Origin of the sequence: Uliginosibacterium silvisoli (genome assembly GCF_036017035.1) — a bacterium.
Taxonomy (GTDB): Bacteria; Pseudomonadota; Gammaproteobacteria; order Burkholderiales; family Rhodocyclaceae; genus Viridibacterium; species Viridibacterium silvisoli.
In genome coordinates this window covers 615,249-727,852 of record NZ_JAYXHS010000003.1, presented here as the reverse complement: position 1 = coordinate 727,852, position 112,604 = coordinate 615,249, and the positions used below count along the sequence as shown (strand labels likewise).

94 protein-coding genes (1 of these 94 only partly in view) are annotated in these 112,604 nt (G+C 62.2%); 36 read left to right on the top strand and 58 right to left on the bottom strand.

All coding sequences use genetic code 11. The annotated features are described in order from the left end of the window. The 7 genes from VVD49_RS17970 to VVD49_RS17940 all read right to left on the bottom strand — a co-directional run. A partial coding sequence (locus VVD49_RS17970; RefSeq protein ID WP_327600589.1) for an immunoglobulin-like domain-containing protein occupies nt 1–11,324 on the bottom strand: 11,324 nt, incomplete at its 3' end. 411 nt (nt 11,325–11,735) lie between these two features. Next, nucleotides 11,736–13,931 carry an OsmC domain/YcaO domain-containing protein gene (locus VVD49_RS17965; RefSeq protein ID WP_327600588.1) on the bottom strand — a complete coding sequence of 732 codons (2,196 nt, stop codon included), beginning with the start codon at nt 13,929–13,931 and terminating at the stop codon, nt 11,736–11,738. Between the two features lie 182 nt (nt 13,932–14,113). Beyond that, entirely contained in the window at nt 14,114–14,788 is a 675-nt protein-coding gene (locus VVD49_RS17960; protein ID WP_327600587.1) for a helix-turn-helix transcriptional regulator, read from the bottom strand. Then, nucleotides 14,785–16,161, bottom strand: coding sequence for an HlyD family type I secretion periplasmic adaptor subunit (locus tag VVD49_RS17955; protein ID WP_416384911.1), 1,377 nt, complete (start codon nt 16,159–16,161; stop codon nt 14,785–14,787). The genes VVD49_RS17960 and VVD49_RS17955 overlap by 4 nt, the downstream gene beginning before the upstream one ends. Beyond that, nucleotides 16,158–18,425, bottom strand: coding sequence for a type I secretion system permease/ATPase (locus VVD49_RS17950; RefSeq protein WP_327600586.1), 2,268 nt, complete (start codon nt 18,423–18,425; stop codon nt 16,158–16,160). The genes VVD49_RS17955 and VVD49_RS17950 overlap by 4 nt, the downstream gene beginning before the upstream one ends. Nucleotides 18,426–18,455: 30 nt before the next feature. Further along, entirely contained in the window at nt 18,456–18,800 is a 345-nt protein-coding gene (locus VVD49_RS17945; protein ID WP_327600585.1) for a hypothetical protein, read from the bottom strand. A gap of 228 nt (nt 18,801–19,028) precedes the next feature. Next, complete coding sequence (locus tag VVD49_RS17940) at nt 19,029–20,645, bottom strand: phospholipid carrier-dependent glycosyltransferase (RefSeq protein ID WP_327600584.1); 1,617 nt, start codon at nt 20,643–20,645, stop codon at nt 19,029–19,031. 379 nt (nt 20,646–21,024) lie between these two features. On the opposite strand from VVD49_RS17940, the gene VVD49_RS17935 reads away from it, so the two are divergent. From VVD49_RS17935 to VVD49_RS17915, 5 genes are all read left to right on the top strand, one after another. Further along, entirely contained in the window at nt 21,025–22,806 is a 1,782-nt protein-coding gene (locus tag VVD49_RS17935) for an ABC transporter ATP-binding protein (protein WP_327600583.1), read from the top strand. 284 nt (nt 22,807–23,090) lie between these two features. Then, nucleotides 23,091–24,560, top strand: coding sequence for a pectinesterase family protein (locus VVD49_RS17930; protein ID WP_327600582.1), 1,470 nt, complete (start codon nt 23,091–23,093; stop codon nt 24,558–24,560). Between the two features lie 651 nt (nt 24,561–25,211). Beyond that, nucleotides 25,212–26,321, top strand: coding sequence for a pectate lyase (locus VVD49_RS17925; RefSeq protein ID WP_327600581.1), 1,110 nt, complete (start codon nt 25,212–25,214; stop codon nt 26,319–26,321). A gap of 156 nt (nt 26,322–26,477) precedes the next feature. Continuing rightward, nucleotides 26,478–27,989: a pectinesterase family protein gene (locus VVD49_RS17920; RefSeq protein WP_327600580.1), complete on the top strand. Its 1,512-nt coding sequence runs from the start codon at nt 26,478–26,480 to the stop codon at nt 27,987–27,989. A gap of 114 nt (nt 27,990–28,103) precedes the next feature. Next, the gene (locus VVD49_RS17915) at nt 28,104–29,267 is read left to right on the top strand and encodes a pectate lyase (RefSeq protein WP_327600579.1); all 1,164 of its coding nucleotides are present in this window, start codon (nt 28,104–28,106) and stop codon (nt 29,265–29,267) included. A 271-nt stretch (nt 29,268–29,538) separates the two neighbouring features. Here the strand turns inward: VVD49_RS17915 and VVD49_RS17910 are convergent, their stop codons facing one another. Continuing rightward, the gene (locus tag VVD49_RS17910; protein WP_327600604.1) at nt 29,539–29,823 is read right to left on the bottom strand and encodes a hypothetical protein; all 285 of its coding nucleotides are present in this window, start codon (nt 29,821–29,823) and stop codon (nt 29,539–29,541) included. Here VVD49_RS17910 and VVD49_RS17905 point away from each other — a divergent pair. The 6 genes from VVD49_RS17905 to VVD49_RS17880 all read left to right on the top strand — a co-directional run bounded on the left by VVD49_RS17905 (nt 29,789) and on the right by VVD49_RS17880 (nt 36,168). Then, entirely contained in the window at nt 29,789–30,433 is a 645-nt protein-coding gene (locus VVD49_RS17905) for a pectate lyase (protein ID WP_327600602.1), read from the top strand. The two genes, VVD49_RS17910 and VVD49_RS17905, sit on opposite strands and share 35 nt — an antisense overlap. Before the next feature lie 310 nt (nt 30,434–30,743). After that, entirely contained in the window at nt 30,744–31,781 is a 1,038-nt protein-coding gene (locus VVD49_RS17900; protein WP_327600578.1) for a discoidin domain-containing protein, read from the top strand. A gap of 104 nt (nt 31,782–31,885) precedes the next feature. Continuing rightward, the gene (locus tag VVD49_RS17895) at nt 31,886–32,674 is read left to right on the top strand and encodes a discoidin domain-containing protein (protein ID WP_327600577.1); all 789 of its coding nucleotides are present in this window, start codon (nt 31,886–31,888) and stop codon (nt 32,672–32,674) included. A 160-nt stretch (nt 32,675–32,834) separates the two neighbouring features. After that, nucleotides 32,835–34,031: a pectate lyase family protein gene (locus VVD49_RS17890; RefSeq protein ID WP_327600576.1), complete on the top strand. Its 1,197-nt coding sequence runs from the start codon at nt 32,835–32,837 to the stop codon at nt 34,029–34,031. Between the two features lie 233 nt (nt 34,032–34,264). Further along, entirely contained in the window at nt 34,265–35,380 is a 1,116-nt protein-coding gene (locus tag VVD49_RS17885) for a pectinesterase family protein (RefSeq protein WP_327600575.1), read from the top strand. A gap of 107 nt (nt 35,381–35,487) precedes the next feature. Continuing rightward, nucleotides 35,488–36,168, top strand: coding sequence for an HAD family hydrolase (locus VVD49_RS17880; protein ID WP_327600574.1), 681 nt, complete (start codon nt 35,488–35,490; stop codon nt 36,166–36,168). A gap of 56 nt (nt 36,169–36,224) precedes the next feature. Here the strand turns inward: VVD49_RS17880 and ispH are convergent, their stop codons facing one another. From ispH to VVD49_RS17830, 10 genes are all read right to left on the bottom strand, one after another. Further along, nucleotides 36,225–37,166: a 4-hydroxy-3-methylbut-2-enyl diphosphate reductase gene (gene ispH, locus VVD49_RS17875; RefSeq protein ID WP_327600601.1), complete on the bottom strand. Its 942-nt coding sequence runs from the start codon at nt 37,164–37,166 to the stop codon at nt 36,225–36,227. Nucleotides 37,167–37,190: 24 nt separating this feature from the next. After that, a complete protein-coding gene (locus VVD49_RS17870) occupies nt 37,191–37,649 on the bottom strand; it encodes an FKBP-type peptidyl-prolyl cis-trans isomerase (RefSeq protein WP_327600573.1) in 459 nt (152 codons plus the stop codon). Further along, nucleotides 37,646–38,149 (bottom strand): signal peptidase II, encoded by a 504-nt coding sequence (gene lspA / locus VVD49_RS17865; protein ID WP_327600572.1) that lies wholly within the window; start codon nt 38,147–38,149, stop codon nt 37,646–37,648. The genes VVD49_RS17870 and lspA overlap by 4 nt, the downstream gene beginning before the upstream one ends. Next, nucleotides 38,146–40,938 carry an isoleucine--tRNA ligase gene (ileS, locus tag VVD49_RS17860; RefSeq protein ID WP_327600571.1) on the bottom strand — a complete coding sequence of 931 codons (2,793 nt, stop codon included), beginning with the start codon at nt 40,936–40,938 and terminating at the stop codon, nt 38,146–38,148. Before ileS ends, lspA begins: the two co-directional genes overlap by 4 nt. Nucleotides 40,939–40,992: 54 nt before the next feature. Continuing rightward, nucleotides 40,993–41,928: a bifunctional riboflavin kinase/FAD synthetase gene (locus VVD49_RS17855; RefSeq protein WP_327600570.1), complete on the bottom strand. Its 936-nt coding sequence runs from the start codon at nt 41,926–41,928 to the stop codon at nt 40,993–40,995. 111 nt (nt 41,929–42,039) lie between these two features. Beyond that, nucleotides 42,040–43,200, bottom strand: a complete 1,161-nt coding sequence (locus VVD49_RS17850; RefSeq protein WP_327600569.1) for an oligogalacturonate lyase family protein — start codon at nt 43,198–43,200, stop codon at nt 42,040–42,042. Between the two features lie 85 nt (nt 43,201–43,285). After that, on the bottom strand, nt 43,286–44,392 hold the full coding sequence (locus VVD49_RS17845; protein WP_327600568.1) for a rhomboid family intramembrane serine protease: 1,107 nt from the start codon (nt 44,390–44,392) through the stop codon (nt 43,286–43,288). A gap of 33 nt (nt 44,393–44,425) precedes the next feature. After that, the gene (locus VVD49_RS17840) at nt 44,426–44,821 is read right to left on the bottom strand and encodes a hypothetical protein (protein ID WP_327600567.1); all 396 of its coding nucleotides are present in this window, start codon (nt 44,819–44,821) and stop codon (nt 44,426–44,428) included. Nucleotides 44,822–44,943: 122 nt separating this feature from the next. Continuing rightward, nucleotides 44,944–45,408, bottom strand: coding sequence for a hypothetical protein (locus tag VVD49_RS17835; protein WP_327600566.1), 465 nt, complete (start codon nt 45,406–45,408; stop codon nt 44,944–44,946). A gap of 119 nt (nt 45,409–45,527) precedes the next feature. Further along, nucleotides 45,528–46,352, bottom strand: coding sequence for a PEP-CTERM sorting domain-containing protein (locus VVD49_RS17830; protein WP_327600565.1), 825 nt, complete (start codon nt 46,350–46,352; stop codon nt 45,528–45,530). Between the two features lie 230 nt (nt 46,353–46,582). On the opposite strand from VVD49_RS17830, the gene VVD49_RS17825 reads away from it, so the two are divergent. Next, complete coding sequence (locus VVD49_RS17825; protein ID WP_327600564.1) at nt 46,583–47,350, top strand: ParA family protein; 768 nt, start codon at nt 46,583–46,585, stop codon at nt 47,348–47,350. A gap of 10 nt (nt 47,351–47,360) precedes the next feature. On the opposite strand, the gene ybiB is transcribed toward VVD49_RS17825, so the two are convergent. After that, nucleotides 47,361–48,272, bottom strand: a complete 912-nt coding sequence (gene ybiB, locus VVD49_RS17820) for a DNA-binding protein YbiB (RefSeq protein WP_327600563.1) — start codon at nt 48,270–48,272, stop codon at nt 47,361–47,363. Nucleotides 48,273–48,439: 167 nt separating this feature from the next. Between ybiB and VVD49_RS17815 the strand changes: the two genes are divergently transcribed. The 4 genes from VVD49_RS17815 to VVD49_RS17800 are packed head-to-tail and all read left to right on the top strand — an operon-like array spanning nt 48,440 to nt 52,241. Beyond that, on the top strand, nt 48,440–48,949 hold the full coding sequence (locus tag VVD49_RS17815; RefSeq protein ID WP_327600562.1) for an LEA/WHy family protein: 510 nt from the start codon (nt 48,440–48,442) through the stop codon (nt 48,947–48,949). A 60-nt stretch (nt 48,950–49,009) separates the two neighbouring features. Then, nucleotides 49,010–49,261: a PP0621 family protein gene (locus VVD49_RS17810; protein ID WP_327600561.1), complete on the top strand. Its 252-nt coding sequence runs from the start codon at nt 49,010–49,012 to the stop codon at nt 49,259–49,261. Beyond that, nucleotides 49,258–50,859: a sensor histidine kinase gene (locus VVD49_RS17805; protein WP_327600560.1), complete on the top strand. Its 1,602-nt coding sequence runs from the start codon at nt 49,258–49,260 to the stop codon at nt 50,857–50,859. The genes VVD49_RS17810 and VVD49_RS17805 overlap by 4 nt, the downstream gene beginning before the upstream one ends. After that, on the top strand, nt 50,856–52,241 hold the full coding sequence (locus VVD49_RS17800) for a sigma-54-dependent transcriptional regulator (protein WP_327600559.1): 1,386 nt from the start codon (nt 50,856–50,858) through the stop codon (nt 52,239–52,241). The genes VVD49_RS17805 and VVD49_RS17800 overlap by 4 nt, the downstream gene beginning before the upstream one ends. Before the next feature lie 93 nt (nt 52,242–52,334). On the opposite strand, the gene lnt is transcribed toward VVD49_RS17800, so the two are convergent. Beyond that, the gene (gene lnt, locus VVD49_RS17795; protein WP_327600558.1) at nt 52,335–53,858 is read right to left on the bottom strand and encodes an apolipoprotein N-acyltransferase; all 1,524 of its coding nucleotides are present in this window, start codon (nt 53,856–53,858) and stop codon (nt 52,335–52,337) included. A gap of 173 nt (nt 53,859–54,031) precedes the next feature. Here lnt and VVD49_RS17790 point away from each other — a divergent pair, with 173 nt between their 5' ends. Then, a complete protein-coding gene (locus tag VVD49_RS17790; protein ID WP_327600557.1) occupies nt 54,032–54,310 on the top strand; it encodes a hypothetical protein in 279 nt (92 codons plus the stop codon). A gap of 1 nt (nt 54,311) precedes the next feature. After that, a complete protein-coding gene (locus VVD49_RS17785; protein WP_327600556.1) occupies nt 54,312–54,587 on the top strand; it encodes a hypothetical protein in 276 nt (91 codons plus the stop codon). Between the two features lie 12 nt (nt 54,588–54,599). Here the strand turns inward: VVD49_RS17785 and VVD49_RS17780 are convergent, their stop codons facing one another. Both VVD49_RS17780 and VVD49_RS17775 read right to left on the bottom strand, forming a co-directional pair. Continuing rightward, nucleotides 54,600–56,171, bottom strand: a complete 1,572-nt coding sequence (locus VVD49_RS17780) for an MDR family MFS transporter (RefSeq protein WP_327600555.1) — start codon at nt 56,169–56,171, stop codon at nt 54,600–54,602. Nucleotides 56,172–56,244: 73 nt separating this feature from the next. After that, nucleotides 56,245–56,718, bottom strand: coding sequence for a MarR family winged helix-turn-helix transcriptional regulator (locus VVD49_RS17775; protein ID WP_327600554.1), 474 nt, complete (start codon nt 56,716–56,718; stop codon nt 56,245–56,247). Nucleotides 56,719–57,135: 417 nt separating this feature from the next. Between VVD49_RS17775 and VVD49_RS17770 the strand changes: the two genes are divergently transcribed. After that, nucleotides 57,136–58,062, top strand: a complete 927-nt coding sequence (locus tag VVD49_RS17770) for an alpha/beta hydrolase family protein (RefSeq protein ID WP_327600553.1) — start codon at nt 57,136–57,138, stop codon at nt 58,060–58,062. Between the two features lie 99 nt (nt 58,063–58,161). Here VVD49_RS17770 and pyrF read toward each other — a convergent pair whose 3' ends face one another. From pyrF to VVD49_RS17715, 11 genes are all read right to left on the bottom strand, one after another. After that, a complete protein-coding gene (gene pyrF / locus VVD49_RS17765; RefSeq protein WP_327600552.1) occupies nt 58,162–58,977 on the bottom strand; it encodes an orotidine-5'-phosphate decarboxylase in 816 nt (271 codons plus the stop codon). A gap of 111 nt (nt 58,978–59,088) precedes the next feature. Continuing rightward, the gene (locus tag VVD49_RS17760) at nt 59,089–59,517 is read right to left on the bottom strand and encodes an ExbD/TolR family protein (protein WP_327600551.1); all 429 of its coding nucleotides are present in this window, start codon (nt 59,515–59,517) and stop codon (nt 59,089–59,091) included. After that, nucleotides 59,517–60,248, bottom strand: a complete 732-nt coding sequence (locus tag VVD49_RS17755; protein WP_327600550.1) for a MotA/TolQ/ExbB proton channel family protein — start codon at nt 60,246–60,248, stop codon at nt 59,517–59,519. The genes VVD49_RS17760 and VVD49_RS17755 overlap by 1 nt, the downstream gene beginning before the upstream one ends. Before the next feature lie 27 nt (nt 60,249–60,275). Then, complete coding sequence (locus tag VVD49_RS17750; protein WP_327600549.1) at nt 60,276–60,998, bottom strand: energy transducer TonB; 723 nt, start codon at nt 60,996–60,998, stop codon at nt 60,276–60,278. Nucleotides 60,999–61,017: 19 nt separating this feature from the next. After that, nucleotides 61,018–61,698 carry a Fe2+-dependent dioxygenase gene (locus tag VVD49_RS17745; RefSeq protein WP_327600548.1) on the bottom strand — a complete coding sequence of 227 codons (681 nt, stop codon included), beginning with the start codon at nt 61,696–61,698 and terminating at the stop codon, nt 61,018–61,020. 69 nt (nt 61,699–61,767) lie between these two features. After that, on the bottom strand, nt 61,768–63,966 hold the full coding sequence (locus VVD49_RS17740) for a TonB-dependent receptor (protein WP_327600547.1): 2,199 nt from the start codon (nt 63,964–63,966) through the stop codon (nt 61,768–61,770). A 354-nt stretch (nt 63,967–64,320) separates the two neighbouring features. After that, a complete protein-coding gene (locus VVD49_RS17735; protein WP_327600546.1) occupies nt 64,321–65,298 on the bottom strand; it encodes an isopenicillin N synthase family dioxygenase in 978 nt (325 codons plus the stop codon). 5 nt (nt 65,299–65,303) lie between these two features. Then, nucleotides 65,304–66,278: an ABC transporter substrate-binding protein gene (locus tag VVD49_RS17730; RefSeq protein ID WP_327600545.1), complete on the bottom strand. Its 975-nt coding sequence runs from the start codon at nt 66,276–66,278 to the stop codon at nt 65,304–65,306. A 62-nt stretch (nt 66,279–66,340) separates the two neighbouring features. Continuing rightward, complete coding sequence (locus tag VVD49_RS17725; protein ID WP_327600544.1) at nt 66,341–67,117, bottom strand: ABC transporter permease; 777 nt, start codon at nt 67,115–67,117, stop codon at nt 66,341–66,343. Then, complete coding sequence (locus VVD49_RS17720; protein WP_327600543.1) at nt 67,114–67,896, bottom strand: ABC transporter ATP-binding protein; 783 nt, start codon at nt 67,894–67,896, stop codon at nt 67,114–67,116. The genes VVD49_RS17725 and VVD49_RS17720 overlap by 4 nt, the downstream gene beginning before the upstream one ends. A 96-nt stretch (nt 67,897–67,992) precedes the next feature. Beyond that, nucleotides 67,993–69,039, bottom strand: coding sequence for an ABC transporter substrate-binding protein (locus VVD49_RS17715; protein ID WP_327600542.1), 1,047 nt, complete (start codon nt 69,037–69,039; stop codon nt 67,993–67,995). Nucleotides 69,040–69,390: 351 nt separating this feature from the next. Between VVD49_RS17715 and ypfJ the strand changes: the two genes are divergently transcribed. Beyond that, nucleotides 69,391–70,257, top strand: a complete 867-nt coding sequence (gene ypfJ, locus VVD49_RS17710) for a KPN_02809 family neutral zinc metallopeptidase (RefSeq protein WP_327600541.1) — start codon at nt 69,391–69,393, stop codon at nt 70,255–70,257. A 73-nt stretch (nt 70,258–70,330) separates the two neighbouring features. Here ypfJ and VVD49_RS17705 read toward each other — a convergent pair whose 3' ends face one another. From VVD49_RS17705 to VVD49_RS17690, 4 genes are all read right to left on the bottom strand, one after another. Continuing rightward, on the bottom strand, nt 70,331–71,059 hold the full coding sequence (locus VVD49_RS17705; protein ID WP_327600540.1) for an amino acid ABC transporter ATP-binding protein: 729 nt from the start codon (nt 71,057–71,059) through the stop codon (nt 70,331–70,333). A 51-nt stretch (nt 71,060–71,110) separates the two neighbouring features. After that, a complete protein-coding gene (locus VVD49_RS17700) occupies nt 71,111–71,776 on the bottom strand; it encodes an amino acid ABC transporter permease (RefSeq protein ID WP_327600539.1) in 666 nt (221 codons plus the stop codon). Nucleotides 71,777–71,784: 8 nt separating this feature from the next. Continuing rightward, nucleotides 71,785–72,519, bottom strand: coding sequence for an amino acid ABC transporter permease (locus VVD49_RS17695; RefSeq protein WP_327600538.1), 735 nt, complete (start codon nt 72,517–72,519; stop codon nt 71,785–71,787). A gap of 128 nt (nt 72,520–72,647) precedes the next feature. Continuing rightward, nucleotides 72,648–73,610 carry a transporter substrate-binding domain-containing protein gene (locus tag VVD49_RS17690; protein WP_327600537.1) on the bottom strand — a complete coding sequence of 321 codons (963 nt, stop codon included), beginning with the start codon at nt 73,608–73,610 and terminating at the stop codon, nt 72,648–72,650. Between the two features lie 334 nt (nt 73,611–73,944). Between VVD49_RS17690 and prsT the strand changes: the two genes are divergently transcribed. Next, on the top strand, nt 73,945–76,767 hold the full coding sequence (gene prsT, locus VVD49_RS17685) for an XrtA/PEP-CTERM system TPR-repeat protein PrsT (RefSeq protein WP_327600536.1): 2,823 nt from the start codon (nt 73,945–73,947) through the stop codon (nt 76,765–76,767). A 154-nt stretch (nt 76,768–76,921) separates the two neighbouring features. Then, a complete protein-coding gene (xdp1, locus tag VVD49_RS17680) occupies nt 76,922–77,803 on the top strand; it encodes an exosortase-dependent surface protein XDP1 (RefSeq protein ID WP_327600535.1) in 882 nt (293 codons plus the stop codon). Nucleotides 77,804–78,097: 294 nt separating this feature from the next. Here the strand turns inward: xdp1 and VVD49_RS17675 are convergent, their stop codons facing one another. The 11 genes from VVD49_RS17675 to VVD49_RS17625 form a co-directional block, all read right to left on the bottom strand. Beyond that, on the bottom strand, nt 78,098–79,903 hold the full coding sequence (locus VVD49_RS17675) for an ABCB family ABC transporter ATP-binding protein/permease (RefSeq protein ID WP_327600534.1): 1,806 nt from the start codon (nt 79,901–79,903) through the stop codon (nt 78,098–78,100). A 144-nt stretch (nt 79,904–80,047) separates the two neighbouring features. Then, nucleotides 80,048–81,265 (bottom strand): c-type cytochrome biogenesis protein CcmI, encoded by a 1,218-nt coding sequence (gene ccmI, locus VVD49_RS17670; RefSeq protein ID WP_327600533.1) that lies wholly within the window; start codon nt 81,263–81,265, stop codon nt 80,048–80,050. 11 nt (nt 81,266–81,276) lie between these two features. Further along, on the bottom strand, nt 81,277–81,771 hold the full coding sequence (locus tag VVD49_RS17665) for a cytochrome c-type biogenesis protein (protein ID WP_327600532.1): 495 nt from the start codon (nt 81,769–81,771) through the stop codon (nt 81,277–81,279). After that, on the bottom strand, nt 81,764–82,306 hold the full coding sequence (locus VVD49_RS17660) for a DsbE family thiol:disulfide interchange protein (protein ID WP_327600531.1): 543 nt from the start codon (nt 82,304–82,306) through the stop codon (nt 81,764–81,766). Before VVD49_RS17660 ends, VVD49_RS17665 begins: the two co-directional genes overlap by 8 nt. A 10-nt stretch (nt 82,307–82,316) precedes the next feature. Then, a complete protein-coding gene (locus VVD49_RS17655; protein WP_327600530.1) occupies nt 82,317–84,290 on the bottom strand; it encodes a heme lyase CcmF/NrfE family subunit in 1,974 nt (657 codons plus the stop codon). Between the two features lie 8 nt (nt 84,291–84,298). Further along, nucleotides 84,299–84,748: a cytochrome c maturation protein CcmE gene (ccmE, locus tag VVD49_RS17650; RefSeq protein WP_327600529.1), complete on the bottom strand. Its 450-nt coding sequence runs from the start codon at nt 84,746–84,748 to the stop codon at nt 84,299–84,301. A 37-nt stretch (nt 84,749–84,785) separates the two neighbouring features. Then, nucleotides 84,786–84,983 carry a heme exporter protein CcmD gene (ccmD, locus tag VVD49_RS17645; RefSeq protein ID WP_327600528.1) on the bottom strand — a complete coding sequence of 66 codons (198 nt, stop codon included), beginning with the start codon at nt 84,981–84,983 and terminating at the stop codon, nt 84,786–84,788. Further along, nucleotides 84,980–85,720: a heme ABC transporter permease CcmC gene (ccmC, locus tag VVD49_RS17640; RefSeq protein ID WP_327600527.1), complete on the bottom strand. Its 741-nt coding sequence runs from the start codon at nt 85,718–85,720 to the stop codon at nt 84,980–84,982. Before ccmC ends, ccmD begins: the two co-directional genes overlap by 4 nt. Nucleotides 85,721–85,894: 174 nt before the next feature. After that, nucleotides 85,895–86,563: a heme exporter protein CcmB gene (ccmB, locus tag VVD49_RS17635; protein ID WP_327600526.1), complete on the bottom strand. Its 669-nt coding sequence runs from the start codon at nt 86,561–86,563 to the stop codon at nt 85,895–85,897. Next, nucleotides 86,560–87,186 carry a cytochrome c biogenesis heme-transporting ATPase CcmA gene (gene ccmA / locus VVD49_RS17630; protein ID WP_327600525.1) on the bottom strand — a complete coding sequence of 209 codons (627 nt, stop codon included), beginning with the start codon at nt 87,184–87,186 and terminating at the stop codon, nt 86,560–86,562. Before ccmA ends, ccmB begins: the two co-directional genes overlap by 4 nt. A gap of 92 nt (nt 87,187–87,278) precedes the next feature. After that, the gene (locus VVD49_RS17625) at nt 87,279–88,592 is read right to left on the bottom strand and encodes an MFS transporter (RefSeq protein WP_327600524.1); all 1,314 of its coding nucleotides are present in this window, start codon (nt 88,590–88,592) and stop codon (nt 87,279–87,281) included. 256 nt (nt 88,593–88,848) lie between these two features. Between VVD49_RS17625 and VVD49_RS17620 the strand changes: the two genes are divergently transcribed. The 6 genes from VVD49_RS17620 (at nt 88,849) to VVD49_RS17595 (ending at nt 95,652) form a co-directional block, all read left to right on the top strand. Then, nucleotides 88,849–90,372 carry an amidohydrolase family protein gene (locus VVD49_RS17620; protein ID WP_327600523.1) on the top strand — a complete coding sequence of 508 codons (1,524 nt, stop codon included), beginning with the start codon at nt 88,849–88,851 and terminating at the stop codon, nt 90,370–90,372. A gap of 321 nt (nt 90,373–90,693) precedes the next feature. Continuing rightward, on the top strand, nt 90,694–91,698 hold the full coding sequence (locus tag VVD49_RS17615) for an aliphatic sulfonate ABC transporter substrate-binding protein (protein WP_327600522.1): 1,005 nt from the start codon (nt 90,694–90,696) through the stop codon (nt 91,696–91,698). Continuing rightward, a complete protein-coding gene (locus tag VVD49_RS17610; protein ID WP_327600521.1) occupies nt 91,695–92,600 on the top strand; it encodes an ABC transporter permease in 906 nt (301 codons plus the stop codon). Before VVD49_RS17615 ends, VVD49_RS17610 begins: the two co-directional genes overlap by 4 nt. A gap of 97 nt (nt 92,601–92,697) precedes the next feature. Beyond that, entirely contained in the window at nt 92,698–93,873 is a 1,176-nt protein-coding gene (locus VVD49_RS17605) for an acyl-CoA dehydrogenase family protein (protein ID WP_327600520.1), read from the top strand. A gap of 317 nt (nt 93,874–94,190) precedes the next feature. Further along, nucleotides 94,191–94,886, top strand: coding sequence for a hypothetical protein (locus VVD49_RS17600; protein ID WP_327600519.1), 696 nt, complete (start codon nt 94,191–94,193; stop codon nt 94,884–94,886). Nucleotides 94,887–94,938: 52 nt separating this feature from the next. Continuing rightward, nucleotides 94,939–95,652 carry an HAD family hydrolase gene (locus VVD49_RS17595; protein ID WP_327600518.1) on the top strand — a complete coding sequence of 238 codons (714 nt, stop codon included), beginning with the start codon at nt 94,939–94,941 and terminating at the stop codon, nt 95,650–95,652. On the opposite strand, the gene VVD49_RS17590 is transcribed toward VVD49_RS17595, so the two are convergent. Both VVD49_RS17590 and VVD49_RS17585 read right to left on the bottom strand, forming a co-directional pair. Then, entirely contained in the window at nt 95,649–96,641 is a 993-nt protein-coding gene (locus VVD49_RS17590) for a DUF72 domain-containing protein (protein WP_327600517.1), read from the bottom strand. The genes VVD49_RS17595 and VVD49_RS17590 overlap by 4 nt on opposite strands. Before the next feature lie 43 nt (nt 96,642–96,684). After that, complete coding sequence (locus VVD49_RS17585) at nt 96,685–97,251, bottom strand: histidine phosphatase family protein (protein ID WP_327600516.1); 567 nt, start codon at nt 97,249–97,251, stop codon at nt 96,685–96,687. A gap of 225 nt (nt 97,252–97,476) precedes the next feature. Between VVD49_RS17585 and VVD49_RS17580 the strand changes: the two genes are divergently transcribed. From VVD49_RS17580 to VVD49_RS17565, 4 genes are all read left to right on the top strand, one after another. Then, entirely contained in the window at nt 97,477–98,424 is a 948-nt protein-coding gene (locus tag VVD49_RS17580) for an aldo/keto reductase (protein ID WP_327600515.1), read from the top strand. Between the two features lie 125 nt (nt 98,425–98,549). Next, complete coding sequence (locus VVD49_RS17575; RefSeq protein ID WP_327600514.1) at nt 98,550–99,914, top strand: LLM class flavin-dependent oxidoreductase; 1,365 nt, start codon at nt 98,550–98,552, stop codon at nt 99,912–99,914. A gap of 84 nt (nt 99,915–99,998) precedes the next feature. Next, nucleotides 99,999–100,757: an SDR family NAD(P)-dependent oxidoreductase gene (locus VVD49_RS17570; protein ID WP_327600513.1), complete on the top strand. Its 759-nt coding sequence runs from the start codon at nt 99,999–100,001 to the stop codon at nt 100,755–100,757. A gap of 252 nt (nt 100,758–101,009) precedes the next feature. Next, nucleotides 101,010–102,002: an aldo/keto reductase gene (locus VVD49_RS17565; RefSeq protein WP_327600512.1), complete on the top strand. Its 993-nt coding sequence runs from the start codon at nt 101,010–101,012 to the stop codon at nt 102,000–102,002. Nucleotides 102,003–102,189: 187 nt separating this feature from the next. Here VVD49_RS17565 and VVD49_RS17560 read toward each other — a convergent pair whose 3' ends face one another. The 7 genes from VVD49_RS17560 to VVD49_RS17530 all read right to left on the bottom strand — a co-directional run bounded on the left by VVD49_RS17560 (nt 102,190) and on the right by VVD49_RS17530 (nt 107,583). Beyond that, nucleotides 102,190–102,915 carry a hypothetical protein gene (locus VVD49_RS17560; RefSeq protein WP_327600511.1) on the bottom strand — a complete coding sequence of 242 codons (726 nt, stop codon included), beginning with the start codon at nt 102,913–102,915 and terminating at the stop codon, nt 102,190–102,192. A 112-nt stretch (nt 102,916–103,027) separates the two neighbouring features. Then, the gene (locus VVD49_RS17555; RefSeq protein ID WP_327600510.1) at nt 103,028–103,540 is read right to left on the bottom strand and encodes a hypothetical protein; all 513 of its coding nucleotides are present in this window, start codon (nt 103,538–103,540) and stop codon (nt 103,028–103,030) included. 41 nt (nt 103,541–103,581) lie between these two features. After that, a complete protein-coding gene (locus tag VVD49_RS17550) occupies nt 103,582–103,872 on the bottom strand; it encodes a DUF1330 domain-containing protein (protein WP_327600509.1) in 291 nt (96 codons plus the stop codon). 38 nt (nt 103,873–103,910) lie between these two features. Then, nucleotides 103,911–105,032, bottom strand: coding sequence for an acyltransferase family protein (locus VVD49_RS17545; protein ID WP_327600508.1), 1,122 nt, complete (start codon nt 105,030–105,032; stop codon nt 103,911–103,913). A gap of 188 nt (nt 105,033–105,220) precedes the next feature. Beyond that, entirely contained in the window at nt 105,221–105,889 is a 669-nt protein-coding gene (locus tag VVD49_RS17540; RefSeq protein WP_327600600.1) for a YoaK family protein, read from the bottom strand. Nucleotides 105,890–106,008: 119 nt separating this feature from the next. Further along, nucleotides 106,009–106,725 (bottom strand): hypothetical protein, encoded by a 717-nt coding sequence (locus VVD49_RS17535; RefSeq protein ID WP_327600507.1) that lies wholly within the window; start codon nt 106,723–106,725, stop codon nt 106,009–106,011. A 381-nt stretch (nt 106,726–107,106) separates the two neighbouring features. After that, the gene (locus tag VVD49_RS17530; protein ID WP_327600506.1) at nt 107,107–107,583 is read right to left on the bottom strand and encodes a hypothetical protein; all 477 of its coding nucleotides are present in this window, start codon (nt 107,581–107,583) and stop codon (nt 107,107–107,109) included. A 365-nt stretch (nt 107,584–107,948) separates the two neighbouring features. Between VVD49_RS17530 and VVD49_RS17525 the strand changes: the two genes are divergently transcribed. Continuing rightward, nucleotides 107,949–108,863: a TauD/TfdA dioxygenase family protein gene (locus VVD49_RS17525; protein ID WP_327600505.1), complete on the top strand. Its 915-nt coding sequence runs from the start codon at nt 107,949–107,951 to the stop codon at nt 108,861–108,863. A 274-nt stretch (nt 108,864–109,137) separates the two neighbouring features. Here the strand turns inward: VVD49_RS17525 and VVD49_RS17520 are convergent, their stop codons facing one another. After that, nucleotides 109,138–109,650, bottom strand: a complete 513-nt coding sequence (locus VVD49_RS17520; protein ID WP_327600504.1) for a DUF1697 domain-containing protein — start codon at nt 109,648–109,650, stop codon at nt 109,138–109,140. 209 nt (nt 109,651–109,859) lie between these two features. Between VVD49_RS17520 and VVD49_RS17515 the strand changes: the two genes are divergently transcribed. The 3 genes in view from VVD49_RS17515 to VVD49_RS17505 are tightly spaced (at most 7 nt apart) and all read left to right on the top strand, a layout consistent with a single transcriptional unit that may run on beyond the window. Next, complete coding sequence (locus tag VVD49_RS17515; protein WP_327600503.1) at nt 109,860–110,882, top strand: ABC transporter substrate-binding protein; 1,023 nt, start codon at nt 109,860–109,862, stop codon at nt 110,880–110,882. A gap of 7 nt (nt 110,883–110,889) precedes the next feature. Beyond that, complete coding sequence (locus VVD49_RS17510; protein WP_327600502.1) at nt 110,890–111,780, top strand: ABC transporter ATP-binding protein; 891 nt, start codon at nt 110,890–110,892, stop codon at nt 111,778–111,780. Continuing rightward, nucleotides 111,773–112,604, top strand: the 5' portion of a protein-coding gene (locus tag VVD49_RS17505; RefSeq protein ID WP_327600501.1) for an ABC transporter permease. It continues 32 nt past the right edge of the window; the window shows 832 of its 864 coding nt (coding positions 1–832); it begins with the start codon at nt 111,773–111,775; its stop codon lies beyond the right edge, outside the window. Before VVD49_RS17510 ends, VVD49_RS17505 begins: the two co-directional genes overlap by 8 nt.

Below are 112,604 nucleotides of genomic sequence, written 5' to 3'. Positions count from 1 at the left end.
TGACCGAGGCTCACCGTGAAGTTGCCCGTGGCGGCGCCTTCGATGACAGACGATGGGCCGGTGATGCTCACCAGCACCGTGTCAGGCGTCGCCTCGTCCGAGATCGTCGTCGTCACGCTATTGCCGGACGGATTGGCGGCGATGGCTTCGAAACCGCCGCCGCTGATCGAGCCCAGCGAGACGATGATGGTCTCGCCGGAGTCGGCGCGCGCATCGTCGATGGTCGGGATCGTGAAAGTCGCGCTGGTCGCACCCGCTGGCACCGTGACGCTGACGACACCGGTGTAATCCGCACCATTCGTGGCGGTACCGGTGTAGGTCAGATTCACCGTGACAGGCGTAACCGCAGCCTGGCCGAGCGTGATCGTGTAGTTGGTCGTCGTATTGCCTTCCGTGACCGTGGCCGGGCCACCGATGCTCACCAGCACCGTATCCGGCGTCGCTTCGTCGCTGATCGTCGTGGTGACGCTGTTGCTCGAAGGATTCGCAGCGATGGCTTCGAAGCCGCCACCGGAAATCGAACCGAGCGAGACGATGATGGTTTCGCCAGAGTCGGCCAGCGCGTCATCGATCGTCGCCAGATTGAAGGTTGCATTCGTCGCGCCAGCCGGGATGGTGACACTCACCACACCGGTGTAATCCGTGCCGTTCGACGCAGTGCCCGTGTAAGTCAGATTCACGGTAACCGGCGTGACTGCAGCCTGGCCCAGCGAGACCGTGTAGTTGCCCGTTGCCACACCTTCGACAACCGTTGCCGGGCCGGTGATGCTGACCAGCACGGTGTCGGGAGTAGCTTCGTCGGAGATGGTCGTGGTGACGCTATTGCTCGAAGGATTCGCAGCGATGGCTTCGAAGCCGCCGCCGCTGATCGAGCCCAGCGACACGATGATGGTTTCACCGGAATCGGCCAGCGCATCGTCGATGGTCGCGAGACTGAAAGTCGCGCTGCTTGCACCTGCCGGGATCGTGACGCTTACGACGCCGGTGTAGTCCGCGCCGTTCGCAGCGGTACCCGTGTAGGTGAGGTTCACCGTGACGGGCGTGACTGCAGCCTGGCCGAGCGAGACGGTGAAGTTGCCCGTGGCTGCACCTTCGATGACAGACGATGGACCGGTGATGCTCACCAGCACCGTGTCAGGTGTGGCTTCATCGCTGATCGTGGTCGTGACGGAGTTCGACGCAGGGTTGGCTGCAATCGCCTCGAAACCACCGCCGCTGATCGAACCCAGCGAGACGATGATGGTCTCGCCGGAGTCGGCGAGCGCATCGTCGAGTGTGGCGAGATTGAAGGTGGTGCTCGTCGCGCCAGCCGGGATCGTCACGCTGACGACACCTGTGTAGTCCGTACCGTTGGTGGCGGTGCCGGTGTAGGCCAGGTTCACCGTCACGGGTGTGACCGCAGCCTGAGCGAGCGACACCGTGTAGTTGCCGGTTGTATTGCCTTCCGTGACCGTTGCTGGCCCTGCAATGCTGACCAGCACCGTGTCGGGTGTCGCTTCATCGCTGATCGTGGTCGTGACTCTGTTATTGGTCGGGTGCGCTGCGATGGCCTCGAAGCCACCACCGCTGATGCTGCCCAGGCTCACGATGATGGTCTCGCCGGAGTCGGCGAAGGCATCGTCGAGCGTGGCGAGATTGAAGGTCGCGTTGGTCGCACCTGCCGGGATGGTGACGCTTACCACGCCGGTGTAGTCCGTGCCGTTCGAAGCCGTTCCGGTGTAGGTCAGATTCACCGTTACCGCGGTTGCCGCGGCCTGGCCCAGCGATACCGTGTAGTTACCCGTCGTCGCTCCTTCGGTCACGGCAGCAGGACCGGCAATGCTCACCAGCACCGTGTCCGGCGTGGCTTCATCGCTGATGGTGGTGGTGACCGAGCTGGCGGATGGATTCGCTGCAATCGCTTCGAAGCCGCCACCGCTGATGCTGCCCAGGCTGACGATGATGGTCTCGCCTGAATCGGCGAGCGCGTCATCCAGCGTCGAGAGATTGAAGGTCGCGTTGGTCGCACCAGCCGGGATGGTGACGCTCACCACGCCGGTGTAGTCCGTGCCGTTCGTGGCTGTGCCCGTGTAAGTCAAATTCACGGTGACAGGCGTGACCGCGGCCTGACCCAGCGAGACGGTGAAGTTGCCGGTTGCATTGCCTTCCGTGACCGTTGCAGGACCGGCGATGCTCACCAGCACCGTATCCGGTGTGGCTTCATCACTGATCGTGGTCGTCACACTGTTGCCGGACGGATTGGCGGCGATGGCTTCGAAGCCGCCGCCCGTGATCGAGCCGAGCGACACGATGATGGTCTCGCCCGAATCGGCGAAAGCGTCGTCGAGTGTTGCGAGGTTGAAGGTGGCCGTCGTCGCACCAGCCGGGATCGTGACACTCACCACACCGGTGTAGTCCGAGCCATTGGTCGCGGTGCCCGTGTAGGTGAGGTTCACCGTGACAGGCGTGAAGGCGGCCTGGCCCAGGGTCAGGGTGTAGTTGCCCGTGGCTGCGCCTTCCACCACCGATGCAGGACCACTGATGCTCACCAGCACCGTATCGGGCACTGCTTCATCATTGATGGTCGTGGTGACGCTATTGCCGGACGGATTTGCAGCGATGGCCTCGAAGCCACCGCCCGAGATCGAGCCCAGTGTCACGATGATGGTTTCGCCCGAGTCGGCACGCGCATCGTCAATGGTCGGGATCGTGAAGGTTGCAGTGGTGGCGCCAGCGGGTACCGTGACACTCACCACGCCGGTGTAGTCCGCGCCGTTGGTCGCGGTACCGGTGTAGGTCAGATTCACAGTGACAGGTGTGACGGCCGCCTGGCCGAGCGTGACCGTGTAGTTGCTCGTCGTGTTGCCTTCGGTGACCGTTGCCGGGCCGCCGATGCTCACCAGCACGGTGTCGGGCGTGGCTTCGTCGGAGATGGTCGTGGTGACGGAGTTCGATGCCGGGTTGGCGGCAATCGCTTCGAAGCCGCCACCGGAAATCGAACCGAGCGAGACGATGATGGTCTCGCCCGAATCCGCGAAGGCATCATCGATCGTGGCGAGATTGAAGGTCGCCGATGTTGCACCGGCAGGCACTGTGACGCTCACCACGCCGGTGTAGTCCGTGCCATTCGCAGCGGTACCGGTGTAGGTCAGATTGACCGTCACCGCCGTCGCAGCCGCCTGGCCGAGCGACAGCGTGTAGTTGCCTGTCGTATTGCCTTCGACGACCGTTGCAGGGCCTGTGAGGCTCACCAGTACCGTGTCTGGCGTTGCTTCGTCATTGATCGTCGTCGTGACACTGTTATTGGTCGGGTGCGCAGCGATGGCCTCGAAGCCGCCGCCTGTGATCGAACCCAGGGACACCACGATGGTCTCGCCCGAATCGGCGAGTGCATCATCCAGCGTCGAGAGATTGAAGGTTGCACTGCTCGCACCGGCTGGAATCGTGACACTCACGACGCCGGAGTAGTCCGTGCCGTTGGTAGCCGTGCCCGTGTAGGTGAGATTCACCGTCACGGCGGTTGCTGCGGTCTGGCCCAGGCTGACCGTGAAGTTGCCGGTGGCCGTGCCTTCGATGACGGAGGCGGGGCCCGTGATGCTCACCAACACCGTGTCCGGCGTGGCTTCATCGGAGAGGGTTGTCGTCACGCTATTGCTGGACGGATTCGCCGCGATGGCCTCAAAGCCACCGCCCGTGATCGAACCCAGGGACACCACGATGGTTTCGCCCGAATCTGCGAGCGCATCGTCGATCGTTGCCAGGCTGAAGGTCGCGCTGCTCGCACCGGCCGGGATCGTCACGCTGACGACGCCGGTGTAGTCCGTGCCATTGGCTGCAGTACCCGTGTAAGTCAGATTGACCGTGATGGGCGTGATAGCCGCCTGGCCCAGGGACACCGTGTAGTTGCTCGTCGAGAGGCCTTCCACCACGGCGGCCGGACCGGCAATGCTCACCAGTACCGTGTCGGGCGTCGTTTCGTCGTTGATCGTCGCAACACCTGTCGCCGCACTGTTGGCGGTTGCGCCAGCGGTGACAGTGGCGGTCAGCGAGAAGGTTTCGCCGGAGTCGGCGATCGCGTCATCGATCACCGGCACGCGGACCAGTACCGGACCAACGCCGCCTGCTGCAATGCTGGCGCTCGTCGCAGCGCTCCAGCTTGCACCGCCGTTGGTCGACACCTCCAGTGAATTGGCATAGTCGGCGCCTGCCGTAGCGCTGCCTGCGGCCAGCCCCAGGGAGAAGGTCGTGGCGGTGGCACTGGCGTTCGACAAGCTGACCTGGAAGACGGCAAAACCTGCGTCTTCCGCCACGGTGACATCGGAGACCACCAGCGAAGGCGTGCCGTCATTGTCGATCAGGCTGGTCGTGACGCTGCCGGCGCCGCCCGCGATCTGCAGGCTTTCGAAGTTGCCGCCCGATGCGCCTGTCATCGTGATCGTGAAGCTCTCGGCGCCTTCGGCCAGCGAATCGTCGATGGTCGCAATGCTGAAATTGGCCGAGTTCGAACCCGCCGGAATGGTGACGGTGGTCACGCCGGTGAAGTCCGTACCGTTGGCGGCCGTGCCCGAGTAGCTCAGCGTGACAGTCACAGGCGTGCTCTGTGCTGCGGAGGACAGGGTCAGCGTGTAAGTGGCCGAAGCACCTTCCGCGACCGAACTTGCTCCCGTGATGGCGACGGTCGTGACGTCGCTGTCTTCGGTGATGGCTGTCGTGACGCTGCTCGTGGTGTTGAGCGCTTCGAAGGTGGCGCCCGACGTCCCCGTGATGCTCACGACCACCGAGCCACTGCCCTGTACGTACACATCGTCAGCGCGTGGCGTGTAGGCGGCAGAGGAGGCGCTGCTCGCGCCGACCGGGATGGTGATGGTCTGGCCGTTGGAGAGCGTCACCACGAGTGGCGAGCCCTGCACCTGATGGTCGACGCTAGCCGTGTAGGTCACGGCGCCGCCTTCAACGACAGATGCAGCCGACTGCGTCAGTGTCACCGTCGTCGCATCGCTGTCTTCGGTGATGGCCGTGGTGACCGTGCTGCTCGTGTCGAGCGCTTCGAAGTTGGCGCCAGAGGTGCCCGTGATCGCGACGACGACCGAGCCATTGCCCTGCACGTAAAAATCGTCTGCACGTGGCGTGTAGGCGGGGGCCGAGGCGCTGGTCGCACCAACGGGAATGGTGATGCTCTGGCCGTTGGAGAGAGTCACCACCAGCGGCGAACCCTGCACCTGGTGATCAACGGTAGCGGTATAGGTAACGGCGCCGCCTTCCGTGACGGAGGCGACTGACTGCGTCAGCGTGACCGTCGTGGCATCGCTGTCTTCAGTGATGGCCGTGGTGACCGTGCTGCTCGTGTTGAGCGCCTCGAAGCTGGCGCCAGAGGTACCGGTGATCGCGACGACGACAGAGCCATTGCCCTGCGTGTAGAAGTCGTCTGCACGAGGCGTGTAGGCGGGCGCCGAAGCGCTGGTCGCACCAACGGGAATGGTGATGCTCTGGCCGTTGGAGAGGGTCACCACCAGCGGCGAGCCCTGCACCTGATTGTTCACGGTCGCGGTGTAAGTGACGCTTGCGCCTTCAAGGACCGACGCGGTCGATTGCGTGAGCGTGACAGTGGTCGTGTCAATCGTGTCGGTGATGCTTGTCACCACTGCAGCGGGATTGAACGACAGCGACTCGAAGCCGCCGCCAGCGGTCGACGTGATGGCCGCCGACACGGAACCCGCGTCGACATACACGTCATCCGTAGGTGCTGCGACCGACACCGTGCCTGTCAGCGCGCCGGCAGCGATGGTGATCGTCGCGCCGTTGTCGAGCGTAACGGTGAGCGCCGTGGCTGCAGCATTGGACAAGGATGCCGTGTAGGTGATGTTGCCGCCCTCGGCGACCGAAGGCGAAGCAGACAATGACAGCGTCGTGACGTCACTGTCGTCGGTGATCGTCGTGTTGGCCGGCGTGCCGCTGGCGACGAGGTTCTCGAAGTTGCCACCCGAGATCGTGCTGATGGTGGCCGAAGCGGAACCGCCACCGGCATAGACGTTGTCGCCGGCAGGCACGCTGACCGTGCCGCTGCTGCTGCCGACGGGGATGGTGATGGTCTGGCCGTTGGAGAGTGTCGCAACTACGGCCGAGCCCGTGACGTTCGCGGGCAGGGACAGCGTGTAGGTGATGGAGCCGCCTTCGACGACGCTAGCTGTAGCCGTCAGCGTGGCGGTGACCGTATCGATGGTGTCGGTGACGTTTGTGGTGACCGGCGTCGCATCGCGCACCAGGTTCTCGAAACCACCACCCGTTGCCGTGCTGATGAAGGCAGAGACAGGCGCACCGTCCACATACACATCGTCGCCTTGAGCCGCGACGATGGCCGTCCCCGTGAGCTGACCGGCCGCAATCGTGATCACCGTGCCGGTGTTGAGCGTGACGGTGACTGCCGTGGCTGCTGCGCTGGTCAGCGTCGCGGTGTAGGTGATGCTTCCACCCTCCGAGACGCTTGGCGTGGCCGACAGCGAGACCGTGGTGGTGTCGCTGTCGTCGGTGATCGTCGTATTGGCTGGCGTGCTGCTGGCCACGAGGTTCTCGAAGTTGCCGCCCGAGAGCGTGCTGATGGTGGCCGAAGCGGAACCGCCACCGGCATAGACGTTGTCGCCGGCAGGCACGCTGACCGTGCCGCTGCTGCTGCCGACGGGGATGGTGATCGTCTGGCCGTTGGAGAGTGTCGCAACGACGGCCGAGCCCGTGACATTGGCAGGCAGGGACAGCGTGTAGGTGATCGAGCCGCCTTCGACGACGCTGGCCGTAGCCGTCAGCGTGGCGGTGACCGTGTCGATGGTGTCGGTGACGTTGGTGGTGACCGGCGTCGCATCGCGCACGAGGTTCTCGAAACCGCCACCCGTTGCCGTGCTGATGAAGGCCGAGACGGGCGCGCCATCCACATACACATCGTCGCCTTGAGCCGCGACGGTGGCCGTGCCCGTGAGCTGGCCTGCGGCAATCGTGATCACCGTGCCGGTGTTGAGCGTGACGGTGACTGCTGTGGCGGCTGCGCTGGTCAGCGTCGCGGTGTAGATGATGCTTCCACCTTCGGAGACCGAAGGAGTTGCTGCCAGCGACACCGTGGTGGTGTCGCTGTCGTCGCTGACCGTGGTGGTGGTCGTGCTCGAGGTGTTGAGTGCTTCGAAATTGCCACCGCTGTAGCTGGTGATGCTGACCGTGGTCGCAACACTGCCCTGGGCCAGTGCGTCATCAGGACGCACATTGACCGGGGCGCTGCTGGCCGAGCTCGCACCGACCGGGATGGTGATGGTTGCGCCGTTGGACAGCGTGAGCACCAGCGGGCTGCCAGTGACCGGATTGTTGACGTTGGCGGTGTAGGTAATGGTGCCGCCTTCCGTGACGCTGGCCGGGGCACTCAGGGTGACCGTCGTGGTGTCTATCGTGTCGGTGATCGTCGTGGTGGCAGGTGTCGGATCGATGGCGACACCGATGCCGCCGCCGCTGATGCTGCTGATCGTGGCGCTGACCGAGTCGGTCTCGACGTAAGCATCGTCGCGCGCAGCGAGCGGCACGTTGACGCTGCCCGTGAGCGCGCCGGCGGCGATGTTGATCGTTGCGCCATTGCTGAGCGTGACGGTCAGTGCGCTGACAGGTGCCTGGGTCAGCGTGGCGGTGTAAGTGATGTTGCCGCCTGCTTCCGTCAGGGTTGGCGTGGCCGACAGGCTGACGTTGGAGGTATCGCCATCGATGATGTTTGTCGTGACCGAGCCACCGGCACCGGCGGCTGCCAGGACCAGGTTCTCGAAGTTGCCACCCGTGGGCGAGGCGAGGGTGATGGTGAAGCTCTCGGCACCTTCGGCCAGGCCATCGGTGATCGCGGATATGTTGAACGACTGGCTGCTGGCGCCGGCAGGAATGGTGACGCTGGTGACGCCGTTGAAGTCGGAGCCATTGCTGGCGGTGCCCGAGTACACCAACTGGATCGTGACGCTGGTGCCGGCCGGGCTGCTCAGGCTGACCGTGTAGTTGGCCGTAGCAGATTCGGCAACGCTGGCCGGGCCGCTGATGCTTGCCGTCGTCACGTCGCTGTCGTCAGTGACTGTCGTAGTGACCGTACTCGTGGTGTTGAGCGTTTCGAAATTGCCACCGCTGTGTGCAGTGATGCTGACTGCAGGCAGGGTGACCGTGCCTTGCGCATAGGCGTCGTCGGCACGCACGTTCACGGCGGCGCTGGAGGCCGAGCTGCTGCCGACGGGAATGGTGATCGTCGCGCCGTTGGACAGTGTCAGCACCAGCGGGCTGCCGGTCACGGGGTGGTCGAGCGAAGCGCTGTAGACGATGCTGCCGCCTTCGACGACGCTTGCTGCCGCCGTCAGCGTGACGGTGGTGGTGTCGAGCGTGTCGGTGATGCTGGTGCTGGCTGGCGTGGTATCCCTGACGAGGTTTTCGAAGCCCCCGCCGGTCGCGGTGCTGATCACTGCCGAGACTGAACCGGCGTCGATGTATACGTCATCGCCAGGCGCTGCGACGATGGCGCTGCCCGTGGTCTGGCCTGCTGCAATCGTGATCACCGTGCCGGTATTGAGCGTGACGGTGACTGCCGTGGCTGCTGCGCTGGTCAGCGTCGCGGTGTAGGTGATGGAGCCGCCTTCGGCCACGCTCGGTGTCGCGCTGAGCGATACCGTCGTCGTGTCGCTATCGTCGGTGATCGTCGTGTTGGCCGGCGTGCTGCTGGCGACGAGGTTCTCGAAGTTGCCGCCCGAGAGCGTGCTGATGGTGGCCGAAGCGGAACCGCCACCGGCATAGACGTTGTCGCCGGCAGGCACGCTGACCGTGCCGCTGCTGCTGCCGACGGGGATGGTGATCGTCTGGCCGTTGGAGAGTGTCGCAACGACGGCCGAGCCCGTGACATTGGCGGGCAGGGACAGCGTGTAGGTGATGGAGCCGCCTTCGACGACGCTGGCCGTAGCCGTCAGCGTGGCGGTGACCGTGTCGATGGTGTCCGTCACATTGGTGGTGACCGGCGTGGCATCGCGCACCAGGTTCTCGAAACCGCCGCCCGTTGCCGTGCTGATGAAGGCCGAGACAGGCGCACCATCGACATAGACGTCATCGCCCTGTGCGGCGACCGTGGCCGTGCCCGTGAGCTGGCCTGCCGCAATCGTGATCACCGTACCGGTGTTGAGCGTGACGGTGACTGCCGTGGCTGCTGCGCTGGTCAGCGTCGCGGTGTAGATGATGCTTCCACCCTCCGAGACGCTTGGCGTGGCCGACAGCGAGACCGTGGTGGTGTCGCTGTCGTCGGTGACGGTGGTATTGGCTGGCGTGCTGCTGGCGACGAGGTTCTCGAAGTTGCCGCCCGACAGATTGCTGACCGTGACGGAAGCGCTGCCACCACCGGCGTAGACGTTGTCGGCCGCCGTGACACTGGTGGTACCGCTGCTGCTACCTACGGGGATCGTGATGGTCGCGCCGTTCGACAGCGTGGCGACGACGGGCGAGCCCGTGACGACCGCAGGCAGGCTCAGCGTGTAAGTGATGGCAGCGCCTTCGACGACGCTCGGCGTGGCACTCAGGCTGGCCGTGACGGTATCGAGCGTGTCGGTGATGCTGGTGCTTGCAGGCGTGCTGCTGACGGTGAGGTTTTCGAAGCCACCGCCTGTAGCGCTGCTGATGCTTGCACTGACGGAGCCGGCATCGACATACACGTCGTCAGTGGGCGCTGCAACGCTGACGCTGCCCGTGGTGCTGCCGGCGGCGATGCTGATCGTTGCGCCATTGTTGAGCGTGACCGTGACCGTGGAAGCCGCAGCGCTGGTCAGCGTAGCGGTATAGGTGATGGAGCCGCCCTCGGCAACCGATGGCGTGGCTGAGAGCGAGACCGTCGTCGCGTCACTGTCATCGGTGACGGACACCGTCGTGGTGCTGCTGGTATTGAGGGCCTCGAAGTTGGCACCCGAGTGCGACACGATGCTGACCGGGACGTTGCTCGTGCCTTGCGCGTAGGCGTCATCCGCGCGCAGCACCACGGGGGCGCTGCTGGCACTGCTGGCGCCGACGGGAATGGTGATCGTGGCGCCGTTGGACAAGGTCAGCACGAGCGGGCTGCCGCTCACCGGATTGTTGACGCTGGCGGTGAAGACCACGCCAGCGCCTTCAAGGGCGCTACCGGGTGCGCTGAGGGTGACGGTGGTCGTGTCTATCGTGTCGGTGATCTGCGTGACAGCAGGTGCAGTCGTCGGTGCGAGATTCTCGAAACCACCACCGCTTGCGCCGGTAATCGTTACCGATACCGTTGTGCCATTTGCATAGACATCATTGCCGGGGGCGGCGACCGAAATCGAGCCCGAGCTTGCGCCCGCTGCGATGGTGATGCTGGCGCCATTGGAGAGCGTGACGGTGACGGGCGTAGCGGCCGCGTTGCCGAGCGTGGCGGTGTAGACGATGCTGCCGCCCTCGCTGACGGAAGGTGTGGCAGACAGGTTCAGTGAGGTTGCATCGGCGTCGTCGCGTACGACGGTCGTTACCGGCGCGCCGGTTTCATAGGATGCAAAGCCGCCACCAGAGGCTGAGGTGATGGTTGCCGTGAGCGTGTCGTCGGCTTGCGCGTAAGCGTCGTCGGCGCGTACGGGCACGGGCGCGCTGGAGGCGCTGCTTGCTCCGACGGGAATCGTGACGGTGATGCTGGTATTGCCGACTGCCAGCGTGACGACCAGTGGCCGGTCGACGACCGGGCTGCTCGCCGTCACCGTGTAGACGATGCTGCCACCTTCGGTGACCGAGCTGCCGGCTGCCGTGCTGAGTGCGATGACGTTGGGCGCGGGCGGGGCAGGCGGAGTCGCAGGGGCTTCTTCCGAGCGTACTGCGTCGCCGTTACCGGGAAGGATGAAGGTGTCGGCGGGCTCCAGCGGGGCGCCGGTTGTAACGCCCGTCAGGCTGACCGCTTCGCTGATACGCAGCAATTCCACGAAGCTGTGGCCGTTGTCGGCACCGCCACCGCCCAGGCCGGCTGCTGCGGGATCCACGGCTGCGAAAGGGTCCTGGCCAGCGTTCAAGGCGGCGATGACGCGTTCGGCATCGCTGTCGAGCGGCAGGATGGCGGCTTCGGACTTGTCCGCAGGGGCCTGGCCGAGCACGTCCTGATCGGCCAGAACGGTGCGATCCGGGCCGATATCCAGCACCGGGCCATTGGCACGTGCCAGTTCTACATGGCCGTTATGGCTGGTGACGATCACGTCCCCCGGGTTGATGTGATCGCCCGGCTTGAGCACCACCATCTGGCCATCGGGCAGCTTGCGCCAGGCAGTGCCTTCGATGCGTTGGACGGTGGCTTGCAGTTGCGGGTTGTTCATCTCGGCCATGTTGGCTAGCTCCAGCGGGTGTCGGTGCGCGGTGCCGGAACTGCCGGGATGGCAGGAAACGGTCTCCGCGAACTTTTAACGGTCTATGTCACGGGAGACTAAAGACGCAGCCAGGGCGGCGCATCGTACGTGGGTACAGTTAGGGTTTAAATCCGGCGGGCAGGGCGGCAGATTCCGTGACGTGTGTCACGGTGCATCACGCGCTGTGCAGATCCCCGGGGGAGTGGGTACGCAAAGCCGTGGAAGCTCCGCTTCCACGGGGCAAGAGAGCCTTGGCTGCCGGGGCTGGCTCTTGGGCTGGTTGCACGGCGGACTCCTGCCCGCGTTACATGCCGCGAAACTGCGCTGCAGAGCCAGACAGCCGTCGGGTCTGTGCTCATGCAGCTCTGTGGCCCACGCAAATCCTCCTGTCTATCCGGCGGCCACCCGGGCGCGCGCAGCGTGCAGTTTCCTGTAGCTATCGATCAGACGCTGATGCCGGTCGAGCCCTTCCAGCTTCATGCTCGTCGGCGTCAGGCCGTGGAAGCGCACGCTGCCGTCCACCGAACCGATCACCGCATCCATGCGCGGGTTGCCGAACATGCGGCGGAAGCTGGCTTCGTAATCGGCCAGCTCCAGCTCGTCGTCGAGTACTACCTCCAGCACCACGTTCAGGGCCTGGTAGAACAAGCCGCGCTCGACTGTGTTCTCGTTGAACTGCAGGAAAGTTTCCACCTGTTCTTTCGCCTCTTCGAACTGCTTCAAGGCAAGGTGGATCAGCAGCTTCAGTTCGAGGATCGTCAGCTGTCCCCAGTCCGTGTTCTCGTCGAACTCGACGCCGATGAGGGTGATGATGTCGGTGTAGACATCCAGCTCGCTGTCTTCGAGGCGTTCGAGCAAGGCTTCCAGCGCGTCATCGCCCAAGCGATGCAGATTGAGGATGTCTTCGCGGAAAGCCAGTGCCTTGTTGGTGTTGTCCCAGATCAGGTCTTCGACCGGATAGACCTCGGAGTAACCCGGCACGAGGATGCGGCAGGCCGTAGCGCCCAGTTGGTCGTACACGGCCACGTACACCTCCTTGCCCATCTCTTCGAGGATGCCGAACAAAGTCGCGGCTTCATCGGCATTCGAGTCTTCGCCTTGGCCGGAGAAATCCCACTCGACGAACTCGTAGTCATGCTTCGCGCTGAAGAAACGCCAGGACACCACGCCGCTCGAATCGATGAAGTGCTCGACGAAGTTGTTTGGCTCGGTGACGGCGTTGCTCTCGAAGGTCGGCTGCGGCAGATCGTTGAGGCCTTCGAAACTGCGCCCCTGCAGCAGTTCCGTCAGGCTGCGCTCCAGCGCCACCTCGAAGCTCGGATGCGCGCCGAACGAGGCAAACACGCCACCCGTTCGCGGGTTCATCAGGGTGACGCACATCACCGGGAATTCTCCACCCAGCGACGCATCCTTCACCAGCACGGGAAAGCCTTGCTCTTCCAGGCCCTTGATGCCGGCGACGATGCCGGGGTACTTCGCCAGCACTTCTTGCGGCACGTCCGGGAGGGCGAACTCACCTTCGAGAATCTCGCGCTTCACTGCGCGCTCGAAAATCTCTGACAGGCACTGCACCTGCGCCTCGGCCAGCGTATTGCCGGCGCTCATGCCGTTGCTGAGGAACAGGTTGTCGATCAGGTTTGTCGGGAAATACACCACTTCGCCATCCGACTGACGCACATAGGGCAACGTACAGATGCCACGCGCAGTGTTGCCGGAGTTGGTGTCGTACAGGTGGGAGGCGCGCAGCTCGCCATCGGCGTTGTAGATAGCGAGGCTGTACTCATCCAGCATTCCGGCTGGCAGCGCATCCTTCTTGCCGGGCTTGAACCAGCGCTCGTCCGGGTAATGCACGAAGGGCGCATTGGCGAACTCTTCGCCCCAGTACTGGTCGTTGTAGAAGTGGTTGCAATTCGTGCGTTCGATGTACTCGCCCAGCGCCGAGGCCAGTGCACTCTCCTTGGTCGCGCCCTTGCCATTGGTGAAGCACATCGGCGAGTGCGCATCGCGGATATGCAATGACCATACGTTTGGCACGATGTTGCGCCACGAAGCGATCTCGATCTTGATGCCCAGATCTGCCAGCAGACCCGACATATTGGCGATGGTCTCCTCGAGTGGCAGATCCTTGCCCGCAATGCGCGTGCTCACACCTTCGGCACTCGGCAGCAGCAGGGCCTGCGCATCGGCGTCGAGGTTTTCCACTTCCTCGATGATGAAGTCGGGCGCGTTCTGCACCACACGCTTCACCGTGCAACGGTCGATGGAGCGCAGGATGCCCTGGCGATCCTTGGCCGAAATGTCCGGCGGCAGCTCGATCTGGATCTTGAAGGTCTGCTTGTAGCGGTTCTCCGGATCAACGATGTTGTTGTGCGACAGGCGCATGTGCTCCGTCGGAATGCCGCGCGTGTCGCAGTACGCCTTTACGAAGTACGCCGCGCACAAGGCCGACGAGGCGAGGAAGTAGTCGAACGGGCCCGGCGCCGAGCCATCGCCCTTGTAGCGGATGGGCTGGTCGGCAATGACCGTGAAGTCGTCGAACTTCGCTTCCTGGCGAAGCTTGTCGAGAAAGTTGACCTTGATTTCCACGTGCGGACTCCTCAATAGCGATCAAAACGAATTGGCCGCTATTGTCCGGGTTTTGAGCTGGAATCCCGATCTTTTCGGCAAGGACTGCCGGGTTTTCGCGCTGGCGGAGGCTGTCCGGCGCAATACTCCGCGCGGGGCGTGCATCCACGCAGGGGGCTGTGCGTCGCGGTCTTGCGAGGGCTTTATTTGACGCCGTGCACCTTGAGCGCCAGCTGCAGACGATCGGCGACATCGAGCTTGTCGAAGATCGAGGTGAGGTGGGCTTTGACCGTGCGCTCGGTGATGCCCAGCACCTCGGCAATGCCGATATTGGATGCGCCCTGTGCCGCCATGCGCGCCACCTCGGCTTCGCGCTCGGTGAGCTTGTCCTGCCAGTGGGGGGCGATGGAGGGCGGTTTGTGCTGCGCCAGGCCACGGTCGACGCCTTTGAGCAGCCGCGTCAGCAGACTGCGGCCGACCCAGAGCTCGCCGCTCGATACGACCTCGACCACCTGCTTCAAGATGGCCGCGTTGGCAAAGGCGTGGCAATAGCCGGAGGCGCCGGCATCCATTGCGGCAATGCCTTCGGCGTCCTGTGGTTCGCTGCTCATGACGATGATGGACAAATGCCCCGCCCACACGCGCCAGCGCGCATCGGCCCAGTCCGGGCGTTGCGGATGCGCGTTGTCTATCATCACCAGGCTGCCAACCGGCAGATTGTCGAGCTCGATGGGGCGCTGCAGTCGTTGCGCGCGCCATGGCCAGTCGCCGGCCGGCCGCCCTTGTTCGTCGCTGTGCTCCATCTCGCGAATGCGATGGAACACGGTGTCGTCGGCCGTGAGGATATGCAGGGCAGGGCTGTCCAGACGTCGCATCATCTTTCCGTCAAGGCGGTTTCGCGTGCGCGCAGTACGGGCTTGAGCAGGTAGGCGAGGATGGATTTCTTGCCTGTCAGGATGTCGACCTCGGCCACCATGCCCGGAATGATGGGTAGCTTCTGCTGACCCAGTTCAGTCGTGACCGTGCGCACCCGCACGATGTAGAAGGCATTGCCCTTCTCGTCAGTAATGGTGTCCGCGCCGATGTGCTCCAGCTTCGCTTCCAGCCCGCCATAGATGGAGAAGTCATAAGCTGTGAATTTCACCAGGGCCAGCTGGCCGGGGCGCAGGAAAGCAATGTCGCGTGGCAGTACGCGTGCCTCGAGGAGCAGTGCGTCATCGCTTGGCACGATCTCGACCACTTCCTTGCCCGGCTGCACCACGCCACCGACCGTGTTGACCAGCAGCTGCTTGACCGTGCCATTCACCTGGGAGCGGATCTCCGATTGCTTGACGCGGTCAGCGAGGCCGACGCTGCCTTCACTGACGCGTGAGAGCTTGGCCATGGTTTCGGAAAGTTCGGTACGTGCCTGATTGCGGAAATTCAGTTCGACTTCCTGGATCTTGCGCTGCGACTCACCCATTGCCGCTTCGATACGCGGAATCAAGGCGCTCGCCGAATCACGCTCGCCCTTGTAGCGCGCAACCTCGCGTTCGAGGCGCAGCAATTCCACTTCGGAGACGGCGCCGGTCTTGAACAGCGGCCGCGTCTTGTCGAGCTCGGTCTGTGTCAGTGCGAGGCCTTGCGAGGCGCTGTCGCGGCGCACCTTCATCTCGGCGAGTTCCTGCGCGCGCTGCGTCAGTTGCTGGCGCGCAATGCCGATATTGGCGTCCATCTCGGAGCGCTTCGACAGATAAAGACTGCGCTCCTCGTCGACCGCGGCCGCCGCGCCGGACTGCACATCGGCGGGGACTTCGAAGGGCTTGTTCTCGGCCAGCGCTCGTAGGCGTGCGGCCTTGACCTGCAGCGACAGGTAGTCAGCGCGGTTTTCGTTGAGGTTGGAGACCGAACGCGTCGGGTCGATCTTCAGCAGTAATTGCCCGACCTTGACCTGCTGACCTTCCTTGACAAGGATCTCGTCGACGATGCCGCCGTCGAGACTCTGCAGGATCTGGATCTGCCGCGACGGGATGACCTTGCCTTCGCCGCGGGTGACCTCGTCGAGCTGTGATAGCGAGGCCCAGATGATCAGCACCAGCAGGAACAGGCCGGCCGCCCACACCGCAATGCGTGCGCCGCGAGGCGTCTGTTCGCTGATGGCCCAGTCTGCGTCAGCCTGGAAATCGTCTTCCGGGTAGCTGGCCATGCGCTCGGTGCGTGACATGAATCGGTCATACGTCTCCGAGAACCAGCGGTAGAGCTTCTTGATCATGCGGCCCTCCCGATACGGCCGTGCTGCAGGGCTTCGACGACCTGCGCCTTCGGCCCGTCAGCGACGATGGTGCCGCTGTCGATCACGATCAGGCGGTCGACCAGGTCAAGCAGGGATGTCCGGTGCGTGATCAGCAGCACCGTCTTGCGTGCTGCGAAGTTGCGCAAGCGCTGCTTGAGCTGCTCCTCGCTCTGGTGGTCCATGCTGGCGCTGGGTTCGTCGAGCAACAGGATGGGCGGGTCGGTAATCATGGCGCGTGCAATCGCGACGGTCTGGCGCTGACCGCCAGACAGTGATTCACCGCGTTCGCCGATCACCATGTCGAAGCCTTGTGGATGCGCGTTGGCGAATTCCGACACGCCCGCCAGCTCGGCTGCGGCAAGAATGGCGGCGTCGTCGGCGAAAGGCGCGCCCATGGCGATGTTGTTCTTGAGCGAGCCATAGAACAGGGTGACATCCTGTGGCACGAAGCCGATGGCACGGCGCAGTTCAGCCGGATCGATCTGGCGCGCGTCGACACCGTCGATCAGCACCGCGCCTTCGGTAGGCTCGTAGAGGCCGAGGATGAGTTTTTCCAGCGTCGTTTTACCGGAGCCGATGCGACCGATGACGCCGACCTTCTCGCCTGCCTTGATGCGGAATGAGACCTTGCGCAGCACCTTCTGCTCGCGTCCGGGATAGGCGAAGGCCACATCCTTGAACTCGATCTCGCCCTCGAATTGCGGACGGTGCACGAAGGGCGCATCCGTCGGCCGCTCGATGGGCAGCTTCATCTGCGACTCGAGCGAAGTGAGGCCGGTGCGTGCGCCCTGGAACTGCATCATCAGGCCGGCGACCTGACCCAGTGGCGACAAGGCGCGGCCAGACAGCATGCTGGACGCGATGATGGCACCCATGGTGATCTTGCCATCCGTCAGAAGATATACGCCTGTCATGATGGTGGTGATGTTCACCAGCTGTGAGACGGTCTGGGAGAAATTCACCGTGCCGGAGGAGAGCAGGCGGGTACGGTTGCTGACCTGGGCAATGAACTGCGTGGCGCGCTCCCAGCGGCGCTGGAATTCGCCCTCGGCGCCGAGTGTCTTGATCGTCTCCAGTCCGACCAGGCTTTCGATCAGCGTCGCATTGCGTTGGGCGCTGGCGCGATAGGTCGTCTCGGTGAGTTCGTGCATCTTCGTTTGCGTGATCCACGCTACGCCGATCACGAGCACCATGCCGATGAGGGCCGGTATGGCCATCCATGGCGAGATCCATATCAGCACGAACAGGAAGATCAGCACGAAGGGCAGGTCGATCAAGGCCGTGACGGTGGCCGAAGCGACGAAATCGCGCACGCCTTCGAACGATTTCAGGTTGGCAGCGAAAGAGCCGACCGAGACGGGGCGCGAAGCCAGCTTGACGCCCAGCACGCGCTCCATGATGAGTGCCGACAGCGACACGTCGATGCGCTTGCTGGCGGTGTCGATGATGTAGGCGCGCACGGTGCGCAAGGTCAGGTCGAAGACCAGCATCAGCAGCGCACCGATCGACAGCACCCATAGCGTTTCGACGGCGTGATTCGGTACGACGCGGTCATACACGTTCATCGAGTAGAGCGGAATGATGGTGGCGAAGATGTTCACCATCAGCGCGGCCAGCAAGGCATCGCGATACAGACGCCAGTTCGAGAACAGCGCACCCCAGAACCAGTGACGTCCGCGTACGGTGCCGACTTCCGGCGTGCGTGCGTCGAAGCGGAAGCGTGGTTTGACGATGGCGGCGGTGCCGGTGTAGATCGCTTCGAGCTGCACCAGGGGGATGTCGACGATGCCATCCGGCGATTCAGGCTCGCGAATCAGGCAGATGCCATCAAGGCGCCTTTCGATCAGCAGGCAGGCGCGGCGATCCTTGAGCAGCAGCAGTGCTGGCAGGTGGTGTTCGCGTAACTGCATCAGCGGACGGCGTGCCAGGGTGGCCGAGAGGCCGGCACGGCTGGCTGCGCGCGACAGTTGTGAAGGCGGCAGCAGGTGGTCAACGCAGGGCAGGCCTGCGACCAGAGCTTCGGCTGTCCATGGATTGCCGTAGTGACGGGTCAGCAGCACCAGGCAGTCGATCAGCGGGTCGACATGGGTGGCGTGCGGGCTGACGCGCCACGCTGCTGCAGCTACCGGTGGTATGGCATCTGCATTGACCTCAGGGGCCGGACGGGGGCGTGGTTGTGACGCCGTCTGGCCTTGCGGGCCGCTCGGCTGCTCGCCCTGCATCTGGTTGTGCACCTCGCTCATAGGCTTCTCACCGGAGTTGTTCGTGCTTGATCAGATGACGTCACGATCACCCAGAAGGTTCAGCGCGCCTTTCAGTTTGCGTCGCATGTCCTTGCGAGCCAGCAACTTGCGCTGGGCGTCGACGGGCAGATCGGTGAGGCGCAGCACGCCTTTCTCGATCAGTACGTCAATAAGGTCTTCCATGACGCGAATGAAACTGGCATCAAGTCCGCTGAAGTTTTCCGCAGGATCCGTGCCGAGGAAGGCAATGACCTCGGGGTGAGTGCCCGGCAGTTGTTCGATGCTGTAGGCGGTCAGGTGCGCATACGATGCGGCTTCCTCCGCATCCAGCAGGGCGACGATACGGCCTTCGGCATTTCGGCGTACAAACGGCATGGCGACTCGCTTTGCTAGGCACCCCCGAATTTAACAGCTTGCGGTCTGGGCAGGGAAGTACACACACCGGGTAGCTTGATCAGTGTCGATGTGTGTGACCAATGCCACATTTTTTGCAGCGATGGAGGCTGCAGCCGGGGGCTACTCATGCTTTAACGGCCGCAAGATGGCTACGCTTTAATGCGTGCCACCCTGCGGCCGTCAGGGGTTTTGCCGGCTGGTCGTGGCCTACTGGCAGTCGACGATGTGCGAGAAGATGTTGCGTGCCTCGCACTGGGTCTTCGAGAGCGGAGTGTGATTGCTCAGTGGAGCGAAGAAGGCGAAGGAGAGGCTGATAGCAATTGCCATGCCGCTGGCAATCAGCAGGCGCGTGCGGGTGCGCAAGGCGTGCAAATCGGTCAGGTACTGGTACTGCAAGACCACCAATACGTAGGTGATCAGCAGGCCGAGGAAGTAGTGGTAGAGGTACATCACGCGCTGCGTACCGAGATAGAGATGCAGCACCATGAAGGTTGCATAGAGGGCGGTGAAGACCTCGATCAGGTGGTAGGTCTGGCGATTGCCGATGGCGTTCTTGAAGAAGCGGTGATTGACGATCAGCGCGACCGACAGGAATAGCGAGACCAGGCCGAGGTACCAGCTGACCTGGTTGCCGACGAGCTGGACATAGCGGGTCTTGCCGTCGGCCGAATCCCAGCGGTAGTTGATGGTCTTGTCCATGATCAACCAGTGCAGCGGGTGCGAGCCGTTTTCGCCGGGCTTGCAGATGTCCAGCTTGGGTACGCCGAGGTGGTCCTTGTCCATGAACTTGAAGTAATCGCGGGTGATGGACATGACGACGCCGGGTGTCAGCGTGCCGTGCTGGGTCAGGTACTCCTTGTAGGTCGGCGACATGTTCTCGATGTCCTGCTTGCCGGCCGAGCTTTCCGGGTCCGGCAGCTTGCGGCCGATGGCGCCGTGGATGGCGAAGATGGTCAGCACCACGACCAGTATTGCGACGATGGCCGAGCCGGCCTTGGCAATGAAGTCCTGGGCCAGCCTGGCGAACTCGAAGTTGAAGTGCGTCGCGACATCCTTGAAATACAGGATGGGGAAGATGATCAGCAGCAGGGCGGCGTTGATCTTGGCCATGATGGCCAGCCCGGCGAGCACGCCGAGCCAGGCGTAGGCCTTCCACGAAAGGGTGTCAGGACGTTTCCACAGGCGCACGAATTGCCAGATGGTCGCGAGGCAGAAGAACATCTGGATGCTGTCGAGGTGCACTGCACGGAAGTGCACTACGTAGGCGTTCTCGAACACGTAGAGCGTGCTGAATAACAGGGCGATGAAGCGGTTGCCGGTAAGCGTGTACAGCAGACCGAAGAACAGCAGGGCGCCGAACGCGGCAAACAGGCTGGGCATCAGTCGCATGCCGTTATAGGAGAAGCCGGCCGGCATCTTGTTGCCATCGATGTACTTGTCGATGACCAGCTGGTGCTTGTCGATGTCGGCATTCGCGCCAGAAAGCTTTTCGCCGGCGGCGATGAGCAACAGCGCGAGTGGTGGATGGGGTTCGAAGTGGCCAATGCCCTCGATGTAACGCTGGCCCGACGTCATGTGGTAATTCTCGTCCCAGAACGGGTAGGGCGGCTCGCCCTTGTTGACCACGTAGGCGCAGCTTGCCGCGATGGCGATCAGCAGCAGGCAGACAATCGTGCGCACCCAGGTCGGCACGCGCTCCATGAGTGGCAAGACCTTGCCGTCGAGAAAGCCCTGCGGTGCTGCGTTTGCCGGGTTCTGCCCGGTGCTCGTGTTGTTGCCTGAGGCGTTACCTGAGCCGCCTGCTGCCTTCTTCTGCTTCGCCATTGTGTTGTCTGTCCCATATGCGGAGTCGTTCGGAACACCCTCTGCCGGTTGCTTTGTAGAAAGGTCCGGCGGGCTTGCTGCGCTCCGCTGTTGTCTGAATGTCGGGCGCGAGTGTGCAAGGGGGCTGGCCCAGGTGTCAATGCAGCAGCGCCGCAATTAGTTGCAAACGACAACTTCTGGCGGGCCTGGTGGTCCGTGGGCAGTCCTTGAGTCTTCCCGGCACAGGTGCAAAGCCCGGAGCAAGGCTTCTTCAAGCTTTTGTTTCTTGTCTTGGATTGCGCTATCCGAGGCGTAAAATTGCGGTTCTCCCTCCTCGTCGTCACGCGTCGTTGCCGTTCCGGTTGCGGCGCGGCCCGCCCGATCCCGCCACGGAGCCCGCATGCAGTCGGTCAAAGACCCGAAAGACACTTCCCGCTTCAGTTTTCTCGATGTCCCGCGCGCACTCTGGTACTTCCTTGACCACGAGCGCTGGAAATACCTGAGTTTCACCATCGTGCTCATCGTGGTGCTGTCCTACACCATGGTGCCGCCTTACATCATTGGCCTCATCGCCAATTTCCTGATCGGCTATGTCAAGGCCGACGCCCTGGCGCGCCCATCTGCGGCGCCCTTGTTCTGGATGGTCGGTTTGCTGGCGGGCTCGCATGTGCTGATTTCGATGGTGCGCCTGCTGAGCAAGCGCGTGCTGGGCCGTATCAGCCTGAACGCGCGTTATCGCGCCAAGGTGTGGGGTTTCGAGCGCCTGCTCGACTCTTCGCTGGCCTGGCATCAACAGGAGAGCACCGGCAATAAAGCGCAGCGCATCCTGACGGGGGCAGAGTCGGTGCGCGAGTGGACCGGCGACATCATCAACAACCTCTTTCCGGCGGTCGTCGCTTTCATCGGCTCGCTGATTGCCTGCGTGATGCTGCACCCGGCTTTCGTGCTGTTCTTTGTTTATTACCTTGCGGTGTTGATGGGCACCGAGGCGTATTTCGACTACCGCATCGCGCGGCTCTCCGACCGCATCAACAAGTCGATGGAAAATGCCAGCGGCACCTTTGTGGAAAGCGCGTCGAACATCCTTGCCGTGAAGGCCATGGGCGCGGCCGACGGCATGACCAGCAATATCGCTCAGCGCGAGGAGCAGGCGCGCCTGCTGTCCTACGAGCGCCTGCGCCTGGGTAATACGAAGTGGATGTGCTTCCAGTGGCACAACGGCATCAGCTGGGGTGCGTACCTGCTTGTCATTGGCTACATGGTCATGAACGGCAATCTGCTCCCCGGCTTCTTCCTCACCTATGCCGTGTACTTCGACAAGCTGCGGGATTCATCGGTGGAGTTCACCGATCGCATCCAGCTCATGATCGAGCGCAAGTCCAACCTCGGCCGCATGATGCCGCTGTTCTGGACGGACAACAGCCTCGCCAAGGGCGACCAGAAGTTTCCGCAGGACTGGCGCAGCATCACGCTCGACAAGGCGATCTTCCGTTACGGCGACAAGCCTGCCGTCGGGCCGCTGTCGCTGGAGATAAAGCGTGGCGAGATCGTCGGCATCGCCGGTCACTCGGGATCGGGCAAGTCGACGCTGATCAAGCTCCTGCTCGGCCTGTATCACATCGAACAGGGCGAGATGCGCATTGGCGACGTGCCGATCCAGAGGATCGATCACGAAGACCTGACCGCGCACGTTGCCGTCGTATTGCAGGAAACCGAGATGTTCAACTTCTCGCTCAAGGAGAACATCACCATGATGCGCGACGTAGCGCCGCAACTCCTGCAACGCGCCTGCGAAGCTGCCTGTCTGGATGATCTTATCGCGCGTTTGCCGGAAGGGCTTGAGACGGTGGTGGGCGAGCGAGGGTATTCGCTGTCGGGGGGCGAGCGTCAGCGTGTCGGCATTGCGCGCGCCATCTGCCGTAATGCCCCCATCATGCTGCTCGATGAGGCCACCTCGGCACTCGACTCCGCGACTGAGCAGAAGGTCATGCAGGGCCTCATGACGGAATATGGCGACGGCCGCACCATGCTGATCGTCGCGCATCGCATCAGTACGCTGAAGGAGGCCGACAAGATCGTCGTCTTCGAGCGCGGCGAATTGGTGGAAGAGGGCGGCTTCCAGCAACTGGCGCACGACCCGGCCACGCGTTTTGGTGCGATGTACGCGATCCAGCAGGCTTGATCGCCGGGGCTCTCGGCCCTCAAGGAATATCGAGCTTGTTGAAGCGGCCCGCCTCGGGCCGCTTTGTTTTTGCGCGCGCGGTTGTGCCGCCCCGCACTTGTGGTGAATTTGGCGTTTATCTGAAAGCTTGTTGCGGCGCGCCGTGACTTCCGCGTGTTACCGGTTCACCCTGCGCAACTGGCAGGCAGCATAGCTAGCCCGATTCCCGGTAGTTGGCGTCACGTTCAGTGCGTGTGAACACAGTGGGAACGGAAACATAACGATATCCAGACCGGAGACAAACCATGCAAAACAAGCTTCTTCTGGGCGCTTTGGCGCTCGCCTTTTCAGGCAGTTCGTTCGCTGCAACCGACTACCCCTCGGGCTACACCAAGTGCGCGCAGAACACGGGCGCCACTTGCACGATGACCGGCACCAACAATGTGGCGCTCGGCAAGGCCGGCTCCTTCGTCTATGCCGTGAAGACCGGCAGCTTCGCCTGTATCGGCTCGGCTTTTCCCTCGAACAGCTACGCGACGTCGGCGTGGTGCTCGGTAGGACCGGCAGCCAGCACGCCAACACCCACCCCTACGCCAACACCCACCCCTACGCCAACACCCACCCCTACGCCAACACCCACCCCTACGCCTACTCCAACACCCACGCCGACCCCCACCCCAACACCCACTCCAACTCCGACCCCTACGCCCACACCAACCCCAACCCCCACTCCAAGCGGCACCCCAGCCCCTTCGACCGCAACGCGTCCGCAGTTGAGCACCTCGGTTGCGGCTAACTACACGGTGGCCAAGTTCCTGGGTAGCTGGACGCCCGCGGTGATCAGCACGCCTTCGTCACCGAGCTATACGGTCAGCACCAGCGGTACCTACAAGACGGTGCAGTCGGCCATCAATGCCGCGATCAATGCAGGCGGCTCGACGCGCAAGTACATCCTGGTCAGCCCGGGCACGTATAACGAGATGGTGTTCGTGCCATCGGGTGTGCCGATCACGCTGTACGGCACGGGCGCATCCACGGCCGTGAAGATCCAGATCGCAACCAGCGCGTTGCAGACCGGTAGCGCATACAAGTCGATGGTCGGGACCAACTACACGAGTGCAGGCCAGTCGTGGGTCAATAGCTGCGCCAGCAAGAGCGCCATCGGCACCACCTGCTCGGCATCCTTCGTGATCCAGAACACCGGCTTCGAGGCGAAGAACCTGACCATCACCAATAGCCGTGTCGAAAGTGGCTCCGGTACCGATCAGGCCGTCGCGGTCTACACCACGGCCGACCAGGTGCACTTCGACAACGTGAAGATGTACGGCAACCAGGACACGCTGTGGATCGACGGTGCAGGCAAGCGCTTCTACGCGCAGAACTGCTTTGTCGAAGGCGACGTGGACTTCATCTTCGGTGCAGGTACCGGTGTGCTCGACAACTGCCAGATCAACTACACGGCAGCCCGCGGCAAGAACGGCAGCACGATCGGCGCGCCGAGTACGCAAGCCAGCAATATGGGCATCCTGATCAACGGCGGTTCGATCACGGGCTCCAACGGCGCCAGCGGTGTAGCGTTCGCGCGCCAGTGGCCACAGAGCAGCCTGTCGAGCCCGGTCGGCAAGATGATCATCCGTGGTGCCAATATCACCCTGAGCGTTGATAAGTCGCGTCCTTGGCGCGATTGGGATAGCTCGCATCCGATGAACTACGGTTCGAGCTCTTCCCCGAACGTGGGTGAGTTCCAGAACAGTGGATCAGGCTCCGCCCTCTAAGCAAGAAAGAGAACGCATGGCGCGCCCGAGATCGGATGCGCCATGCGTGTGACACGAGCTGGAAGATTGCAGGCCGACGCGAAAGCGCCGGCCTTTTCTTTTGCTTGCCGCTTCATGGTCGCCCCCGTTCTATTGCGTTCAACTTGTCGTACCACTTCAAATACTTATTTATTTTTCAGATCACCTGCTGCGATGCGGCACGGGAATCTTAAGTTCGTGATTTTCTTAACAAAACTTAATGCAAATATCAAAATCAACAAATACAGCTAATTCAAAAATCTTTTTCGTATCAGTCGCTTGCAAGCGGCTAGTCAGGGTGTTTCCGGTAGACCACGGGCATGTGCGCCGCAGCGCAAGCTTGCCAATCAAAAAGCAGCTGCTAAGTTTGTTGGGCAGTTTGATCAAACCATGTTCCGCACAAGCGGAGCAGGTACAAAAAAAGCAGCAGGAGACACTTCATGTTTGGAAAACCTTCGTGGCTTTCGCCTGCCTTGGCGAAGCCCGTAGCGCCTCCGTGGTCGGCCTTTGACCGCGTCTCGCATCCCTTCATGGCGGGCCCCCGCTGACACAGTCGTATACCGGTCAATGCACATTGCATGACCGGCATGTAGCACCCGTGTTTGTTCAGTCGACATTCAAAGGAGACAGCTCATGAATATGCGTTACCTGATGCTTGGATTGCTCGCGGCCGTAGCACTGGGCGAGGCGCATGCCGCCAATCGCCCGGCTGGCTACGTCACCATCTGTACTGAAGGAAAGACCTGTTCGGTGTCAGCGTCGACCAACGTGGCCTTTGGCCGCGCCGACAAGTTTTTCTACAAGGTCCTGACAGGCAGCTTCGTGTGCAACGAGGCTACTTTCGGCGGCAAGACCGCAGGCGGTGTGAATGAATGTTCCGTGCCAAGCGGTACGTCGTCGAGCTCGTCGGCGCCTTCGTCATCGAGCTCCTCGAGCTCCAGTTCGAGCACCACTTCCAGCTCGTCGTCTTCCACTTCCTCGACTGGCGGGCTGGGCTACTACCCCGGTTGCCAGATGCCGACGGCCACGGAGACCGTGCAGTCGACGGCCACCATCATCGTGCCGGCCGGCACAGTGTTCGATGGCGGCAACAAGCGCTACAACCTGTCCGGCGGCAGCCAGGCTGAAGGTCAGCCAGCTGTCTTCGACGTACAGGAAGGTGCAACGCTGAAGAACGTCATCATCGGCACGCTGGCCGCTGACGGCATCCACTGCCTCGGCAACTGCACGCTGGATCACGTCTGGTGGGAAGACATCGGTGAAGATGCCGCGACGGCACTCGGCGCTGCCGGTACCGTCATGTCGATCAACTGCGGCGCTGCATACAAGGGTTCCGACAAGACCTTCCAGCACAATGGTCGTGGCGAACTGCGTATCAGCAATTTCTACGCAGCCAATGCGGGCAAGCTGTATCGCTCCTGCGGTGATTGCACTGGCAATGGCGGACCACGCAAGGTCACCATCAACAACGTGATCACGCGCGATGTACCGACCATCGTCGGCATCAATAGCAACTTCGGCGACGTGGCGACGATCCGCAACCTGACGCTCAATAACAGCAGCAATTCCAAGACCAAGATCTGCCAAGTCTACAAGGGTGTCGTGAAGGGCTCAGGCAGCACCTCGGCTCTCGGCGTGGAATTCAATACGCCGAACTGCAATGTCAGCCAGTCCGACGTGACGCTGATCGCACCGAGTGCCATCAATACCAGCGCCTGCGCCGGTTCGTGCCCACAGCCGTAATGCAGCAACAGTGAAGCGCATGAGCCAGCCGCAGTCGGGCTGGCTCATGCTCGTAGCATGCATGGAAAAAGAGTGGTCCCATGGCCGATGGTGCAGCGCGTCTGCGCACGAGCCTGATCTGCCAACGTAGCAGGCACGAACAGACAGGAGACTGAGATGATCAAGATGCGATGGATGATGGGTGCGCTGGTGTTGCTGCTGGCCCAGAGTGCCTGGGGCGCCAACCGCCCGAGTGGTTACGTGACGATCTGCAATGAAGGCAAGACCTGCTCGGTCAGCGCTGCGACCAGCGTGGCATACGGCCGTGCCGACAAGTTCACTTTCAAGACGCTCACCGGCAGCTTTGTCTGCGGTGAGGTCACGTTTGGCGCTGGCAGCAAGGTCGCGGGCGGCACCAACGAGTGCTCGGCTCCGTCTGGTGCAAGCTCATCGTCGGCAGGCAGCTCGGTATCGAGTTCGTCCTCAAGCAAATCGTCTTCTTCATCCTCGTCGTCCTCATCTTCTTCGACAACGACCTCCAGTTCGTCCTCGAGCAAGTCTTCGAGCTCTTCCTCGAGCGGCGGCGGTACGGCAGGTACGCGTCCGCAGCTCAGCGATGCCGTAGCTGCGAACTACGATGTGGCGCAGTTTCTTGCCAAGGCGGGGCCGCTGACCGCACTGGTGACGGATAACTGGAATCCGCGCACGACCGTCATCCAGACGCCAGCCAGCCCGGCATACATAGTTGCCAAGAGCGGCGGTACGCACACGACGGTGCAGTCTGCCGTGACGGCCATTGCCGCATCTGGCGTCACGACGCGGCAGTACATCAAGGTCATGCCGGGGACATACAACGAGCTGGTCATCGTGCCGCTCGGCACGACCATCACCCTGTACGGTGGTGGCACCGATCCGGCGCAGACGGTGATCGCCTTGCCGACAGCGGCCAAGCTGACCGGTGCGCAATACGCTGCGCTGGGGAACCCGGGCGGCGCGGTATTCACCAGCAGCACGCCGACTGCGATCAAGTCGGTGTACGACGCCTGCGCCAGCAAGTCCGGCAGCATTGGTACCACTTGCTCGTCGCTGTTCGTCGTGACCGCGAACAACTTCGAGATGACCAACGTAACGGTGCAGAACACCTACGATGAGTCTGGCGGCGAGAGCCAGGCCGTCGCTCTGATGGTGGTGGGTGACCGGAATCTGTTCAACAAGGTACGCCTGCTCGGCAATCAGGACACGCTGTACATCAAGACAACGGCGCTGGACGTGGTGGCACGCAGCTACTTCGGCAACAGCTACATCGAAGGGGATACGGACTTCATCTTCGGTCGCGGCACCGCGGTGTTTGATGCCTGCACGATCTACTTCACGCGCGTGCGCAAGAACAGCAGCACCATCGCCGCGCCGAGCACGGCGACCAGCAATCCGTATGGCTTCCTGTTCACGAGGAGCATCTTCAATGCGGATGCAGGCGGGGCGACGATTTCCTTCGCACGGCAGTGGCCGGAGTCTTCCTCGAACGGCGGCACGATAGGCAAGGTGATCGTGCGCGAGTCGACCGTCAGCGAGTTCATCAAGAACCCGCCCTGGGCAGACTGGAGCAGTAGCAATCCTGCCCAGTACGGCACGGCCAGCAATCCTTATCTGGCCGAGTACAAGAACGTCGGGCCAGGCGCTGCGCAATAGCCCCGGCCTGAAGTTGAATTGAGTTCTGCAGTACGGAGTCGTCGCGCCTGAGGTGAGTCCGGCGACTCCGCCATAAAACCAGCCTGCATGCAGCAGGCATACCAGGAGACTTGCATGACCTTGAAGCACCTGTTTTTCGGCCTGGCGGCCCTCGCCGTGGCGGGCAGTGCCAGCGCGGCCAATCGCCCTGCAGGCTACGTGACGATCTGTAATGAAGGAAAGAGCTGTTCAGTCGCAACGGCGACGAACGTGGCTTTTGGTCGTGCAGACAAATTTTTCTACAAGACACTGAGCGGCAGCTTCGTCTGTAACGAAGCGACCTTCGGTGGCAAGGTGGCTGGCGGCACCAATGAGTGCTCGGTGCCTGCGAAGAGCAGCAGTTCTTCGTCGAGCAGTATCCAGCAGAGCAGCAGTAGCAGTAACTGGAGTTATGACAATTGCAGCAACCCCGGGCCGCTGCCGTCGTGGTGCTCCAGCTCGTCTCGCACTTCATCGAGCAGCTCTTCCTCGGGTACGGCATCTTCGGCGAGCACCGGTTCTTCGAGCAGCGCCGCGACAACCTCGTCGTCGAGTAGCGCAGCTTCGAGCATCGCTTCCGGCGCGTGCGTGGCCGGCAGCGTGATCAGCAATACGACGGTCGACTGCGGTGGCATCACGGTGGGTACGTCGTGCGCGGGCGGGAGTGAATCGCAGCAGCCGATCTTCACGCTGAATAACGCGACGATCAAGAATGTGCGTCTGGCCTCGGGCAAGGCAGCTGATGGCATTCATTGTGCCAGCGGGAATTGTCGTCTCGAGAACGTGGTGTGGGAGGGTGTCTGCGAAGATGCGGCGACCAACAAGTCCGAAGGTGGCACGCTGACCATTTCCGGCGGCTCGGCGACGGAAGCACCGGACAAGACCTTCCAGCACAACTCGAAGAACAGCACGACCGTCATCGAGAACTTCCAGGTCTACGGCAAGATCGGCAAGCTGTGGCGCTCCTGCGGTGATTGCACGAACAACGGTGGTCCGCGCTTTGTCAGCATCAACAACGTGACCATCAATGGCACGGTGAGCAGCACGGTGGTGGGCGTCAATCGCAACTATGGCGACAAGGCCACGATCCGCAATCTGAAGGTGAAGGGTCTTACTCGCCCGACGGCCACGACCACCAAACCGCGTATCTGCGAAGAGTGGAAGGGTATCGAGAAGGGCAGTGGCTCGACCGAGAAGTATGGCGAGTTCTTCAACACGGCGTATTGCGACGTCAGCCCGTCTGACGTGACGAGTTTCTAAACGCTACAAGATGTCGTTCCGATGCCGCCCCGCTTCTTCACTGAATCCGGGCGGCATTTTCGTATCTCATTTTCGTATCTGTCTGACGTAGAAAACGGAGGTAGGTCGTGAAGAAGAATCTGTGGATTTCAGCCGCCTTGCTGGCGGCTCTGAGTGCAACAGCGGGAGCAGCAAATCGCCCAAGCGGATACACGACGCTATGTACTGAAGGAAAAACCTGTTCGGTCGCAAGCGCGACCAATGTGGCCTTCGGTCGTGCGGACAAGTTTTTCTACAAAGTGCTGACCGGCAGCTTTGTCTGCAATGAAGCGACTTTTGGCGGCAAGGTGGCGGGGGGTGTTAACGAGTGTTCCGTGCCCACTGCAACGGCCAGCAGTTCGTCGTCGAGTACAGGCCCATCCTCGTCGAGTAGTTCGAAATCTTCTTCCAGCAGCAGTTCGAAGTCATCCAGTAGCTCGAAGACTTCATCCAGTAGTTCGGTCAGCAGTGCGACGCCCAACTCATGCCAGGCAGGGAGCGTCATCACCAATGCGACTGTCGATTGCGGCGGTATCACGGTGGGTACTTCCTGTGCCGGCGGTAGCGAAAGCCAGCAACCGGTGTTCACGCTCAACAATGCAACGATCAAGAATGTCCACCTCAAGGCTGGTGGCGCCGCCGACGGCATTCATTGCGTGGCAGGCAACTGCCGGCTTGAGAACGTAGTGTGGGACGATGTTTGCGAAGACGCTGCAACCTTGAAGGATGCAGGGGTGACGATGACCGTGTCGGGCGGTTCGGCGAATGCTGCTGACGACAAGGTCTTCCAGCACAACTCGAAGAACTCGACGATCTACATCGAGAACTTCTCGACGACTGGCCGCATCGGCAAGCTCTATCGCTCTTGTGGTGACTGCACCAACAACGGTGGCCCACGCTTTGTGAACATCAACAACGTCACCATGAACGGCTCGACAGGCACCATCGTCGGCGTCAATCGCAATTACGGCGACAAGGCGACGATCCGCAACCTGAAAATCAAGGGCTGGAAGTATCCGGACAGCGGTGGCGAAATCTGCATGGAATACATCGGCGTCGAGAAGAGCAGTGGTAGCAGCAGCGAGCTTGGCCTGTTCTGGAATACGGCGAGCTGCGATGTGAGCCCGACAGATGTAAGCGGATTCTGACTCTGAGAAACCGTGCCGCCCCGGATGCTCGGGGCGGCTTCTTGTTTCATGGCCAGGTGCCATCTGCAGCCAGAGGACTGCCGGGTGATGCCGTGGCCATTTCTTTCGAGTGGCGCGACCGTGACCTTTCAGTCGCCGCCACGTCAATGCAATTCGCGCCGCAGGAATGCAGCAGATCGCATGCGCATTGTTCCCTCCGTCATCCCTTGGCACGCTTCCGACGCCCCGGGTTGCTCTCCGGGGGCGAGAACACGAGCGGCGAAGCATGGCATTGGCCGCCAGACCTGCAGACCAATCAAAGGAGAATGAAATGGGAAAGACCCCGAGCCGGTGGCTCTTGCATATCGCTGTGGTGCTCGGACTGCTGGCAGGCCACGCCGCCTGGGCGCAGTCCTCTTCGTCAAGCAGTTCGTCCAGCAGACCCGCGACCTTGCCGCCGCTGCAATCAGGGTTCATTGAATGTGCTCTCCAGGGGCAGACCTGTAATTTCACGGGCACCCGCACGGTGCTCACGGATAGCTGTTTCGAATACACCTGCTGGTCTTCGAAAGTCGTGACAACGGCTCCCGTCGTGTGCCGGGGCTACCTGATGGGCGCCTCTGCGCGCTGCGCGTATTCTGTCGGCGAACTCGGTGCGACAGCACCATTTCCGGGGCTGACGGCGAGCGCTTCGACCCAGTCGGGTACGGGCCGGACTGCCGCGAAGGCCATCGATGGCGATGCTGATACGCGTTGGGAGGCGAGCAACTCCACGGCCGGCAGCTGGCTGCGTGTGAGCGGCTCCGAGCCAATCTACCTTTCGAAGATCGAAGTGTTCGAAGTGGGTTCGAAAATCCGTGGCTATCGCGTCGAATACCTGCAGGGCAGCGTGTGGACACCTCTCACGGAAGGCAGTGTGGTCGGCCCGCATCTGGTGATCGACATGGCTGGCCGGACGCCAGTGCTGACGACCGCCGTACGCATCATCACGACCGGTGCTGCTGCGGGACAACCCTCGATCTCCGAACTGGTCGTCCTCGGGAACAGACCGCGGCCAGCCAGCTCATCCAGCTCGAGCAGTTCCAATGGCATGTGCGGCCCTAGCACCGGTTCCTGCTGCAACGGCGTGCCCTGCGACATGACCTGCCAGAACCCCGCAAACTGGAACAAGCCGCCTTGCAATACTTCCAGCTCCTCGAGCAGCGCCTCGCCGGCCGCTTCGACACTGAAGAGCAGTGGGCTGCGTACATCACCGGTTGCTGCCCTGGCGCGCACTGCCGGTCCTGTGAGCCGTGATGCAGCGAATCGTGTCGACATGACGTTGGCGAATTCGCTGTCGCGCGCAGCGATGACTGTCCGGCCTGTCTGAAGCATGGGAGCAGGCCTCGTGGCTATCACGGTCACGAGGGCTGCATGCCTGATGCGTATTGATCGCACCATCTGATCGCGTTGAACTCTACTGCGGAGAGCAGCATGAAAACACTCGTTACGGAATGGACGTTATGGTTCCAGCGAATTGCTCGCTATTGTTCGTGGGCGGTGCGTGGCATGCTGCTGGCGTCGGCGGCGCTGCTTGCCGGTGGCGCCATGGCTGCAGGTTCGTCAGCTTCATCCAGTGCGCCCGGCGGCATCTTCGATGTGTCTCCGCCCGGGTTCAAGCGTTGCGCTTTCGCCGGCGCAACGTGCAGTTTCTCGGGCACGCATTCGGTGATTGCGCAGTGGTGCAATTCGACCGATTACTGTCGCTATAGCGCAGCAATCACGGCCACGAATGGCGTGCTGTGTACGGCTGAAGCCCTGAAGATTGCAGCACCCGCCGACCTGCCGAATCTTGCATGCTTCGTGAGCATCACCGAAGGCGTGCTGACCCGATGGAACGGGCCGGCGAGCGCGTCGACGCAGTCCGGCAATGCGCGGGCGGCGGCATTCGCGATCGACGGCAAGCTGGATACGCGTTGGGAGGCGAGCAACTCCACTGCGGGAAGCTGGTTGCGCGTGAACGGTGCGGAGCCTACCTACCTGTCGAAAATCGAAGTGTTCGAGGCCGGCTCGAAGATTCGCGGCTACCGGATCGAATACCTGCAGGGAAGTGTCTGGGTACCGATTCTGGAGGGTAACGGGGTTGGGCCACGCCTGCTGATCGACATGGCCAACCGGGCGCCGGTACTGACGACGGCAGTGCGCGTCATCACGACCACCACCGCTGTCGGCCAGCCTTCGATAGCGGAGATCGTGGTGGAGGGGACTGTGCCGGCCAGATAGCGCGGTAGTTCCTGTGGTCTGCGGAAGCGCAGACGATCGATGAAAAGCCCGCCAGCGCGGGCTTTTTTTATGAATTTACGCATCGTTTACCTGGTTTTCAGCGTGTTCCCTGGCGTGATGTGACAGGATGCCGCACTGGCCATTCAGAACCTCGGGGAACATGATGAACAACAAGAAAAGATGGGGGCAACGCGGGCTTGAGCTGTTGGGGCTGCTCTCCGCAGGCTTCGCGGTGACACTCTCCTGCACCAACGCACAGACGCAGGTACAACCAGAACTGGAGTGGGCGCGCCAGACCGCACCCGCCGGTGGCTGGGCGGCCCAGAGCGGCGGTACGCAGGGCGGCGCCGAGGCATCGGCCAGCCGCATCTACACAGTGACCAACGCAGACGAGCTGCGCGACGCCGTCATGGGCTTCCGCTCGCGCATCGTGTTGATCAAGGGGACGATCGACATGACGGAGGGGCGGCCCTTTGCCAGCACTGCCGACCAGAAGCTGCGCGGCATGATCAATGTCGGGCCGAACACGACCATCGTCGGTCTTGGTGGTGATGCTCGTGTCATCAATGGCAACTTCATGATCGAACGCACTTCGCAGGTGATCTTGCGCAATCTGACCATAGAGAACCCCTGTGACGTGGCGCCCAGCTTTGATCCGGGCGATGGACCGGACGGAGCGTGGAATGCCGAGTTCGACGGCGTAACGATATTTGCATCGCATCACGTGTGGATCGATCACGTCACTTTCACTGATGGCAGAAAGACCAACGACCAGATGCCGGTGTCGCAGGGCCATGTCATGGAATGCCACGACGGTGCGCTGGATATCAAGAAGGCCGCCAACTACATCACCATCTCCAACAATGTCTTCACGCTGCACGACAAGAACAATCTGGTCGGTCATAGCGACAAGGAAGGCATGGATGGCAGTTATCTGAAGATCACCTTCAATGACAACCTGTTCCGCGATATCGGCCAGCGTGCGCCGCGCGTGCGCTACGGGCAGGTGCATGTCTACAACAATGCCTACATCGGCTCCAAGACCCACAAGGCATATCCCTACGTCTACAGCCTGGGGGTTGGCGTCGCGTCGCGCATGATCTCCGAGAACAATAACTTCGCCATCGATGGTGTGGATAGCTGTGTCGGAGTGATCAAGAACTTCGGTGGCAAGACCTTCGTTGACCGCGGCTCCGTGCTCAATGGCAAGGCGCTCAATGCCGATCAGTGTGGTTACGACAGCGACGTGGGTTGGAAACCTCCGTATGTATACACCCTGCGCCCCACGGCGGAGGTGGAGGCCCATGTGCTCGCTCATGCCGGCGTCGGCAAGCTGAGCACTGCGTCTGCTCCGTAAGGCATCAACGCAGGTCGGGGGAGTCCCGAGCGGACCCCCGACCTGTCCCGGCTCCGGCCGGGTCTTGACTGCATCTGGCGCAGTGGCAGATCAGTCGGCCGAGCCGCCCTTGCTGTGCTGCCGCAAGACTTCCGGCCTGCCTCCATGCTTGAATGTTACCGGTCTCATTGCGTGTCGCCTTGCTCGATGCGTGATTGGACGACCGCAATACACATACAACAAGGAGACGAATCATGAAATTCAGGAAATTGCTCCGCAGCCTCTGGATGGGCGCGCCAGTGCTGGCATGCTCGTTGGCTCTGGCTTCCACTTCGACTGCAACGCGACCCCAGCTCTCAAGCTCGGAGGCCGCCAGCTACACGGTGTCCACCTTCCTCAACGGCTGGGCGGCGGGAGCGGTGAGTACAACGACCGGCAACTACGTGGTTTGCTCGAGCTGTACTTACACGACCGTGCAGGCCGCGGTAAATGCGGCCATCAATGCGGGCGGCTCGACGCGCAAGTACATCCAGATCAAGGCCGGCACCTATACCGGTCTGGTGGTGATCCCCTCCGGCACGCCGCTGACCATCTACGGCGACAGCGAGACCGGCGTAGTGCTGCAGCTGGGTGCCAATTACGCGATGACCGGCGCGGCTTTCAAGACTGCGGTTGGCAACAGCAGCAACTTCGGCTCGTCAGCGCCATCGACCGTGCAAAGCTATTACAACGATTGCACGACGCGCAGCACCTTGCAGACCAACTGCACCGCGACGGTGGTCAGTTATGCCAGTAACCTGAATATCAAGAATCTGACCATCAAGAACAGCTACGGCGAGAACAACTCGGCGGCCAACGGCCAGCATCAAGCCGTCGCATATCTGAACAATGGCGGTGACCAGGTCACGCTGGATACGGTCAAACTCATCGGCAACCAGGACACGCTGTGGCTGGCTGGTACGGGCAAGCGCACCTACATCCGCAACAGCTACATCGAAGGCGATGTGGATTTCATCTTCGGTGACATGACCGGCATCTTCGACGGCTGCGAAATCCACTACACCAACGCGCGCACCAGCACCGGCGTGATTGCCGCGCCGAGCCATCCTTCAGCGAACAAGGGCTTCATCTTCAGCGGCGGCTCGTTCACGACGTCAGGCGGCACGAACACCGTGTCCTTCGCGCGTCAGTGGCCGCAACATGGCTCGACGACCGGGCAGGTGATCATCCGCGGCGCCAACATAGGCGCGCATATCAAGACGGCCGCGCCCTGGATGCAATGGAGCAGCTCGTACGCGATCACCTACGGCAGTTCGGGTAATCGTCGTCTGGCCGAGTACAGCAATACGGGGTCCGGCGCGGCGCCTTGATACGTCGTCAAGTTCGGGACGTCGCTCCGGCAATCGCTGCAGTGACGTTCCGTTCAGACTTATTGACGTACAATCCATTTGTCATCATTGATGAGTGGATTGCGATCTTGTTTCCTGCTGCGTTTCTTGTCGATCTGGATGGCACGCTCGCGGATAGCGAGCCTTTGAAGGGCCTTGCGCTTGCCCGGACTTGCGGCATGTACGGAGGCGAGGTCAGTGTCGAGGTGTATGCCGAGGTGATGGGGGAGGATTGGCCCACCGTCACCCGACACATCTTCCGGCAGGCGGGCATCACGCCGGATGTCGATGCGTTCAACGAAGATTTTCGCGCGACTTACCTGCAACTATTGAGTAGTGAGGTCGAGCTGACGGCTGGTGCGCAGCTGTTCCTCGATGCCGCGCGCGCCAGCGCCATTCGCCTTGCGCTGGTCAGTTCAGCCATGCCCTGGATGGTCTCCGCCGTACTGAGCAAGCTGGATCTGTTGGGTGTTTTTGATCTCGTCATCACGCAGGCGGATGTGTCGCGGCACAAGCCCGACCCCGAGGCCTACTTGCTGGCGCTCAAGCGCCTCGCGCTGCCCGCTTCAGACGTCGTGGTGATCGAGGATTCACAGGCGGGCCTGCGTGCCGCAGCGGGTGCCGGTTGCCGCAGCATCGCGATACGTCATGCATTCAATGCACGGCACGACCTGTCCCTGGCGACCCGGACCGTAACTGACTTTCATGCGCTGCTGTCAGGCGACGTGGTACGCCCCGGTTTTGCCGGCTTCATGCCGTTGCCCGGTTGATATCGCAAACAAAAAAGGCCCGCGAGTGCGGGCCTTTTTGTTTGGCGCGAGCCTGATCATTCGCGCACGGGTTGCAGGTCCTTCGGAATCGGGAAGACTACATTTTCCGTCACACCCTCCAGCGTACGAACGGTTTTCGCGCCCAACTCGCGGATACGTGCGACGACTTCATTGACCAGCACTTCCGGCGCCGATGCGCCAGCTGTGACGCCGATGCGTTTCTTGCCTTCCAGCCATGCCGGGTCGATGCCGGAGGCATTGTCGACCAGCCAGGCAGGTACGTTGCGCGCAGCGGCGACTTCGCGCAGACGATTCGAGTTCGAGCTGTTCTTCGAGCCAACGACGATGACTGCGTCGACCTGCGGGATCATGAATTTCACGGCGTCCTGGCGATTCTGCGTTGCGTAGCAGATGTCGTCCTTCTTCGGGCCGACGATGGCCGGGAAGCGCGCCTTGAGTGCATCGACGACGACTTGTGCGTCATCGACCGACAGCGTCGTCTGCGTCACATAGGCGAGCATCGCCGGGTCGGTTACGTTCAGTTCGGCCACGTCTTCAACGGTCTCGACGAGGTACATGCCGCCTTCGCTCTGGCCCATCGTGCCTTCCGCTTCGGGGTGGCCCTTGTGGCCGATCATGATGATCTCGCGGCCCTGTCCGCGCATCTTGCTGACTTCGACGTGCACCTTGGTCACCAGCGGGCAGGTCGCGTCGAACACGCGCAGGCCACGCGCTTCGGCATCGCGACGCACGCTTTGCGGCACGCCGTGGGCGGAGAAAATCAGCGTGCTGCCGGAAGGCACGTCTTCGAGCTCCTCGATGAAGATCGCGCCTTTGGCGCGCAGGTCTTCGACGACGAACTTGTTGTGCACGACTTCGTGGCGCACATAGATCGGTGCGCCGTGAATGGCGAGTGCGCGTTCGACGATGGAAATCGCACGCTCCACGCCGGCGCAGAAACCGCGCGGATTGGCGAGCAGGATTTCGGCTTCGTTGATTACGGTATCTGTCATGGTTCTCTTTCAGATCACGCCGATGATTTCGACTTCCACATCGACGGCCTTGCCTGCCATTGGATGGTTGAAGTCGATCAGGGCTTCCGTTTCCGTCAGCTCACGCACCAAGCCCGGATAAGTGCTGCCGTCGGGTGCAGGGAAAGAATAGACCGTGTCCTGCTCGAGATACAGGCTTGGCGGAATGTGCTTGCGCTGTACGCGTTCGACCAGTGCCTCGTTGTAGTCGCCAAAAGCTTCGCCGGGTGCGAAATGGAAGATCTTGCGCGTGCCGGGGGCGAGGCCGATCAGGCGCGACTCCAGCGAAGGCATCAGTTCGCCGGCGCCGAGTTGCATCGTCGCGGGCGTGGCGCCGAAAGTGGTGATCAGCGTCTGGCTGGTCGCGGGATGCGTGACGCGGAAATTCAGCGTGACGAGGCTGTGCGCATGGATTGCGCCTGCTGCGGTGCCTGTGGTCGGAGTACTCATGATGCGGAAACTTTCTTTGCTGCGCGGGCTTCGCGCAATTGCGACAGGATCATCAGACCCACGCCGAGACAGATGGCCGAGTCCGCGAGATTGAACGCGGGCCAGCCGTGTGCGCCGATGTGGAAATACAGGAAGTCGACCACGGCACCGATCTGGAAGCGGTCGATGACGTTGCCGATCGCGCCGCCAATCACCAGCGAGAAGGCCAGTGGTTGCAGCGTCTCGGCCTGGTGCTTGCGCACCAGTGCGACGAGCCATGAGCAGATCACGAAGGCCAGGACGATGAAGAACCAGCGTTGCCAGCCGTCATGGTTGGCCAGGAAACTGAAGGCCGCGCCCGGGTTGTAGAGCAGCACCAGATCGAAGAAGCTGGTGACCTGGATGCTCTGGCCATAGGTCAGATGCGCCAGCACGACCTGCTTGCTGACCTGGTCGAGTACGACGACCACGACAGCAAGGATCAGCCAGAAGATGAAACGCTTCGACGTTGCCATGCTCATGCGTATTTCCGTTGTTCGCCGCTACCGTGCAGGTTGGCATCACAGCGTCCGCAAAGTTCCGGGTGTGCGGCGTTGCTGCCGACGTCGGCGCGGTAGTGCCAGCAGCGCGCGCACTTGGCGTGGCTGGTCGGCGTCGCGACGATCTTCTCGTCCGCTTCGCTTACCACTTCGCTGACTTCGCTGCGCGAGGTGATGAACACGAAGCGCAGATCATCGCCAAGCGAAGACAGCGCGCGGTACTTCGCGCCGCTTGCCGACAGGCTCAGTTCGGCCTGCAACGACGAGCCGACCTTGCCCTCGGTACGCACGGCTTCGATGACCTTCATCGCTTCGGCACGCACGGCGCGGATCGTCGACCAGCGTTCCAGTGCGTCGGCATCGATGTTGGCGTCGGGCAATTTGTGGAAGGCGTGCAGCATGATGCTGTCGTCGGCATTGCCGTTCAGCACTGACCAGATTTCTTCCGCGGTGAACGACAGCACCGGCGCCATCAGCTTCACGACGGTCTGCGTGATGTGCCACAGCGCGGTCTGTGCGGAACGACGTGCAACAGACTTCGGAGCGCTCGTGTAGAGACGGTCCTTGAGGATGTCGAGGTAGAAGCCGCCGAGGTCTTCCGAGCAGAAGATCTGCAGCGCCTGGATCACGCGCTGGAAATCGTAGCTGGCGTAATCCGCTTCCGCCTGATCGGCGAGCTGGCGCGTGAGTGACAGCGCGTAGCGATCGATCTCGAACCATTGCTCGACCGGCAGTGCCTCCGCCGCGAAATCGAAGTCAGCCGTGTTGGCAAGCAGGAAGCGCAGCGTGTTGCGGATGCGGCGATAGGTCTCGACGACGCGGTCGAGGATTTCCTTGCTGATCGACACTTCGCCCGAGTAGTCGGTCGATGCGGCCCACAGGCGCAGGATTTCCGAACCGAGCTTGTCCGACACCTCCTGCGGCACGACCGTGTTGCCGAGCGACTTGCTCATCTTGCGGCCTTGGCCATCGACCACGAAGCCGTGCGTCAGCAGCGCCTTGTATGGCGCGCGGCCGTCGATGGTGCAACCCGTCAGCAGGGACGAGTGGAACCAGCCGCGATGCTGGTCCGAGCCTTCGAGATAAAGATCGGCCGGGTAGGCGTGCTGATCGGCGTGCGAGCCGCGCATGACATGCAGATGGGTGGTGCCGGAATCAAACCACACGTCCAGCGTGTCGTTGATCTTGCGGTACTGCGACGCTTCGTCGCCGAGCAGTTCGGCTGCATCGAGCTTGAACCAGGCTTCGATACCGCCTTGCTCGACGCGCTTCGCAACTTCCTCGACCAGTTCCAGCGTGCGTGGGTGCAGCTCACCGGTTTCGTTATGCAGGAAGAACGGGATCGGCACGCCCCAGTTGCGCTGGCGCGAGATGCACCAGTCGGGGCGATTGGCGAGCATGGCGTGCAGACGTGGCTTGCCCCAGGCCGGGAAGAACTGCGTTTCCTCGACGGCTTGCAGCGCGCGCTCGCGCAGGGAAGCACCATCTCCGGGGCGCAGGTCCATGCCGACGAACCATTGCGCCGTGGCGCGATAGATCAGCGGCGTCTTGTGACGCCAGCAATGCATGTAGCTGTGCGTGATGGTTTCGTGCTTGAGCAGCGCACCCACTTCGGCGAGCTTTGCCACGATGTTCGGATTGGCCTTCCAGATGAACTGGCCACCGAAGAATTCCAGGCCCGGCACATACACGCCATTGCCCTGGACGGGATTCAGGATCTCGTCGAAGCCACGACCATTGGCGCGCCAGATGTTGAAGTCGTCCACGCCATAGGCCGGTGCGCAATGCACGATGCCGGTACCTGCATCGACGCCGACGTACTCGGCGAGATACACGGGCGAGACGCGGTCGTAGAGCGGGTGCTTGAATTCGATGCTGGCCAGACGCGAGCCCTTGGCCGTGCCGATCACTTGGCCTTCGAGGCCATAGCGCTTCAGGCAGCTCTCGACGAGCTCAGCGGCCAGCACCAGCAGCTTGTCGCCGATATCGACCAGCGCGTAGTCCAGTTCAGGATGGATGTTCAGCGCCTGGTTGGCGGGGATCGTCCATGGGGTTGTCGTCCAGATCACCGCGTAGGCGGTCTTCGGCAGGCTATCCAGATGGAATGCGACGGCGAGTTGCTCCGGCTGGCCGCAGGCGAAGGCCACGTCGATGGCGTCGGACTTCTTGTCTTCGTATTCGACTTCCGCCTCTGCCAGCGCCGAGCCGCAATCGAAGCACCAGTTCACCGGCTTGAGGCCCTTGAACACCCAGCCGTTCTTGACCATGGTGCCGAGCGCGCGGATCTCGCCGGCCTCGTTGCCGAAGTCCATCGTGCGGTAAGGATTGTTCCAGTCGCCCAGCACGCCGAGGCGGATAAAGTCTTTCTTCTGGCCTTCAACTTGTTCGGCTGCGTAAGCACGTGAAAGTTCACGCACCTTGTCGCCCGGCAGGTTCTTGCCGTGCGTGACTTCGACCTTGTGTTCGATCGGCAGGCCGTGGCAATCCCAGCCCGGCACGTAGGGCGCGTCGAAACCGGCCAGCGTCTTCGAGCGGACGATGATGTCCTTGAGGATCTTGTTCAGCGCGTGGCCGATGTGGATGTTGCCGTTGGCATACGGCGGGCCGTCGTGAAGAATGAACTTCGGGCGACCGGCAGACGCAGCACGAATCTTTTCGTACAGCTTTTTCTGTTGCCATTGCGCAACCCAGCCCGGCTCGCGCTTGGGCAGATCACCGCGCATGGGAAACGCGGTGTCGGGCATGTTCAGTGTCTGTCGGTACTCGGCCATTGTTTTCTCGAAAAGCTCGATTGAGGTCAAAAATTCGTTGGTTCAGTGCAGTGCTCAGTAGTTGTCGCCGGTGGCGAAGTACTGCCGCACTTGCTCACAGTCCCTGGCAATCGCCGTTGTCAGTTCTGTGAGCGAATCGTATTTCGCTTCGTTGCGGATCTTGCGCCAGAAGCGCACCCGCAACTGCTGGTGATAGAGATCGCCATCGAAGTCCAGCACGAAGACTTCGAGGCGCAGCGCCAGCTTGTCGCCAATCGTCGGGCGTACGCCGAGGCTTGCTGCGCCGGGCACGTGATCGAGCGGGCCACCGGCAACCGTCACTGCAAAGATGCCCGACAAGGGCATGGTCTTCTGGCGCAGCTGGATGTTCGCCGTCGGAAAGCCGATCGTGCGGCCGATCTTGTCGCCATGCATGACGCGGCCGACCACTTCGAAGGGCGCTCCCAACAACATATTGGCATGCACCATGTCGCCTTCAAGCATGGCGGCGCGAACGGCGGAGCTGGAGACGCGCTCGCCGCCCAGGTCTACGGTGTCGAGGGCTTCGACGCGGAAGCCACGCAGATCACCGGCGGCGCGCAGGGTTTCGAAATTGCCCTGGCGGCCCTTGCCGAAGCAGAAGTCGTCGCCGATCAGCAGGTGCCGTGCGCGCAAGCCACGCACCAGCACGCGATCGATGAAGTCTTCGGCCGACAGCGACGAAAACGCGGCGTTGAAAGGCTGCACGTAAACCTGATTGACGCCTTGCGCTTCGAGCAGTTCAAGCTTGCGGCGCAAGCTGGTCAGGCGTGGCGGTGCGTCGTTCTGGGCGAAATATTCGCGCGGCAGCGGCTCGAAAGTCATGACCGCAGAGGGCAGCCCGAGCGTGGCGGCGCGGTGGCGCAAACGCGCCAGCAAGGCCTGATGGCCAAGGTGCACGCCATCGAAGTTGCCGATGGTCAGCACGCATGGACGCTCGTTGTATGTGGGGATGCCGCGGAAAACCTGCATAACTTGCTGAGAAAAAAGGTCAAATTATAACAGGGGCGGCCCTTCCGGTCTCCCGTCAAGTGCGTCGGCCGTGGCCTTGCAGCCTGCGACGACGCACTTTTTGACCTGCCTTCAGAACGCCGGGATGTCGGCCAGGTACACCGCCGGCATGCCCTCGAAGTCGCTGGTGAACAGGACGCGTTTGTCGTCTGGCGTGAACGAGGGGTGCGGATGGCTGGTCTGGTGGCTGCCCTTGTATTCGCGCCAGGAGCTGTTGTGCGCGCAGATGCGTTGCGTCGTGCGGCGCTTCAGGTCGAAGACGTGCAGGTAAGGGTCTGGCTCGAAGGCGTGGCCTTCCTGGTCGGAGACATCTTCGAGTTGCCCCGCGCCGTCGCCTACAAGCAGCGTGCCGTCGTAGTTGCTCATGATGTGCGAGCAGGGCGGCATGGGCATGAGCATTTCGTTTTTCAGCGTGACCGGGTCAGCTGCCCAGACGAAACGGTTCTGCTCACCCTTTACGTAGCTCACGTAGATCATGCGCGAGCCATCCGGCACCCAGAACTCGTGCATGCAGCTCTCGCCGGGTGCGTGGGTCTTGACCTTGCGCAGGTGCTCGCCGTTTTCGTCGATCAGCCACATGCGCGCATCGACGAGGTCGTGCGGGCCCTCGTGGCAGAAGCCCATGGTCTCGTCGTGGAAGGGGCGGTACATGGGGTGGCCCATGTACATCCGTTGCTCAAGGATCGTCTTCGCCTTACCGGTCGTGCCGTCGATGGAAATCAGACGGCTGCGTGGTGTTTTGTAGAACTGTTTGGTGAAGCGTTCCCAGCCTGTGCTGTCGGTGACGCGGTCAGCCTCCCAGATCTCCATCGCAGCGAATTTCGTGCACGCCGTGTTCGGTACCCAGGTGCCGGCACCTTTCCAGAGTTCGGGCACGCCATAGACCACCTCCTCATCCAGCGTCTGCAGGTCGACGCGGCGCAGCTGGTCACTATTGCGCACGTAGTAGAGGTGCTTGTCGTCTGGTGACAGGAAAGCGCCGTGCGTGTTGCAGCCAGAACCCTCGGTGAGCTGGCGGGCGAGGCCGGTGCCGAGATCGACCAGCCAGTGGTTCATGGTGCTGTCGAACTCGGAGCCGAACATCAGCTGCGAGCCATCGTTGAAAAAGCACTTCTGATAGAAGTAATTGCGGTGACTGATGATCTCGGGCGGCGTCAGGCGTGTGACGCGCATGCCTGTTGTCGGGTCGGAGAAGTCGTGGAAGTTCAGTTGACGCGTAGTGCCTTTGGCCATGATCGGGCTTTCTGATTCCGGGAGCGTCCTGGGGCCGCGCGCCGTGATCTGGTGTGGCGTGCGGTCATCGTCATGCTTTGCGGCATTATCGCGCAGACCGTTCGCGCGTGCCGAGCAAAGCCGCTTGTGCTTCGAGCTGGCGTTGGTGGGCCAGTTGCAACCATCCCGGCTGTCCGGTCATCAAGCCGCGCGCAAGCAGTTGTAATGAGCTGCCATGCAGGCCGGCGTAGTTGAGCAAGGCCTGGTGGCGTGGCCGGTCGGCGTCTCCTGTCGGGATCGAGGCCAGGCGGTTGATCTGCATCTGCCAGGCGGGCAGCAATACCTCGTCGAGCTCACGCCCCGCCGCGACCGACGCAATCTGCCGTTGCCGCACCTGCTCCAGCAGTGCTTGCACCTGCTGTTCGAGTTGTGCGTCGTGTTGAGCGAAGTTGCGTGCGACTTCGGCGAACTCCACATGTTGTTGCCAGGCCACTGCGACCTGCGGCGTGGTGCGCCACAGGGCTGTCGCGCATGCTGCCGTGGCCAGTAGTGCCAGCCAGGTTGAGCGGCGGCGCCATTGGCTGGCAGGAGACCGGTCGAACGGTGCTGCCATCCCGAGGCTTAACAGCATGCCTCCCAGCAGGCCGCCGATGTGAGCGGCGTTGTCTATGCCGGGCAGGGCGATGCCAGCGAACAGGGAATAGCCGATGAAGCCGAGGGTGCCGCTGCGTAGTTTCTTGAGGATCCCCATCGGCACATCGTGACGGCGACGGATCAGCCAGACCAGCAAGGCTCCGTAGAGGCCGAAGATTGCGCCTGAAGCACCGACGCTGAGCCCTTGGGTGCGCCACCAGATGCTGGCCAGCGAGCCCATCAGTCCGCAAGCGACGAACAGCAGCAAGGCGCCGCTGCGTCCATATATGCGTTCGATGAAATGGCCGATCTGCCACAGCGCCAGCATGTTGAGCGCGAGATGTAAGGGGTTGCCGTGCAGGAATACGGCGCTCAACAGACGCCAGGTTTCACCGCTTTGCACCTTGGGGCCGAAGCTCGCACCCATGCTCAGCAAGACATCGCTGCGCACCGTCCACCAGCTACGCGACTGCCAGAGTTCAATCAGGAAAACGACTGCGCAGGTCGCGATCAGTGCATAGGTCAGCCAGATGCGTTCGATGCGCGTGTGCAGGCGCTCGATGAATTCATCTTCGTCCAAGCGCGTCGGGTCCCGGCGTTACTGCAATCGTTTTCAACGATTGCGGGCGTTCTGACCCGCCCAGTCGACGTGCTTCTGCCGTTGCAGCGAAGCTGCCTGGATGGCTGTCTTCTGATCATCTGTCAGTGGCTTGCCAAGGCGCTGCTCCAGCCCGGCAATGAGGCGGGCGACCGGGTCGGTGATGCGCCCGTGCTCGGGCATGATCTTGGCCACGGTGCTGCTACGCGTGCCGACGATCTCGGCGACGTCCTTGACGTAGGCCTCGTCGGCCTTGCGCGTTTCAGCCTTGACGTAGGCAATCTGTGCGGGCGTGAGTTGCTGGGCCTGCGCTGCGCCGATACCCGCGGCGAGGCTACCGACCAACAGGAGTCTGCCGAGATGGGAGGCGAGGCGCTGCGACAGACGCGAGGAGCGGGTGTTGTGGGTCATGGTCGGTTACGGGAGTGTCGGGTGGTGATGCGGCCGCATGACATCGTGATCGGATGGCAAGGCCAAGCAGGCTTTGTACCACACGTTTCTGTCAGGCGCCTGCCTGCTGTCGGCCAGTCAGGTCAGTCAACGCGCCACTTGAACTGCAAGACGACGGCACCGTCGACGTAGGGCTTGATCGTAGGTATGACGAGGGCCTGCAGGCCGAGGCGCTGGAAACGCCATTCAACAAACGGAAGGACCAGCGGTACGACGGCTGACTGGTGGTAGCCACTCGACAGGCCGGCCATGGCGCCGACTCTCCAGCCTTCGGCGGGGTGCCATGGGGCATAGCTGAGCGTGCCGTAGAAGGCGGCACGACGCAGGCTGTTCTTGAAGACGCCGAGTTCCCATGACAGATCCATGTCCGGGTGGCTGTCCCAGGTGAAGTCACGGCCATAGCCGATGCCGGGATTGACCTCGTTGAGATCGAGATCCCGGTCAAAGTGACGTGAGAAACCGCCGAAGCTGAGGTACTCGGCTGCGGAGGCGGTCTGGCTCCAGCACAACAGGCTGGCAAGCAGGGTGCAGACGAGCTTGCGGGACAAGTGATCCAGGAAACGGCGGCAGGGTTGGGCCGGAGGCATCAGGCGTCCTCATGAGCGAGCGATTGAAATGAGCGCGCATTGTAGCGGCCCATGGCTCACCCGCGGCCCTGCCGTTCAGCTCAAACCTGGCGGCGCCTGCGATAGCACATCAGCACGCACATGCCGAGTGCGCTCAGGGCGAGGGACGATGGCTCGGGGACCGGGCTGACATCGCTCCATGCCGTGCCCAGGCGCAGGTTGTCGATCAGGACGGTGTCGCCGCTATCCAGATTGACGCTGCGCAGACCCAGAGTGCTGAGTGCACTGAGGCCGGAGTTGCCGCTGAAGCTGGCGTCCGGGCTGGAAAAATCGCCGGCGCTCGGGTTGAACCACAGGTCGAACTGGTTGTAGTTGGTCGAGGAGACTTTCGACAGCTTGCCCACTACGAGGAAGGTCTGGCCGGCCACCACATTGCTGTCCGGGGCTACTGCACCGCCGCTGCCAGTGGTGCGCGCGAAGATGTCATTGCTGCCGCTGATGTCGGCCTTGATGCCGATTTGCGGACGCGTCGTGTGGGCGCCGCTGGTGACGATGTCGAACCACAGGCTGACGAAATCATTGCTGCTCACGGCACCACTGCCGACCTGCATCAGCATGCTGACGTAGACGTCGCCGGAGTAGCTGTTGGCGAGCGTGCGCCAGGCGAGATTATCGCTGTTGGCCGAGACGGCCAGTGCGCGATTGCCGCTCAGATCGATGGCGGGATCGACGATGGAGGCGCCGCTGCTGGCAGTCCATGCGCCTGCCCAGCCGTAACCACCGTTCGCACCGCTCAGGGCGCCGAGGTTGTAGTTGAATTCGTCGGAAGCAATCAGCGTCGCCGAGGCGAATGGGCTGCTGAACAGGAAAAGGGCTGCAGCAATTGCTTGGGTGTAGCGGCTGCGCGATGTGGCTGGGTGACTCACGAGGGACTCCTTGCAGGCAGGCTTTGCCAGCTTTTTTGACGCCCCAAGCATGGCAGACACTGCAGCCGAAAGATCGTGAGTATTTAACGATTTTATTAGATTTGACGAATTTGTTTGTGCTGCGCGCAAGCGCTGAAATACCCGGCTGATGCGCTTTCAGGTCGCGTCGTTGACTATTTTTGGCACAATGCAGCAATTGCAGCGCATCCCCAATCCGGAGAGGAAATGCCATGAAGCGCGTCGTGTTCAACCAGAAGGGCGGCGTCGGCAAGTCGACGATCGCCTGCAATCTCGCGGCAATTTCGGCTTCGAGAGGGCTGCGCACCCTGTTGATCGACCTCGATCCGCAAGGCAATTCTTCCCACTACCTGCTTGGCGATGCGGCGGACGCGGTCGAGCAAACCAGCGCCGAGCTGTTCGAGCAGACCCTGACCCTGCGCTTCGAACATCTGCCCGTCACGGGCTATCTGCAAGACAGCCCGTTTCCGCATCTTGCGGTGATGGCGTCGTCGCCGCGGCTTGAAGAGCTGATGGGCAAGCTCGAGTCGCGCTACAAGATTTTCAAACTGCGCGAGGCGCTGGAAGAGCTGTCGGCGGATTTCGATTTCGTCTACATCGATACGCCGCCCGCGTTGAACTTCTATACCCGCTCGGCCTTGATTGCGGCTGACAGTTGCCTCATTCCCTTCGATTGCGACGACTTCTCGCGGCGTGCGCTGTACTCACTGCTGGAGAATGTCGAAGAGATCCGCAGCGATCACAACGATAACCTGCATGTCGAGGGCATCGTCGTGAACCAGTTCCAGCCACGCGCCAGCCTGCCGCAGCGCATTGTCCAGGAACTGAAGGACGAGGGCTTGCCGATCCTGGACAGCTATCTGTCGAGCTCGGTGCGTATCCGCGAATCACATCAGCAGAGCAAGCCGATGATCCATCTGGATCCGCGCCACAAGCTGACGCAGGAATACGTGGCCCTGCACGACTCGTTGAACGGCTAGCCGGAGCGTCTCAGCTATTCGCGAGTGTGGTCAGCGCCGCGACCTGATCGAGGATGGGTTGTGGAATGGCCATGCTGCCGTCGAGCATGGCACGCACGGTGGCGGCGTTGTTCTCTACCGAGCATTCGTCGCTGGCAATCGCCTCTGCTTCCAGCGAAACTTGTTCGAAAAGTTCGACGGCTACGCCGCGCTGGAAGCCCAGCAGGCGTGGGCGGCGGCGCGGGCTCGCATAGGCTTCGCCTTCGGTGCCACGCATCAGCAGGGCGGTCGCGCCTTCCTGTACGAGGAACGCTTCCATCAGTGACAGATATTCCGGATGCGTAACCGCGACGACGCGCACGGTGCGACCCGGCGCAGGGTCGAGCAGCTTGGCAAGGGTGTGGCCACTATTGCGCACGCCAAGACGCGGGCGCAGCGCAAGCAAACGATCCATTCCAGGGCACAGGGCTTCGAGTGGCAGGCAGGCGATACGCGTGTTCTGCAAGCGTTGCGCTGCCTCCGACATGGTGGCGCAGACAGGCACATCAAGTGCTGCCAGCAGCTCGAACGGGCTCACGCGTGAATCGAAATCATGGCGGCCCTGGATCAGGACAGGAATGCCCTGGCGTGCGAGCAGTTGCGCCACCACAGGCATCAGGTTGGCCTGCTTGCGTGCGCCGTTGTAGGTTGGCAGCACCACGCAGCGCGGGCCAGGGGGTACGACGATCTGGCGGCAGCGACTGTCCATCGCGGCCTTGAAGCCCGTCATCTCACCCAGATCTTCGCCTTTGACACGCAGCGAGAGCAGGATCGCACCCAGCTCCATGTCGGGCACGATGCCATCGAGAATCGCGGCGAACAGCAACTCCGCCTGCTGTGTCTCGATGGGGCGGGCGCCCTTGGCACCACGGCCGATTTCCTTGATGATCTGTGCGTACTTCATGGTGCTTTCGGGGTGTCGCCGTGAGGTGAGGTTGGAGAGGAATGGTCGTGCGCATCAGAGCATTCTGCGCATGCGGAGCAGGACGAAATTATGCGGGCTGTGCCGGGTTTGCACCAGCGCAGTGTGGTGTTGTTGTCGAGAGAATTCAAAATTCGAGGATGGATGTAGTGAAAGCAAGATCATGGGTGTCAGGATGGGGTGTTGCGCTGCTGGTGCTCGCGTTGTCAGCGTGCGCCAGCCTGCAGTGGCACAAACCGAAAGTCACGCTGGCTGATGTGAAGGTCAGCGGTGGCAATCTGCTGGAGAAGCGTTTGCTTCTCACGCTCCGTGTACACAATGAAAATGACAGGGACATCGTTCTGGATGGTCTGGTGTTCAGTGTCATCGCTGGAGATTTCGTGCTTGTCCAGGGCGCACGGAATCAGCCCGTCGTCGTGGCGCGCATGGCAGATACGCTGGTCGATGTCGAGGCGACGGCGCGTGCGCTGGACATGCTGGCACGCCTGCCCGGCTTGGTTCAGAAAGATGGAAGCCTGGAATATGTCGTCAAGGGCGAGGCCCTGATCCGTGACTACGGCAAGGTGCCGTTCGATCATCGTGATCGTCTGGATGTGCAGAAACTTCTCGGCGGTGCATCGCCCAGGCCGCCTGCCGCATCGCCCGCAGCACCACAATGAGCACATGAGCGCTTAGACTCATGGCTTTCGACGACTCTTCCGGCAAACCGACCTCTGCTCATGCGTAATCTGCTTCTTTTTCTCTTGATCCTGATCGGTGTGTATTACCTGCGTCGCCTGCTGACGGGCGATAGGAGCGAAGGCGCGGCGCCGGGCCAGGCGCCTCCTGACGTGGCGCCTCCGCGCGAAGCCGAGCTGGTGCTGCCCTGCGCGCAATGCGGCCTGCTTGTGCCCGCCAGCGAAGGCGTCGAAGCACAAGGCCTGTTCTTTTGCTCCCCCGAGCATCAGCGACTGGGCCCGACCCGGCAATGAGCGTGGCCTCAAGCGCACGCCTGCATGGTGATACCTCACGCAGCGTATCGATACGCTACTTCAATTTTTATCGATTCGTCATTGCCAGCCTGCTGGGCATTTTCGGCGCGGTATTCCAGATAGGCGAGTTCGCGCCGGCGGTATATGCGGCCGTGGTCTTCATTTACTGGCTGGCTGCTGTCGGCTTCATGCTGATCACGCCGCGCACGCGTCATCAACTCAATACCTTGTTGATGTGGCAGGTGGCGCTGGATGTGATTGTGCTGACTGCCGTCATGTTCATCAGCGGTACGCAGCGGGGTTCGGTTCCCTACTTGTTGATGACGACCCTGGCGGGGGCGGCGCTGGTCGGCGAGGGGCGCATGGTGCTGGGTTTTGCCGCCATGGCCACCATTTCGGTACTCGCCGAGCAGGCCGTGCGCATCGAGTTGCTGGGTGTGCGTGCTGACGACCTGACACGCACCGGCATCACCTGTCTGGGGTACTTTGCAGTGGCCTTGCTGGCCCGCCTGTTGGCGCGGCGAGCGCTGGAGAACGAGGCGCTGGCCTCGCAGCGTGGGGCGGCATTGCAACGGCAGGTTCGCGTCAACTCGCGCATCATCGAAGACATGCAGGATGGCGTGGTGGTGGTCGACGTAGTGGGGCTTGTACGACAGATCAATCCGCGCGCCGTCGAATTGCTGGGCGTGGAGCTGGTCGAGGGTGAGCGCATCGACATGCGTGTGCCTGAGCTTGCTGCTGGTTTGGAGGCATCGGTGGCGGGCGAGTCGCCGTTGCTGCGTATCGAGCGCACTGGCAAGGCCCTACGCCTGCGCCGCGTGGTGGCCAGCGAGGGCGGTGATCAGGTGCTATATCTCGAAGACCTCGCCCGCGTCGAAGCCCAGGCGCAGCAACTCAAGCTCGCCGCACTGGGAAGGCTGACAGCCAATATTGCTCATGAGATCCGTAACCCGCTTGCTTCCGTGACCCAGGCTGCCGAACTCCTGCAAGATGAAAAGCGGACGCAGATGCAGCAGCGTCTGTCACGCATCGTGCTCGACAACTCGGCACGCATCGAACGCATCGTGCGCGACGTGCTCGAAGTCGGCCGGCGTGACCGCGCCACGATCGAGACGCTGGATGCCACGGCCTTCGTGCGTAACTTCGTTGAAGAGTTCGCCATGCACACGCCGCTGGCGACGGAGTGTGTGCGTCTTGATATCGAGGGGCAGCCGAAGATTCTTTTCGACCGGGTGCATCTGGCGCAGATACTTGGCAACCTGCTGGGCAACGCGCTGCGTTATTGTCGCCAGCAGTCGGGTTCGGTGCATCTCGTCGTTGCATTGCAGGGGCCAGAGCATCTATTGGTGTCCATCAGTGATGACGGTCCCGGGATTGCGGCGGAAGAGCGTGAGCGCATCTTCGAGCCGTTCCACACGACGGATCCAAAGGGAACGGGGCTGGGCTTGTACGTAGCGCAGGAGTTGGCCGACGCAAATGGTGCGCGTCTGTTCCTCGCCGAGACAGCAACCGACAAAGCAGACAGAGCGACCGATGCTGCAGGCGTCACGGAATTGCGTGGTGCCGAATTTCATTTGATAGCGAGAGGGCTGGCATGAGTGTGCAATCCGGCGAACGCCGCACGGCGCCGCGAGAGGCCGATGTACTGATCGTCGATGACGAGGACGATATCCGCGAGTTGCTGGAGATATCGCTGATGCGCATGGGGCTCGGTGCCGACAGCGTCGGCAGCGTAAGCGCCGCGACGAAGTTGCTGTCGGAGCGCAAGTACCGGCTGGTGCTCACCGATATGCGCCTGCCCGATGGCGAGGGGCTGGAGGTCGTGCGCCATGTCGCCGCGCTGGCGGCCGATCTGCCCGTGGCCGTGATTACGGCGCATGGCAGCATGGACAACGCGGTCGCGGCGTTGAAGGCCGGCGCCTTCGACTATCTGTCCAAGCCGGTTTCGCTTGAGCAGTTGCGCGCATTGGTGAAGTCGGCGCTCGATGTGCGCTCGCGCCAGTCTGATGCGCCCGCCGACAAGACACCGCAATTCACGGGTAGCTCGCAGGCCATGGAGCAGGTACGTTCTCTCGTGGAGCGCCTGGCGCGCAGTCTCGCGCCGGTCTACGTTTCGGGCGAGTCGGGGAGCGGCAAGGAGCGCGCTGCACGCATGATCCATACCCTCGGGCCACGCGGCGGCCAGCCCTTCATCGCAGTGAACTGTGGAGCCATTCCCGAGAACCTGATGGAGTCGGAATTCTTCGGCTATCGCAAGGGTGCTTTCACGGGCGCCGAGACAGATCGCGATGGCTTCTTCCACGCAGCCAATGGCGGCACGCTATTCCTCGACGAGGTCGCCGATCTGCCTCTGGCCATGCAGGTCAAGTTGTTGCGCGTGATCCAGGAGCGGCGCGTGCGCCGCCTCGGCGACACGCAGGAGCAGGCGGTGGATGTGCGCATCATCTCGGCGACACATCAGAGTCTCAAGGAAGCGGTGGATGCCGGCCGTTTCCGTCAGGATCTGTTCTACCGCCTCAACGTCATCGAGATGCACATGCCCGCATTGCGTGAGCGTCGTGAAGACATTCCCGAACTGGCGCAAAGCATCCTGCAGCGTCTCGCCAATGACAGTGGAATGGGCTCGCCGCGCCTCACGCCAGCGGCCGTCAAGGCGCTGGAGCGTTACGCCTTTCCCGGCAATGTGCGTGAGCTGGAAAATATTCTGGAGCGTGCGCTGGCGCTGTCCTCCGGCGACGATATAGACGAAGCCGATCTGCGTCTGGAGCCCATCTCTCTGACGACAGGTGAGCTGTCCGCAAGCGGCGCCAGCGAAGGCGGCAACCTGCAGGACCACCTTGATCGCTTCGAGAAACTGGCGATCGTCGAAGCGCTTGGCAAGACTGGTGGCAATCGCACACGCGCCGCGCAATTGCTGGGTGTGACTTTCCGCTCGTTGCGCTACCGCATGGAGCGCCTGGGCATGAAAGAGCAACAATGAGGTAAGGCGGAACTTCCGCCGGATCAGGGCTGAGACGTACTTTGCATATTGTCGCTTTGCAGCGGCTGGCGGAACCTCCGAAGGCGTTCCGCCCTACGAACGCCGCCGCCACAGCGCGGAGCCCAGCACAAATCCCATCAAACCAATCACTGGCCAGTTGCCCCAGCGCGCAAATGGCGTCAGGCCGGTGTAGCCGCGCACTTCGGTCTTCAATGCCCCGCTCGTGAAAGCGGGCAGTACTTCCGGCACCGATCCATCCGGCATGACGACAGCCGTCATGCCGGTGTTGGTACTGCGCAGCATCGGTCGACCGGCTTCCATCGCGCGCATGCGCGCGATCTGCAGGTGCTGGGGTTGGGCATGTGAATCGCCGTACCAGGCGAGGTTGCTCATATTGAGCATCAGCGTGGCTTGCGGCAGGGCATAAATCAATTCCTCGCCGAAGACGTCTTCGTAGCAGATGTTGACTGCGACCAGCTGGTCGCCGACTTGCATCGGGGCCTGCCTGGCGCCGCCGCGCGCTTGATCGGCCATTGGAATGTTCACCAGATCGAGCAGCCAGCGCATCGAGGAGGGGACGAATTCACCGAAGGGCAGCAGGTGGTGTTTGCTGTACACCTGCCGTGGGTGAGCGCCCAGCGAAATGGCGCTGTTGCGATACTGGCCGTCGGCATCGCGCGTGAAGGTGCCGAGGATCACATTGCCGTCTAGGCGCCGTGCCGGTTCGCTGAGCGCAGCGAGATAACCCTCGGGGAGTTGCTCTTCGAGCAAGGGCAGCGTTGTCTCGGGCAGGGCGGTGAGTTGCGCAGGATGCTGGCGCACCAGGTCCAGGTTGAGTTGCAGCCAGTGCTGAAGGCTATCGCGGTTCCACTTCAACTCCTGCGGAATATTCGGCTGGATCAGCGAGATACTGATCGGCTTGCCTGTCGGCGAGGTCCACTGCACCCAGCGCAAGCTGTTGCCGACGATGACAACGGCCAGCGCGAGCAGGCCGGCGCGCAGACGTTGTGTCTTGTCGGTCAGGGCGAGGGCAATCAAGGCGGTAACCCCGGTCAGGATGAAGCCAACGCCGTAGACGCCGAAGAGTGGTGCGTAACCCGCCAGCGGACTGGGTGGCGATTGCGTGTAACCCACGGCCAGCCACGGCACACCGGTGAACACCCAGCCCCGCAGCCATTCGCCGAAGGTCCAACACGCGGCAACGAGCAACACATCGAACAGCGGTCTGCCGCTGCGCAGACGTGCGTACAGCCAACCGGCCAGCGTGCCCCACAGCGCAAGGTAGGCAAAGAAAATCGACAGCAGGAAGACGGTGAGCCAGGGGGCCATGCCGCCATAGGTATGTAAGGCCACGTACAACCATCCGCCACCCGTCCAGAACTGGCCGAAGCCCCAGCACAGGCCCAGCCATGCGGCGCGACGAGGCGAAGCGCCTTGCCATAGCAGGTACAGCACGCCGAAGCAGATCGCCATCAGCGGGAACACGTTGAAAGGTGCGTAGGAAAAGACGCTCAGCGCGCCGGCGAGCAAGGCAAGCCAGCTTTGCGTGCGTGGGCGCAGCGTGTGTAGTGACAGCATGTTCGGGAAAGAAGGGCGGCTGGATGAAGGGGCTTGCATGCGGCGGCGACAGGGTGGATCAAAAGAGGGGGCGGAAGGGAGGCCCGATTAGACCCGCAAAGTGTTGCGCTGACTAGATTGATGGATCATCGAAAACTTCAATTGCGAATGATTCTCATTTGTGTAGAATGGATTTTCCGATTGACCCGATGCCCCAATGACAGGAGAGCCTCATGCCCGTTTCAGGAAACGATTCCCCGCTTGTACCCGTGGCAAACCCCTTGATGTCACTCGCGGGTGCCACGCTGTTTGCCATGACGCGCTACGTGGAATGCCCGTGCGCCGAAAACGCGGCGCTGGTGGCGCGCCATCTCGAATGCGCGGCGGAGCAGAACGTGGGGGATGCGCATCTGGCCGACCTGTGCAGCGCGCTGGCCTTCCGCTGGCGCGGTCGCATCATGCAGCAGCTCACCGAGCAGCTCATCGCCCAGCAATTCGATCGGGCGCACTGACATGGGTACCTGGGAACTCGACATGTGGCTGACCGAGACGGCGCTCTCGGCCAGCGCTCCGGCGCTCGCCAGCAGTCTGGTGGCGATGACGCAGTTCGCCGAGCGGCCGTCGCCGGAGGCGGCGCAGCGCATCGTCTGCCAGCTCGATTGCGCCAGTGAAGACGAATCCTGCGACGCCGCCACCCGCGCCATCTGTGCGCTGCTCGCGCGGTGCTGGTTGTACGGCCCGGACGCCGCCGCCTGCGACTGGCGCGGCTCGTTTCGCGCCAGGCCTTGAGCAAGGCTCTGGCTACTTCGGCGCGTGCGACTTGTCTGGCGTATTCAGCGCGAAATGGGGCAGGCGCAGTGCCAGAACGATGGCGAAGCAGATGATGACCGCGCAAGCCAGCCAGGCATGGTGCACGCCGCTGATCAAGCCGTCGCGTGCGTGTTCGAGCAGGTTGGCGGCATCGAATTGCAGGGTCTTGCCGAGCTTGAACAGCGTAGCCTGGTCCTGCTCGCGGATCAGGATCTGTGGTGTATCGAGCAGATCCCGCACGGGCGCACTCGTGATTCCGGTTTGATCAATAATGCCATTCACATGGCGCGAGAAACTCGCGTTGACGATCACGCCCGCCACACTTGTCCCGATCATGCTGCCAAGCATGCGGGTCGTCTGGATCAGTGCCGATGCAATGCCGACGTCGCGGCGCTCCACCACGGCCTGGATCTGCAGCGTCAGGTTCGGCAGCTGGAAGCCCAGCGCCAAGCCGCAGACACCGAAGGCCAGCATGGCGAAAGCATGGCCTGTGTCGGCATGCAATTGCATCAGCAGTACGCAGCCGCCCAGTAGCAGGACCTGCCCCCAGGCCACCAGGCGCTCCGGCTTCTTCAAGCGCGAAATGAGGCGACCATTGATGATGCTGCCTATCGTGATCAACACCAGCAACGGCGTCATCACCAGCCCCGAGGTGTTGGGCGACAGGCCGAACCCGCCTTGCAGCAAGAGCGGCGAGTAATAGATCAGCACGAACATCACGAGGCCGGTCAGGGCTCCCAGACTGATCAACTGCAACACGGCACGGTTGGAAAACAGGCGTGGCGGAATGATGGGGGCTTTCGAATGATGCTGATGCCATATGAACAAGGCACCGGTGGCGACGGCGAGGATGGCCAGACCGATGAACAGCGGCCGGCCGAAGCCATGTGCCTGGCCTTGTTCGGTCGCCAGCAGCAGGGCGCTCACGCTCACCGCCAGCAGCACGGCACCCAGCCAGTCGATGGACTTGTCTTTGCCCTCGTGATGCACGATGTGCGGCAGGAAGCGCCACACGACAGGCAGCGCCAGCAAGGCGACCGGGACGTTCACGTAGAACACGCTGCGCCAGCCTGCGTGCTCGGTCAGCCAGCCGCCCAGCGACGGGCCGATGGCGGAAGAAATGCCGAAGGTCGCCGACAGCATGGCCTGCCAGCGCACGCGCTGCAGACGGTCCGGGAAAAGATCGCTGACCGAGGCAAAGGCGACGCCGACGAGCATGCCACCACCAATGCCCTGCATCCCGCGGGCGAGTACCAGCATGATCATGCTCTGCGAGAAAGCACACAGCACCGATGCGAGCGTGAACACGATGATGGCGCCGAGCACGAAAGGCTTGCGCCCGTACAGATCGCCAAGACGCCCCATGATGGGAATCATGATGGCATTGGTGAGCAGATAAGCCGATGCCGTCCAGGTGTAGAGCTCGTAGCCCTTCAATTCGGCAATGATGCGTGGCATGGCCGTGCCGACCACGGTGCTGTCGAGCGCGATCAGCATGATGACGAGGCAGATGCCTATCATTGCCGAGAGGGATGCGCCGAAACTGCGAGGGGCTGCGTTCATGGATGTGTCCTGTCTTGTCCCGCGTCACTTCGTGCGGGACGCGCTGAAATTTTCTGAAGAGTCTTGCTGTGCGCTAGGAGCCTGTCGCGTCATCGTGCTTGCGCAAGGCCTCGCACAATTGCTGTAGCGCGCCGACCACTGCTGGTCGTGATTCGGCAGACAGATGATCGAGAACGCTCATGGCGTGAGCGTTGAGGTAGTCATCCATCTCGCGTGCGGCGGATGTTCCCGTCGCCGTCAGTTCCAGTTGCATGTTGCGGCGATCGGCCGGGACCGGGCTGCGTATCACCCAGCCTTGCTCGACGAGCTTGTCCACCGAACGGCTGACCCAGCTCTTCTCCAGCCCCAACAAACGACCGAACTCGGCCTGGGTCATGGTGCCGCGACGCAGCAGCATGATCAGTAACCGCGCTTGCGGTGGCGAGCCTTGCTCGGCGAGTACGCGGCGTTGCGCCTGTATGAACAAGCGCATGGCCTCACGCAGCACCGCAGAGTCTTCGCGAGCCTGTTTGCGCTGCGTTTTCTGTTGCGTGCGCTCCTGGCTCACTTCTCCTGCTCCCCGGGCGCTGCGAGCAGTAGATCCCGCTGGCGCCCGTGCAAGAGTCCGGTTGCATGGACTGTGTTATAGCCCGCCGACAGGCCGATTACCGTCAATGTCGGCCGACTCCGGACAGGGTCGGGCATCTGCCTGTGCAGCGAAGGGGGCGCCGGCATTCGCCACAGCAGTAGCGGCATGGGGGCGATCAGGGCTGTGCTGTAGTGAATCACGAAAGAGGTGGCGAGGCTGTGAAGAGCTTCTCAGGTTAGATTAAAAGGTTGCTATTAGCAACCTTTTGGGTGGCTCTGAAAGGCAAATTGTGTGACGCCGGGTGTCAGCACCGTCCTGCCGCATACGTGTAATTCTTCATGCCAGCGCCATGACGGATGTGGTTCAATCGGCAGCCCCGATAGCCCCTCTGCCGCCATGCCTGATCTGCTTGTGGTTTCCGTGTTGCGGTCTGTCCGTGCCTGGGCTGTGATGAGCTTCGTGCTCGCGCTGGTGTGCGCGTCGTCTGCCTTGTGCGCGGCAGAGGACAGGTACGACGAGAGGAACCTGATCCCGTTTCGCCAGTACCAGATCGTCACCTATGTGTATCGCCCCGAGAAAGAAGCGGCGACATTCCCGATTGTCATTTTTTCGCACGGCCGGGCCACGACTGCCGAAGCACGAGGCAGGGTCGATCAACCGGCACGCAGCATCATCGACTTCTGGTTGAAGCGTGGCTTTGCCGTCGTTGCGGCTGTTCGGCCAGGCTACGGCGCTACCGGCGGCGGCGATCGGGAAGTATCGGGTTCGCGCTGGGTCGAAGGGCCCGACAGGACTTTGATCTGCGAAGGCCGTGGCGACTTCCAGGCCGTCGCCGAGAAGTCGGCCGAGGCGGTCAGCAAGGTCATCGAATGGACGCGTGCGCAACCCTGGGCTGATCGCAGCCGAATTCTCCTGCTCGGGCAATCCGTCGGCGGGCTGACGACGGTCGCCCTCACCAGCAAGCAGATCGAAGGTGTGGTCGGCGCGATCAATTTCTCCGGCGGGACGGGCGGCGAGCCGGTACGTTCGCCGGGCATGAGCTGCAAACCGGAGGCTATCGCCGCCCTGTACCGGGCCTATGGCGCCAAGGCGAGCGTGCCTTCGCTATGGCTCTACAGCCGCAATGACCAGTTCTGGGGCGAGGCCGCGCCACGCGACTGGTACGCGGCCTTCTCGGAGGGCGGGAGCGATACGCGCTTCTTCCAGGCGCCGGCGCTGCCGAACCGCGATGGCCATCAGCTATTGCTCCACGGGGCGAATTACTGGATGCCGGAGGTCGATGCATTCTTGCGCAAGCTTGGCGTGATGCGCACGGATCCGTAAGCGAGTCAGGATACGTGCGCCATCCTGGCGCCCCAAAAGCAAAAGCCATCTTCGCCGTAGCGAAAATGGCTTTTTTCTTGTGTCGGGCTGGGCCGCGACTCAGCGGTACTGATTGATCTCGTCGCGCGTGGCAATCGCGGCCTTGCGTGCCGCATCGGCAAAGTCTTCGCCCTTGCCCGCGTAGAGAATGGCGCGCGAGGAGTTGATCATGAGTCCCGTCCCTGCGGCGCTCTTGCCCGCAGCGACGGCCGCCTGCACATCGCCGCCCTGTGCGCCGATGCCCGGCACCAGCAAGGGCATGTCGCCAATCAGGCTGCGCACTTCGGCCAGTTCCGCCGGGACTGTCGCGCCGACAACCAGTGCAGCCTGGCCATGCGGATTCCATTTTTCGGCGACCAATGTGGCGACATGCTGGTAAAGCTTCTTGCCGCCATTGACCTGCAGGTTTTGCAGGTCCGCACCGCCCGGGTTGGAGGTGCGACACAGCACGATGAGGCCGCACTCCGGGTACGCGAAATAAGGCTCGACCGAGTCGAAGCCCATGTAGGGATTCACCGTCAGCGCATCGGCCTGGTAGCGCTCGAAAGCTTCACGTGCGTACTGGGCTGCCGTGGCTCCGATGTCGCCGCGCTTGGCATCGAGAATGACAGGCACATCCGGATGATTGAGGTGGATGTAGTCGATCAGCGCTTCGAGTTGTTCCTCTGCCGACTCGCCCGCGAAGTAGGCGATCTGGGGTTTGAAGGCACAGACCAGATCGGCGGTGGCGTCGACGATGCCCTTGCAGAACTCAAAGATGGCATCCGGTTTGCCCTGCAGATGCGCGGGGAATTTACCCAGATCGGGATCGAGGCCGACACACAGCAGCGAGTTGTTGCGTGCCCAGGCGGCCTGGAGGTCTTGGATGAAGCTCATGGGGAGATCCTGCGGAGAGAGTTGAGCAAGTTTACCGTATCGCGCAGCAGGCCCGAAAAACAAAGGCGCCGGGGTTGCCGGCGCCTCTGTGAGCTGGATCGCAAGCGCGACCTACTTGTCTGGCGTGCTGATGAAGCCCAGCTTGGTCAGGCCCGCGCGAGCGGAACTGGCCATGATGCGTGCAACCGTTTCGTACTGTGTCGCGCGGTCGAAGCGGAATTGCAGCTCCGGCGCCTGTGCCGGGTCGGTGACGGCCTTGCCGGCCGCCATCAGGCGCTCGTTGAGCGTCTCTTCGGCCACGGCCTCGCCATCCCAGAAGATCGTGCCGGCGCCATCCACGGCGATCTCGATCTTGTTGGGCGTCTGCTTGTTCTCGGCACTCGAGGCCTTGGGCAGATCGACTTTCACCGCATGCGTGAGCAGCGGTGCCGTCAAGATGAAGATCACCAGCAACACCAGCATCACGTCGATCAGCGGGACCATGTTGATCTCCGCCATCGGCGCGCTATTGCCCTGTTTGTTGAAACCACCGAAGGCCATTACGCAGCTCCAGAGATATTGCGCACGCGGGTGGCGCTCGGCGTCTGAGCTGCCTGCGTGCCCGTGGTCAGGTAAGAGAACAGATCGTGTGCGAAGGCGTCGAGGCGCGACATGGTGACGCGGTTGGCGCGCGTGAAGGCGTTGTAGCCGACGACGGCAGGCAGTGCCACGGCGAGGCCGAGGCCGGTCATGATCAGTGCTTCACCGACCGGGCCGGCAACCTTGTCCAGCGTGCCGGCGCCCGACATGCCGATCGACACCAGCGCGCCATACACGCCCCACACGGTACCCAGCAGCCCCACGAAAGGTGCGGTCGCGCCGACGGTGGCCAGCAGGGTCAGGCCGTTTTCCAGTTCCGAGGTTTCTTCGTCCAGCACCTTGCGCATGCTGCGCGTCAGCGAGTCGCCCAGCGTGCCGGCATCGCCGATCTTGCCGCCTGCGCGGTCATGGTGTTCGGTGGCGTAGATGGCGTGGCTGGTGAGGTGCGAGAAGGGCTCGTGCGCACCGTGGGTGGCGATCTCGTTCTTCACTTCGTCGATGCTGGTCGCATTCCAGAACAGATTGACGAAACGCTCGCTGGCACGGCGCTGACGCAAGTGGTTTACCGCCTTGGCGGCGATGAAGTACCAGGATGCGATCGACATGATCGCCAGCAGGATGAAGAGCGTCTTGCCGAGACCATCGGTTTGCGCGAGGAAGTGGGAAAAGCCCAGGGTTTGTTCGGTTGGCATTGCTGATTCCTTGTACGGATCGTTTTGTTAATTGAGAGAGAGTTCAAACACGACGGGCACACGCAGCCAGCCGGTATAGCCTTGCTTGCCCTGACGCAGCGGGCACACCCAGCTGCTGGCAATCGTTTCGCGCGCCGAGCGATCGAGTCGCGTATGGCCGCTGCTCTTTTCCACTTCCACACGCAGCGGGCGACCGCGTTCATCGACCTGCATGCGCAGCAACACCGAGCCTTCTTCGCCCAGCGTCTTCGACGCCGCGGGGTAGACCGGTTGCGGGCTCTGCGTGCAATCGACGCTTGGCTTCAGGTTCGGATCGATCGGCGGAGCAGACGCCTGCACCGCCTGGGGCTGTGGCGCAGGTGCGGGTGGCGTCGGTGGGGCAGGCGGAGTTTGCGGCGCCTCGACGGCCGCTGCAGTGGTGGCCGGCGCCTGGATCATCGGCGCTTCCACCGGCTTCACCTGCTGTGGCACCGGCACGGCCTTCTGCACCGGCTCCGGCTTCTTCTTCGGCGGCTCTTTCGGCTTCTCTTGCGGCTGTTTCTGCTCAGGCGCCTGCTGGGTGGGCACCCACTGAACGCTCAAGACCGGCGGTTCGATCTCGGCCGGTGCGCGCAGTTTCATGGCCACCAGGAAGCTGCCGGCCAGCACGTGCAGCCCCACGACGCCAATCAGCGTGCCGTAGCGTTGCGGCCAGGCGCTGTGTTCGTGGTGGACGACCGGTGGCCGGATGTCTTTGAGGGTGCTGCTCATTGTCATGTTCATGTAGGGGTCAGAGCTCGGACCACATCCTTAGCAGGTTGTGGTACGTGCCGGTCAGGGCAACGAGGGGCTCGGTGTCGCCTTGTTGCTGGCGCAGGGTGGCGATGGCGGCGTCCATGTTGAACAGCAGTTCGCGCTGGGCGTCGTTGCGCACCATGCTCTGGATCCAGAAGAAACAGGCCTGACGCTCGCCGCGCGTAACCGGCGTGACACGGTGAAGGCTGCTCGAGGGGTAGATCACCATGTCGCCAGCGGGCAGCTTGACGCTGTGCTCGCCGAAGGTGTCCTGCACGATCAGCTCGCCATCCTCGTAGTCGTCCGGCTCGTTGAGGAACAAGGTCGCAGAGATGTCGGTGCGTACATAGCGGCTGCCGTCCGGTACGAGACGCACAGCATTGTCCACGTGGGCACCGAATTTTTCGCCGACACCGTAACGGTTGAACAATTGCGGATAAACCGAACGGGGGAGCGTCGCCGAGAAGAACAAGGCATGGCGCGACAGGGCGGTGCCAACGATGGCGCGGCACTCGGCCATCTGTGGCGCGCTCTCTGGCAGCTGACGATTCTGCTTGGCTTTGGCCGCTTGCGTGCCTGCGGTGATACGGCCGTCCGCCCACGGGGCTGCGTCAAGCAGTGCGCGCAGGCGGGTGAGTTCTTCTGCGTTGAGGACGTTCTCTACGTGGATCAGCATTGCATGTTTCCGGAAGTGACCATGCCCGCCATTGTGGGGCGGGCATGGTGACTCGACCATTGTTGTAGATCAGAAGCGGATGGTGGTCGTCAGTTCGAAGTTACGACGCGGGCCTGCAACCGCCCAGCCGTTATAGATCTGCGGGTGGTAGATCTTGTCGAGCAGGTTGTTCGCGTTCAGCTGAATGGTGTAGCTCGGCTGTTCGTAGGCCAGCATTGCATCGTACTTCACGAAGCCCGGTGCGTAGTTGGTCGAACCGATCGCGTAGTTGCGCCTGGTTTGACCATCGCCACCAAAACCGACGCTCCAGTTGGGCACGAAGTCGTAGATCATCCACACGGAGCCGCTATTGGTCGGCGTGTTGGCTGCGGGCTGGCCGAGGTTTGCCTGGGCATTTGGCGCGTTGCCGACGGCATCAACCTTGGACCACATGTGCGCGAAGTTCGCGAAGATTTCCAGTTGCTTGGTGATGTGGCCCGTTGCTTCCAGTTCCCAGCCGCTGGTGTGGCGCTTGCCCGACAACAGATTGCCAGCACCCGCAACGGTTGCGGTGTCGGTGCTGCGCTCATGCAGCTTGGTGGACTTGAACAGTGCTGCACGCAGCGACAGATCGCCTTCGAACAGCTCCCACTTTGCGCCGATTTCCTGGTTGAGGCTCTCTTCTGGCGGCGTGTTGGCACCAACCTGGTCGTAGCTGTAAGCGTCGCCCGAGGTGTTGAACGAGGTGCTTTGCGAGATGTACAGGTTGAGGTTAGGCGTCGTTGCCCAGATCAGGCCGAGGCGGTAGCTCCAGTCGTTGTCTTCGCGCTGGTAGCGCGTGGGCGCAGCCATCGAGCCAGCCTTGTAGTCGCCGTAGAAACGGTCGAAGCGCCCCCCAATCAAGGCCTTCCAGTTCGGGATGAACTCGATGTTGTCCTGCAGGTAGAAGCCCTGGGTGTAGGCGTCGAAGTAGTTGTAGTTGGTACGCGTCATGTTGTAACGCGTCGGGATCACTGCTTCCGTGTTCGGATTGCCGACCGTGGTAGCTGGTTTGTTGGTTGGCGTGCCGACGTAGCCGAAGCGGTCCGACGATTCCTTGCCGATTTCGACACCGGCCAGAGCTTCGTGCTTCATGCCGAACAGGTCGAAGCGCGAGGTCAGGTCGGTTTGCCAGAACATGTCCTGGTCGTTGGCGCCGCGTGCCGGTGGGCTGGCACGGTTGACCGTGTTGGCGCCCGTTACGGGTGAGCCGACGACGGAGAGTTGTGTCGCCCACAGGTCACGCTTGAACTCGCCGTAACGGAAGGCGCTGCGCACCTGGGTCTTGTTGCTGAAGCGGTGGATGTATTCGACCGTTGCGAGGTCTGCCGAGTCGGTCTGGTAGTCGCTCTTCAGGCCGTAGAACTTGTCGGAAGCGTCGTCGTAAGGACGGCCACCGACCCACGGGAAGGCAAAGTTCGGCGTGTTGTCGTAGTTCAGGTGGTAGTAGCTGATGCCGAGCTCGTCGCTCGTACCAATCCCCCAGCGGAAGCTCGGTGCAATACCGAAGCGCTTGCTGTCGGCGCCCTGTGGCAGGCCGCTGTCATTGGTGTACATCGTGTTGAGGCGGAAGGCCGAGGTTTCGCCCGTGACCTTGTTCAGATCGAGAGTGCCACGGTAGTAGCCCCAGTCGCCCAGCGAGAGGCTGGCTTCGTTTTCGTCTGCCAGGTAAGGCGTCTTGCTGACCTGGTTGATCACGCCACCGGACGAGCCGTGGCCGAACAGCATCGAGGCCGAGCCGCGCAGCACTTCGACGCGTTCGAGGTTGAACACTTCGCGGTTGTACTGGGCGATGTCGCGCATGCCGTCGAGGAAGATGTCGCCGTAGGAGATGAAGCCGCGCAGGTTCAGGTTGTCGCCGATACGGCCGCCTTCACCGGAGTTGAACGAGATGCCGGAGACGTGTTGCAGGGCGGAGGTCAGGCTGTCGTTGCCACGGTCGCTGATCAGCTTGGCCGGGACGATGGTGATCGACTGCGGAATATCCTTGGGCGCTTCATCGGTCTTGCCGACGCGCGTGGTTTCCGTCTTGTACTGGGTTTCGGAAGAAGGCTTCGAGGTATCGCGCTGGGCCTTGACGACCACGGGCGCTACGGTTGGCTCGTCAGACTTGGCTGGTGCCGTTGCGGCAGGCACGGGAGCGACTGCGTCAGCTGCAAAGGCTGGCGTGATCGCCGATGCGCCTGTCAGCAGGGCCATCATCATGTGCGATGGCGCTTTCCCCCGGGGGTACTTCGAGTGCTTGATCATTTCTTCTCCGTCAGAACGAATTAAATGCCGACCCTCGTCGCGGTAAACCCGCAATTCTCGTCGGCACCCACAATTTGATTTTGCGAATTGTTCTCATTTGTAACAGTTTTGTCAACGCGAATTATTCGCATTTGTGTTGTGTCAGTTGCAAAGATGCTGAATTGGGCTATGGAGACGGGAAAGACGGCAGAGGAGAGGGCGAGGCTGGAGCAGGCGAAGAAAGGCCGACAGGTGTGGGGGCCGCAGGGCGGAACGCCTCCGGCGGTTCCGCCAGCCGCCGGGAGGCGGCTTTACGCAAGGTGCGCATGGGCCCTGACCCGGCGGAACCTCCTGCGGAGTTCCGCCTTACCCCAATCAGGCGACGGGCAGGCCGTAGGATTGGCGATACATCAGGTCGAGATGCTCACCTGCCGAGCGGGGTTCGAAGCGTGGCGAACCGTCTGGAGGCATGAAAGCGGACAGGCATTCCACGCGGGCGTGGTAGTCCAGGTCCATGAAGAAGGGCACGGAGTAGCGATGACGATGGGGTGAGCGGTTGCGCACGCGGTGCAGGTTGGAGTGGTACGCGCCATTGGTCCAGATCGGCATCATGTCACCGATGTTCACGACGAAAGCGCCAGGCATGGGATTGGCATATAACCATTCGCCGCTCGCTGCCTGCACTTCGAGGCCGCCCGTTTCGTCCTGCATAAGGATCGTGACTGCACCCCAGTCGGTATGCGCGCCGCAACCGATCTGGTTGTTCACGATCTCGTCGGGCTGCGGCGGGTAGTGGACCATGCGCAGCGTCGCCATCGGATCGACCAGCAGGGGCGCAAAGTGGTCCGGCGCCAGGCCGGCAACGGTCGCGAAGATATTCATGAGTACTTCGGCGATGCCGCGCGCATGCTGGAAGTAGCTTTCGCAGAAAGCGCGGAAGCCGGGCAGGACGTTTTCGTCGGGCCAGACGTTAGGACCGTAGTTGGGCAGGCCGGCCTGCACGTATGGATGATCCTCGCCTGTGCCATGACCGATCAGGAACGACTCCTTGAGGTCGGGCGGCGAATCGAAATCCAGCGACTGGAACGCGAAGGGCTCGTAGCCGCGCCGCGAATGACCGACGAGCATGTCGCGCTTGACGCTGTCCTGCAGCGCGAAGAGTCGCTCCGCCTGCGTCAGCACACCCTGCATGCGCTCGACGGGCATGCCGTGGCCGACAAGATAGAAGAAGCCGATCTCGCGGCAGATGCGGTCGAAGCGCGCGGCCACGCCGGCCTTGTCGCTACCGTCGCGCCATGGGCCGATATCGAGGATCGGCGTGAGCGCGCGTGTCGGGGCTACATAGGCAACCATGCTGATCAGGGCGTCGGCAGGCCGCTGACGAACTTCAGCGTGTAGGCCTGCTTGTAGTCGGTCGTGGCTTTGAGCAGGCCGAACTTGACCATCACGTCGGCGGTCTGTTTCCAGCGTGCATCCGTCATGACGCCCAGGCCGAGCTTCGCCGCATCGCCGCCGGTGACGATGCCGTATTCCTTCATCTTGGCGATGCCGAAAGCCAGCTGGGCATCAGTCATTTTCGGATCGTCCTTCTTGATCAGCGCGTTGCCCGGCGCCGGGTCTTTCAGGTAGCTCACCCAGCCTTCGGCCGAGGCCTTGACGAAGCGCGCCAGCACGTCGCTGCGCTTGTCGACGGTGGCGCGCATGGTGACCAGCGTGTCGGCATAGGGCGGGTAGCCGTAGTCCGCCATCAGGAAGATGCTCGGCTTCACGCCGCCCTGTTCCATCGCGTAGGGCTCGGAAGTGATGTAGCCCTGCTGGGCCGATTTCTTGTCAGCCAGGAAGGGTTGGACGCTGAAGGAGTAGGGACGCTTCTGCGCGTCGTCGAAGCCGTGCAGCGACCTCAGCCAGGGCCAGAAGGTCGTGTCCGCCGCCGATGACAGATAGATCGTACGGCCCTTCAGCTCTTCGAACTTCTTGACGTCTGGATAGGCGAGGATAGCCTGCGGGTCTTTCTGGAAGAAGGCCGCGATTGTCGTCACCGGCACACCTTGCTCGGAAATCAGCAGGGTCTGGAAGTCGTAGCCGAGGAATACATCGATCACGCCGCCGGCAAGCATCTGCACACCGTTGACCTGCGGGCCGCCCATCTTGATGGTGACGTCGAGGTCGTACTTCTTGTAGATGCCCGTGGCGAGCGCTTGATAGAAGCCGCCGTGCTCGGCTTCGGCAAACCAGTTGGTACCGAAGACGAGTTTGTCGGCTGCGTGCGCGCTTGGCGACAGCACCAGCAGCGCAAGCAGGCTCCGGAAGATGCAACGCAGGGATCTCGACATTTTCAACCTCTCGCGGATGACGGGTAGATGGCGGCCTCTGCGTGCCTTCAGGATTCAGTGCGCTACATGGCGCTGGCTTGCCCGCGGTGCGCCCAGCGCGTCAGACGACGCTCCAGCAGCGCGAACAGCTCGTAGGTGATCACGCCCATGGCGCCGATCACGATCAGGCCTGCGAAAACCAATGGCATGTTCATCGAAGAGCTGGCGCTCATCATCAGGTAACCGATGCCCAGGTTCGAGGCGACCGTTTCCGAGATCACCGAGCCGACGAAGGCCAGCGTGATGGCGACCTTCAGCGAAGCGAAGAAGTAGGGCAGCGAACGCGGGATGCCGACCTTGCGCAGGATGTCGATGCGCGAAGCACCGAGCGAGCGCAGTACGTCTTCCAGTTCGGGTTCCAGCGTCGACAGGCCTGCCGCGACGTTCACCACGACGGGGAAGAAAGAGATGAGGAAAGCTGTGACGATAGCGGGAATCGTGCCGATGCCGAACCACACGACCAGCACCGGCACGAAGGCGACTTTCGGAATGCTGTTGAAGCCGACCATCAATGGGTAGAGCGCCTTGTACACGATGGGCGAGGAGCCTACGATCATGCCCAGCAGGGCGCCGACGACGACAGCGATCGCGAAGCCTGCCAGCGTGGTCATCAGCGTATGCAGGGCATGCATCATGATGGGATCGGCCAGCTCCTTGCCGACCTTCCACACCAGGCTGGGCGAGGGGAACAGGAAGGGCTTGATATCAAAGCCGCGGCAGATGATCTCCCAGCAGATCACCACGAATATCGTCAGCAGCCAGGGCGACAGGCGCGAGACAGTGTTTGCTTTCAGCTTCATGCTGTCTCCCTCACGCGGCCGATGGCTTCGCGCAGCACATGCACATGCGCGGAGAAGGCATCGGTGTAGGTAACTTCGATATCGCGTGGGCGCGGCAGATCGATCTCGCGGCGCACGAGAATCTTGCCCGGCCGCTTGCTCATGACATACACCGTGTCGGCAAGGAATACGGCCTCACGCAGGTCGTGCGTGACGAGGATGACGGTGAAAGGCTGTTGCTGCCACAGGTCGCGCAACATGCACCAGAGTTCTTCGCGCGTGAAAGCGTCGAGCGCGCCGAAGGGCTCGTCGAGCATCAGCAGGCGTGGTTTGTGGATCAGCGCGCGACAGATCGAGGCGCGTTGCTGCATGCCGCCGGACAGCTCCCACGGAAACTTGTCTTCATATCCGGCGAGGCCGACGCGCTTGAGCTGCGCACGCGCCATCTCCTCGTACTCGCCGCGCTTCTCGCGCAGCGTGCTGCGATAGGGCTCGACGATCTCCATCGGCAGCATCACGTTTTCGAGGGTCGTGCGCCAGGGAAGCAGGTTGGCGGCCTGGAAGGCCATGCCGACGATGCCGAGCGGGCCGCCGACCTGGCGCCCATTGACATAGACATATCCCGAGGTCGGCGGCTTGAGGCCCGAGATGAGCTTCATCAAGGTCGATTTACCGCAACCGGACGGGCCGACGACGGAGATGAACTCACCTTCCTTGACGGTGAGATCGATGTCCTGGATGGCCAGAGGACCATCTTCGGAGTAGGCGAGGCTGACATTCTCAAAACGGACAAAGCTCATCGGTCGACACTCACGGGCAGTACGGGGATTCGGGCTCAAGCAACGTGGCGGCGCCGTCGCCGGACATGTCGTCCGGCAGCGGTGCCGCCAGCGGGATTACTTGATCATGCGATCAGCCTTGGCGGGCAGAAAGGCCGAGGTGAACAGATCCTTGGCGTTCGGCACAGACTTGAGGTTGTAGGCCGAGGCCGTTTCGGCCATCGAGCGCTGCAGGCGATCGTCTGTCACGCCACCGAGGCCGTTGGCCTTGGCCTCTGGTGTAGCCACCACGGAAGTCATCGCCATCTTCAGGCGGCGCGTTTCCAGCGGCAGGTCGGCCAGTGCATCGGCGGCCTTCACGTAGGCAGCGGCAGCATCCGGGTTGGCAATCGTTTCCTTGAGCGCCTTGTTGAAGGCACGCAGGAAGCCCTTCACCAGCTCCGGCTTTTCAGCCATGAACTTCGGCGAGGCGATGATGGCATTGCCATACAGCTCGACGCCGTAGTCGTTGTAGAGCATCACATTGAGTTCGTTCTCTTTCACGCCGCGCGCCTCGAGGCTCAGGATGCTGGTGAAGGAGAAGCCGGTGATGGCATCGACTTCGCCACGCGCCAGCATGGTCTCGCGCAGGGCCGGATCAACCGATTGCCACTTCACCGCAGCGGGATCGACCTTGTTGGACTTGGCGAACGCCGGGAAGGCCTTGCGACCGGCATCGAACACCGGCGCGGCAAGCGTCTTGCCGATCAGATCAGCCGGCTTGGTGATGTTGGACTTCTTCAGCGTCACGACGGCGGCTGGCGTGAAGTTGTACACCATATAGACACCCTGGATTTTCGACCCCGGGTTCTGTGCATCGTATTCAGCCAGTGCATTGAAATCGGCAAAGCCCATTTCGTAGGCGCCGCTGGCAACGCGGGTGACAGCACCCACCGAGCCCGAGCCGCTATCAACCGTGACGTCGAGGCCTTCAGCGGCGAAGTAACCCTTGGCCTTGGCCAGCAGGAAGGGGGCTGACGGGCCTTCGAAGCGCCAGTCCAGCGTGAATTTCATCTTGTACGGTTCGTCCGCAGCGTGGGCATTGGCACCAAGGCCGACAAGTACGCTGGCCAGCAAAGCCGTTGCCGAGCGGCGGAAGAGTTTTGTAAACGTGGATTGCAACATCAGGGTCTCCTGGGGATTCGTGACAGCAAGGCTCAAGAGCAACGCCTATGCCATGCCGAATCAGGAGCGTTAGGGCCACGAAATCAGTGTTCGGCACCAGATTGGCGCATGCTCGGCAATTTCAGGCTTGCTGGGCGCCAAAATGCGGATGTTTTGCGCCTTGGTTTGGTGCGCACACCCAAATCCTTATGGAAAACCTGAAAATGGTTATTTGCAGGCGCCCCGGTTTGTGGCGGCACGCTTCTGGCTAAGACTGGCGGTGGCACTGCCTTGAGGCGAAGGCGGTATCGCCTGGCGGTGCCCTCGTAATGGGCTTGGGGCACAATAAGCGTCTATCCAGGAGGCCGAATCATGCGTTTTGACGACGACAGTGAAAGCAGCAATGTGGATGATCGCCGTGGCGGTGGAGGCATGCCGCGCGGAGGCACGATCGGTATCGGCACCGCCGTCCTGGCGCTGGCCGCGTGGTACTTCGGCATAGACCCTTCGATTGTGATCAATGGCAGCCGCGCGTTGCAGCAGAACTCGCAGCAGGAGCAGGGCAGCGGCAGGCCGGTGGATGCCAGTCCCGAGGAGCAGAAGTCAGTGCACTTCGTGAAGGTCGTGCTGAAAGACCTCGAAAAAACCTGGCAGGAACAACTGCCCGCGCAGACCGGTCGCGCCTACGTCGATCCGCGCCTCGTGCTGTTCCGCGGCGCTACCCAGACGGCATGCGGAACCGGCCAGACAGCGATGGGGCCCTTCTATTGCCCGGCCGATCAGAAGGTCTACATCGATCTGGCCTTTTACGACGAACTGCAGCGCCGCTTTCACGCGCCGGGCGACTTCGCCCAGGCTTATGTGATCGCCCACGAAGTCGGCCACCACGTGCAGCAACTGCTTGGCATTTCCGGCAAGGTGCATCAAGCGCAGGAGCGGGCGAGTCAGGCACAGGCAAACGCCTTGTCGGTGCGCCTCGAGCTGCAGGCAGATTGCTTTGCTGGTGTATGGGCCTATTACGCCAACAAGGAGCGTCATGCACTCGAGCCTGGTGATGTCGACGAAGCGATGGCGGCGGCCAAGGCCATTGGCGACGACGCCTTGCAGTCTGCACAGGGGCGCGTCGTACCGGACAGCTTCACGCATGGCACTTCCGAACAGCGCAAGCGCTGGCTGCAGCGGGGCCTCGAGTCCGGCAGCATGGCCCAGTGCGATACCTTCAAGACGCGCGATCTCTGAGTGGTTCGTTTCCCCAAAAACAAAGGCCCCGGTGCGCAATCACCGGGGCCTTTGTTCTGTCAATGCTGGCAGATCAATGCTGCAGGATCTTCGACAGGAACTGCTGGGCGCGTTCCGAGCGTGGCTGGCCAAAGAACTCTTCCTTGCCAGCGTCTTCAACGATCTTGCCCTGGTCCATGAATACCACGCGGTTGGCCACCTTTCGCGCGAAGCCCATTTCGTGGGTGACGACCATCATGGTCATGCCTTCGTGCGCCAGTTCGACCATGACGTCGAGTACTTCATTGATCATCTCGGGATCGAGCGCGGACGTCGGCTCGTCGAACAGCATGCAGATCGGGTCCATCGACAAGGCACGCGCAATCGCCACGCGTTGTTGCTGGCCACCCGACATTTCGCCGGGGAATTTGTTGGCGTGTGCTTTCAGGCCAACGCGCTCCAGCAACTTCATGCCTTTGGCGCGGGCCTCTTCCTCGCCGCGCCCGAGCACCTTGATCTGACCGATGGTCAGGTTCTTGATGATGCTCATGTGGGGAAACAACTCGAAATGCTGGAACACCATGCCGACGCGCGAGCGCAGCTTTGGCAGATTGGTTTTCGGATCATTGATGGCGGTACCGTCTACGGTGATGATGCCTTGCTGGATGGGCTCCAGGCCGTTGACGCATTTGATCAGGGTGGACTTGCCCGAGCCTGAAGGGCCGCACACGACGACGACTTCGCCCTTGCCGATGGAAGTCGTGCAGTCGGTGAGTACCTGGAAGCTGCCGTACCACTTCGAGACCTTGCTGATTTCAATCATTGCGGATTCCCGTATGTCTGGATAGTTGGCAAACGAATTCGAACGCCGTGCTTAGCGAATGATCGCAATGCGCTTGTTGAGATATTTCACGAACATCGACAGCGAGAAGCAGATGGCGAAATACAGGACGGCAGAGAAGAGATACATCTCGACGGGCCGGTTGTAGTTCTTGCCCGTGATCTCGGCGGCTTTGAGCAGGTCTTTGGCGCCGATGGCGTACACCAGCGAGGTGTCCTGGAACAGGATGATGGTCTGCGTAAGCAGCACCGGCAGCATGTTACGGAAGGCCTGGGGCAGGATGACATGGCCCATGGTTTGCCAGTAGCTCATGCCGATGGCGTAACCTGCATTGATCTGCCCCTTCGACACGCTCTGGATGCCGGCGCGCATGATTTCGGCAAAGAACGCCGCTTCGAACAGCGTGAAGGTGATCATCGCCGACTTCTCCGCACCCATGGGTGCGCCGGTGAAGATCGGGATGAGGAAGAAGAACCAGAGGATCACCATCAGCAGCGGGATGGAGCGCAGCGTGTTGACGTACAGCGTCGACACGGTGGCGAGGAATACACCACCGGAGAGGCGCGCCAGCGCCAGCAGGGTGCCGAGAATGATGCCGCCCGTCATGGCCGTGAGCGTCAGTTTCAGGCTGTAGAGCAGCCCGCTCCAGATGAAGGGCAGGCTGAGCGGGATGACGCCGAAATCGAGTGTGCTGAACATGGCGCCCCCTATTTCGCGAGGATGAAGCCGGGCACGTGCGAGCGCTTCTCGATGAAGCTCATCACGCGATTGGCGGCGAGGGCGCAGATGACGTACAGCACGGTGGCGGCCAGCAGGCTTTCAATGACCTGACCGGACTCTTCGACCATCTGCCGCGACATGAATGTCAGGTCCATCACGCCGATGGCAAAGGCCACGGCCGAGTTCTTGAAGGCATTCATGAATTCGGAGGTGAGCGGCGGAATGATGAAACGGAAGGCCATCGGCAAGATGACATAGCGATAGGTCTGCGTCTCGGAGAAACCGATTGCCAGCCCTGCATTGCGTTGTCCGCGCGACAGGCTCTGGATGCCGGCGCGTACCTGTTCGGCAACCCGTGCCGACGTGAACAGGCCGAGCGCCATGACGGCTGTGAAGAACTCCTTGGCAGGCATGTCCTGCTTGACCCACAGCGAGAGATCGTGCGGCAGGAGCTCGGGAACGACGAAGAACCACAGGAAGAGCTGCACCAGAATGGGAATGTTTCGGAACGACTCGACCCAAATGGTGCCGATCAGGGCGAGCGGCTTGTTTTTCACCGTACGCAAGGTGCCCATGATGCTGCCGAGGATGAATGCGATGACCCATGCGCTCAGCGCCACGGCGACGGTCCAGCCGAGGCCGGTGATCATCCAGTCGAGATAGGTCTCGTCGCTTGACGACACCTGTTGGAGGAAGATTCCCCAGTTCCAATGGTAGTTCACGCATTCCTCCCGGAAACTGCTGCTACATGGAGCGGCCTGTACTCAGGCTCGTGACAACATAGAGCGCCATTTAAATGCAAAACGACGCAGCCCGCGCCCAGGGGCGCAGGCTGCGTCACGACATGCTATTAGCGTTTGTAGCTTTCAGCAGGATTGTCGTTGGGGGCTGCAATTACATTCTTCAGCGCGTCGCTCATCGGGAAGTTGAGATTCACGCCTTTCGGTGGAATCGGCGACAGGAACCACTTCGTGTAGAGCTTGTTCAGCTCGCCACTCTTGGCCAGATCCTTGACGGTGATGTCGACGATGGCCTTGAAGGTCGGGTCATCCTTGCGCAGCATGATGGCGATAGGCTCGACAGACAGCGGGGAGCCCACAATCGCGTAATCCTGCGGAGCTTTGCTGCTGGCGATGAGGCCCAGCAGAAGGTTGTCATCCATCACGAAAGCAACAGCGCGGTCCGTTTCCAGCATCAGGAACGAGTCGGCGTGGTCCTTGCCGTACACCTCCTTGAAGTCGATGCCCTTGCCTTTTTCGTTCGAGCGCATCAGGGCAACGCTGGTCGTGCCGGTCGTGGTGGCCACAGGCTTGCCGCCGAGCTGATTGATGTCGGTAATGCCCGAGGCCTTCTTCACCGCCATCTTCACGTTGGTGACATAGGTCGTCGGTGCGAAGGCGACCTGCTTCTGGCGGTCAGCATTATTGGTGGTCGAGCCACACTCGAGGTCGACCGTACCGTTGGTCGTGAGCGGGATGCGGTTTTGCGACGTCACGGCTTGTTCGGCCACTTTCAGGTCAGGCATCTTCAGGCGTTTCTTGACGGCGTCGACGATCTTGTAACAGACGTCGATGTGATAACCGACCGGTTTCTGGTTGGCATCCAGGTAGGACAGCGGGAATGAAGATTCGCGAATACCCAGCGTGATCGTGCCGGAATCTTTTACTTTCTTGAGTGTGCCGAATAGCTCTTCTGAAACGGCGGGAGCCGCTGCCGGCGCCTTGGCTGGCGCAGTCTTCTTCGCGTCCTGGGCGTAAGCCGCCTGACAGCAAAGGCCGGCAAGGGTCATGGCAAGAACACTGACTTTCAACATGTAGATTCTCCGGTGAATGCCCGGTTGAAGCCGGGACAGGGGACAGAACACGACTGCGTGTGGCGAATCCTGATGCAACAAATGCGCCACGGCTACGATAGAGGCCGGTTTGTGACCTTATTTGACATAGCCCTTTGAGCGTGAGGGCCGTCCTGGGCGACCTTGTGGGTATCTTGTCACGTAGTGGCCGATGGGCAAGCCCTATACTGGCGGGCGAAATATGGGCTATTCAAAGGGTCACCCGGCCGACAACTGGGTCGGGGCCCTCGAGCATGCTGGAATTCCCCGAAATCATTGTCGAGTCAGTATCGACCCGTATCGTTTGAGGTTACAGATGGTGGAGATATCGTCCTTGCTGAGCGTCAATATCAGACGTCTGGCCTGCGTGGTATTGCTGGCCAGCCTGGCTGGCGTTACCTGGGCGGCAGACACGGCGCAGGCCGGGAAGTACTACGAAGATGGTCTGGCGCGTTTCCGGAAAAACGATATGGATGGCGCCGTCATCCAGCTCAAGAACGCTTTGCAGCAGGACAATCGCTTACTCGCCGCGCATGTCCTGCTTGGCCGGGCGCTGTTCCGCAGTGGCAATATTTCTGCAGCCGAAGCTGCCTTCAATGACGCTCTGCGGCTGGGCGTAAATCGAAGCGAAGTGCTGGCCTTGTTGGCGCGCGTGTATCTGCTGCAAGGACAGCCGAAAATGGTGATCGAGCGGATCACGCCGGACGGGCTGCCGCCGGAGGCCAAAGTGGAGGTGCTGTCGCTGCGTGGCCTGGCCTTCGCGGACATGGGCGATTATCCGCAAGCCTCGCGATCCTTCGAGGACGCCCGGGCGATCGATCCGGCCTCGGTCGTGCCGCTGCTCGCCGAGATTCCGATCCTGCTGACACAGCGCAAGATGGATCGCGCGCGCTTTCTGGCCGACCGTGCTGTTGCCCTGGCGCCGACCAATGCAGATGCTTGGAACATGTCCGCCTCCGTGGCGCATGCGACGCTGGACTTGAAAACAGCGCTGGATCGCTATGGCAAGGCGCTGGCACTTGATCCCGGGCACGTCGATGCGCGCATTGCACGCGCTTCGCTCTTGCTGGGACAGCAACGGGATGCAGAAGCCGAGCGTGATCTCAATGAGCTGAAGAAGCTGGTGCCCAAAGAGGCGCGCTACCTTTATCTGAGCGCCGTCCTGGCTGGGCGACGTGGCAAGTCCGACGAAGTCCGTGCGGCGCTGGTGGAAATCGCACAAGTCGTAGATGGCCTGCCAGCCAGCTGGCTGGCAACGCGTGAGCAGTTCCTCATGCTCGGCGCAGTCGCGCATCACGGCCTGAGTTCGCGGGTCAAGGCCCAGGCCTATCTGGAAGCCGTGCTGACGTTGAATGTTCGCAACGTTGGCGCGCGCAGGTTGCTGGCGTCGGTGCTGCTCGACAAGGGCGACTACGGCGCGGTCGAGCGGACGCTGGATCCGGTCTTGCGCGACTCGCCAAACGACCCGCAAGCGCTCTATCTCATGGGGCAGCTGAGGTTGGCGCAGAAGCGCTATGTGCAGGCCAGTCAGTTGCTGGACCGAGCTGCGCAGCTCGGTGGCGACTCCGCTGAAATCCGTGCTGCTATCGGTTTCACGCAATTGGGGCTGGGCGATGGAGGGGCCGGCCTGAAGAGCCTGGAGTCGTCCTTTGCCAAGAAACCCGGAGATGCCAAGGTCGGGCTGGCACTCGCCATCCAGTACGTTCGCTCAGGACAAGGCGCGAAGGCCGTAGCCGTGGCGGAAGCGGTTGCCAAGGCTGATCCCGCAAACATCGCAGCGCTCAACGCGCTGGGAGCCGTACGCGGTGCTGTGGGTGACAAGGCCGGAGCACGCAAAGCCTACGAGCAGGTTCTGGCCAAGGATCCGTCCTTTGCTCCGGCGCTGCTCAATCTTGCCAAGCTGGATCAGGCCGATGGCCGGACAGATGACGCGCGGAAACGCCTCACGACCTGGCTGGCGCGCAATGGAGACGACGACAACGCCATGTATGAGCTGGCCATGATCGAGCTCAGCAGCGGACGTCGCGCCGAAGCGCAGCGGTGGCTGGAAAAAGCCTTCGGGCAGCGCTCGACCAATGAGCGTGCCGGCAGGACGCTGGTCGATGTGCAGCTTGCCCAGGGCGCCGTCCAGCCCGCCTTGAAGACCGCAATCGAACTGGCGGATGCCAATCGCACCAGTCTCGACGCGCAGGCCGCGCTGGTTCGCGCCCAGCTGGCGGCGGGGGAGCGCGGCAAGGCAGTCATTACGCTCAAGGAAATGACTCAGATGGCTGAATACGATGCCGTCGTGCAGATCCGCATTGGTCGTTTACAGTTGATGGCGGACAACCCGGATGGTGCGGCCTACAACGCGCAGAAGTCACTGACGGCCGTGCCCAATAACCTCGCAGGCCTGGCGTTGATGGCGGATGCCGAGCTCACGCGAAAAGACTTTCTCAAGGCCGAAGCGATCAGCAAGGACATCATCACGCGTTACCCCACCAGCGCCGAGGGCTATCGTATCGGTGGGGACGCTGCCGTCGGGCGAGGCAACCCTGCCGCCGCGACGCAAGCTTACCGTGGCGCGCTGGAGCGCGACCCCAGCTCCACCAACACGCAGCGGGTCGCGCACGCGCTGGCCCTGGCTGGAGATCTGCCACGTGCCCAGGAGGTGCTGGGCGGGTGGCTCAAGTCCAATCCGAACGATCTTGGCTGCCGCGCTGCGCTGGCCGAAATCAACATGCGCGCGGGCAACTGGAAAGGCGCCCGGGAACAATACGACAAGGTGCTGGCGGCGCAGCCGAATGCGGTGAATATCCTTAACAATCAAGCTACTGTGTTGCAGCGCCTCAATGACCCTGCGGCGTTGGGCATGGCCGAGCGAGCCTACAAGCTGGCCCCGCAAGATCCGCTCGTGATCGATACCTATGGCTGGGGGCAGGCTCAGGCGGGCAAGCTCGATGCGGCACTGAGGTTGTTGCGGGATGCCCGGCTGCGCTTGCCGGAGAACGGAGACATCCGCTACCACCTGGCGTGGACGCTTGCCAGGCTTGATCGCAAGCAGGAAGCGCGTGAAGAGTTGGCCTACGCGCTGAAGGCCAGCGGCAGTTTCGAGTCGATCAATGACGCCCGGACGCTCATGAAGGCATTGGGCGGTTGAGCCGTCGCGGGGGCGGTGTCGCGGAATTTGACGCTTTGCATGCCGAAGTGTTGCGACTTGTTTTTAACTGATTGAATATAAACCGTTATTTTTGAGTGGACTGATGTTTGCTTCTCAACGTCCAACTTGTACTAAATCATCTGGAGCGACTCTCATGAAACGACTTGCCTTGGCAGTACTGGCTGTCGCAAGCGCGTTAGGCGTGCAGACGGCATTTGCCGCCGCCACCTACACGTTCGGCTCCGCCAGCGTCGGCTCCTGCGGTTCAGTGCCGACCGCGTCGAATAGCTCCTGCTGGGGTAACACCCTCACGTATTCGGCGTCAGGCACGACGATTACGGCGACCGCAAAGGCCTATTCCAACACTGCGGGCACGGGTACCAACAGCAATGCTTCAGCTGCGTTGCAGACTGCTTACCTTGCGCAGTATTCGGGCGGCCTGGGTGTGTACAACCGCGACTACGCAACGTCGACGGACGGAAACAGCACTGCCGATATCGATACTTCAGAAACTGGCTCCCCGGAGCACGCAACTGACAACAATGAACGCTACGACGCGGTCTTGCTGACCTTCTCGAAGGATGTGAGCCTGGGCAGCGTGACATTGGGTTGGGCGCAGTACGATTCCGACATCACCATCTGGGCTTACATCGGCGCGACGCCCTCTGCACTGGAAGGCGCGACCTATGCCAGCCTGATGACGACGCCCAGCGGTCTCGTCAATAACAGCTGGGTTCTGGTCGGTAACTACGCCGACATCGGCCTTGCAGAAAAGACGGTCAATGCTTCCGGGCTGACCTCGTCTGCCTGGTTGATTGGTGCCTACAACCCGGGCGGAACTGCCGCGGCCTGCACAGGCACGAATTCGACCGCCAAGGATGGTCTGGATTGCGGCGACGACTACGTAAAGATATTGAGCGTGTCGGCTACGCCGACAACAACGACCACGACCACCCAAGTGCCTGAGCCTGGCTCATTCGCACTGGCAGGTCTGGCGCTGGCGGGTTTGGTTGTTTCCCGCCGCAACAAGAAATAAAAAGAAGAGAAGTCGATGCAGTACGGAAATGGCGCCTGAGGCGCCATTTTTATTTGTGCGCTCGTGTACGAATGTCGCCAGGATCCCGTTCGGGTGTCTGCCCGAACTGGCATTCAAGCTGACTGCGGGCCTTGCGCTGGCTGCGCAGGATTTCAGGCCCGGATTGGGCGATGGTTCTTGGCTTTGCGCAGGAAGCCGTTCTGGGCCAACACGGGCCCGGCTGCGCATGTGTGCAGCACGCTGGCCATTTGCATCCCTTGCGAGGGGACGCGCCGTAGCCGGTTTCATCAGCCTTCAGGCAAGCATGCTTTCTTCTTGCTGCTGCAAGGTCCACATCTGCGCGTAGGCGCCGTTCTTGGCGAGCAAGGTGCTGTGCGAACCGCGTTCGATGACTTGACCGCTTTCGAGCACGATGATTTCGTCCGCATTCATTACGGTGGATAGACGATGGGCAATGATCAGGGCCGTGCGTCCTTTTGCGGCGGCCTCGAGTTGTGCCTGGATGGCTTTCTCCGTCTTGGAGTCGAGCGCTGACGTGGCTTCGTCGAAGACGAGGATAGGCGGGTTCTTGAGCAAGGCGCGCGCAATGGCCACGCGCTGCTTCTCGCCGCCAGAGAGTTTCAGGCCGCGTTCGCCGACTTTTGTTTCGTAGCCATCCGGCAGGTCCAGGATGAAGTCGTGCAGCTGCGCAGCGCGCGCGGCGGCGATGACCTCGTCATGGCTGGCCTCGGGGCGACCGTACTGGATGTTGTAGAGGATGCTGTCGTTGAACAACACCGTATCCTGCGGCACGATGCCGATGGCCTTGCGCAGGCTGGCTTGCCTGATCTTGCGCAGATCCGTGCCGCCCAGCTGGATCGCTCCGTCGCTGACGTCATAGAAGCGGAACAGCAGGCGCGACAAGGTTGATTTGCCGGCGCCGGAATGACCGACGACGGCGACGGTATGTCCGGGCTGGATGTCGAAGTTGATGTGTTCGAGTACGGGCCGACGCGGATCATAGGCAAAGCTCACGTTGTCGAAACGCAGGCCTGCAGGCCCCGCCGGCAGCTCGACGGCGTCGGGAGCATCCTGCACTTCACGCTCGGTGCGCAGCAGGGTGAACATTCGTTCGATGTCCGTTAGTGCCTGACGGATCTCGCGATACAGCACGCCGAGAAAATTCAGTGGAATGTAGAGCTGGATCAGGAAGGCATTGACCAGCACGATGTCGCCGAGCGTCATCTTTCCGGCCGCAACGCCCGAAGCGGCATTCCACATCATGGCGGTGACGCCGCAAGCGATGATCAATGCCTGGCCGATATTGAGGCCTGAGAGGGAGTACTGATTGCGGATCTGCGCATTCATCCAGGCGCGCAGCTGATCGTCATAACGACGCGTTTCGTAAGCCTCGTTGTTGAAGTACTTCACCGTCTCATAGTTGATCAGGCTGTCGATGGCGCGCGAGTTGGCTGCCGAGTCCAGTTCATTGGCCTGGCGGCGCAGATGTGTGCGCCAGTTGGTGACCTTGACGGTGAACGTGATGTAGACGAGCAGGGTGGCGACGGTGATCAGTGCGAAGCTGATGTCATAGTTATTTACCAGCACGCCCAGCACGAGACTGATCTCGACGAGGATGGGCAGGATGCTGTAGATCGCGTAGCTGATCAACGAGCCGATGGAGCGCGTGCCGCGTTCGATATCGCGCGTCAGGCCGCCGGTCTGGCGCTCAAGGTGAAAGCGTAGGGACAGCGCATGGAGATGCTGGAAGACTTCAAGCGTGATGCTGCGCACAGCCTGTTGCGTGACGCGCGCGAACAGGATTTCGCGGAGTTCGGTAAAGGCCGAGGTGGCGAAGCGCAGCGCGCCGTATGCCAGCAGCAAGGCTGCCGGCACGACGATCAGGGCTTCCTTGTGGCTCAGATCGAGCGCGTCGACGACGTGCTTGAAGATGATGGGCACGCCGACATTGGCAACCTTGGCGAAGATGAGGCAGACCATTGCCAGCGCAACGCGGCCGCGCCATTGCCACACATAGGGCAGCAGGGATTTGATGGTTGCCCAGGCTTTCAGTTCGCCGGAGGATTGAGCAGGCAGGGGGAGCGAAGAGGCGCGTCGCATGCGGACATTCCAGGGCCAGGGGCGGCAGATGTTGTTGTCGTTGCAGGGCGTGCTGCAACGGTCGGTAGGGGATCAATGCAAGATGCGTCCGGCGCGCCGGAATTGCAAGAGGGAGGGGCAGCAACAACGCCGTCCCGTGCAGGCTTACTTCACCTGTTCGCTGATCTCGATCTGCAAGGGCTGGCTGTCGGACGCCTGTGTGGGCTTCGCAAAACCCTGCAAGTCGCCACTCTGGGCGATGGGCTTGCCGCTCTTCGATACACGCGCGCCGACGATGACTTGGTCCTGCGGGCCGACGCTGCCCATCATCATCTGGGCCTTGCCCAGATCGAAGTCGACAGGCAGCTCGCTGGCCTTGAAGCGCATGCCGGCGATGGGAGGGCCGCCTGCTGCGGGGCGCGCGAAGATGTACAGCGTATCGTCGGCGGTGATCTGTGATTTCAGTGCTGCGCTGATCGTGACGCGACCCTTGAGTTGCAGGGACGGTGCTGAGACCTCACTGGCCGGCGCTTGTGCAACCTGTTGCGCGGGCATGCCGGCGCGCTGACGTGCTTCGTTGATCATGCCGCGCACTGACTGGCCGAATTCGCTTTCTGCCGGCACGATGGCGGTGATCTTTTCCCACTCGGCGACGGCCTGCTTGTAGTTCTGGCGCTCGAAAGCCAGTGTGCCGGACAGTGCGAGCGCCTTGACGTTGCGCGGGTCCAGCGACAAGGACTTGGCGATCAGCTTTTCAGGCGTACCGGCCAGCTTGCGATCCTGCGCGCCTGCGGCGGCGTCGGCCCAGTCGGCAAACACCTGGGCATCTTCGGGCTGCTTCCTCGCGAGCTGTTCGAAGACAGCTGCCGCCTCGCTGAAACGACTGAGCACCATGTAGGAGCGGCCCAGCATCTCGAGACCCTTTATGTCGTCGGGGTTGGCCTTCACGCGCTCGGCCAGCTTTGCCACCATCGCATCGATCTGGTCAGGTGTAATGGACTGTTGCTGCTGTGCGACGGTGTTGGCCGGATCCAGGCCAGCCGGGTTTCCGATGATCAGATAAAGCGCGATGGCCGTGACGGGCAGGGCCGCGCCGATGGCAACGGCCCAGGCGAGGCGCGGCTTGCTCGTGACGACACGTTCCGGCGCGGTCGACTCCTCGAGCGCGCGTTGCTCGATTTCCGAAAGCGTTTGGGCGTAGTTGGCTGCGCTGATCCGGTCCGCTGCGTGCTCGGCTTCAAGGTCCGCGCGCTGCTCACGCAGGATCTTGAGCGCCGGGCTTTCGTCGGCCTCTGTCGTGACAGCTTGGCGCATCAGTGGCCACAGCAAGGTTGCGGTGACGGCCATCAGCAGGATGGCGGCGGCGATCAGGAACAGGGTCATGGTCTATGCAGTCAGGCGCGACTGTCGGTGGATGTATTGTCAGCGCGGTCGAGCAGGTTGCGGGCGCGGGCGCGCTCCTCTTCCGTCAGCACGGCAGGTTGGAGTTGCTTGCGGCGCGTGCGTACCGTCCAAGCGAAACCGCCCAATGCAATCAGCATCAGCGCGGCGGGGCCACCCCACAGCAACAAGGTCGTCGTCTGGAAGGGCGGGTCGTAGAGTACGAAGTCGCCGTAGCGCTCGACCATATAGGCGAGGACTTCCTTGTCACTCTTGCCGGCGACGAGCATTTCGCGCACCTGCCGACGCAAGTCGTTGGCGAGCTCGGCCTGCGACTCGGCGATCGACTGATTCTGGCAAACCAGGCAGCGCAGTCGCTCGGAGATGTAGGTGACATGCTCTTCCAGCTCGGTCTCGCTTGCAGGCTGGGTTGTGGCGTGCCCTGGCAGGGATGCCAGCATCATCGCCAGGATCGCCGTACGGAGCAGGGTCGGAATCAGTCTAGCCACGTTGCAGTTCCCGGATTTTCGGCAGCAAGGTCTTCTCGAGGGCTTCCGGCGTGATCGGGCCGATATGCTTGTAGCGGATGCGGCCATTGCCATCGATGAGGAAGGTCTCGGGCACGCCGTATACGCCGTAGTCGATGCCAACGCGGCCATCCGCGTCGACGATGGACATCGTGTAGGGGTCACCGCCGGCCGCCAGCCAGGCGAGGCCGTCGTCGCGCTTGTCCTTGTAATTGAGGCCGATCAGCGGCACGACTTTTCTGGCTGCAAAGTCGACCAGCACCGGGTGCTCTTCGCGGCAGGCGACGCACCACGAGGCCCACACGTTCAGCAGCCAGACCTTGCCCTTCATGTCGGCCAGCGACAGCGTCTTCTCCGGCGCGTGCAGTTGGGTGAGGGTGAAGGCCGGTGCGGGCTTGTCGATCAGGGGAGAGGGGATCTCACGGATGTCATGCGTCTGGGCACGCCACAGCGAGACGCCGAAAAAACCGACGAGGACGAGGAACAGGGCGAGCGGGATAAGGGCCTTGGCTTTCATCGTGGGCTCCTCAGGCGGCCGCTTGCGCGGTAACAGTCCTGCTTGCGTCACGTGTGGCCAGCTTGCGATAGCGCTTGTCGCAGGCTGCAAGCACGCCGCCAAGCGCCATCAGCAGGCAGCCTCCCCAGATCCAGCTGATGAAAGGCTTGTAGTACAGGCGCACGATCCAGGTGTCGTCGCTCGTGGCTTCACCCATCGATGCGTAGATGTCGCGGAAGATGCCGTTGTCGAGCGAGGCTTCCGTCATGGGCGTCTGCGTCGCCGTGTAGATGCGCTTCTCCGGGTGCAGCGTGTTGATATGCACGCCGTTGCGTGACAACTCGAGCACGCCGCGCGCGGCAACGTAGTTCGGGCCCTGTATTTCGTTGACGGCCTTGAGCGTGAAGTCGTAGCCCGCGAGTTGCGTACTGCTGCCGATCTTCATCGGTACGTCGGCATTCGTTTCGACACTCTTCACCAGCGTCACGCCGATGATGAAGACGCCGATGCCGACATGCGCCAGCCACATTCCCCACCATGCGGATGGAATGCCGGAAAGATTCGATGCCAGGCTGGCGCTCTTGCGTTCGCCGAGACGCTCCTGCAACAGCTTGAGGCCGCCGAGCATGACCCAGGCCGCGAGGCAGAGGCCCAGCACCGTGCGCCAGCCGAATGTGCGGGCCAGGGTCGCGCCAGCCAGACCTATGGCGAAGCTGGCCAGCAACACGGGGGCCAGCTTGCGCAGCAAGGGGTTGAGTGCGTGGCCCTTCCAGCGCACGAAGGGGCCGACAACCATCAGCAGCACGACAGGCGTCATCACCGGCAGGAAGACTGCTTCGAAGTACGGCGGGCCGACGGACAGTTTGCCGAGGTTGAGCGCGTCGAGCAGCAAGGGGTAGAGCGTGCCGAGCATGACGGTGGCTGCCGCGACGGCGAGCAGCACGTTGTTGGTCAGCAGCAGGGTGTCACGTGACACGGCTTCGAACTGGCCGCCGCCCACGAGCTTCTGCGCACGCCAGGCATACAGCGCCAGCGAACCGCCGATGACGAGGGCGAGCAGGGCGAGGATGAACACGCCGCGCTTCGGGTCGCTGGCAAAGGCGTGCACCGAGGTCAGTACGCCGGAGCGCACGAGGAAAGTGCCGAGCAGCGAGAAAGAGAAAGCAGCAATCGCCAGCAGCACGGTCCAGCTCTTGAAAGCACCGCGCTTCTCGGTGACCGACAACGAGTGGATCAGCGCCGTGCCGACCAGCCAGGGCATGAAGCTGGCATTCTCGACCGGGTCCCAGAACCACCAGCCGCCCCAGCCGAGTTCGTAGTAGGCCCAGCCCGAACCAAGGGTGATGCCGCAGGTAAGGAATACCCAGGCAGCCAGCGTCCACGGCCGCGACCAGCGCGCCCAGGCGGCATCGAGGCGGCCCGACAGCAGTGCGGAAATGGCGAAAGCGAAGGCCACGGAGAAACCGACGTAGCCCATGTAGAGCAGGGGCGGGTGGATGATCATCCCCGGGTCCTGCAGCAAGGGATTCAGGTCGTTACCCTCGAGCGCGGCAGGCAGCAGGCGGGTAAAGGGATTCGAGGTGAACAGCATGAAGGCGAGAAAGCCGGTGCTGACCAGGCCGAGCACGCCCAGCACGCGGGCGACAAAGGCTTCTGGCAGATTGCGCGCCAGCGATACGGCAAAAATCCACAGCGTCAGCATCAAAGCCCACAGCAATAGCGAGCCTTCATGGCTGCCCCACACGGCGGTGATGCGATAGATCAGCGGCAGCCTGGTATTCGAATGCGAGGCAACGTACATCACCGAAAAGTCGTTGTTGATGAACGACACGGTGAGGCACAGGAAGCCGATGCCGACCAGCGCGAACAGCAGGCGCGCTGCCGGACGTGCGATGTTGATCAGCGCCGCATCGCCGCGATGTGCGCCAAGCAGAGGCAGCGTGCCGAGCAGGATGGCAATCAGCAGGGCGAGGATGAGGGCGAGGTGGCCGAGTTCGGGGATCATGTCGGAGGTCAGGGCTTCGTGCTGTGTGCTGCGGTGGCCTTTGCCCGGTCTATCGCTTCCTGGGCTTCGGATGGCATGTAGTTCTCATCGTGCTTGGCCAGCACTTCACTGGCGATGAACTTGCCCGACTCGTCGAGCTTGCCCTGCGCGACAGCGCCTTTGCCGTCCTTGAACAGGTCCGGCAAGGCGCCTTTGTAGGTGATGGGAATGCTCTTGACGGTGTCAGTGAGTACGAAGCTGACGGTCAGCCCATCCGCTGCCCGCTGGATCGAACCCTTCTCCACCATGCCACCCACACGGAAGTTGCGCCCCTTGGGCACCAGGCCCTCGGCGACTTCGGTTGGCGTCTTGAAAAAGACCAGGTTGTCGTTGAAGGCGCCGAGCACCAGCGTGACGGCGATGGCAAGCAGCGCCACGGCAGCACCGATCCAGAGGAAACGTTTGTGGCGAGCTTTCACTGCGGGGTCCTGTTGCGTGCCGGGGTGGGCTTGATCGTCATTGTTGTTGTGGCTGCGTGTCGCGTGGCTCTTCAAGCTGCTGCAGGCGGCGCAGCCGCTGCAAGGTGTCTCTCCGACGCCGCGACAGCAGCCAGAGTTCCGCCACGATGAGCAGGAAAGTGACGCCGTAGGAGCCCCAGACGAAGGCGCCGCGCCCGCCCATGTCGATGAAGGCGGAGAAAGAGTCCCAGATCATGCCTTGCTCCCTTGCCGGGCGATCTCGGCAGCGGCCCATTCCGTGCGGCGCTCGCGTTCGAGAGTGATGCTGCGCACACGCACCAGCGTGACGGCGATGCTGTAGGCCCAGGCCGCCAGTGCCACCACCAGCATGCCGACGAGCATGGTGACGGCCATGCTGGATTTGGTCATGTTGATCGACGAGCCCTGGTGCAAGGTATTCCACCACTTCACCGAGAAATAGATGATGGGGATATTGATTGCGCCGACCAGGGCGATGATGGCACCGGCCTTGTCGGCACGGCGGGCATCCTCGATGGCGTTGGTCAGTGCGATGTGGCCGAAGTAGAGGAATAGCAGCAGCAGCTGCGAAGTCATGCGTGCATCCCAGGCCCAGTAGGTGCCCCAGGTCGGGCGACCCCACAGCGCGCCGGTCCAGAGCGCGAGAAAACAGAACATCGCACCGGTCGGCGCCAGCGCCTTCGACATGTAGAACGACAGGCGCGTGCCGAGGCCGAGGCCCATGGCCGACCAGAAGGCCATTGCCAGATAGATGACCATGCTCATCCAGGCTGCGGGGACGTGGATGAAGATGATGCGATAGACCTCGCCCTGCACCGCGTCCGTGGGTGCGACGAAGAAGCCGATATAGAGACCGGCCACGGCCAGGATGGCAGCAAGCACGCCGAATACTGGCGCAAGCTTGCCCGCCAGTGGGTAGAAGGTCTGCGGGGCAGAGTATTTGAACAGGTTCATGGGGTCTGGATAATGCCTGCCGGCATGTATTCGACGATGGTGCGCCGCTCTATACAAGCTACCGGCCCCGAAACGCCGGCACCGGATGATACGCACAAGCGTCCTGCCATGCTATTGATTGACTTCAACAAAGTGCGATTCGGTCGGGCGCCTGCGGGCGTGCCGCGCGGCGCTTCAATCCATCGTGATGCGCAGGGCTGCGGCGCTGGCAAATGGCGCGAGGGCCAGCGCCGCGAACAGGCCGCCGCCCATCAGGAACAGGTGGGCGCGCAAGCCTATGCCGCTGGCCCAGGCATCGACGCTGCCCGCGCCGAAAATCAGTACTGGCACCATCAAGGGCAGCACCAGCAGGGCCAGCAACGAGCCCGCGCCGCGCAGGCCCAGCGTCAGTGCCGCGCCGATCGCGCCGATCAGCGACAGGATGGGCGTGCCGATCAGCAGCGCCAGCGCCAGCACTTCGATCGCGCCTGGCGGCAGGCCATACATCAGCGCCAGCAGCGGCGAGACGACTACGAGCGGCAGGCCGGTGCTGAGCCAGTGGGCGGCGATCTTGGCGCTGACCCACAACACGGGCGGCTCTTGCGACAGCAACAACTGCTCCAGCACGCCGCTCTCGAAATCCTGGCTGAACATGCGCGGCAGGGCCAGCAGGGTCGCCAGCAGGGCCGCCACCCACACGACGCCTGGGCCTATGGCGCGTAGCTGGTCCGGGTCCGCGCCGACGCCGAAGGGGAACAGGCTGGCGACGATGACGAAGAATGACAGGGCGACCAGCAGGTCCGCGCGCGAGCGCCAGGCCAGCAGCAGGTCGCGACGCAAGACGGCAATGAACGCATTGTTCATGCTGCGTACCCGCTGATGTCCAGCGTGCGCAAGGGCACGCTGAAGCCGGCATCCTGATGCGAGGTGAATGCGACGGCGCCACCCGCGCGGGAGTGCTGCGAAATCACCTCGGCAAGCTCGGCGACGGCCGCTACGTCGAGTGCCGTGAAAGGCTCATCGAGAATCCACAAGGGGCGGTGCGCGGCGAGAAACAGGCGGGCGAGGCTGACGCGCCGCCGCTGGCCCTGCGACAACACCTTGGCGGGCAGGTCGAGCTGGCGCGCAAGGCCGATGCGGGTCAGGGCTGCCCTGCAGTCTGTCTCGCTGCTCGTATCGCCGGCTGCCGCGCAGGCAAAGCGCAGGTTCTCCAGCGGGCTCAGCAGGTCGTTGAGGGCTGGGGCGTGGCCAAGGTAGAGCAGGGCCGCGTGGAAGGCCTCGCGCTCGCGCTGGATGGCTTCGCCCTGCCAGCGAATCTCGCCGACTTCAGGCGTGGCCAGCCCACACAACAAGCGCAACAAGCTGGTCTTGCCGACGCCATTGGCGCCGAGCACACGCAGCACTTCGCCCTTGCCGAGCGCAAGGTCGAAGCGGCGGAACAGCAAGCGGTCCCCGCGCAGACAGGCGAGGTCTTTGACTTCGAGCATGAAGAAGGGCGGTCGCGGCGCCTGCCACGTCGGCAGGCAAGGCGCGATTGAAACACAAAACCGCGCCGAGCCTCTTCATGCCGTCATGGCGCTCAGGCCGTCACGGCGTGGCGGTCACGCAGTGCAAAGCGTGTGGCCAGCACGGCAAAGCCCCCAGCGAAGACGAGGAAGACCGACTGCAGCCCCAGCAGCTCGCCCAGCGCGCCGCCCAGCAAACTGCCGGTGAAGCTGCCGGCCGGGCCGGCGAGCGCGTTGAGCCCGGCGATCTTGCCGCGACCGAGGCGCGCGCCGATGCGTGCGAAGCGCGTCAGGTTGATGATCTGCAGGGTGCCGAGGGCGAGGCCAAGCAGGGCGCCGCCACCGAGCAGCGCCCATGAAGCGTGACCGAACCCCAGCAGGGCAGAGGCCAGTGCAGCCAGCGACAGGCTCAGCACATAGCCGCGCTGTGCTCCGATGCGTGCCATCGCCGAGCCGAGGCTGAACAGCGCGGCGATGAAGGTCAGGCCCTCAATGCCGATCAAGCGCGTCGCGGCAGCTGCATCCAGATGCAGGCCGTTGATGGCAATGATGACGATGAAGAAGCTGTAGAAAGCATTGCAGCCCTGACCGAAGAATTCGATGAGGCAGGCCGTGCGCAGCTCGCGCTCGCTGCCCAGCAAGCCGAGCTGCGCGATCACCGCACGTGGCGTGAGGCGCGCGCCACCCTTGGCTTGCACGGCATAAGGCCCGAACACGATTGGGCAGACCAGGATGGTCAGCGCGAAGAGAGCCGCGATGCTCCAGTAGGTGCCGGCGAAACCCAGTGCGGTGACCGCGCCAGCGGCGATCACTGGCCCGAGCAGGAACATGCCTGTCATATGCGTGCCGCGATACCAGCCGGCGCGCGCTTCACCGACCGTCTCCAGCTGTTGCATGAAGACCGTGTTGAGCGACACGAAACGGAAGGGCATAAAGAAGCTGATGGCCGCGGTGCAGGCCAGCAGGAACCATGGCGAAGCCACCAGCGGCAGCACGACATAGATCAGGCCGGCCACTACGGTGCCGAGTGTGAACAGCTTGCGCGGCCCCCATTGGTCCACCAGGAAGCCGATCGGCAGGCTCATGAACAGCACGCCCACCATCTGCGCACTGGCGATGAAGCCCAGAAGTGCGGCGGGCGTCTGCAAGTGCAGCGCATACAGCGAAGTGGCGACCTTGGCCATGCCGACGCTGGTTCCCATCAATGTCGACAACAACGCAAACAGCAGCAGGAATTTATGGCGTTCGAAAAATGGCGGGCGGGCGAGGGCTGTGCGCGAGGTCATCGTGGTGGCGTGGCGGAGGGCAGTCGAGGGGAAGCCCGTTGCAGGTTTCGCGCCAGCGCGATGTCGCGTGCCGTATTCGGCGCAGTGCGCCCGTGGCAGCACGCCGCTCATCCGTTTGCATAAATAAAAGTATGCAAAACAGGTTTTGTGATTTGCGCATTGTTCAACAGTCTGGTCTGCGGGCTGTTGCAATCGCCGCAGGCGCCGCCGTAACTCCGTTGGCTTGAACAAGGTCTCGTCCTTGCGCGGTAAGCCTGCGCATGCCATTGGCGGCGAATGGCACAGGCTTTGCAATGGTCAGCCGCGCACCTGTCTGCCAGGACTTGTTGCATTTCGATCACTAGCCACGGAGCCCGCCATGAACGATCGCCTCTCCCGCCTGCAACTCTCGCCCTCTGCCGCGGTGAAACAGCAACTTGATTACCCTGTCATCGACACCGATGTGCATGTCAATGACTACACGCCTGATCTCGAAGACTACGTTACCAATTACGGTGGCGTGCATCTGGTGGACGCGTTGCGCAAGGCTTCGGAAGATCGCATTGCGCGTGGTGGTGTCGGTAATGGCAAGAGCTGGTACGAGCAGACGCCGGAAGAGCGCCACTACTACCGTACCATCCGCTCGCCGTGGTGGGCGCGTGTCACCAAGAACACGCTCGACGTCGCGACCTATCACCTGCCCGAGCTGTTCGCCGAGCGCCAGGCCGAGCAGGGCTCCGATTACTCTGTGCTGTTCCCGAACAACGTGCTGGCACCGCTCGGTGTGCGCGACAAGGATTCGCGTACCGCACTCTCGCGCGCCATTAATCACTACCACGCCGATCTGTGGCGCAAGCACAGCGCACATCTCACGCCGGTGGCAGGCATCCCGCTGCACACGCCTGAGGAGGGCCTTGCCGAGCTGGATTTCGCCATCAATACATTGGGCCTCAAGGCGATCAACATCGCAGGTTCGGTGAGCCGCCCGATCAAGGCGCTGGCCGACAAATTCCCGCTCGACCAGCATCCTGAACTGAAGAAGTACATCTCGTACCAGGACTTCCTCGGCCTCGACAGCGAGTACGACTACGACCCGTTCTGGGCGAAGGTGGTCGAGCTCGGCGTGCCCATCCTCACGCACTACGGCAGCCAGGGCTGGACCGGCCGCAGCTCGACCTCGAACTACATGAACAACCACATCGGTCACTTCGCCGATGGCACCGAAGCCTTCGCCAAGGCGCTGTTCTTCGGCGGCGTGACCAAGCGCTTCCCCAAGCTGCGCGCCGGCTTCCTTGAAGGCGGTGCCGACTGGGGCGCACGCGTGTTCATCCATCTCGTCGACCGCTTCGAGAAGCGCAGCCGCAAGGGCCTGGAGAACTACGACCCGCTGGCGACCGACCGCGCGCAACTCGCGGCGCTGTTCCGCGAATACGGCGCCGAGCTCATCAAGGATCGTTCGCTCAACGGCGAAGACCTGATCCGCGATACGCTGGGCAAGGGTTACGTCAATGGTTCGCGTCGCCCCAAGGAGAGCGAGCTGGAAGACTTTGCCGCGGCTGGTATCGAGAGCGCAGAAGACATCAAGTCGCGCTGGGTCGACAACTTCTTCTTCGGCTCCGAGTCCGACGATCGCACGATTGCGGCTGCCTTCAACGACAAGGCCAATCCGCTGAAGACCAAGATCAACGCGATCTACTCGTCGGACGTCGGCCACTGGGACGTGCCTGACCTCACGCATGCACTGGCCGAGGCACACAACCTGGTCGATGAAGGCATCATCAGCGAAGCGGACTTCAAGGCCTACGTCTTCGAGAATCCGTACAAGCTCTACACGGAAGCCAACGCAGACTTCTTCAAGGGTACGGCAGTCGAGGCGAAGCTGAAGGCGACGGCGAAGGTCTGACGCTGCAGCAAACCATGACAACGCGTTGCAGTTTCCTCCCCCTTGGGGGAGGGTGGCCGCAGGCCGGGAGAGGGGAAATGGTACGTGCTTCAACAAGACTGTTTGGAGCGCAACCTGGAGTGCAACCATTTCGCCTCTCCCGACTCTGACGAGCCACCCTCTCCGTCCGAAGAGGGGACTGCTGAGCGTCGCGGGCACCTCCCGCTGTGCTCGCCGATTGCAACAACATCTATTTCGATATCAGATTTTCGTGGTTAGCCGTCCTGACCTGCATCAATAAAATCTCCTCTCTTCAAGACATATCTACAAGAGAGAACAACGATGTCATACGCCACACGGTACGCAACTAAGCTTGCTGGGCTGATCGCCGGCCTCGTGCTGTCTGCTTCGGCCTTCGCGCAGGGCGCGCCGCTCAAGGAGCTGAAGGTCGACTACGCCTACTACTCGCCATCCAGTCTCGTCATCAAACGCAAGGGCTGGCTCGAAGAAGAGTTCAAGGGCACGGACGTCAAATGGGTGCTCAGCGCCGGCAGTAACCGCGCGCTGGAATACCTGAACAGCGGTGCCATCGATGTCGGTTCCACCGCTGGGCTGGCGGCTGTGCTGTCGCGCGCCAATGGCAACCCCATCAAGGCCGTCTACATTTTCTCGCGTCCTGAATGGACCGCGCTGGTTGTGCCGAAGGATTCGCCGATCAAGTCGCTGAAGGATCTCAAGGGCAAGAAGGTCGCCGCCACCAAGGGCACTGATCCTTACCTGTTCCTGCTGCGCTCGCTGCACACGGTGGGCCTGAAGAAGTCGGACATCGAGCACGTCAATCTGCAGCACGCCGATGGCCGCGTCGCACTGGCGCAGAAGAACGTTGACGCGTGGGCGGGTCTTGACCCCTTCATGGCCGCATCGGAAATCGAGGATGGCGCGAAGCTCATCTATCGCAACGTGGCGTTCAACACCTACGGCTTCCTCAATGCCAGCGAGAGCTTCTACAGCAAGAATCCGAACGAGCTGAAGCGCGTCATCAAGGTCTATGAGAAGGCACGTGCCTGGATCCAGCAGAACCCTGTCGAGGCGGCGAAGATCCTCTCCGAAGAAGCCAAGCTGCCGCTCGGCGTGGCATTGCTGCAACTCAAGGAACGCACGGACTTCAGCAACCCGCAACCAGGCAAGGAGCACATCGACGCATTGCGCGCTGCTGCACCGATCCTGCTTGAAGAAGAACTGGTCAAGCCAGGTACCGACCTGAACAAGGTCATCGGTGATCTGGTGGATGCCAACTTCGCCAAGTCGGTTATCGCTACCAAGGCTGATCCACGCAAGTTGCCATGAGTCAGGCTGAACTCAGCCGAGGCTTGAACGCCGGTTTGAACCGGCGCGGCCGGGCCGTGCTTGAGCTCACTACGGAACCCGCTACTGCCATGCTCGCCAATGAGGTGGAGCACGTCTCGAAATCGAGGCGGCGCAACGATCTGTTGCGCTGGCAAGCGGCGGGACTACTCCTGCCGCTGGGCGTCTTCGGCATTCTCGAAGTGGTTGTGCAGAACGGCTGGATCGCGCGCAACCTGCTGCCAGCGCCCAGCGATGTGTTCGAATCGCTGTGGCAACTCGCAGGCGGTGATCTGTGGAAGCACATCGGTGCCAGTGGCCTGCGCGTGCTGGCCGGCTTCGTCCTCGGTGCCGTGCTGGCCATCGTGCTCGGCGCAGCGGTTGGTTTCAGTCGTCGTCTCGAAGCATTGCTTGAACCAAGCTTCCAGGGCTTGCGTGCGATTCCCTCTCTGGCCTGGGTGCCGCTGCTGTTGTTGTGGCTCGGTATCGACGAGTCGCCGAAGATCGCACTGATCGCCATCGGTGCATTTTTTCCCGTGTATGTGAATGTCGTATCCGGTGTGCACAACGTGGACCGCAGATGGGTCGAGCTGGGCAAGGTGTACGGCTTCTCGCGCATCGGTCTCGTGCGGCGCGTGATCCTGCCTGCATCCCTGCCGCAACTCTTCACGGGCCTGCGCTCAGGGTTGAGTCTGGCGTGGATGTTCATGGTGGCCGCCGAGCTCATCGCGGCGAGCAAGGGCCTGGGTTACTTGCTCACCGATGGTCGCGAGACGAGCCGCCCCGACCTCGTGCTGGTCGCCATCCTCGTGCTGGCGATTCTCGGCAAGCTCACCGACGAAGCCTTGCGCTACCTCGAGATCGCCTGCGTCGGTACGCGCGACACGCTCGGCAATACCCGCTAGCCATAGCCCGAAAGGGCGCTGCCATGCTGCGCCCATCGGTATAGATTGACGCCTCCGCGGCACGTCGCGTGCCGCCGCTTCATTTCAAGGATTCATCATGCCCCAGAGCGTTCATTCCGATTACGCAGATCGCGTCGAGAAGCTGGCCCGGGAATTCGCCAGCACTGCTATCGAGCGCGATCGTCAGGGTGGCACCGCGAAACACGAGCGCGACCTGCTGCGCGCATCCGGCCTGCTGACGATCAGCGTGCCGCGCGAACATGGCGGTGATGGCGCAACGTGGAATACCGTGCTGCACATCGTGCGCCGCATTGCCGAGGTGGATAGCTCGCTGGCCCACCTCTTCGCCTTCCAGCATCTGCAGCTCGCCACCGTGCGCCTGTTCGCCAATCCGCAGCAGCAAGCCGCGTTGCTCGGTGGTACGGCGCGTGAAAACTGGTTCTGGGGCAACGCCATGAACGCAGTGAATAACCAGGTCGTCGCGCAGGCAGCCGACGACGGTTTCCGCATCGATGGCGTCAAGGGTTTCTGTTCCGGCTCGCGCGATTCGGACCGCATCATGCTTTCGGCATTGCGTGAAGATGGAAAGGGTCTCATCGTCGCCGGCATCGAGAGCAATCGCGAAGGCATCGACATCCGCGATGACTGGGACAATATGGGTCAGCGCCAGACCGACAGCGGCACGGTTGCGTTCAGCAATCTCTTCGTCACCAGCGACGAAGTGCTCGGTCCGCCGGGGCCGCTCTCAACGCCTTTCTCGACGCTGCGCCCGACGCTGGCGCAGCTGATCCTCGTCAATCTCTACCTCGGCATCGCACGCGGGGCGCTCGAAGCCGCGCTCGACCATACGCGCACGGTCGCGCGACCCTGGCCGTGGAGCGGCGTGCAGGCCGCGGGGGATGATCCCTACCTGCTGCAGCGCTATGCGGAATTCTGGGTCGACCTGAAGGCTGCGACACGCCTTGCCGATGATGCCGCGACGCATTTCGACAAGCTGTGGCAGAAGGCCGAAGACATCACGGCTGATGAGCGCGGGGCAGTCGCCATCGACGTAGCCGAAGCCAAGATCCTGGCGACGCGTGTGGGTCTCGATATCACCAACGGCATCTTCGAACAGATGGGGGCACGCGCCACCAACGCAAAGCTCGGCTTCGACCGCTACTGGCGCAATTTGCGCACGCACACCCTGCATGACCCGGTCGACTACAAGAAACGCGACCTCGGGCGCTGGCTGGTGACGGGTGAGGTGCCAGCGCCGAGTTTCTATAGCTGAGCGCCCGCGCGGCGTGTTCGCCAGCGCACCAGACTATTGCCAGCAAGGTGCCTGAAGGGGATAGCGTCGGGTGGACCGCGGCTTGCGACGCAGCTCAGGACCCCGCCCGGAAAGCCTGAGCTCGCGCATGACTCGAGTAGTCGCATCGGGAGGGAACACCACCACCCGATGGAGACAGCATGCAGAGTCGTGACGCAAGGCCCCGGAGTCGGGAGCTGCCTGGATTCCCCGGCGCGAATCGCCACGGCGACGGGCCGACCTCGAGCGACGTGGCGGGCTGGCCCTGCCAGCATGCGCGAAAGCGCTGAGGACCAGCCATGGATGTGCTTGTCATCGATATCGGCGGCAGTTCGGTCAAGTTGTTCCTCTCATCGACGCGCGATGTGAAGCGCTTCGCATCCGGCCCCGAGCTGACTCCGCAGGCCTTCATGGCCGGCGTTCGCGAGCACATCGCCGGTTGGCGCTTCGATGTCGTCTCGGTCGGGTTTCCCGGGCGCATCGGCCCGCATGGGCCCACGGAGGAGCCCGGCAACCTCGGCAACGGCTGGGTCGGCCACGACTTCCAGACCGCCTTCGGCCGCCCGACCCTCATCGTCAACGACGCCATCCTGCAGGCGCTGGGCGGATATGCCGGCGGGCGGATGCTCTTTCTCGGACTCGGCACCGGCCTGGGCTCCGCGCTCGTCGCCAACTCCATCGTCGTTCCGCTCGAACTCGGTGGCCTGCCCTACAGGGGCGCGATGCTGTGGGGGCGACTGGGGCGGGCAGGGCGCGAGCGCTACGGTCATGCAGCCTGGATGAAGGTGCTCGATGAGGCCACCGTGCGATTGCGCAACGCGGTGTGTGCCGACTATGTCCTGCTCGGCGGAGGCAATGCCGACCTGGTCGATCCTTTGCCCGAAGGAGCGCTGCGTGGCGGCAATGAAGATGCCTTCACCGGCGGGATGCGCTTGTGGGAAGACGGCGTGAAGCATCACGACGGTTCGGCAACGCGCATGTGGTCCGTGCTCTGAGCACGCCTGCATCGACGTGTTCATCGAGAAGCACAGAAGGGAGGTTCGACGCATGCAATACCAGATACTCGCAACCGACTACGACGGTACGCTGGCCAAGGACGGCGCGGTAGACGATGCCACGCTCGACGCACTGCAGCGACTGCGCGCGTCCGGCCGGCGACTCATCATGGTGACCGGGCGTGAATTACCCGATCTCGCACGGGTCTTCCATCATCACGCGTTGTTTGACTACATCGTCGCCGAGAATGGTGCCGTTACATTCTGTCCTGCGACAGACGAGGTGCGTGCGCTGGCAGCGGCACCGCCCCAGGCGTTTCTCGACCGGCTGGCGGAGCAAAACGTCGGCGTATCAGTGGGGCACTCGGTCGTCGCCACCTTCGAGCCGCACGAACACGTCGTGCTTTCAGCCATTCGCGACCTGGGCATGGAGTGGCACGTCATCTTCAACAAGGGGGCCGTGATGGCACTGCCTGCCAATGTGACCAAGGCCACCGGCCTTGCCGCCGCCCTGCACGAACTGGAGGTTTCCCCGGAACATGTCGTCGGCGTGGGCGATGCCGAGAACGACCATGCATTCGTGCGTCGGTGCGGTTTTTCGGTGGCCGTCGCGAACGCGTTGCCCGCACTCAAGGCCAATGTTGACCTGATCACGCAGGGCGAGCGCGGCGCGGGCGTGACGGAACTCATCGACCACATCCTCGCCAACGACCTGCGCGATCTTGCACCCAACCCGCAGGTGCACGATCCACTGATCGAAGCCTAACCCGTCTTCGCGGTACTGGCGGTGTTCGCAGCCTTTGCCGCCCTTGCGCCACGCGACGGCCGTGGCTCGAAATCGTTCGTCTGCGGGATGCCCAGTTTCCCGAGCATGCTGAGCGCATTGCGCGGCGCATTGACCTTCTCGGTGTTGTCGAAGTAGCAGAACACGTCGCGATGCACGCGTGCGGGCGCTGCGGTGCCGCTGATGACGGGCATGTCGTCGGGCTGCCTGCCTTCGTACCAGGCGTGGATGCGTGCGGCCCAGGTGTCGATCACCTTGCCGATGTAGTTGCTGTGATACAGATCTGCCGCACCGTGCAGGCGCAGGTAGAGAAAGTCGGTGCACACATCGCCGAACTCCGGCCACTTTCCGCCCGTGTCCGCGACCACGAGCGCTGCCTTGTACTTGCGCAGCAGGGCGATGAAGGAAGGATCGACGAAGCTCTCGTGGCGCACCTCGATGGCGTGGCGCAAGCGGTGTTTCTCCGCTACCTCTGCGTGGTCGCCCGGTAGATGCTTCGCGATGAAGGCATGGGCGTCGGTGGTGTCATGCGGTAGCAGCGCGAGGAAGGCTTCGAAGCGCGCCGCGTCGAACTGCAGCCACGGCGGAAACTGCCACAGGATGGGCCCGAGTTTCTCCTTCAGCTCGAACAGGCCCGAGGCGAGAAAGCGCGCGATCGGCGCTTCCACACCCTTCAGCCCGCTGCGATGGGTGATGCGCTGTGAGGCCTTCACGCTGAAGACGAAATCCGCCGGCGTGTCGGCATACCAGCTGGCAAAGTTGGCTGGCGTCCTGAGACCGTAGAAGGTGCTGTTGATCTCGATGGTGGGCAGGGCGTGCGAGGCGTAGGCCAGTTCGTCTTTCTGCGTCAGTGCTTCGGGGTAGAAGTTGCCGCGCCACGGTTCGTACTTCCAGCCCGAGATGCCGATCCGTACATGCTTCTGCATGCGGGCGTCCGGTGCCGTTTTCTTCCTGTGCGTCGTCATCGTCATGTCCTCCGTGCGCTCCCGTTGTCTGCCGGTTCGCGGGCTGGCTTCAACGCTCGATCAGGTAGCGCTCGAACTCGGCATTGCCCAGCATGGTCTGGGCGTGGATCTGTTCTTCCGGTAGGTCATTCAGCAGCCAGTGCAGCATGCGCGCGATGAAGCCGTGCGCGACCAGCAGCACCGTCTCGCCCGCGTGCGTCTCGCACAGCTGCGCGAGGCCTGCTTCGACCCGCGTGCGCACCTGGCGCATCGATTCGCCGCCGGGCGGTGCATCGTCCCACTGCTGCACGATCTTGCGTTGCCAGATCTCGGCGTACTGCGCCTCGATGTCCTCGCGGTTGAGTCCTTCGAACACACCGTAGTCGCGCTCGCAGAAGGTCTCCATCAAGCTCACCGCCAGCCCGCGTGCACGTGCGACGCATTCGGCCGTCTGGCGTGCGCGCAACATGGGCGAGGCGACGATGCGCGTGATGTCCGGGGGCAGGCGCTGTGCCAGCGCCTCGGCTTGTGCCAGGCCTTCGGCGTCCAGCGGCGCGTCGGTACTGCCCTGGAAGCGGCGTTGCTGGTTGAGCGCCGTCTGGCCGTGGCGCGCGACGTAGAGTGTGATGACAGGCATGCGGAATCTTCGTGCGTGGATGGACCTCACTGTAGCAGCGCCGGCAGGCAAAAGAGGCATTGCGCAGAATCAGGCAAGTCTTGCTGAAAATGCTGCGTTTGCAGCAGCAGGGCTTGGTATTCGATCGGCGCAAATGCCACGACTGCTGTGCGAGAGGGCGCGGGAGCGCGTTGGCCCGGAATGTGCAAAGTAGTCCACTCCATGTTCCGGAGTGAAGGAAATCACATGAGTTATCGCACGCTCGGCAAGTCAGGTCTGAAGGTCTCCGTCGTGGGGCTTGGCGCCAATAATTTCGGCGGGCGCATCGACCTCGAGGCTTCGCGCAAGGTGATCGACGCAGCCATCGAACATGGCATCAACTTCTTCGATACCGCCGATGTGTATGGCAACAAGGGTGGCTCGGAAAGCATCATCGGCGAGGTGCTTGGCGCACGTCGCAAGCAGGTGATCATCGCCACCAAATTCGGCAATGTCATCGACGAAGAGAAGGGCCTGAAGGGGGCTTCGAGGCAATACATCGTCAGTGCGGTCGAGGCCAGCCTGAAGCGCTTGAAGACGGACTGGATAGATCTGTACCAGCTGCATCGACCGGACGCCGCAACGCCCATCGACGAGACGCTGCGCGCGCTCGACGATCTCATCCGCAGTGGCAAGGTGCGCTACATCGGCGCCTCGAACCTGCCCGCCTGGCAGGTGGTGGAAGCGCAGTACATTGCGCGCGAACTCGGCACGCATCGCTTCATCTCCAGCCAGGACGAGTACAGCCTGCTCAAGCGTGATGCCGAACGCGAGCTGCTGCCGGCGCTGAATGCTTATGGCATTGGCTTGCTGCCGTTCTTCCCGCTGGCCAATGGCCTGCTGACCGGCAAGTACAAGCGCGGCGAGGCGGCACCTGCAGGGACACGTCTTGCCGGCGACGGCGCGCGCGCCGACCGCATTCTCAACGAACACAACCTGGGCATCGTTGAACGCCTCGAAGCCTTCGCCCGCGAGCGCAACCATTCGTTGCTGGAGCTCGCTTTCAGCTGGTTGCTCGCCAACCCCGCAGTCAGCAGCGTCATTGCGGGCGCAACCCGACCCGAGCAGATCGAGCAGAACGTCAAGGCTGCAGGCTGGTTGTTGAGCGCGGCAGAGCTGGAAGAGATTGATCGCATTGCCGGCAAGGCACTTTAAGAACCGATCGTCATTCCCGCCGACGCGGGAATCCACGTTGCGGCTACAGATGAGTTTCGTGGTCAGAAGTGGATTCCCGCCTTCGCGGGAATGACATAGTTGGTGAGAACGAATCGGAGAGTCACATGAGTCAGAACCAGAAACGCCAGATCAAGCTCGGCGCCTTCATACCGGCCACCGGCCACCACGTCGCGGCATGGCGTCATCCCGAAGGGCAGGCCGATGGCGGCCACAGCTTCGAGCATTACAAGCGCATTGCGCTCGCAGCCGAGGCGGCGAAGTTCGACATGCTGTTCCTCGCCGACAGCGCGGCGGTGTGGGGCGGAGGCAAGGACGAGGAGACGCTGTCGCTCTCCGCACGCGGCGCGCATTTCGAACCGATCACGCTGCTCTCCGCATTGTCTGCGGTGACGACCAATATCGGCCTCACCGCGACCGTGACGACGACCTACAACGAGCCGTATCACCTTGCGCGCAAGTTCGCCTCGCTCGACCATCTCTCGGGCGGTCGGGCGGGCTGGAATCTCGTGACTTCTGCGAATCAGGCGGAGGCACAGAACTTCGGTCTCGATGAGCATGTCGCCCACGCCAACCGCTACGAGCGCGCCGAGGAGTTCATCGACGTCGTGACCGGGCTGTGGGATAGCTGGGAGGATGATGCCTTCCTGCACGATCAGGAGGCGGGCCGCTTCTTCGATCCCGACAAGCTCCACACGCTGCATCACAAGGGCAAGCATTTCAAGGTGCGTGGTCCGCTCAACGTTGCGCGCCCCGTGCAGGGTCATCCGGTCAAGGTGCAGGCGGGTTCGAGCGATCCCGGCAAGGAGCTTGCCGCGCGCACGGCCGAGGTGATCTTCACCGCGCACCAGACGACGGCCGACGCGCAGGCCTTCTATGCGGATGTCAAAGGCCGTCTCGTGAAGTACGGCCGTCACCCCGACGAGCTGAAGATCATGCCCGGCATCTTTCCCGTTGTAGGCCGCACGCAGGACGAAGCGGAGGACAAGTTCGCGAAGATCCAGGACCTGATCCAGCCGGCGGTCGGCTTGTCGCTGCTGTCGTCGATGATTGGTGGCTTCGATCTCACACAGTACGACCCCGACGGCCCGTTGCCGGAGCTGCCGCCTTCGAACGGCGGCAAGAGCCGTCAGGTGCTGTTGTTCGAACTTGCCCGCCGCGAGAACCTGACCATCCGCCAGCTCTACCTGCGTATCGCCGGCGCGCGCGGTCACAAGCAGATCGTCGGCACACCGACGAGCATTGCCGATCTGCTCGAAGAGTGGTTCACGCAGGGCGCGGCTGACGGTTTCAACATCATGCCGCCAGTCTTGCCGGTGAGCCTCACCGACTTCATCGAGCTGGTGATTCCCGAGCTGCGTCGTCGCGGCCTGTTCCGCACCGAATACGAAGGCCGCACGCTGCGCGAGAACCTGGGCCTGCAACGTCCGATCAACCGGAATCTGTTGCAGCCACAAGAAGCCGCTGCATAGTGCGATGAGCAGCCCGGGTGTGCGCAGGGACGCCGGAGCAGATCGTCACCATCAGGAAATCATTCACATCTACAGGAGCATGAAATGAGTCTGCAACTCGAGGGGAAGCGCGCCATCGTCACGGGTGGAAGCCGCGGTATCGGCAAGGTCATCGCACGCGAGCTCGCGCGCGAAGGGGTGGATGTGGTCATCGCCGCGCGGGGGCGCGAAGCACTTGAGGCCACAGCCAGCGAGTTGTCGAAGGAGACCGGCCGCAAGATCGTGGCCGTCACGTTCGACGCAACGAGCAAGGACTCCGCCGACGCGCTGATCGCGCATGCCATCGAAGCCCTTGGCGGCGTTGACATCCTCGTCAACGCCGCCGCCTTGCCGGGCGGCCTGTCGGCGGCGACTTCGCTTGGCGAGATTGATGATCAGCTCGCGCTCGAAGACATCAACATCAAGGTGCTCGGTTACGTGCGCACCTCCCGCGCCATCGCGCCGCATCTCGTCAAGCAGGGCTGGGGTCGCATCATCAATATCGGTGGTCTGGCACTGTTCAAGACCGGCCGGCCGGTTGCATCGCTGCGTAATGTCGGCGTTGCGGCTGTTACCAAGAACCTTGCCGACGAACTCGGGCCGAAAGGTGTGAACGTCGTCGCAGTGCATCCGGGCGCGACGCGCACCGAACGTACTGATGCAGCGGCGGCTGCCAAGGCTGCAGAAGGCAATACGATAGGCCGCATCGTCGAGTCGGAAGAGATCGCCTATCTCGTGGCTTTCCTGGCTTCGCCGAAGAGTGCTGCGATCAATGGGGCAGCCATTGCGGCGGGTGGGGGCACGCCGGGTACGATCAACTACTGACAAGCGTCCGCACCCAACCCGTTCGCCCTGAGCGTAGCGCAGCGAAGTCGAAGGGTTGCGGCCCGGGCACATGCTTCGATCCTTCGACAAAGCTCGGGACAGGCTTCATTGCGCTTTGCTCCACTACGCTCAGCACGAACGGTCTATTGTTACCAGACCAACTCGCTAAACCCGTCATTCCCGAACGCGGGAATCCAGCGTCGTTGAACTATTTCTCGCAATCACAACAGCGGCTTGAACAGGAAACCCACCATGCAATACCAACGCTTCGGCAACACCGGTCTCGAAGTCTCCCGCCTCACGCTGGGCACCATGACATTCGGCTTCCAGACGGATGAAGAAGTCTCGCGCCTGATCCTCGACAAGGCAGCGCACGCCGGCATCAACTTCCTCGACACGGCAGACGTCTATCCGCTCGGTGGTGGCCTGGCGAATGTCGGCCGCACGGAGGAAATCGTCGGTCGCTGGCTCAAGGGCCGGCGTTCAGACTTCATCGTGGCCACCAAGGGTAACGGCAAGGTCGGCCCCCGCCTGTGGGACCAGGGTAACTCGCGCAAGCACCTGCTGGATGCCATCGACAAATCCCTCGCACGTCTCGGAACGGACTACGTCGACCTTTACCAGTTGCATGCAGATGACCCCGATACCCCGCTGGAAGAGACGGCCTCGGCGCTCGACACCATCGTCCGTTCTGGCCGCGCACGCTACGTCGGCGTCTCCAATTTCCTCGCCTATCGCTTGTCGCGCCTGCTCGGCCGCGCCGACGCACTGAAGCTTGCACGGCCCATCTCCGTGCAGCCGCGCTACAGCCTGCTATTCCGCGAGATCGAGCGCGAGCTGCTGCCACTGGCACAGGAAGAGGGCCTTGGCGTCATCCCCTACAACCCGCTCGCAGGCGGCCTGCTTACCGGCAAACACAAACCCGGCTCGGCGCCCACACCCGGCTCGCGCTTCACGCTCGGTGCGGCCGCCGAGCGTTATCAGGACCGCTACTGGCACGACCGCGAATTCGCCACCGTCGAACAACTCAAGCAGATCACCGACAAGGCCGGCGTCTCGCTCATCACGACCTCGGTTGCATGGGTGTTGGCGAATCCTGCGATCAGCACCGTGCTGCTCGGTGCGAGCACGCCGGAGCAACTCGATGCAACTTTGGTTGCGACAGAGTTCAAGCTGGATGCCGAGCTGAAGAAGCAGCTGGACGATGTGACGAATGAATATCGTCGTGGTGATGCGGCGCGCTAAGAATCGCCAGACTCACAGTTCGTCATCCCGGTCAGCGTTACAGACAGCGGAGCTGCAAGAAGCTCTCCTCGCCTGCTTGCAGGAGAGGGGTGGGGGAGAGGGTTAGCCCGGACCCAGCTCCACGCGTATATCTGGATCCCGGCTTTCGCCGGGATGACGGCCCTGGCAGCGACACCGCCGGGTCAGCTCAATTGCCGATTCGGGAGAGTCTCAAAAATGGGCGCGACAAGAACTTGTTTGAATCGCGGTCGGACTCCCGGAAAAACGATAACTTTGCTCCGCTGATCTTGTAGCCCCATGTTTCCGAGCCGGCTCTGATCCAGTCATAAGGCGCTCCGATGTGGTCTGTGCCGATTGCGTACTTGAACTCCCTGTCTGGAAATACGGCAACCCCTTCCGGCTTGAACACATATCGATTGCCCTTCTGATCCTGATAGGTCCCGGCGACTGTTTGCCGATTCAGGAAGTTCTGGAAATCAGGCATGCGGTCAAAGCGGCCCGCGACATCCTTGTCGCCTGAGAGGGTAAAGGATTCGCTCGAAGTTATCTGAATGCGTGTGGGACCGAGATAGTCCTTGTCTTCCTCATAGATGATGAATTGACCATCCCTGGACAGGTGCCGGAAGACATCGCCTTCATGAAAATTCCATTCGAAAGCAAAGCCTGTATTCCCGTCTCTCTTCTCGACTCTGATAGTCATCACGCCTCCCCGTCCTTGCTTGAAACTGGCATAGGGCGAATGGGTACGCCGTAATGCTTCGAGATAGGTGCTGCGTACAAACTCGCCTTCGATCAGCTGCTGATTTGAGGCTAGCGATGCGCTTGAACCAGCTTGAGCCTGGGCGTATGCGGGTGAGGTCCCGAGCAGCACGATGCTGGCGATCAGGGGGAGAGAGAATTGGCGAATGCTCATCGCTAGTCATTTCATTTCTATAAGTAGGTGCAAGCGGCGGAGCTGGGTGCAACTGGGAGTCATATTGCACAGCGCTCCAATGAGCGCAAAACATGCGGTGTAATGTCCTGCGCTATTGCGTCTTGTCGGCCACGTTTTCTGCAGGGGGTTTTCCTGTCTTCTCCGTCTTCAATACCACCCCGCGCACTACCGAGATAACCAGATATTTTTCATAGCGGGATTCGTAGCCCCGATGCACGTAGCGGATCCGCTTTCCCTGCGGAATGATCAGTTTTCCCGAAAACCACGTGGCATGTACCGGCGCGCCCAACGCTTCGGGGAAGAATATGATCAGCGGAACGACCCCCGGCTCGTCATTGCAGGGGTCTGCAACGATAGAGGTCAGCAGCAAGTTTGTTTTCCTGATTTCCCAACGCGCCTGATAGCCGCGCCAAGAGCCAGTGCAGCTTTCGTGAATGTAAGAAAGCAGCTTGGGAATCTCCTTCCCGTTGGCGAAAAGATACTCAGACAGAGGCTCGCTAAACAGGGCATTCTCTTTGCCATCCAGCGTGATTCTGTCCGGGATCTGCGCCGTGCCATACGCATGACTTGAGATCAGAAGAAGCAACAATAGCCATACACGCATCGCACGGCGTAGCCAGCAGAGCTGGGCGGGCGCGAGAATCGTCAGATCCCCTCGATGATCCGGATCTCCCGGTCTGCACCGTCGCCCAGAGCAGCCAGTGCTTCCTGGTAGGCTGGGCTGTCATGCGTGGCAATAGCCTGCGCAACGCTGTCGAACTCGATCAATACCAGGCGCTGCTTCAAGCCGAGCTCGTAGACCGCTGCGGGCTCTCCGCGTGCCAGGAAGCGTCCTCCGCCAGCTGTGATCGCCGGGCCTGCCAGCTTTGCGTAGGCGGCGAGTTTGTCGGGGTCTTTCACCGCGCGATACGCGCTGATCCAATAGGTCTTTGGCATGTGATGTCCTTTCCGGTTGGGTGTGAGCCCTCAAGACTTCACGAAGGGCGGGAAGAAAGCAAGCCGCGCCATGCATCGGCCAGTGCAAAAGCCAGCAGGCAAGCCAGAGGCGCGGCCAGCAGGAAGCGCAGGAGCGGCGTGTCGACGACGTGGCGTACGAGTGCGCTGCAGGCCACCACCACGGGCGGGTGGATGACGAAGGCGGTGAACGCGTCGTCGGCGAGGCGTCGCCAGCGCGGCGCGGGCTTGGCCATGGTGCTGCGGAAAGCGGCAAGGCTGGCGAGGATGACGCCAGCGGCGATCACGGGCTCCCAGAGTGCATAAGCCAGGGCGGGCAGGTTCGCGCCGCCACGCCAGGCATCTCCGTCGAAGGCGCCGCCCAGCGCGGCGTAGATCCATAGCGTGGGGAAGACCAGCACGGCCGTGATGGCCCAGGGCCGGGCATGGCGCCATTCCACCGACTCCAGTGCGCGTGTGCCCGCCAGGGCGCAGCCGCCATAGAACAGCAGCAGGTACGAGGCGAAGTAGCCGAGTTGCAGCGAGAACACATTGCGACCCACGGGCACCCACACGCGCAGCGCAAATGCGAGCGCACCGCAGCCGAGCACGGCGAGTGCAATGGCGTAGTGCGGGTTGATCGAAGGGCGCTGCACGGCGCCCGGCAGGCGGCTCACGGCAATCCAGCCGGCGGTGAAGAGCAGGAGCGCGATGCAGAACCACAACGGGCCGGCGTCGAAGACGGTCGGTGGCCAGCGCGCGGCCAGCGCAGCAAGGAAGGGGGCTTCACCGCGTGTTGCGGCTGCCAGCGCGCGCGTGAGCGGGCTGAGCAGCAGGGCGAAAAGCAGCAGTGGCATGCCGAGCCGCCACAGGCGTTCACGGACGAAACGACTCAGGCCCTTGTGCGCCAGCGAGGGCGGCGTGAAGTAACCGGCGAGCAGAAAGAAGAAGCCCATGAAGAAGCTCTGGTTGCTTGCGGTGAATACCGATAGCAAGAGACGCAGCCACTCCGGCGAGCCCGCCTCCTTGTAGTACCAGTCGCCGCTGCCGCCGTAGGTGATCGAGGTGTGGTGCGCGATCACCAGCGTCGTGAGCGCGACGCGCAGTGGATCAAGGAAGGCGAGGCGCTGCGTCGGGGCGATGGGTTGAGGCGCGATCGGCATGGTGACGGGCGTTCAGTGCATGTGCGCTGCGTCGAGGCGCTGAGAGGCTGTGCGCGCTTCCCCTGCACGGCGTGCAAACACGGCGCAGATCATTTTCCTCATGGGCGTCAGCTCCTTGTCGGCGGTGCGACTTCAAAGGCGTGCATGGATAAGCGGGTATCCGCCCCGGCTGAAACGGAGCCTGCCGGTCAGCCCATGGCTCTTACGCGGCGCCAGTACAGCAGATGCGTAATCGCCATCAGTGCTGCGATGCCTGCCGGGGCGAGCATCGCATTGAACCTGTAGCTGCCGAACCAGAAGGCGCCCAGCACGCCGCCAAGAATGAAGCCCGTAATCAGCGTGAGATAGAGCACGACGCGCCGGCGATCGATCGCCTGCCCACGTAGCCGCAAACCGAAGGTGATGCCCAGGTCGGTGAACAAGCCGGTGACGTGAGAGGTTCTGACCACTGCGCCACTGAAGGTGCTGGTCATTGCATTCTGCAAGCCGCAGGCGCCCGAGGCCAGGTAGTGACCGAGATTCGAGCCCCGGTTCAGGAAGTACATGGCCAGCAGGAGAATGGCAGCCTCGGCGAGCAGCGTTGCGCTGTAGCGTCGGCCAAGCTTGAGCGATTCATTGCCGATCGCCAGGCCGCTCAGTGCCGCGCCGACCACGAAGCTCGCAAGGATGATCAGCAGGTGCATGACCTGCGGCAGGTTGCCATCTGCCAGCTCGACGCCAAGTTGGGTCGAACTGCCCGTCAGGTGCGACACGCCCTGGTGATTGAAGCCGAGCAGCGCGATGGCGTTGACGCTGCCTGCGAGCAGGGTCAGGAAGAACCCGCCGACTTCAACCCATCTTGGCAGTTTTCTGATCATCACGAAGCGGTTGCGCAGCAGGTGATTGAGCGGGGAGCGTCGAAGCGCCGGGACGCCTCGGGCTGGATGTCGCGGGCAGCGTCGAGTGCTCGCCCGAACATGGTACGCGCAACGCCCAGCTAGTCCGCAACCCGCGTCAAGACCAGGAAGGGTTGCGCCTCGTATTTTTCCGGCGCGGTCTTGGTCAGGTGGAAGAGCTGGAGCTCGGTCGCGCTCCTCTTGTAGCCCCAGGTTTCGAGGCCGATCTTGATCCAGTCATACGGCGCGCCGACGTGATCGGTGCCGATGTAGTAGCGGAAATCCTCGTGCGGAAACGATGCGTTGCCGCTCGGGCGGAAAACGTAGCGGCCGCCTTGCTTGTCCTTGTAAGTGCCGGCCACGGTCTGGCTGTTGATGAAGCTCGCCAGCGAGCCAATACGCTCGAAACGGCCGGAGACCTCCTTCGTGCCCGACAGGATGAAGACGCTCGGGGATTCGACGGTGATGGCGACCGGGCGATCATCCTTGCCCGAGTCATAGGCAATGCTTCTGCCGTCGCTCGACAAGGTCCTGGATTCATCGCCTTCGTGGAAATTCCAGCCGAAAGCGAAGCTGGTCTTCTTCTGCTTGTTGCTGACGCCGACCGTCATCAGGCCGCCAGGGCTCTTCTGCAGGCTGGCATAGGGCGAATGGTTGCTGCGCAGGTCCGCCAGATAGGTAGAGCGTACGAAATCGCCCGCCAGGAGTTGGGCTTCCGATGTTGCCCCCGGTTTTCCGGCGGCCTGTGCGTGGACTGACGGAGCGACAGCCAGTAGCGCAGTAGCAATCAAGCAGAGGGAGAGTTTCGTCGTGGTCATCGATGATTGTCTGAAGCGGCTACTGCTACGAGGTGTGAAAGCGCCGCCGGTGTTTGCACACCGCCGCGCGTCAAGTATGGGCCATGCTGGCGTGAGGCTGGGCGGCGTGCACAACGAGAAGATGTTGCACACCCTGCAAGCAGCCCCGTTGTAGGGTGGGTTCGGCGCGAAGCGACCACCCACCATCGTGCGCAATGACAAAGCGGTGGGTTGCTTCGCGAACCCACCCTACGGCCATGGCCGTGCGCACGGGTTTGGGAGTGTCTTGAAGCCTAAACGAAGGACGTGATGCGAGCAGGACGCGACGCCTCCAGCGGCTCGATTGTGCCCTACGTATCATTGACTAACGAAGACGTGCCGGTGGGGTCTCTGTCCTGAGGCCTATTTGTATCGTTTCTGCAGCTCATCAACATCCTCTCTTAACTGATTGACGATAGACACTACAAGGCGTTTTGTCGGATCGTTAGTGGGATAGATAAACACCAATGGCGGGAAATCTCCGCTCCAAATTCGCGATCCTGATCTTGAAGCCCCGCTCACTGTGGCAAGGGCTTGGGATCGGCCGTTAGCCCAGCCCTGCTCAAACACTCCCGTGAGAACTAGATCAGCATCTTTGGGGTCGTTAGCTGTGGTGAAACCTTGATCGGAAAGCTCTTGCTTCAGCAGCAATGAGAATCGCGCCGCAGCGTCCGTGGTTCCAAAGGAAGTCACGAAAACAGAAGAAGCGGAGCGAAGTGCAATCTCCACGGATGTCGCCTCGCTCAGCGGTCTGGCGACAATCGGTTTTGGGCTGCTACAGGACGCAATGAGAAGTGCACTTAGGATGATCAATGCAGTTTCTTGAAATGAGTAACGCATGTTGAGCTGCCTTTGGTGAGTTTCTGGAGGTCCGCTGTGATGGCGGCGGGGCTTACCGCGGACAAGCGACTCCTGCCTGGGTTCATGGTAGCAATAGGCGTCGAGCATCGCGCTGGATGTTGTCGCGCTGTTGGCAAGTGCATGCTGCAATGTCCTTTGGCTAGCACCCCCTGAGCGATGTACAAAACTCCTCACTATCCGACAGCTGTGTTGCCACACCAACAGCTGATTGATGCCCATCCAGGCCACGAGCACGTAAATACTCACTGAGCTGCCTATCTGCAATTGGCATATCTCTTGCCAGACACCATTATCCATTTGTGCAAACCGCGCGAATGTGTCGATGTCATCAGGAGAGTAAAGCCATGAGCACGATTGAAATCATCCCCGTTGCAGGCCGTATAGGTGCCGAGATTCGCGGTGTGCGCCTTGCCGCCGACCTGCCTGCCGAGAGTGTTGCGCAGGTGCGTGCAGCCTTGTTGAAACACAAGGTGGTGTTCTTCCGTGGCCAGCAACATCTGGACGATCTGCAGCAGGAGCAGCTGACACCGCTGTTCGGCGGCAAGCCCGTCGCACATCCCACGTCCTTGCCCAAGGCCGGCAGTGACAGCAAGGTGATTCTCGAACTCAATTCGCAGCATGGCGGTCGTGCGGATTCCTGGCACACGGATGTGACTTTCGTGGATGCGTATCCGCGTGCCTCCATCCTGCGCGGAGTGAAGATTCCCGCAGCGGGTGGCGATACGGTATGGGCGAACACGGCCGCGGCTTACGACAACCTGCCGGTGCATCTGCGCGAGCTGGCAGACAAGCTGTGGGCCGTGCACAGTAACGAGTATGACTACGCCATTCGCAAGGGAAATCCTACGCTCGATGAACTCAAGCACTACGCGCAGTTCTCGTCGACGGTGTACGAGACCGAGCACCCGGTGGTGCACGTGCATCCGGAAACGGGCGAGCGCTCGCTGATTCTCGGTCACTTCGTGAAGAATTTCGTCGGCTACTCCAAGGCGGAATCGGCGCAGCTCTACAGCCTGTTCCAGTCCTACATCACGAAGCTGGAGAACACCGTGCGCTGGCGTTGGACGGAAGGCGACGTGGTGGTGTGGGACAACCGCGCGACGCAGCACTACGCGATCAATGACTACGGCGACCAGCACCGTGTCGTGCGCCGCGTGACGGTGGACGGCGAGGTGCCTGTCGGCGTGGATGGGCGTCGCAGTGTCACGCGCAGCAAGGCGAAGAAGAAGGTGGAGCAGGCCGAAGCCGTGGCTGCCTGAGAGTTGTTGTAGCCCGGAGTGGTTTTCGCCCATCCGGGCTGCGCTGCCGTTTCTGCTTGAAGGTATGCGCGTTCCTTGGGCAACAGGCTGTGGTCGGGTTCATCTCGCCCTTGTCGAAGGGCTGGGACGTCGAAGCTTGCACCAGGGATGCAGCGCACTTGTACGCGGGAATGGTCTTTCATCCACGCGACCGGGGCGTTCCTGATAAACGCTGACTACCTCGCAATCGCCATCCCTCTCGTTCTTGTTTCTTCGCTGACGCTGCGGCGTCAGCTCAGGCCTTCGCGCACTTCTTCACCGTATCCAGCGTACGCGTGGTGATTTTCTTGCCGAAGGTCTTTTCCAGCAATCTCATGAAGACGGGGCCGTTGGGGCCCGGCGTGTAGGCACACAAGACCTCCCGGTCGATGATCTTCAGGATGCGTGCGTCCTCGAGCACGATGGGAAGCTTCAACGCCTTCGGTACTTCCTCAAGAAAGGTGACGACGCATTTGTCATCGGCACTGAGGGGAAATTCCGCGAATGGTTCGGCGGCGATGAGTTCCTGCAGGTGCTCCGCCTTGCGGATGAAAGTGCCGAAGCTGTTGCCGAGCGTGGCCTGCATGGCTTTCTCAGCTTTCTGCGCCAGCGCCTTCTCGCTCGCGGAGCGCGCGTTGAAGACCACGTTGCCACTCGACAGCAGGGTCTTCACTTCGGTGAAGCCTGCCGCTTCGAAAGCGCGTTTGAGTTCGGGCATCTTCGCGTTCATCGGGCTGACGCCGCGCAGAAAAGCTACGTAGCGGGGCATGTGGTTTTCTCCTCGAAGTCCGCTTTAGATGAAGAAGATGGGCTGCATGATTATCGACATGCGGGTTGCTGCCTTGCGTGGTGTGCAGCATACGCGATCGCCGCTGGAATGCCTGGCGTGCCCGTCGTTACTCACTTATGCCATATGGCATGCAATCTGCTAAATGCCATCACCCTCAACACCGATGGCATATGAAAGTGAAACGGAACATGACACGCACACTCAGATCGACGCTTCTCGGCTTTGCAGCTGCCTTTATCTCCGTCGCCGCTTTCGCACAGGCTGCTCCCAAGCCTGAGGTGACGGATATCCGCTATCAGGGATGGGCTACCCAGGTGACATTCCCGGAGCTGGCCGAAGACCTCGGCTACATTGCTCCCTTGAAGCTGAAGTGGGTGGGCAATACGATCAGCGGCCCGCAGGACGTGCAGTCCGTCGCGACAGGTGAGATCGACATCGGTGGTGCCTTCAATGGTGCGATCCTCAAGCTGATTGCAGCGAAAGCACCGATCAAGCCGGTACTCGGCCACTACGGCATTGACGACAAGAACTACCACGGCTTCTTCGTGCTCGATAACAGCCCGATCAAGAGTGCGCGCGACTTCATCGGCAAGAAGGTGGGCGTCAATACGCTGGGGGCGCACATCGAGTTCACCTTGCGCGAATACCTGACGCGCAATGGCCTGACACCTGACGAGATCAAGCAGGTGACGCTGGTTGCACTGCCGCCGGTCAACACCGAGCAGGCCCTGCGCCAGGGGCAGATCGACGTGGCTGCCTTGTTCAGCGTGCTGCGCGACAAGGCGGTGGAGCGGGGCGGTGTGCGTGCGGTGTTCACCGACTACGAGCTGTTCGGCAAGTTCACGGCTGGCACCTATGTGCTGAACGAGAAGTTCATCAAGGCCAACCCGAATGCCACGCATCTGCTGGTGACCGGCGTGGCGCGCGCCATTGATTGGGCGCAGACCCAGCCGGTCGAGGTCGTGCGTGCGCGCTTCGAGAAGATCATCGTCGCGCGTCAGCGCAACGAGGATACGTCCAGCCTCAAGTACTGGAAGAGCACCGGCATTGCCAACAAAGGTGGCGTGGTCGAGGACAAGGAGCTGCAGATCTGGATCGACTGGCTGGCCAAGGACGGTGTGATCAAGCCCGGTCAGCTGAAGGCCAGCCAGACCTACACCAACGCCTTCAACGATTACGCGAAGAAGCCGCCTGTCGTCGCGGCGAAGTGAGGCGGCCATGAGCATACAGACGACAGCAAGCAAGATCAGCTTCCAGCAGGTGCGCAAGGAGTTCCTCGTGCGTGGCAACGGGCCTGGCAATGCATCTGGCAAAACAGGTAGCGACGCAGCCCAGCGCTTCGTGGCGCTGGAAGACATCAGCCTGGATGTGAAGGCCGGTGAGTTCCTCGCGCTGGTCGGACCCAGCGGCTGCGGCAAGTCCACGCTGCTGGACTTGCTCGGGGGGCTGACCACGCCTACCAGCGGGCGTCTGCTGCTCGATGGCAAACCGATTACGGGGCCGGCGCGCGATCGGGGCATCGTGTTCCAGCAGTACGCGCTCTACCCCTGGCGCACGGCGCAGCAGAACATCGAGTTCGGGCTGGAAGTGGCTGGTGTGGCGCGTGCCGAGCGGCGCGAGAAAGCTGCGCATTACCTCGCTCTGGTCGGACTATCGGCGTTCGCCGACCGCTATCCACACGAATTGTCGGGCGGCATGAAGCAGCGCGTGGCCATTGCGCGCAGCCTCGCCTACGAGCCCGAGGTCTTGTTGATGGATGAGCCTTTCGCCGCACTTGATGCGCAGACCCGCGAAGGGCTGCAGGTCGAGTTGCTGCGCATCTGGCGGCGTACCGGCAAGACCATCCTGTTCATCACGCACAGCATCGACGAGGCGGTGGTGCTGGGGCAACGCGTGGCGGTGATCACCGCACGCCCCGGCCGTATCAAGCAGGTCGTGGATATTCCGGATGCATTGCATAGCGAGACGGAGGACGTGCGTTCCTTGCCGCTGTTCGGCGAGGTACGCCACCGCATCTGGGAGCTGCTGCACGACGAGGTATCGCGCGCGACCGTGCTCGGTCACAAGCCCGTCGCAACGATTGAGAAAGAGGAGTTGAGCCATGCCTAGTGCAGAACTGACGACAGCCAGCCTGTCATTGTCCGCAAATGGTGGAGAGGCTGCGCAGCACGACAGGCGCTTCCTGCGACGCCTGGCGTCACTTGCGTCGAAGGTGTTCGATCGCACGGCTGTCTTGCTGTTGCTGGCAGCCGTGTGGGAGGTGGCGCCACGCGTGGGCCTCACCGATCCCGTTTTCCTGCCGCCGCTGTCGGAGGTGCTCGCCGCAGGCTGGCAGCTCACGTTGAAAGGGCAGCTGACGGAGCACCTCGGCGCCAGCCTCGGGCGCGCCCTGGTGGGCTTTCTGCTGGCCATCGTGATCGCGATTCCACTCGGCTTGCTGATCGGTTGGGTGCCACGTGTGGCGAACTTCCTGAACCCGCTGATCGAGGTGCTGCGCAATACCGCGCCGCTGGCCTTGCTGCCCGTGTTCATCCTGCTGCTGGGCATTGGCGAAGTGTCGAAGATCTCGCTGGTGGTTTACTCGGCGGCCTGGCCCTTGTTGATCAACACCATCGGCGCCGTAAGGCAGGTGGATCCCCTGTTCATCAAGGCCGCACGCACTATGGGCGCGACGCCCTTGCAGCTGTTCCACAAGGTGATCCTGCCCGCAGCCTTGCCGAGCATTTTCGTCGGCGTACGTATTGCCAGCGCGAGTGCCGTACTGGTGCTGGTGGCGGCGGAAATGGTGGGCGCGAAAGCGGGTCTCGGTTTCCTCATCATCTACTCACAGTACAACTTCCAGATCGACCTGATGTACTTCGGTATTCTCGCCATTACTTCGATCGGGCTCGCCTTCAACTACGCGCTGCTGTGGCTGGAGCGTCGCTTCACCG

Bases quoted from the DNA above. Each gene is read 5' to 3' on its own strand.
- VVD49_RS17740 (WP_327600547.1), bottom strand. From the start codon at position 63,966: ATGATCAAGCACTCGAAGTACCCCCGGGGGAAAGCGCCATCGCACATG.
- ccmA (WP_327600525.1), bottom strand. From the start codon at position 87,186: ATGCTCGAAGTCAAAGACCTCGCCTGTCTGCGCGGGGACCGCTTGCTG.
- VVD49_RS17580 (WP_327600515.1), top strand. From the start codon at position 97,477: ATGAGTTATCGCACGCTCGGCAAGTCAGGTCTGAAGGTCTCCGTCGTG.
- VVD49_RS17655 (WP_327600530.1), bottom strand. From the start codon at position 84,290: ATGATCCCCGAACTCGGCCACCTCGCCCTCATCCTCGCCCTGCTGATT.
- VVD49_RS17620 (WP_327600523.1), top strand. From the start codon at position 88,849: ATGAACGATCGCCTCTCCCGCCTGCAACTCTCGCCCTCTGCCGCGGTG.
- VVD49_RS17565 (WP_327600512.1), top strand. From the start codon at position 101,010: ATGCAATACCAACGCTTCGGCAACACCGGTCTCGAAGTCTCCCGCCTC.
- VVD49_RS17600 (WP_327600519.1), top strand. From the start codon at position 94,191: ATGGATGTGCTTGTCATCGATATCGGCGGCAGTTCGGTCAAGTTGTTC.
- VVD49_RS17675 (WP_327600534.1), bottom strand. From the start codon at position 79,903: ATGCGACGCGCCTCTTCGCTCCCCCTGCCTGCTCAATCCTCCGGCGAA.
- VVD49_RS17715 (WP_327600542.1), bottom strand. From the start codon at position 69,039: ATGTTGCAATCCACGTTTACAAAACTCTTCCGCCGCTCGGCAACGGCT.
- VVD49_RS17545 (WP_327600508.1), bottom strand. From the start codon at position 105,032: ATGCCGATCGCGCCTCAACCCATCGCCCCGACGCAGCGCCTCGCCTTC.
- VVD49_RS17555 (WP_327600510.1), bottom strand. From the start codon at position 103,540: ATGCGTGTATGGCTATTGTTGCTTCTTCTGATCTCAAGTCATGCGTAT.
- VVD49_RS17790 (WP_327600557.1), top strand. From the start codon at position 54,032: ATGCCCGTTTCAGGAAACGATTCCCCGCTTGTACCCGTGGCAAACCCC.
- VVD49_RS17745 (WP_327600548.1), bottom strand. From the start codon at position 61,698: ATGCTGATCCACGTAGAGAACGTCCTCAACGCAGAAGAACTCACCCGC.
- VVD49_RS17960 (WP_327600587.1), bottom strand. From the start codon at position 14,788: ATGATGCGACGTCTGGACAGCCCTGCCCTGCATATCCTCACGGCCGAC.
- VVD49_RS17540 (WP_327600600.1), bottom strand. From the start codon at position 105,889: ATGATCAGAAAACTGCCAAGATGGGTTGAAGTCGGCGGGTTCTTCCTG.
- VVD49_RS17720 (WP_327600543.1), bottom strand. From the start codon at position 67,896: ATGAGCTTTGTCCGTTTTGAGAATGTCAGCCTCGCCTACTCCGAAGAT.
- VVD49_RS17755 (WP_327600550.1), bottom strand. From the start codon at position 60,248: ATGCCAACCGAACAAACCCTGGGCTTTTCCCACTTCCTCGCGCAAACC.
- VVD49_RS17525 (WP_327600505.1), top strand. From the start codon at position 107,949: ATGAGCACGATTGAAATCATCCCCGTTGCAGGCCGTATAGGTGCCGAG.
- VVD49_RS17610 (WP_327600521.1), top strand. From the start codon at position 91,695: ATGAGTCAGGCTGAACTCAGCCGAGGCTTGAACGCCGGTTTGAACCGG.
- VVD49_RS17530 (WP_327600506.1), bottom strand. From the start codon at position 107,583: ATGCGTTACTCATTTCAAGAAACTGCATTGATCATCCTAAGTGCACTT.
- VVD49_RS17585 (WP_327600516.1), bottom strand. From the start codon at position 97,251: ATGCCTGTCATCACACTCTACGTCGCGCGCCACGGCCAGACGGCGCTC.
- VVD49_RS17855 (WP_327600570.1), bottom strand. From the start codon at position 41,928: ATGCAGGTTTTCCGCGGCATCCCCACATACAACGAGCGTCCATGCGTG.
- VVD49_RS17840 (WP_327600567.1), bottom strand. From the start codon at position 44,821: ATGACCCACAACACCCGCTCCTCGCGTCTGTCGCAGCGCCTCGCCTCC.
- VVD49_RS17590 (WP_327600517.1), bottom strand. From the start codon at position 96,641: ATGACGATGACGACGCACAGGAAGAAAACGGCACCGGACGCCCGCATG.
- VVD49_RS17520 (WP_327600504.1), bottom strand. From the start codon at position 109,650: ATGCCCCGCTACGTAGCTTTTCTGCGCGGCGTCAGCCCGATGAACGCG.
- ccmB (WP_327600526.1), bottom strand. From the start codon at position 86,563: ATGAACAATGCGTTCATTGCCGTCTTGCGTCGCGACCTGCTGCTGGCC.
- VVD49_RS17535 (WP_327600507.1), bottom strand. From the start codon at position 106,725: ATGACCACGACGAAACTCTCCCTCTGCTTGATTGCTACTGCGCTACTG.
- VVD49_RS17950 (WP_327600586.1), bottom strand. From the start codon at position 18,425: ATGAGCGAGGTGCACAACCAGATGCAGGGCGAGCAGCCGAGCGGCCCG.
- VVD49_RS17510 (WP_327600502.1), top strand. From the start codon at position 110,890: ATGAGCATACAGACGACAGCAAGCAAGATCAGCTTCCAGCAGGTGCGC.
- VVD49_RS17705 (WP_327600540.1), bottom strand. From the start codon at position 71,059: ATGATTGAAATCAGCAAGGTCTCGAAGTGGTACGGCAGCTTCCAGGTA.
- VVD49_RS17890 (WP_327600576.1), top strand. From the start codon at position 32,835: ATGATGAACAACAAGAAAAGATGGGGGCAACGCGGGCTTGAGCTGTTG.
- VVD49_RS17935 (WP_327600583.1), top strand. From the start codon at position 21,025: ATGCAGTCGGTCAAAGACCCGAAAGACACTTCCCGCTTCAGTTTTCTC.
- VVD49_RS17605 (WP_327600520.1), top strand. From the start codon at position 92,698: ATGCCCCAGAGCGTTCATTCCGATTACGCAGATCGCGTCGAGAAGCTG.
- VVD49_RS17730 (WP_327600545.1), bottom strand. From the start codon at position 66,278: ATGTCGAGATCCCTGCGTTGCATCTTCCGGAGCCTGCTTGCGCTGCTG.
- pyrF (WP_327600552.1), bottom strand. From the start codon at position 58,977: ATGAGCTTCATCCAAGACCTCCAGGCCGCCTGGGCACGCAACAACTCG.
- VVD49_RS17570 (WP_327600513.1), top strand. From the start codon at position 99,999: ATGAGTCTGCAACTCGAGGGGAAGCGCGCCATCGTCACGGGTGGAAGC.
- VVD49_RS17920 (WP_327600580.1), top strand. From the start codon at position 26,478: ATGATCAAGATGCGATGGATGATGGGTGCGCTGGTGTTGCTGCTGGCC.
- ybiB (WP_327600563.1), bottom strand. From the start codon at position 48,272: ATGAAGTACGCACAGATCATCAAGGAAATCGGCCGTGGTGCCAAGGGC.
- VVD49_RS17900 (WP_327600578.1), top strand. From the start codon at position 30,744: ATGGGAAAGACCCCGAGCCGGTGGCTCTTGCATATCGCTGTGGTGCTC.
- prsT (WP_327600536.1), top strand. From the start codon at position 73,945: ATGGTGGAGATATCGTCCTTGCTGAGCGTCAATATCAGACGTCTGGCC.
- ccmC (WP_327600527.1), bottom strand. From the start codon at position 85,720: ATGAACCTGTTCAAATACTCTGCCCCGCAGACCTTCTACCCACTGGCG.
- VVD49_RS17810 (WP_327600561.1), top strand. From the start codon at position 49,010: ATGCGTAATCTGCTTCTTTTTCTCTTGATCCTGATCGGTGTGTATTAC.
- VVD49_RS17825 (WP_327600564.1), top strand. From the start codon at position 46,583: ATGAAGCGCGTCGTGTTCAACCAGAAGGGCGGCGTCGGCAAGTCGACG.
- VVD49_RS17515 (WP_327600503.1), top strand. From the start codon at position 109,860: ATGACACGCACACTCAGATCGACGCTTCTCGGCTTTGCAGCTGCCTTT.
- VVD49_RS17700 (WP_327600539.1), bottom strand. From the start codon at position 71,776: ATGTTCAGCACACTCGATTTCGGCGTCATCCCGCTCAGCCTGCCCTTC.
- VVD49_RS17785 (WP_327600556.1), top strand. From the start codon at position 54,312: ATGGGTACCTGGGAACTCGACATGTGGCTGACCGAGACGGCGCTCTCG.
- xdp1 (WP_327600535.1), top strand. From the start codon at position 76,922: ATGAAACGACTTGCCTTGGCAGTACTGGCTGTCGCAAGCGCGTTAGGC.
- VVD49_RS17760 (WP_327600551.1), bottom strand. From the start codon at position 59,517: ATGGCCTTCGGTGGTTTCAACAAACAGGGCAATAGCGCGCCGATGGCG.
- VVD49_RS17615 (WP_327600522.1), top strand. From the start codon at position 90,694: ATGTCATACGCCACACGGTACGCAACTAAGCTTGCTGGGCTGATCGCC.
- VVD49_RS17885 (WP_327600575.1), top strand. From the start codon at position 34,265: ATGAAATTCAGGAAATTGCTCCGCAGCCTCTGGATGGGCGCGCCAGTG.
- VVD49_RS17660 (WP_327600531.1), bottom strand. From the start codon at position 82,306: ATGAAAGCCAAGGCCCTTATCCCGCTCGCCCTGTTCCTCGTCCTCGTC.
- VVD49_RS17800 (WP_327600559.1), top strand. From the start codon at position 50,856: ATGAGTGTGCAATCCGGCGAACGCCGCACGGCGCCGCGAGAGGCCGAT.
- ccmD (WP_327600528.1), bottom strand. From the start codon at position 84,983: ATGATCTGGGACTCTTTCTCCGCCTTCATCGACATGGGCGGGCGCGGC.
- lspA (WP_327600572.1), bottom strand. From the start codon at position 38,149: ATGAGCATGGCAACGTCGAAGCGTTTCATCTTCTGGCTGATCCTTGCT.
- VVD49_RS17915 (WP_327600579.1), top strand. From the start codon at position 28,104: ATGACCTTGAAGCACCTGTTTTTCGGCCTGGCGGCCCTCGCCGTGGCG.
- VVD49_RS17575 (WP_327600514.1), top strand. From the start codon at position 98,550: ATGAGTCAGAACCAGAAACGCCAGATCAAGCTCGGCGCCTTCATACCG.
- VVD49_RS17550 (WP_327600509.1), bottom strand. From the start codon at position 103,872: ATGCCAAAGACCTATTGGATCAGCGCGTATCGCGCGGTGAAAGACCCC.
- ileS (WP_327600571.1), bottom strand. From the start codon at position 40,938: ATGGCCGAGTACCGACAGACACTGAACATGCCCGACACCGCGTTTCCC.
- VVD49_RS17930 (WP_327600582.1), top strand. From the start codon at position 23,091: ATGCAAAACAAGCTTCTTCTGGGCGCTTTGGCGCTCGCCTTTTCAGGC.
- lnt (WP_327600558.1), bottom strand. From the start codon at position 53,858: ATGCAAGCCCCTTCATCCAGCCGCCCTTCTTTCCCGAACATGCTGTCA.
- VVD49_RS17925 (WP_327600581.1), top strand. From the start codon at position 25,212: ATGAATATGCGTTACCTGATGCTTGGATTGCTCGCGGCCGTAGCACTG.
- VVD49_RS17595 (WP_327600518.1), top strand. From the start codon at position 94,939: ATGCAATACCAGATACTCGCAACCGACTACGACGGTACGCTGGCCAAG.
- VVD49_RS17895 (WP_327600577.1), top strand. From the start codon at position 31,886: ATGAAAACACTCGTTACGGAATGGACGTTATGGTTCCAGCGAATTGCT.
- VVD49_RS17560 (WP_327600511.1), bottom strand. From the start codon at position 102,915: ATGAGCATTCGCCAATTCTCTCTCCCCCTGATCGCCAGCATCGTGCTG.
- VVD49_RS17690 (WP_327600537.1), bottom strand. From the start codon at position 73,610: ATGTTGAAAGTCAGTGTTCTTGCCATGACCCTTGCCGGCCTTTGCTGT.
- VVD49_RS17940 (WP_327600584.1), bottom strand. From the start codon at position 20,645: ATGGCGAAGCAGAAGAAGGCAGCAGGCGGCTCAGGTAACGCCTCAGGC.
- VVD49_RS17750 (WP_327600549.1), bottom strand. From the start codon at position 60,998: ATGAGCAGCACCCTCAAAGACATCCGGCCACCGGTCGTCCACCACGAA.
- VVD49_RS17725 (WP_327600544.1), bottom strand. From the start codon at position 67,117: ATGAAGCTGAAAGCAAACACTGTCTCGCGCCTGTCGCCCTGGCTGCTG.
- VVD49_RS17850 (WP_327600569.1), bottom strand. From the start codon at position 43,200: ATGGCCAAAGGCACTACGCGTCAACTGAACTTCCACGACTTCTCCGAC.
- VVD49_RS17735 (WP_327600546.1), bottom strand. From the start codon at position 65,298: ATGGTTGCCTATGTAGCCCCGACACGCGCGCTCACGCCGATCCTCGAT.
- VVD49_RS17870 (WP_327600573.1), bottom strand. From the start codon at position 37,649: ATGAGTACTCCGACCACAGGCACCGCAGCAGGCGCAATCCATGCGCAC.
- VVD49_RS17770 (WP_327600553.1), top strand. From the start codon at position 57,136: ATGCCTGATCTGCTTGTGGTTTCCGTGTTGCGGTCTGTCCGTGCCTGG.
- VVD49_RS17780 (WP_327600555.1), bottom strand. From the start codon at position 56,171: ATGAACGCAGCCCCTCGCAGTTTCGGCGCATCCCTCTCGGCAATGATA.
- VVD49_RS17955 (WP_416384911.1), bottom strand. From the start codon at position 16,161: ATGATCAAGAAGCTCTACCGCTGGTTCTCGGAGACGTATGACCGATTC.
- VVD49_RS17805 (WP_327600560.1), top strand. From the start codon at position 49,258: ATGAGCGTGGCCTCAAGCGCACGCCTGCATGGTGATACCTCACGCAGC.
- VVD49_RS17945 (WP_327600585.1), bottom strand. From the start codon at position 18,800: ATGCCGTTTGTACGCCGAAATGCCGAAGGCCGTATCGTCGCCCTGCTG.
- ccmI (WP_327600533.1), bottom strand. From the start codon at position 81,265: ATGACCCTGTTCCTGATCGCCGCCGCCATCCTGCTGATGGCCGTCACC.
- ypfJ (WP_327600541.1), top strand. From the start codon at position 69,391: ATGCGTTTTGACGACGACAGTGAAAGCAGCAATGTGGATGATCGCCGT.